Annotated in this window: 97 protein-coding genes and 1 tRNA gene (1 of these 98 running past the window's edge); 49 read left to right on the top strand and 49 right to left on the bottom strand. The window is 27.6% G+C overall.

Annotated features, from left to right (window positions below; translation table 11 throughout):
- Both Q0733_RS00005 and Q0733_RS00010 read left to right on the top strand, forming a co-directional pair.
- Positions 1–924 (top strand): T9SS type A sorting domain-containing protein (locus Q0733_RS00005; protein ID WP_298777418.1); only part of this gene is annotated, 924 nt, incomplete at its 5' end.
- A gap of 660 nt (positions 925–1,584) precedes the next feature.
- On the top strand, positions 1,585–4,488 hold the full coding sequence (locus tag Q0733_RS00010) for a T9SS type A sorting domain-containing protein (protein ID WP_298777420.1): 2,904 nt from the start codon (positions 1,585–1,587) through the stop codon (positions 4,486–4,488).
- Between the two features lie 655 nt (positions 4,489–5,143).
- Here Q0733_RS00010 and Q0733_RS00015 read toward each other — a convergent pair.
- Positions 5,144–5,956, bottom strand: a complete 813-nt coding sequence (locus Q0733_RS00015) for an RDD family protein (protein ID WP_298777422.1) — start codon at positions 5,954–5,956, stop codon at positions 5,144–5,146.
- A gap of 23 nt (positions 5,957–5,979) precedes the next feature.
- Between Q0733_RS00015 and Q0733_RS00020 the strand changes: the two genes are divergently transcribed.
- From Q0733_RS00020 to Q0733_RS00055, 8 genes are all read left to right on the top strand, one after another.
- On the top strand, positions 5,980–6,945 hold the full coding sequence (locus Q0733_RS00020; protein WP_298777425.1) for a stage II sporulation protein M: 966 nt from the start codon (positions 5,980–5,982) through the stop codon (positions 6,943–6,945).
- The gene (locus Q0733_RS00025) at positions 6,945–7,676 is read left to right on the top strand and encodes a hypothetical protein (RefSeq protein WP_298777427.1); all 732 of its coding nucleotides are present in this window, start codon (positions 6,945–6,947) and stop codon (positions 7,674–7,676) included. Before Q0733_RS00020 ends, Q0733_RS00025 begins: the two co-directional genes overlap by 1 nt.
- A complete protein-coding gene (locus Q0733_RS00030) occupies positions 7,676–8,887 on the top strand; it encodes a DUF4350 domain-containing protein (protein WP_298777430.1) in 1,212 nt (403 codons plus the stop codon). Before Q0733_RS00025 ends, Q0733_RS00030 begins: the two co-directional genes overlap by 1 nt.
- 7 nt (positions 8,888–8,894) lie before the next feature.
- On the top strand, positions 8,895–9,899 hold the full coding sequence (locus Q0733_RS00035; protein WP_298777432.1) for a MoxR family ATPase: 1,005 nt from the start codon (positions 8,895–8,897) through the stop codon (positions 9,897–9,899).
- 70 nt (positions 9,900–9,969) lie between these two features.
- A complete protein-coding gene (locus tag Q0733_RS00040; protein WP_298777434.1) occupies positions 9,970–11,304 on the top strand; it encodes a DUF58 domain-containing protein in 1,335 nt (444 codons plus the stop codon).
- A 33-nt stretch (positions 11,305–11,337) separates the two neighbouring features.
- The gene (locus Q0733_RS00045; RefSeq protein WP_298777439.1) at positions 11,338–11,742 is read left to right on the top strand and encodes a DUF805 domain-containing protein; all 405 of its coding nucleotides are present in this window, start codon (positions 11,338–11,340) and stop codon (positions 11,740–11,742) included.
- 287 nt (positions 11,743–12,029) lie between these two features.
- The gene (locus Q0733_RS00050; RefSeq protein WP_298777444.1) at positions 12,030–13,040 is read left to right on the top strand and encodes a M12 family metallopeptidase; all 1,011 of its coding nucleotides are present in this window, start codon (positions 12,030–12,032) and stop codon (positions 13,038–13,040) included.
- Between the two features lie 133 nt (positions 13,041–13,173).
- On the top strand, positions 13,174–13,878 hold the full coding sequence (locus tag Q0733_RS00055; protein WP_298777448.1) for a pseudouridine synthase: 705 nt from the start codon (positions 13,174–13,176) through the stop codon (positions 13,876–13,878).
- Positions 13,879–14,137: 259 nt separating this feature from the next.
- Here Q0733_RS00055 and Q0733_RS00060 read toward each other — a convergent pair whose 3' ends face one another.
- The 4 genes from Q0733_RS00060 to Q0733_RS00075 form a co-directional block, all read right to left on the bottom strand.
- A complete protein-coding gene (locus Q0733_RS00060; protein WP_298777450.1) occupies positions 14,138–15,145 on the bottom strand; it encodes an NADP-dependent oxidoreductase in 1,008 nt (335 codons plus the stop codon).
- 34 nt (positions 15,146–15,179) lie between these two features.
- Positions 15,180–17,171 carry a dehydrogenase E1 component subunit alpha/beta gene (locus Q0733_RS00065; protein WP_298777453.1) on the bottom strand — a complete coding sequence of 664 codons (1,992 nt, stop codon included), beginning with the start codon at positions 17,169–17,171 and terminating at the stop codon, positions 15,180–15,182.
- A 109-nt stretch (positions 17,172–17,280) separates the two neighbouring features.
- On the bottom strand, positions 17,281–17,760 hold the full coding sequence (locus Q0733_RS00070) for a winged helix-turn-helix transcriptional regulator (protein ID WP_298777456.1): 480 nt from the start codon (positions 17,758–17,760) through the stop codon (positions 17,281–17,283).
- An 85-nt stretch (positions 17,761–17,845) separates the two neighbouring features.
- Entirely contained in the window at positions 17,846–18,895 is a 1,050-nt protein-coding gene (locus Q0733_RS00075; protein ID WP_298777458.1) for a M14 family zinc carboxypeptidase, read from the bottom strand.
- Positions 18,896–19,244: 349 nt separating this feature from the next.
- Here Q0733_RS00075 and Q0733_RS00080 point away from each other — a divergent pair, with 349 nt between their 5' ends.
- From Q0733_RS00080 to Q0733_RS00100, 5 genes are all read left to right on the top strand, one after another.
- Complete coding sequence (locus tag Q0733_RS00080; RefSeq protein WP_298777460.1) at positions 19,245–19,592, top strand: helix-turn-helix domain-containing protein; 348 nt, start codon at positions 19,245–19,247, stop codon at positions 19,590–19,592.
- A gap of 63 nt (positions 19,593–19,655) precedes the next feature.
- Positions 19,656–20,531: an AraC family transcriptional regulator gene (locus Q0733_RS00085; RefSeq protein ID WP_298777462.1), complete on the top strand. Its 876-nt coding sequence runs from the start codon at positions 19,656–19,658 to the stop codon at positions 20,529–20,531.
- Positions 20,532–20,629: 98 nt separating this feature from the next.
- Positions 20,630–21,505, top strand: coding sequence for a hypothetical protein (locus Q0733_RS00090; RefSeq protein ID WP_298777464.1), 876 nt, complete (start codon positions 20,630–20,632; stop codon positions 21,503–21,505).
- Positions 21,506–21,665: 160 nt separating this feature from the next.
- Positions 21,666–22,739: a hypothetical protein gene (locus tag Q0733_RS00095; RefSeq protein WP_298777466.1), complete on the top strand. Its 1,074-nt coding sequence runs from the start codon at positions 21,666–21,668 to the stop codon at positions 22,737–22,739.
- Between the two features lie 196 nt (positions 22,740–22,935).
- On the top strand, positions 22,936–23,322 hold the full coding sequence (locus Q0733_RS00100; RefSeq protein WP_298777468.1) for a VOC family protein: 387 nt from the start codon (positions 22,936–22,938) through the stop codon (positions 23,320–23,322).
- A 46-nt stretch (positions 23,323–23,368) separates the two neighbouring features.
- On the opposite strand, the gene Q0733_RS00105 is transcribed toward Q0733_RS00100, so the two are convergent.
- Genes Q0733_RS00105 through Q0733_RS00115 form a run of 3 tightly spaced genes read right to left on the bottom strand, consistent with a single transcriptional unit; the run spans position 23,369 to position 25,878 of the window.
- The gene (locus Q0733_RS00105) at positions 23,369–23,698 is read right to left on the bottom strand and encodes a hypothetical protein (RefSeq protein WP_298777470.1); all 330 of its coding nucleotides are present in this window, start codon (positions 23,696–23,698) and stop codon (positions 23,369–23,371) included.
- On the bottom strand, positions 23,698–24,543 hold the full coding sequence (locus tag Q0733_RS00110; RefSeq protein WP_298777472.1) for a sulfurtransferase: 846 nt from the start codon (positions 24,541–24,543) through the stop codon (positions 23,698–23,700). The genes Q0733_RS00105 and Q0733_RS00110 overlap by 1 nt, the downstream gene beginning before the upstream one ends.
- Before the next feature lie 9 nt (positions 24,544–24,552).
- The gene (locus Q0733_RS00115) at positions 24,553–25,878 is read right to left on the bottom strand and encodes a dicarboxylate/amino acid:cation symporter (RefSeq protein WP_298777474.1); all 1,326 of its coding nucleotides are present in this window, start codon (positions 25,876–25,878) and stop codon (positions 24,553–24,555) included.
- Between the two features lie 120 nt (positions 25,879–25,998).
- On the opposite strand from Q0733_RS00115, the gene Q0733_RS00120 reads away from it, so the two are divergent.
- Positions 25,999–26,652: a DUF937 domain-containing protein gene (locus Q0733_RS00120; protein WP_298777476.1), complete on the top strand. Its 654-nt coding sequence runs from the start codon at positions 25,999–26,001 to the stop codon at positions 26,650–26,652.
- 57 nt (positions 26,653–26,709) lie between these two features.
- On the opposite strand, the gene Q0733_RS00125 is transcribed toward Q0733_RS00120, so the two are convergent.
- The 8 genes from Q0733_RS00125 to dnaB form a co-directional block, all read right to left on the bottom strand.
- Entirely contained in the window at positions 26,710–29,964 is a 3,255-nt protein-coding gene (locus Q0733_RS00125; RefSeq protein WP_298777478.1) for a choice-of-anchor Q domain-containing protein, read from the bottom strand.
- A gap of 197 nt (positions 29,965–30,161) precedes the next feature.
- Positions 30,162–31,025, bottom strand: coding sequence for a hypothetical protein (locus tag Q0733_RS00130; RefSeq protein WP_298777480.1), 864 nt, complete (start codon positions 31,023–31,025; stop codon positions 30,162–30,164).
- A 97-nt stretch (positions 31,026–31,122) separates the two neighbouring features.
- Positions 31,123–31,878 (bottom strand): LytTR family DNA-binding domain-containing protein, encoded by a 756-nt coding sequence (locus tag Q0733_RS00135; RefSeq protein ID WP_298777483.1) that lies wholly within the window; start codon positions 31,876–31,878, stop codon positions 31,123–31,125.
- Positions 31,875–33,731 (bottom strand): histidine kinase, encoded by a 1,857-nt coding sequence (locus tag Q0733_RS00140; protein WP_298777485.1) that lies wholly within the window; start codon positions 33,729–33,731, stop codon positions 31,875–31,877. The genes Q0733_RS00135 and Q0733_RS00140 overlap by 4 nt, the downstream gene beginning before the upstream one ends.
- Positions 33,732–33,904: 173 nt before the next feature.
- Positions 33,905–35,035, bottom strand: a complete 1,131-nt coding sequence (gene bshA, locus Q0733_RS00145; protein ID WP_298777487.1) for an N-acetyl-alpha-D-glucosaminyl L-malate synthase BshA — start codon at positions 35,033–35,035, stop codon at positions 33,905–33,907.
- 146 nt (positions 35,036–35,181) lie between these two features.
- Positions 35,182–36,027, bottom strand: coding sequence for a transketolase (locus Q0733_RS00150; RefSeq protein ID WP_298777489.1), 846 nt, complete (start codon positions 36,025–36,027; stop codon positions 35,182–35,184).
- 96 nt (positions 36,028–36,123) lie between these two features.
- The gene (locus Q0733_RS00155; protein WP_298777490.1) at positions 36,124–37,383 is read right to left on the bottom strand and encodes an asparagine synthetase B; all 1,260 of its coding nucleotides are present in this window, start codon (positions 37,381–37,383) and stop codon (positions 36,124–36,126) included.
- Between the two features lie 88 nt (positions 37,384–37,471).
- Positions 37,472–38,983, bottom strand: coding sequence for a replicative DNA helicase (dnaB, locus tag Q0733_RS00160; protein ID WP_298777492.1), 1,512 nt, complete (start codon positions 38,981–38,983; stop codon positions 37,472–37,474).
- A 137-nt stretch (positions 38,984–39,120) separates the two neighbouring features.
- On the opposite strand from dnaB, the gene Q0733_RS00165 reads away from it, so the two are divergent.
- The 13 genes from Q0733_RS00165 (at position 39,121) to Q0733_RS00225 (ending at position 56,100) form a co-directional block, all read left to right on the top strand.
- Positions 39,121–40,197 (top strand): DUF3810 domain-containing protein, encoded by a 1,077-nt coding sequence (locus Q0733_RS00165; RefSeq protein ID WP_298777494.1) that lies wholly within the window; start codon positions 39,121–39,123, stop codon positions 40,195–40,197.
- Between the two features lie 89 nt (positions 40,198–40,286).
- Complete coding sequence (locus tag Q0733_RS00170; RefSeq protein WP_298777497.1) at positions 40,287–43,250, top strand: amidohydrolase family protein; 2,964 nt, start codon at positions 40,287–40,289, stop codon at positions 43,248–43,250.
- A gap of 5 nt (positions 43,251–43,255) precedes the next feature.
- Positions 43,256–44,551: an amidohydrolase family protein gene (locus tag Q0733_RS00175; RefSeq protein ID WP_298777500.1), complete on the top strand. Its 1,296-nt coding sequence runs from the start codon at positions 43,256–43,258 to the stop codon at positions 44,549–44,551.
- 151 nt (positions 44,552–44,702) lie between these two features.
- Complete coding sequence (locus Q0733_RS00180) at positions 44,703–45,500, top strand: RNA methyltransferase (protein WP_298777502.1); 798 nt, start codon at positions 44,703–44,705, stop codon at positions 45,498–45,500.
- A 10-nt stretch (positions 45,501–45,510) separates the two neighbouring features.
- Positions 45,511–46,254 carry a polyphosphate--glucose phosphotransferase gene (gene ppgK, locus Q0733_RS00185; RefSeq protein ID WP_298777504.1) on the top strand — a complete coding sequence of 248 codons (744 nt, stop codon included), beginning with the start codon at positions 45,511–45,513 and terminating at the stop codon, positions 46,252–46,254.
- Between the two features lie 46 nt (positions 46,255–46,300).
- On the top strand, positions 46,301–46,909 hold the full coding sequence (locus tag Q0733_RS00190; protein WP_298777507.1) for a hypothetical protein: 609 nt from the start codon (positions 46,301–46,303) through the stop codon (positions 46,907–46,909).
- A 71-nt stretch (positions 46,910–46,980) separates the two neighbouring features.
- Positions 46,981–48,213, top strand: coding sequence for a M48 family metallopeptidase (locus Q0733_RS00195; protein WP_298777510.1), 1,233 nt, complete (start codon positions 46,981–46,983; stop codon positions 48,211–48,213).
- 103 nt (positions 48,214–48,316) lie between these two features.
- Positions 48,317–50,536, top strand: a complete 2,220-nt coding sequence (locus Q0733_RS00200) for a RelA/SpoT family protein (protein ID WP_298777512.1) — start codon at positions 48,317–48,319, stop codon at positions 50,534–50,536.
- 73 nt (positions 50,537–50,609) lie between these two features.
- Positions 50,610–51,059 carry a Fur family transcriptional regulator gene (locus tag Q0733_RS00205; RefSeq protein ID WP_298777514.1) on the top strand — a complete coding sequence of 150 codons (450 nt, stop codon included), beginning with the start codon at positions 50,610–50,612 and terminating at the stop codon, positions 51,057–51,059.
- 37 nt (positions 51,060–51,096) lie between these two features.
- The gene (locus Q0733_RS00210) at positions 51,097–52,368 is read left to right on the top strand and encodes an adenylosuccinate synthase (RefSeq protein ID WP_298777516.1); all 1,272 of its coding nucleotides are present in this window, start codon (positions 51,097–51,099) and stop codon (positions 52,366–52,368) included.
- 64 nt (positions 52,369–52,432) lie between these two features.
- Positions 52,433–54,055: an OstA-like protein gene (locus Q0733_RS00215; protein WP_298777518.1), complete on the top strand. Its 1,623-nt coding sequence runs from the start codon at positions 52,433–52,435 to the stop codon at positions 54,053–54,055.
- 18 nt (positions 54,056–54,073) lie between these two features.
- A complete protein-coding gene (locus Q0733_RS00220; protein WP_298777520.1) occupies positions 54,074–55,252 on the top strand; it encodes an aspartate aminotransferase family protein in 1,179 nt (392 codons plus the stop codon).
- A gap of 74 nt (positions 55,253–55,326) precedes the next feature.
- The gene (locus tag Q0733_RS00225) at positions 55,327–56,100 is read left to right on the top strand and encodes a LuxR C-terminal-related transcriptional regulator (RefSeq protein WP_298777523.1); all 774 of its coding nucleotides are present in this window, start codon (positions 55,327–55,329) and stop codon (positions 56,098–56,100) included.
- A gap of 32 nt (positions 56,101–56,132) precedes the next feature.
- On the opposite strand, the gene Q0733_RS00230 is transcribed toward Q0733_RS00225, so the two are convergent.
- Together Q0733_RS00230 and guaB are read right to left on the bottom strand one after the other, a co-directional pair.
- On the bottom strand, positions 56,133–57,014 hold the full coding sequence (locus Q0733_RS00230) for a hypothetical protein (protein ID WP_298777525.1): 882 nt from the start codon (positions 57,012–57,014) through the stop codon (positions 56,133–56,135).
- 31 nt (positions 57,015–57,045) lie between these two features.
- Positions 57,046–58,521: an IMP dehydrogenase gene (guaB, locus tag Q0733_RS00235; RefSeq protein WP_298777527.1), complete on the bottom strand. Its 1,476-nt coding sequence runs from the start codon at positions 58,519–58,521 to the stop codon at positions 57,046–57,048.
- Between the two features lie 145 nt (positions 58,522–58,666).
- On the opposite strand from guaB, the gene Q0733_RS00240 reads away from it, so the two are divergent.
- Positions 58,667–59,782 (top strand): ParA family protein, encoded by a 1,116-nt coding sequence (locus Q0733_RS00240; protein WP_298777529.1) that lies wholly within the window; start codon positions 58,667–58,669, stop codon positions 59,780–59,782.
- Between the two features lie 100 nt (positions 59,783–59,882).
- On the opposite strand, the gene Q0733_RS00245 is transcribed toward Q0733_RS00240, so the two are convergent.
- The 7 genes from Q0733_RS00245 to pheT form a co-directional block, all read right to left on the bottom strand.
- Positions 59,883–62,309: a TonB-dependent receptor gene (locus tag Q0733_RS00245; RefSeq protein WP_298777531.1), complete on the bottom strand. Its 2,427-nt coding sequence runs from the start codon at positions 62,307–62,309 to the stop codon at positions 59,883–59,885.
- Between the two features lies 1 nt (position 62,310).
- Complete coding sequence (locus tag Q0733_RS00250; RefSeq protein WP_298777533.1) at positions 62,311–63,696, bottom strand: HTTM domain-containing protein; 1,386 nt, start codon at positions 63,694–63,696, stop codon at positions 62,311–62,313.
- Positions 63,697–63,770: 74 nt separating this feature from the next.
- Positions 63,771–64,874: an imelysin family protein gene (locus Q0733_RS00255; RefSeq protein WP_298777537.1), complete on the bottom strand. Its 1,104-nt coding sequence runs from the start codon at positions 64,872–64,874 to the stop codon at positions 63,771–63,773.
- Positions 64,875–64,955: 81 nt separating this feature from the next.
- On the bottom strand, positions 64,956–66,146 hold the full coding sequence (locus Q0733_RS00260; RefSeq protein WP_298777539.1) for a DUF4856 domain-containing protein: 1,191 nt from the start codon (positions 66,144–66,146) through the stop codon (positions 64,956–64,958).
- Between the two features lie 115 nt (positions 66,147–66,261).
- On the bottom strand, positions 66,262–66,876 hold the full coding sequence (locus tag Q0733_RS00265) for a LysE family translocator (protein ID WP_298777541.1): 615 nt from the start codon (positions 66,874–66,876) through the stop codon (positions 66,262–66,264).
- 83 nt (positions 66,877–66,959) lie between these two features.
- Complete coding sequence (locus Q0733_RS00270; protein ID WP_298777542.1) at positions 66,960–68,003, bottom strand: quinone-dependent dihydroorotate dehydrogenase; 1,044 nt, start codon at positions 68,001–68,003, stop codon at positions 66,960–66,962.
- A 119-nt stretch (positions 68,004–68,122) separates the two neighbouring features.
- Positions 68,123–70,549 carry a phenylalanine--tRNA ligase subunit beta gene (gene pheT, locus Q0733_RS00275; RefSeq protein WP_298777545.1) on the bottom strand — a complete coding sequence of 809 codons (2,427 nt, stop codon included), beginning with the start codon at positions 70,547–70,549 and terminating at the stop codon, positions 68,123–68,125.
- 484 nt (positions 70,550–71,033) lie between these two features.
- On the opposite strand from pheT, the gene Q0733_RS00280 reads away from it, so the two are divergent.
- Both Q0733_RS00280 and Q0733_RS00285 read left to right on the top strand, forming a co-directional pair.
- Positions 71,034–71,915, top strand: a complete 882-nt coding sequence (locus tag Q0733_RS00280; protein ID WP_298777547.1) for a peroxiredoxin — start codon at positions 71,034–71,036, stop codon at positions 71,913–71,915.
- A 32-nt stretch (positions 71,916–71,947) separates the two neighbouring features.
- Positions 71,948–73,951, top strand: a complete 2,004-nt coding sequence (locus Q0733_RS00285; RefSeq protein ID WP_298777549.1) for an LTA synthase family protein — start codon at positions 71,948–71,950, stop codon at positions 73,949–73,951.
- Here the strand turns inward: Q0733_RS00285 and Q0733_RS00290 are convergent.
- Genes Q0733_RS00290 through Q0733_RS00310 form a run of 5 tightly spaced genes read right to left on the bottom strand, consistent with a single transcriptional unit; the run spans position 73,940 to position 77,948 of the window.
- On the bottom strand, positions 73,940–74,500 hold the full coding sequence (locus Q0733_RS00290; protein ID WP_298777551.1) for a phosphatase PAP2 family protein: 561 nt from the start codon (positions 74,498–74,500) through the stop codon (positions 73,940–73,942). The two genes, Q0733_RS00285 and Q0733_RS00290, sit on opposite strands and share 12 nt — an antisense overlap.
- Before the next feature lies 1 nt (position 74,501).
- Complete coding sequence (locus Q0733_RS00295) at positions 74,502–75,662, bottom strand: peptidylprolyl isomerase (protein WP_298777553.1); 1,161 nt, start codon at positions 75,660–75,662, stop codon at positions 74,502–74,504.
- The gene (locus tag Q0733_RS00300; protein ID WP_298777555.1) at positions 75,663–76,391 is read right to left on the bottom strand and encodes an FKBP-type peptidyl-prolyl cis-trans isomerase; all 729 of its coding nucleotides are present in this window, start codon (positions 76,389–76,391) and stop codon (positions 75,663–75,665) included.
- Between the two features lie 8 nt (positions 76,392–76,399).
- Positions 76,400–76,930: a gliding motility-associated peptidyl-prolyl isomerase GldI gene (gene gldI / locus Q0733_RS00305; RefSeq protein WP_298777557.1), complete on the bottom strand. Its 531-nt coding sequence runs from the start codon at positions 76,928–76,930 to the stop codon at positions 76,400–76,402.
- On the bottom strand, positions 76,923–77,948 hold the full coding sequence (locus Q0733_RS00310) for a bifunctional oligoribonuclease/PAP phosphatase NrnA (protein WP_298777560.1): 1,026 nt from the start codon (positions 77,946–77,948) through the stop codon (positions 76,923–76,925). Before Q0733_RS00310 ends, gldI begins: the two co-directional genes overlap by 8 nt.
- Positions 77,949–78,069: 121 nt before the next feature.
- Between Q0733_RS00310 and Q0733_RS00315 the strand changes: the two genes are divergently transcribed.
- Positions 78,070–78,489 carry a nucleoside-diphosphate kinase gene (locus Q0733_RS00315; protein ID WP_298777562.1) on the top strand — a complete coding sequence of 140 codons (420 nt, stop codon included), beginning with the start codon at positions 78,070–78,072 and terminating at the stop codon, positions 78,487–78,489.
- Between the two features lie 110 nt (positions 78,490–78,599).
- On the opposite strand, the gene Q0733_RS00320 is transcribed toward Q0733_RS00315, so the two are convergent.
- From Q0733_RS00320 to Q0733_RS00340, 5 genes are all read right to left on the bottom strand, one after another.
- The gene (locus Q0733_RS00320) at positions 78,600–81,044 is read right to left on the bottom strand and encodes a M1 family metallopeptidase (protein ID WP_298777563.1); all 2,445 of its coding nucleotides are present in this window, start codon (positions 81,042–81,044) and stop codon (positions 78,600–78,602) included.
- A gap of 155 nt (positions 81,045–81,199) precedes the next feature.
- Complete coding sequence (locus tag Q0733_RS00325; RefSeq protein WP_298777565.1) at positions 81,200–81,736, bottom strand: DUF4252 domain-containing protein; 537 nt, start codon at positions 81,734–81,736, stop codon at positions 81,200–81,202.
- 70 nt (positions 81,737–81,806) lie between these two features.
- Positions 81,807–82,337, bottom strand: a complete 531-nt coding sequence (locus Q0733_RS00330) for a DUF4252 domain-containing protein (RefSeq protein ID WP_298777567.1) — start codon at positions 82,335–82,337, stop codon at positions 81,807–81,809.
- Between the two features lie 39 nt (positions 82,338–82,376).
- Positions 82,377–82,799, bottom strand: a complete 423-nt coding sequence (locus Q0733_RS00335) for a hypothetical protein (RefSeq protein WP_298777569.1) — start codon at positions 82,797–82,799, stop codon at positions 82,377–82,379.
- A complete protein-coding gene (locus Q0733_RS00340; RefSeq protein WP_298777571.1) occupies positions 82,786–83,295 on the bottom strand; it encodes a sigma-70 family RNA polymerase sigma factor in 510 nt (169 codons plus the stop codon). The genes Q0733_RS00335 and Q0733_RS00340 overlap by 14 nt, the downstream gene beginning before the upstream one ends.
- A 228-nt stretch (positions 83,296–83,523) precedes the next feature.
- Here Q0733_RS00340 and Q0733_RS00345 point away from each other — a divergent pair, with 228 nt between their 5' ends.
- Positions 83,524–84,963 (top strand): S41 family peptidase, encoded by a 1,440-nt coding sequence (locus Q0733_RS00345; RefSeq protein WP_298777573.1) that lies wholly within the window; start codon positions 83,524–83,526, stop codon positions 84,961–84,963.
- Between the two features lie 11 nt (positions 84,964–84,974).
- On the opposite strand, the gene Q0733_RS00350 is transcribed toward Q0733_RS00345, so the two are convergent.
- Complete coding sequence (locus Q0733_RS00350) at positions 84,975–85,907, bottom strand: patatin-like phospholipase family protein (protein WP_298777575.1); 933 nt, start codon at positions 85,905–85,907, stop codon at positions 84,975–84,977.
- 46 nt (positions 85,908–85,953) lie between these two features.
- On the opposite strand from Q0733_RS00350, the gene Q0733_RS00355 reads away from it, so the two are divergent.
- Genes Q0733_RS00355 through pepT form a run of 3 tightly spaced genes read left to right on the top strand, consistent with a single transcriptional unit; the run spans position 85,954 to position 88,830 of the window.
- Positions 85,954–87,006 (top strand): oxidoreductase, encoded by a 1,053-nt coding sequence (locus tag Q0733_RS00355; RefSeq protein ID WP_298777577.1) that lies wholly within the window; start codon positions 85,954–85,956, stop codon positions 87,004–87,006.
- Between the two features lie 17 nt (positions 87,007–87,023).
- The gene (locus Q0733_RS00360) at positions 87,024–87,593 is read left to right on the top strand and encodes a hypothetical protein (protein ID WP_298777579.1); all 570 of its coding nucleotides are present in this window, start codon (positions 87,024–87,026) and stop codon (positions 87,591–87,593) included.
- Entirely contained in the window at positions 87,586–88,830 is a 1,245-nt protein-coding gene (gene pepT / locus Q0733_RS00365; RefSeq protein ID WP_298777581.1) for a peptidase T, read from the top strand. Before Q0733_RS00360 ends, pepT begins: the two co-directional genes overlap by 8 nt.
- 39 nt (positions 88,831–88,869) lie before the next feature.
- Here pepT and Q0733_RS00370 read toward each other — a convergent pair whose 3' ends face one another.
- Positions 88,870–89,409 carry a 1-acyl-sn-glycerol-3-phosphate acyltransferase gene (locus tag Q0733_RS00370; RefSeq protein ID WP_298777583.1) on the bottom strand — a complete coding sequence of 180 codons (540 nt, stop codon included), beginning with the start codon at positions 89,407–89,409 and terminating at the stop codon, positions 88,870–88,872.
- Positions 89,410–89,453: 44 nt separating this feature from the next.
- Between Q0733_RS00370 and rmuC the strand changes: the two genes are divergently transcribed.
- Positions 89,454–90,797: a DNA recombination protein RmuC gene (rmuC, locus tag Q0733_RS00375; RefSeq protein WP_298778342.1), complete on the top strand. Its 1,344-nt coding sequence runs from the start codon at positions 89,454–89,456 to the stop codon at positions 90,795–90,797.
- A gap of 121 nt (positions 90,798–90,918) precedes the next feature.
- On the opposite strand, the gene glyA is transcribed toward rmuC, so the two are convergent.
- Positions 90,919–92,193, bottom strand: coding sequence for a serine hydroxymethyltransferase (glyA, locus tag Q0733_RS00380; protein ID WP_298777586.1), 1,275 nt, complete (start codon positions 92,191–92,193; stop codon positions 90,919–90,921).
- Between the two features lie 198 nt (positions 92,194–92,391).
- Between glyA and fahA the strand changes: the two genes are divergently transcribed.
- A complete protein-coding gene (gene fahA / locus Q0733_RS00385; RefSeq protein WP_298777588.1) occupies positions 92,392–93,669 on the top strand; it encodes a fumarylacetoacetase in 1,278 nt (425 codons plus the stop codon).
- A 62-nt stretch (positions 93,670–93,731) separates the two neighbouring features.
- Here the strand turns inward: fahA and Q0733_RS00390 are convergent, their stop codons facing one another.
- Positions 93,732–95,282 (bottom strand): DEAD/DEAH box helicase family protein, encoded by a 1,551-nt coding sequence (locus tag Q0733_RS00390; RefSeq protein ID WP_298777589.1) that lies wholly within the window; start codon positions 95,280–95,282, stop codon positions 93,732–93,734.
- 58 nt (positions 95,283–95,340) lie between these two features.
- Positions 95,341–95,739, bottom strand: a complete 399-nt coding sequence (ytxJ, locus tag Q0733_RS00395) for a bacillithiol system redox-active protein YtxJ (RefSeq protein ID WP_298777591.1) — start codon at positions 95,737–95,739, stop codon at positions 95,341–95,343.
- 197 nt (positions 95,740–95,936) lie between these two features.
- Between ytxJ and clpB the strand changes: the two genes are divergently transcribed.
- Entirely contained in the window at positions 95,937–98,546 is a 2,610-nt protein-coding gene (clpB, locus tag Q0733_RS00400) for an ATP-dependent chaperone ClpB (protein ID WP_298777593.1), read from the top strand.
- A 132-nt stretch (positions 98,547–98,678) separates the two neighbouring features.
- Complete coding sequence (locus Q0733_RS00405; protein ID WP_298777595.1) at positions 98,679–99,176, top strand: histidine phosphatase family protein; 498 nt, start codon at positions 98,679–98,681, stop codon at positions 99,174–99,176.
- Here the strand turns inward: Q0733_RS00405 and Q0733_RS00410 are convergent.
- A complete protein-coding gene (locus Q0733_RS00410; protein ID WP_298777597.1) occupies positions 99,173–99,952 on the bottom strand; it encodes a DUF6503 family protein in 780 nt (259 codons plus the stop codon). The two genes, Q0733_RS00405 and Q0733_RS00410, sit on opposite strands and share 4 nt — an antisense overlap.
- Positions 99,953–100,049: 97 nt before the next feature.
- Here Q0733_RS00410 and smpB point away from each other — a divergent pair, with 97 nt between their 5' ends.
- From smpB to Q0733_RS00430, 4 genes are all read left to right on the top strand, one after another.
- Entirely contained in the window at positions 100,050–100,517 is a 468-nt protein-coding gene (gene smpB, locus Q0733_RS00415) for an SsrA-binding protein SmpB (protein WP_298777599.1), read from the top strand.
- Between the two features lie 9 nt (positions 100,518–100,526).
- The gene (locus Q0733_RS00420; RefSeq protein WP_298777601.1) at positions 100,527–101,105 is read left to right on the top strand and encodes a Maf family nucleotide pyrophosphatase; all 579 of its coding nucleotides are present in this window, start codon (positions 100,527–100,529) and stop codon (positions 101,103–101,105) included.
- A gap of 190 nt (positions 101,106–101,295) precedes the next feature.
- Positions 101,296–102,249 (top strand): transketolase C-terminal domain-containing protein, encoded by a 954-nt coding sequence (locus Q0733_RS00425; protein ID WP_298777603.1) that lies wholly within the window; start codon positions 101,296–101,298, stop codon positions 102,247–102,249.
- A 45-nt stretch (positions 102,250–102,294) separates the two neighbouring features.
- On the top strand, positions 102,295–102,897 hold the full coding sequence (locus tag Q0733_RS00430; RefSeq protein ID WP_298777605.1) for a porin family protein: 603 nt from the start codon (positions 102,295–102,297) through the stop codon (positions 102,895–102,897).
- A gap of 376 nt (positions 102,898–103,273) precedes the next feature.
- Here Q0733_RS00430 and Q0733_RS00435 read toward each other — a convergent pair whose 3' ends face one another.
- Positions 103,274–104,179 carry a peptidylprolyl isomerase gene (locus Q0733_RS00435; RefSeq protein WP_298777606.1) on the bottom strand — a complete coding sequence of 302 codons (906 nt, stop codon included), beginning with the start codon at positions 104,177–104,179 and terminating at the stop codon, positions 103,274–103,276.
- A 79-nt stretch (positions 104,180–104,258) separates the two neighbouring features.
- Here Q0733_RS00435 and Q0733_RS00440 point away from each other — a divergent pair, with 79 nt between their 5' ends.
- The gene (locus Q0733_RS00440; RefSeq protein ID WP_298777609.1) at positions 104,259–104,639 is read left to right on the top strand and encodes a S4 domain-containing protein; all 381 of its coding nucleotides are present in this window, start codon (positions 104,259–104,261) and stop codon (positions 104,637–104,639) included.
- Positions 104,636–105,139 (top strand): phosphoribosyltransferase domain-containing protein, encoded by a 504-nt coding sequence (locus Q0733_RS00445; RefSeq protein ID WP_298777611.1) that lies wholly within the window; start codon positions 104,636–104,638, stop codon positions 105,137–105,139. The genes Q0733_RS00440 and Q0733_RS00445 overlap by 4 nt, the downstream gene beginning before the upstream one ends.
- Here the strand turns inward: Q0733_RS00445 and Q0733_RS00450 are convergent.
- Entirely contained in the window at positions 105,120–105,650 is a 531-nt protein-coding gene (locus Q0733_RS00450; RefSeq protein WP_298777613.1) for a shikimate kinase, read from the bottom strand. The genes Q0733_RS00445 and Q0733_RS00450 overlap by 20 nt on opposite strands.
- Before the next feature lie 139 nt (positions 105,651–105,789).
- On the opposite strand from Q0733_RS00450, the gene Q0733_RS00455 reads away from it, so the two are divergent.
- Both Q0733_RS00455 and Q0733_RS00460 read left to right on the top strand, forming a co-directional pair.
- Positions 105,790–105,873 (top strand) — tRNA-Leu (locus tag Q0733_RS00455).
- 69 nt (positions 105,874–105,942) lie between these two features.
- The gene (locus Q0733_RS00460; protein ID WP_298777615.1) at positions 105,943–106,746 is read left to right on the top strand and encodes a carboxypeptidase-like regulatory domain-containing protein; all 804 of its coding nucleotides are present in this window, start codon (positions 105,943–105,945) and stop codon (positions 106,744–106,746) included.
- A 321-nt stretch (positions 106,747–107,067) separates the two neighbouring features.
- Here Q0733_RS00460 and Q0733_RS00465 read toward each other — a convergent pair whose 3' ends face one another.
- The 6 genes from Q0733_RS00465 to Q0733_RS00490 form a co-directional block, all read right to left on the bottom strand.
- Complete coding sequence (locus Q0733_RS00465; RefSeq protein WP_298777617.1) at positions 107,068–107,898, bottom strand: prohibitin family protein; 831 nt, start codon at positions 107,896–107,898, stop codon at positions 107,068–107,070.
- 115 nt (positions 107,899–108,013) lie between these two features.
- Complete coding sequence (locus Q0733_RS00470; RefSeq protein ID WP_298777619.1) at positions 108,014–110,041, bottom strand: VWA domain-containing protein; 2,028 nt, start codon at positions 110,039–110,041, stop codon at positions 108,014–108,016.
- 97 nt (positions 110,042–110,138) lie between these two features.
- Positions 110,139–110,885, bottom strand: coding sequence for a 3-oxoacyl-[acyl-carrier-protein] reductase (gene fabG / locus Q0733_RS00475; RefSeq protein ID WP_298777620.1), 747 nt, complete (start codon positions 110,883–110,885; stop codon positions 110,139–110,141).
- Between the two features lie 97 nt (positions 110,886–110,982).
- Positions 110,983–113,946, bottom strand: coding sequence for a pitrilysin family protein (locus Q0733_RS00480; protein ID WP_298777622.1), 2,964 nt, complete (start codon positions 113,944–113,946; stop codon positions 110,983–110,985).
- 105 nt (positions 113,947–114,051) lie between these two features.
- On the bottom strand, positions 114,052–114,924 hold the full coding sequence (gene sucD / locus Q0733_RS00485) for a succinate--CoA ligase subunit alpha (protein ID WP_298777624.1): 873 nt from the start codon (positions 114,922–114,924) through the stop codon (positions 114,052–114,054).
- A 63-nt stretch (positions 114,925–114,987) separates the two neighbouring features.
- Positions 114,988–115,343, bottom strand: the 3' end of a protein-coding gene (locus Q0733_RS00490) for a UDP-3-O-(3-hydroxymyristoyl)glucosamine N-acyltransferase (RefSeq protein ID WP_298777626.1). The gene runs 574 nt beyond the window's last position; 356 of the gene's 930 nt are visible here — the last part of the coding sequence; its start codon lies off the right edge, out of view — the gene reads right to left on this strand; the stop codon is at positions 114,988–114,990.

The following is a 115,343-nucleotide window of genomic DNA, read 5'->3' on the forward strand; positions in this document are numbered from 1 at the left end:
GGTAATATTTCATCAACGAGTAACAGTGTTACCATTACAACATTACCAGAAACAAGTTCAGATCCTTGCGCAGGAGTGGCTGCTTATAATAGCTCAACAACGTATAATTCAGGAGACAAAGTTGTTTATCAAGATGAGTTATTTCAATTAAATTCAAGCGGTGCTTGGGATAATTTAGGAGCTTGTGGTTCTATCGATGAAGCTGATACCGAATCTCCAAGTACACCATTAAACTTAACATCATCTAATGTAACAACTACTGGAGTTATCTTAAACTGGACTGCTTCTACTGATAATGTAAGTGTTACAGGTTATGATATTTTTCAGAATGGAATACAAGTGTATTCTATATCTGGTAGTACAAATATAGAGGTCACTAATTTAGACCCAAATACTACCTATACATTTAAAGTAAGAGCAAAAGATGAAGCAGGCAATTTCTCAGGTTTTAGTAATGAAATTACCATAACTACATTGTCTAATACAAGTTCAAATTCATGTGATGGAGTTTCAACTTATAACAGTAGTATAAATTACACAACAGGAAATAAGGTGTTATACCAAGGTGTTTTATATCAATTAAACTCAAATGGAGGTTGGGATAATTTAGGAGCTTGTAGTACTTCACTAGCAGATACTAATGCAGGCTATATAAGTGTAGAAAGTAGTAACGATTTAAATTCACTAGAATTAAAATTATTTCCAAACCCTGTAAAAGATTTTCTTCAAATAAAATTTAATTCAGAGTTTAATAAAAACAGTTTTATCCAGATTAAAAGTATTTTAGGTAACATTGTTTATAAATCTTCTTTAGTGAAACTTAAAGGTGTAAATAATATTAATTTAAATTTAAGTACTTTAAAAACAGGAGTCTATTTTCTAGAACTAGAAGGGTATCCAGTAAAAAAAGTGATTATAAAATAGTTTTTATAATTTATAAAAAAGGCCATCTAAATTAATGTTTAGATGGCCTTTTTTCATTTTATTAAGGGATAAAGTTTTAAAAAGTATTGTATTGATTAATGTTTTAAGCATAATTTTTGTTTAAAAGAATGTTAACGTTTTATAATCTATTTAGTGAATGAACCGTGATTGTTTCCAAAGGATTCAGAAGCTTCTGAAATCAATATAACTAAAATTTAATAAAAGTACTAAATATTAACTTTTGTGTAGTTGTAGTCGTTGGTAAATTGCGTTTTGTAAAAGTAATCATGTGATTTTGACAAGAGACAATTTTCATAATGTCTAATTTTAACTATCAAATTATTATACTTTTTGAAGAATTTTAAAACATCCCCAAACTAAATAGCTTTTAATTATGAACCATCCACAGGATAATCCCTAATTTAAAATGTGTTATAATGTTCTGCGTTATGTAACTTGAGCTTTGGTTAAAAGCGAAGTTCTTTCCTCAAATTTTCTTTTATTTTTTTTCTTCTCAAATGTTTCTTTAAAAATGTAATGGAATACGCTTTGCCCGAAGCGACGACAGGAGCGAAGTGGGAATGTGTATGGAATGGTATTTAATATTTATATATTTTAGGCTCTAAATGTAAAATAATATATATTTGAAAAAAAAACTTCATGAAAAACATATACTATTGCTCATTTTTATTAATTTTTTTATTAGCCTCAAAAGTTACATCTCAAACTTTAGACGCCACTCTTTTAGAATTAAAATTCTCAAATGATGGGTATCCAGAAAAAATGACAAAAGTTCAAAATGGTTTTTATTTTAGTTCAGAAGATGACCAATTATGGTTTTCAGATGGAACGATAGAAAATACCGTTTTAATAAAAGATTTTGATTCAGGATTATATGATGATATTTCCTCCTTAACTCCTGTTGGAACAAAAGTGTTTTTTGTTGCTGAAAATGGTAGTGATAATAGAGAATTATGGGTATCTGATGGCACAGAAGTTGGGACTATTCAACTGACGGATAGAAATGTCGGCTTTAGTACCGAAAGTATTTATGATATTATAGAATTTAACGATAAAATCTATTTTGGTGCTTATAGTGAGGTTTATGGTTTTGAACTTTGGGTAAGTGATGGTACACCAGCAGGAACTTTTGTTTTAAAAGATATTGCTGGAACTGATAATAGTAGTAATCCAAGTGATTTCTTCGTTTTTAATGATAAATTATTTTTTAAAGCATATACTGAAGAATTTGGAAAAGAATTATGGGTTTCAGACGGAACTTCTGATGGTACAATACTATTTAAAGACATTAATGTAGGTCCAAATAGTGGAAGTAATTCCCAAGGATATATCACATTTAATCAAAATTTCTATTTTTTTGCAGATAATGGAACAACAGGTTCAGAGCTTTGGAAAAGTGATGGAACACCTGGAGGTACTTTGCTGTTAAAGGACATTCGTGCTGGTAATTTAAGTAGTTATAATGAATTGAAAGGTTCAGTATTAAATGATAAGTTAATATTTGTAGCAAACGATGGAATAAATGGTAATGAAATTTGGGAGACAAATGGAACTTTAGAAGGAACAACATTATTTAAAGATATAAATATTGGTGCAGGAAGTGGTATTTCATATGATGGGAGATTAAATTTGGTAGGAGATAAAATATTTTTTAATGCAACAAATGGATCAAATGAGTCTGGTCTATGGGTAACAGATGGTACAAGTCAAAATACATTTTTTTTGAATGAAGCAGCACCAAATTTATTATCGGGAAATAGCACAGGTACTTTCGCAATTTATTTTGTAAATGATGTTTTATGGAAAAGTGATGGAACTATAAATGGTACAACTATCCTGTCAGAAGATATCCAAGTTACAAATATCTCTGTTTCAGACCAAAGTTATCTTGCATACGGCAATAGTATTTTTTTTAATGGAGAAAATAAAGAAAATGGTAATGAACTATGGATAACTGATGGTACCATAGAAGGTACTAAACTATTTTTTGATGTAAATCATAGTTATGGTGTTAATGCCTCATTGCTAACATCTGTAGGTAATCGACTTTTTTTTAGAGGGAACCAATACGGCTCTTATACTCTTTGCACTTCAGATGGAACAATTGAAGGAACGAAATATCTGAATGTCAGTGAAGATGGTTTATATATTAATGAAGAATCTCAATTCTTAGATTTTAACGGTAAATTGATTTTTAGTGGCTCTGCCAATAACAAAGGATCTGAGTTATGGATTAGTGATGGTACAGAAAGTGGTACTTATATGATAAAAGACATTTTTGATGGAAATAGTAGTAGCATGAATGATTATCAAGAGTTTTCTGTGATTCAAGATCGAATTTATTTTTCAGCAAATGACGGAATACACGGTCAAGAATTTTGGACTAGTGATGGTACACAGTCAGGAACTTATATGGTTAAAGATCTAATGTCTGGTGGAAGTTATCCACTAGATTTTGTTGAACTAGATAATCTAATATATTTTCATGCAATTAGCAATTCAGGAGATGCACTTTGGAAAAGTGATGGAACTGAAGCAGGTACAGAAATTGTAAAAAATATAAACGACATAAGACATCTTAGAGTTGTAAACAATAAGTTAGTAATAGTTGCCGAGACTTCTGGTACTTCATATGGGCCTCATGATTTATGGGTTTCAGATGGAACAACAGCTGGAACAAATCATTTAATGTCTTTTGGTGACAATATAGATAGCGACATTCAATTTATGACAATACTAAATGATGAACTTTATTTTGTAGCAAAAGAGCCATCACCTTATTATAAAGCAGTATATAAGACAGATGGAACTCTAAGTGGTACTCAACTTTTATTTTCTGACAGGAATCATCCTTTTATTAATTTAGACATAGATAATATTATAACCTGTGGTAATTACGTTTATTTTGGAGTCCAAAAGGAAGCATCATCTGATAAAGAATTATGGCGTACAGATGGTACACAACAAGGAACAATTCCTATTGTTAGTGATGTTGGTGGAGTATTTAATTCGATAAGCGGATTAAGTTGTTTTAAAGAAAATATACTTTTTAAACAATACGTTCAACCAGATAAACTATGGCTTTCGACAGGACAAGTAGATGAAATTTATGATTTAGATATTAATATTATTAATGGTTCTTCAAATCTAAGTTCATTTTATTATTTTACTTCTGTTAATGATAAAATATTTTTTCAAGGTACAACTAATGAAAGTGGAGGTGAGGTATATGTTGCTTCATTAGATTTAAGTACTCTAGGTGTAGATAAGATTGATACAGTCAATGAAGTTAATAATATTAGAGTTATGGTTTATCCTAATCCATCATCAAATGGGCAACTAAATATTAAATTATCAGATTATAATTCTATTAGTGGTTTTGACATATACGATTTATCAGGGAAAAAAATTATAAGTAAATCAAATTTAAGTTTATCAGAAGAGATGATAATTAATTTAGAAGGTTTATCCTCGGGCTTATATATTCTCAATGTTTCTGTCTTTGGTAAAGGAAAACTTGCCACTAAATTTTTAGTAGAATAGAGTAAACTTAGGTTAAAATAATAGGCGAAAGAGCGTACATATTTTAGAGATCTAGTAATACATATTCTTAAGAATAACTAGGCTAAAGGCTAGTTCAAAGCAATCTTAATCAATTACAATGTTTTCTAAAATATAGCAATTGAGCCGTAATTGTTTCCAAAATTATATGTGAGCCTTGATTTTTTTGTTTCTTTTTTTATCAAGAAAAAAAGATAATAAAGCATTAATAGTCACAATTTCAAATTTCAGTTTTAAATGTTCTTAACAGCTCAAATCAAAAAAGGTTAAATAATAGCACAATTAGAGCAAGTGTATAGAAATTTATTTTTCTTAAATTTTATACTCTTGTGGCAAACTAACGAAAAACTTGTAAAAAAAAATTATAACGAGAATTTCCTCGCTAACGTAAAGTTTAATAGAATCTAAAAAGTTAGCTTTTTTTTGCGTTGGCAAGCGATGGATAATTGTGTTTTAAAAAATTAATGCGATAGCATAATTATTTTAAAAAAGCAATCGAGCGTTTGGTAGCTGCAATTTTACATAACGGCTAATTATAGTTACAAACAGCAAAATGTTTATTATTTAGTACTAAACCCTAATTAAAAATGTACTATAATTTATATTATGTAAAATAGAATATTTAAAAACACATGCACTACATACTCTGAGTATAAAAATTATAATCTTTTAAAATAATGTCTATAAACTCTTTATCGGTTTTATGTAAAGGTTTAATATCCGTAACTTCTAATATTTTTGAGCGTAATTTTATTAATGTTTTATAATCATTAAATTTAGAAGCAGTTTTAAATGTTTCTTTAATAATACGTGCATCATTATCAGATAATTTAATAACATTTGGATATGTTGGCATGTAATTATCCTTTAAAATTTCAATTATGGTTTCAGAAAAATTGATACGATCTTTTAAAGAAATAACAATTGTATTAGCAATAATATCACCAAAACGTTGCCCTTTATCAGTAAATATGATCAACAAAAAACCAACTAATTTACCAAAGAGAAAGAAAATCCATAATAAAATAAATTGATCGCTTAAACCTAACGATACAATATAAATAAAGATGAGCATAAATAAGTTAAAATCTACAACTCGTAAAAACCATCTAATAATATAATCTGAAACTGTAGGTTTAAAACCATCAATATTTATCACTTTAATTTTTAACAAACGTTTTCCTAAAGTTTGCCCATCCATTAAAATTTCTGTGTACAAAGAGTAAAAAGTAATCGGTAAAAAAAACAGAATATCTAATGCTTTTATAGACCAACGATCTCCTCCTGTTGCACTATCAAACAAAGAAAAATTGAAGAAATAAATACAGAAATAAAAGTATCCAAACTTAACAATGTTATCTACGACAAATGCTATAAGTCTTTCAAAAGTGTTAGCAACTGTAAATTTAATGTTTACATTTTGTGCTGTTTTTATTTGGAGTGTTTTCATGCAATGTTTAAATTCGCTCTGCAATGAGAGAGGTCGCTTTTATAAAGCAAAATAAAGAAAAATGGCTTGAATTTGAACAACTAATTTCAAATAAAAAGAAAAAAAGTCCAGATAAGATAGCAAATTTGCATATAAAAATCATGAATGATTTGGTATATGCACAAACTTATTACCCAAAAAGTAAGGTAACTTTATATTTAAATAAATTAGCAAAAACTAGTTTTGATAAGGTTTACGACTCTAAAAGAAATTCTAAAAATCCTTTTTTAGAGTTCTTTTTTGACAAGGTACCACTACTCTGCTTTACTTACAGAAAATACATTTACATTTCATTTATTTTCTTTTTCATTTGCTTTTTTATAGGATTACTTTCTACTTTTAATGATGAATCTTTTGCCAGACAAATTCTTGGAAACTCATATGTAGATCAAACTTTAGAAAATATTGAAAGTGGTGATGCCATGGCTATTTACAAAAGTGGTAGCAATTGGGGAACTTTTATTGGTATTTATGACAATAACCAAAGAGTTGGATTAAATATGTTTTTATCGGGCTTGTTTTTAGGAATCGGAACAGGTTTTTACATTGTGTATAATGCAATTATGGTAGCTGTTTTTCAAGCTTTTTTTTACCAACATAATAGTTTATTTGATAGTTTAAAAGGTATTTGGATTCATGGAACTTATGAAATTTTTGGGATGATTATAGAAGCTGCTGCCGGATATATTATTGGTGCAAGTATTTTGTTTCCAGGAACTTTAAAGCGTTTTAATTCTTTTAAAAAAGGTGTTAGAGACGCTTTTTATATATTTATAAGTACAATTCCGTTTACAATTATAGCGGCTTTTTTAGAAGGATATATTACTCGTTACTCTAATAAAATGCCTACAATTTTATGTTTTGCTATAATATTTTTTAGTTTGATTACTATCAGTTATTATTATTTAATATTACCTTTTAAGGTGGCTAAAAATCATAATTTAAGATAATGAAAAAAGGAATTTACTTATTACTTTTTTTGTTTACTTATGTTGGGTTTGCTCAAGATACAAGTCAAAATGTAGTTGAAATAAAAACAGATACTACAGTAACTATTACGTATCACAAAGATTTTAAAATTAGTGAAAAAAGAGCTTTTGATACTGATTTAAAAGAGAAATATTCTGGTAAAGAGTTTATTTATATTGAAAAAGAGAAAAAGAAACAGACTCCCAAAAAAACAGACTCCACTCCTATTAATGAAGAACTAATTAAATTCATTCTTTTTTTTATGAAAAAAATATTTCCTTTTCTTTTAGGAGGATTTATTATTTTCTTGATTTTAAAAGCCTTTTTAGGTTTTAAAATAGACTTTTGGAAATCAGCAAAAAAGTCTCAAATATTATCAAAAAAGTTAGTTTATGAAGACGATGATATTCATGAAATAAATTTAGAAGATTTACTTAAAAAAGCATTAGAAAATAATGATTATCGATTAGCAATTAGATATTATTATTTATCGGTTTTAAAATTATTATCAAACAAAAAACTTATAGAATATCACAAAGACAAAACCAATACAGAATACCTTTTTGAAATAAAAGACAACGATTTTAAAAAACAGTTTTCATATTTAACATATGTATATACCTATGTTTGGTATGGAGAGTTTTTTATTGATGAACAACACTTTTTAGTGGTAAAAAAGAAATATCAACAGTTTATAAAATCGATTGTTTGATGTTTAAAAGCAAAATACAAATATTAATCTTTTTATTTACATTACTACACTTAACAAGTTGTAATAAAACAAATTGGAGTGAAAATTTTAGAGAAAAAGAAAAAAGTCCTTTTGGCACTTATATCATTTTTAATGAAGCTGAAAACTTATTTAAAAATGAAGGTAAAATTTATTTAAAAAATAATTTTTATGACTACTTAGACAAAAACTATAATACGACTACAGAAGGTTTTGGAAATTATATTTGTATAAAAGATAATGCTTACAAACTTACTAAAGATGGTGTTGAAAGTCTACTCTCTTTTGTTGATGATGGCAATTCTGCTTTTATTTCTTTAAATTATTTTAGTAAAAATTTAAAAGAAGCTTTAGAAATTACAACTAATAATTTAGACAAAAATGTGTATGATGATAGTAAGTTAAGGGAGTTAAAAGGGGAATATTATTTAGAAAATAGGGGTTTTAAAAATCAACCTTTTACGTTTGATAGAAATAGTAGAAGACATTATTTTATCACTTATAATAAAAAAACAGCCATCGTTTTAGGAACCACAAAAATTGATGGTGAAAAACTACCAAATTTTTTAAAGATTTATCACGGTAAAGGTTCTATGTATGTACATACAAATCCTATTGCTTTTACAAATTATTACTTGTTAAAAGACAAAGAAAATTATGTCGAAAATGTGTTTTCTTATCTGCCTTCATCAACCTTAATTTGGGATCCACAAATAAAGAAAAGCAAGTTTTCTAATCAAAAAGATCAAGATAATAAATCTGTGTTTAAATTCTTTTTAGAACACGAAGCCTTAACTTGGTTTTTAGTGGTTTCTTTAATTGGTTTACTCCTTTTTATGTTGTTTAATGCACGAAGAAAACAAAGAGTAATTCCTGAAATTAATCCTTTAGAAAACACAACTTTAGATTTTACACAAACCATATCTAGCCTGTATTTAAAAGAAAATGATCATAAAAATTTAGTTGATAAAAAAATAGCTTTTTTCTTAGAAAAAGTAAGAAGTAAATACTTATTAAATACCAATAATTTAAATAAGGATTTTATTAATAAACTAGCATTAAAATCGGGTAATAAAATACATCAAACAAAATATTTAATCAATACAATTATCACTTTAAATAGAAAAGAAGAATGTTCTGCCGAAGAACTATTAGTCTTGCATAAAATGATTGACAACTTTTTTAAAAAATAAAAAAATTATGGAAATTCAAAATAACGAATCAACATCAGAAAACATTGAATTTAACAACAGGTTAGATTTGTCTGAATTACAAGAAACTGTTTTTAAAATTAAGCAGCAATTACAAAAAGTAATTGTTGGTCAAAAAGAAATGATGGATTTATTAATCGTTTCCATTTTAGCAAATGGGCATGTTCTAATTGAAGGTGTTCCTGGCGTTGCCAAAACAATTACAGCAAAATTACTCTCAAAAACTATTGAAGTAGATTTTAGTAGAATTCAATTTACACCAGATTTAATGCCTTCAGATATTTTAGGAACATCTGTTTTTAATGTGAAAAATACAGAGTTTGAGTTTCAAAAAGGCCCTATTTTTTCGAACATGATTTTAATTGATGAAATTAACAGAGCGCCAGCAAAAACACAAGCTGCTTTGTTTGAAGTTATGGAAGAAAAACAAGTAACAATTGATGGAAAAACGTATAAAATGGACGAACCTTTTATGGTTTTAGCAACTCAGAACCCTATTGAGCAAGAAGGAACTTATAGATTACCAGAAGCACAATTAGATCGTTTTTTATTCAAAATAAGTGTTGATTACCCAAATGCGGATGAAGAATTAGAAATAATTATAAAGGAACAAGCTTTAGAAAATACAACAAAAATTGGCAAAATAGAACCTATTATTAAAGGTGAAAAAATAATTGAATATAGAGGCTTGGTAAAACAAATTAAAACTGAAGAAAACTTACTAAAATACATTGCCAATATTGTTGTAAACACACGTTCTAACTCGTTTTTATATTTAGGAGCTTCACCAAGAGCAAGTATTGCAATTTTAGGGGCATCTAAAGCATTTGCTGCAATTGAAGGTAGAGATTTTGTAACACCAGAAGACATTAAAAGAGCTACAATTCCTGTTTTACAGCACAGAGTTATTGTGACGCCAGAAAGAGAAATGGAAGGCTTAACAAGCAAGCAAATAGTTGAGCAAATTATTGAAGCAGTTGAAATTCCTAGATAGTTGTTTAATGGCTTTAGTTGATGGTCGCCATCGCTAAAAACTATAAATCAACCACAAAAAAAACAAAATATTGAAACATTTTTACAACACTTTATTTTTAAATAATCGCTTTTTCTACTTTTTATCGGGTATTGCAGCTTTATTTGTAGTAGGCTTCTTTGCTCCTATTTTTTATGAAATATCAAAAGTGTTGTTGTTTGTGTTATCGGTTTTAACAATTGTAGATGTTTTTATTTTATACAAAACAAAAAATGCTATAAATGTTGATAGAATTTTACCTGAAAGATTATCAAATGGAGATGAAAACAAAATATCATTAACACTTAAAAATGACTATCCTTTTAAGGTAAATTTATCGTTGATTGAAGAGTTACCTTTTCAATTTCAAAAAAGAGATTTTTTCTTTGATCAAAAATTACATCAAAATGAAGAAAAAATAATTCATTATAATTTAAAACCTAAAGAAAGAGGCTTGTATCTTTTTGGTAATATCAATGTTTATGCAAGTTCTCCTCTACTTTTAGCAACTAAAAAATATGTTTTAGGTACAGAAAAGGAAATAAAATGTTACCCTTCTTTTTTAAAATTACGCGAGTTTAATATTAAAACGTTTAACAATTCATCAACCTCATATGGAACAAGAAAAGTAAGAAGAATTGGTCATTCTTTAGAATTTGAACAAATTAAAGAATATGTTTCTGGTGATGATATTAGAACTATAAATTGGAAAGCGACAGCTAAAAGAAACCAATTGATGATCAATCAATATGTAGAAGAAAAATCGCAATCTGTTTATGTAATTATTGATAAAGGACGTACGATGCAAATGCAATTTAATGAGTTAAGCTTGTTGGATTATGCAGTGAACGCAACTTTGGCAATTAGCAATGTTATTTTAAAAAAGGAAGATAAAGCAGGTATATTATCTTTTTCTAAACAATTAGAAGATTTAGTAGTTGCAGAAAGAAGAAATTCTCAAATGAACTTAATTTCAGAAGCTTTATATAATGTAAAAACTAATTTTGAAGAATCAGATTTTAGCACTTTATATGCTGTTGTAAAAAGAAAAATTACCCAAAGAAGTTTACTTATTTTGTTTACTAATTTTATGACTTTAGATAGTTTACACAGGCAATTACCGTATTTAAGAGCCTTGGCAAAAAATCATTTAGTCTTGGTCGTTTTCTTTAAAAACACAGAGTTAAATTCGTTAATAGATGCAAAAGCTGATAATATACAAGAAGTGTATGATTCTATTATTGCAGAGAAATTTATCTATGAAAAACAGCGAATTGTAAACGAATTAAAAAAATACGGAATTCAATCTGTATTAACTTCTCCGGAAAATTTAACAGGAAATACCATCAATAAATATTTAGATCTTAAATCTAGAGGACTTTTCTAAAATTTATTTATTTTTACAAAAAAAAATAAATTTATGAAATGGTATTTAAAAGTATTAAAAGAACATTATGCAGATTTTTCTGGAAGAGCAAGAAGAGAAGAATTTTGGATGTTTCAATTGTTTAATCTAATCTTTATGTTTGTTATTTTTGGAGTATTAGGTGGTATTGCGGCTGTATTGGAATCTCCATTTATTATGTTTATAGGATACATATATGTATTCGCCATAATTATACCTGGTTTAGCATTAGTGGTTAGAAGATTGCATGATGTTGGTAAGAGTGGTTGGTTTTTTCTAATACAACTTATTCCTTTAGTTGGATCTATTTGGTTGCTAGTATTAGAATGCACAGATAGCCAACACGGACCAAACAAGTGGGGAGAAAATCCTAAAGGTATAGGCAATGATTCTGCTATAGAAAAAATTGGTAAAGAATAAATTCTTTAATTAACACAAAAAAAAGGTTGCTTTAAAAGTAACCTTTTTTTTATTTAAGAACCTGTGCTGCCCTAAAATTAGTCATCCTTTAATTGTTAATACAAAATATTGGGTAACCCTTCTTGTATGTATTGTAAACTATCACTTTAATTTAACAAGAATTCTAAAAAGAGAATTTATTAAAAATTAAATTCTAAAATAAAAAGTTAAAATAATATTTTATTAATGTTAAATTAATGTTTATTTTTGGAAATAATATAGTTAATTAACAATTAAAACAATTAATAATGAAAAAATTAACAATTTTTAAGAAAACCTTAATATTGTCGTTAGGACTTTTAATCTTTTCTTGTAATGATAATGAAAGCATTGACTTAATAGATTCAGAAGCAATACAAGAAACAGTTACCATGTATGATCATATGGATGAACTTACTGTTACAAAAATGGATAACGGTGATTACCGTTTGGGTGATATTGTTTATCCAAAAGGGTATCTTACAGAAGAGCCAACGGAATGGCCTACATTAGATTTGGAGACACCACCATCTGTTTCAAGTGAGAAATCAGCTAGTAGTAATTCTGCAGGGTTATGGGCTAATAATACTGTTGTTTACCAATTAAATAATAATTTAAATAGAGATTATATAAATCTTATTGATTCTGCTATGAGAAGTTGGAGTTCAAAAACCAATATTAAGTTTAAGAGGAGAACAGACGAGAGTACTTATGTTCATATATATTATGATTCTAAACAGAATGGTACAGCTTTTGCTACTTTAGGTGCAGCTAGAGGAGGTGTTGTTGCAATAGGTAGTGGTGCAGATTTAACGTTACTTATTCACGAATTAGGACATACTTTCGGTTTAGTACATGAACAAACACGAAGTGATAGAGACGATTATATTGATATATATTGGCAATATATAAATAATGAGCATAGACATAATTTTTATAAATCAAATAATGTAAGAAGCTTGACAAGTAGATTTGATTATAATTCTATAATGTTATATCAATCTCATTTCTTTTCAAATACTCCAGGTAAATATACAATATTAGATAAAAAAGGGTATACACTTGGTGGTGCTCAACGTAGTATATCTACTTTAGATGCACAGGGTATGAATGTTTTATATCCTTCTAGTAGTAACAATAATAGCAGTCAATGTTCTGGTGTATCTGCATGGAGATCAGGTGTAACTTATCAATTGGGTAGTAAAATAACTTATAATGGTGTTTTATATCAATTACGTTATTCTAATGGTTATTACTGGTTTAATTTAGGCTCATGCTAAAAAAATAAATTTAAAAACTAATAAATAAAAATCCCAAATTAACTATATTATTAATTTGCCTCTATATTAATAGGGGCATTTTTTTATTAAAAAATTATGTTTAATTTAATAAAACTATTAATAAAGATAAAAAATGAGTTTAGAAATTATTTTTGAAGATGAATATGTTATTTGTGTTAATAAACCTAATAATGTTTTAGTACATCATGCACATCATTCTAGAAATGTTGCTGATGAAGCTTCTTTATTACAATTAATTGAAAATCAAGTTGGTTTAAAAACGTATCCAATACATCGTTTAGATAGAAAAACATCTGGAATTATCTTACTCGCAAAAGAAACTCAATTCGTTTCAAAATTTCAAGAACTATTTACCAATAACGAAATACAAAAAATATATTATGGTGTGGTTAGAGGTTTTTCGCCAGAAACCAAAATTATAGATTCTCCTGTAAAAGGGCGTGATGCTAATGTGCATAAAGAAGCCTTAACACACTTAAAAACGTTAGAAAAAATCACTTTAAATATTCCAGTAAAACCTTACGATTCATCACGTTATAGTTTGGTGGAATTATCACCAAAAACAGGAAGAATGCACCAATTAAGAATACATATGAATAAAATTAGTCATCCTTTAATTGGTGATACAAAATATGGTGATAAAAACCACGATGTAATGTTCGATGAAAATTTTGGTTTTAAAAATATGTTTTTACATGCAGGGAAATTGGAGTTTACACACCCGTTTACATCAGATAAATTAATTTTAAAATCTTCTTTTTCTAAAGATTGGGTTGATTTGCTTAAAGGGTTTTCTTGGGAAAATCCACTTATTTAATTCGCTGCGATTTACTAAGATAAAAAACACTAAAATCCGCAAGTAATAGTTTTTATAAAATTTTTGAGAATTTTAGTGTTATAATTAATTAGTATCAAAACCAAGTTAATGTTCCATTTGTAAAACTTGGAGTTGCCTAAATAGGATTGCAACAAACCTCACAATCTTCAATATACGTTTATTTTAATCGCTTACATCCAAGAACATCTATATTTGCTCCCAGCAGGTATGCGGCATTGAAAAAAAGTGCTCCACTACTCTATTCTTCGATTACTTTTAAAACAAGTTTACCATTTTTATCTCCATTGAATAATCTATGGTAGGTTTCTTCAAAGTTTTCAATACCTTCATAAATATCTTCTCTCGATTTTAACTTGCCTTCTTGCATCCAAACACCCATTTGTTTTGCTGCACTTCCATAATCTTTTGCATAATCCATAACAACCATTCCTTGCATTGTAGATCGAGTTACCAATAAAGATAAATAATTACTTGGACCATCAATTTTAGATTTTTGATTGTATTGAGATATAGCACCACAAATAACAACCCGTGCATGCATTCTTAATTTACTTAAGGCTGCATCTAATATTAAACCACCAACATTATCAAAATAAACATCAATTCCTTTTGGGCATTTTTTCTTTAGAGCTGTGTAAATATTTTCTGATTTATAATCTATGGCATCATCAAAACCTAGTTCGTTTTTAACATAATCACATTTTTCTTTTCCACCAGCAATTCCAATAACTGTACAGCCCTTAATTTTAGCAATTTGCCCAACAATACTACCAACTGCACCTGCAGCTCCAGAAACCAAAACAATATCTCCTTCTTTAATTTTACCTACTTCAGTAATACCAAAATATGCTGTCATACCTGGCATACCAAGTGTTCCAATATACATTGGCATAGGGGCTAAACGTGTATCAACCTTATACCAACCATCACCATTAGTAATTGCATATTGCTGAACCCCTCCCCAACTTGTAACCACATCTCCTATTTCAAACTTAGGGTTTCCATTATTTTTAATCACTTTTCCAATAGAACCAGCTCTCATCACGTCGTCAATTGCAACTGGCGGAATGTAAGATTTTGTATCATTCATCCAACCACGCATTGCAGGGTCTAAAGAAATATAATGATGTTGTATTAAAATTTCACCTTCTTGTAATTCAGGAACTTCATTTGTTTCTAATTGCCATGTATCCGCATCTGGTACTCCTGATGGTCTTTTTTTAAAGATGATTTGTTTGTTATTCATATAATGTGGTTTTTAATTTTGATGTTAAATATAATCAATAATTATGTAAGTTTTCAATCTCTTTTTTCAAGTTTGATTTTCCTAAGTATTGCTGTTCTAAATCAGATTGGAAAGGAATTGGAGTATTTAAACTTGCAACCCGTTTTACAGGTGCATCTAAAAATTCAAAACAGTTTTCTGTTATTAAGGCGGATATATCACTTGAAATTCCTCCAAAAAGTGAGTCTTCTTGTACAATAATTACTTTACCTGTCTTTTTTACTGATTTATAAATAGTTTCCGTGTCTAAAGGCTGTAAAGTTCTTAAATCTATAATATCAGCTTTAATTTTCGGTAGCGTTTCCATCACCTCTAAAGCCCAATGAACAGTTGCTCCATAACTAACAATTGTTATGTTTTTTCCTTCTTTAATAATGCTAGCTTTACCAATTTCTGTTGTAAAATACCCTTCAGAAACATTTTCGTATAAAGAACGATACAAGCCTTTATGTTCAAAAAATAAAACCGGATTTGGATCATTTATAGCTGCAATCAATAAACCTTTTGCATCTTGTGGAAAAGCAGGATAAACAACTTTTAAACCTGGTGTTTTTGTAAACCAAGCTTCATTTGTTTGACTATGAAAAGGACCTGCTCCAACACCAGAACCACAAGGCATTCTTATAACAACATCTGCGTCTTGACTCCATCTATAATGAGATTTTGCTAATAAATTTACAATAGGATTAAAACCAGAAGAAACAAAATCTGCAAACTGCATTTCTACAACGGATTTTACACCATTTATAGATAATCCGTATGCAGTAGATACAATTCCAGATTCACAAATTGGAGTATTTCTCACCCTCTCTTTTCCGAATTTATTTACAAAACCATCAGTAATTTTAAAAGCTCCACCATATTCTGCAATGTCTTGCCCCATTATTACTAAGTCTGTATGTTTTTCCATAGAAAGTTTTAATCCATCAGAAATAGCATCAATAAAACGAATATTTGCTTTTATTGATGATGGGGTTATTTTTTGATAATCTACAGGTTTATAAACATCATTTAACTCCGTTTGTAAATTCGGAATAATTTTTTCTTCATCAGAAGCAATCTGTAAACCTTCACTAATTTCGTTATTTATTTCTTTTTTGTATTGATTTATAACATCATAGGTTAAAACACCTTCTGTTACCAAATAATTTTCAAAATTGATAACCGGGTCTTTTAAAGACCATGCATCCATTAAATCTTTAGGAACATATTTTGTGCCACTTGCTTCTTCATGACCACGCATTCTAAAGGTTTTAAACTCTAATAAAACAGGCCTGGGAGTTTTACGAATACTTTCTGCCAATTCTAAAACTTTACTATAAACTTCAAGAATATTATTTCCGTCAATGATATGACTTTCCATACCGTAACCAATTCCTTTATCGGCAATATGCTTACAGTTAAATTGCTCTGAAATTGGAGTTGATAAACCGTAACCATTATTTTCTACGCAAAAAAGAACTGGTAAACCCCAAACAGAAGCTATATTTAAAGCTTCATGAAAATCTCCTTCACTTGTACCACCTTCGCCTGTAAAAACAGCACAAACTTTATTATTTTTTTTTAATTTATTAGCTAAAGCAATTCCATCAGCAACTCCCATTTGGGGGCCTAAATGAGAAATCATACCAACAATATTAAACTCTTGTGTTCCAAAATGAAAACTTCTATCTCTGCCTTTAGTAAAACCATTCATTTTACCTTGCCATTGAGAAAATAAACGATGTAAAGGAATTTCTCTAGTAGTAAAAACGCCTAGGTTTCTATGCATTGGCAAAATGTACTCATCTTTATGAAGCGCAGAAGCTACACCAACAGCAATTGCTTCTTGTCCAATACCAGAAAACCATTTAGAAATTTTTCCTTGCCTTAAAAGAATTAGCATTTTTTCCTCAATTAAACGAGGTTTTATAATATTTCTATATAATTTTAATAAAATATCATTATTTGGCATTATCGTTAAATTATAATCAATATTATTACTCATAAATTATGCATATCACAATCACAACAAACATACTGATAATGAAAATGAATTCATAAAAAAAACTCATTAAATAAATTAATGAGTTTTTATAAATAAGGTTGAAGTTAATTTACATGTCTTTAAAAATTGCATGCATCATTCTTTTCTTATCATTAATACTTTCTTCTAAAGCAATCATGGTTTCTGTTCTGTTAACACCAGGAATATCATCAATTGCGTAAATAATATCTTTAGCATCATTGGTGCCTTTAGCTCTTACTTTGCAAAAAATATTATATTTTCCAGCTGTAACATAGGCTACAGTTACATTTGAAATACCTCTTAAGTTTTCAATTACAGCTTGTGTCATTGAGGTTTTTTCTAAAAAAACACCTACATGCGCTATAAAGGAATAGCCCATTTTTTCATAGTTCAATGTTAAAGTTGACCCTTCAATAATTCCTTCATCTTCCATTTTTTTAACACGAACATGTATTGTTCCTGCCGAAACTAAAAGTTGTTTTGCAATGTCTGTAAAAGGAGTTCTAGCGTTCTCAATTAAGATGTCAAGAATTTGATGGTCAATTTCGTCTAAGATGAACTTTTTCATATTTTATGTATTATTCAATTAATACTGCAAATTTATGAATTTAATTTAAATAATATCGACATAAAGTGAGAAAACTAAAAAAAAATTACCTATCGAAAACGATTTCGTGGAGTCCAATTTTAGATTTTGTTACTTTTTCATCTATTTTCTCTAATTTTGAAACTAACTTTTCATCCTTAATTTCATCTTTATATTGATAAGCGGTATCATGTTCAGAATTTGAATATCTATGAATTATATCGTAAAATATTTTATCATTATTAGGTATTGAAAAATATGCTTTATAATCACTAAAATCTTTTTCTGTTGCTATATGGTAAATACCTTGAAGTATAGAATAAAAAGTATATTCCCTAGAAATTTCTCGTTGATAATCATCAGGATAATGTCCAGACTCAATTAAAATTGTGTTATATCCTAACTTTTGAAAATTATCGCCAGTAGCTGTTGGGTAAAATTCATCTGTATACCTGCCAATATAGTTAGGAATCATTTTTTGTAATAGCAAATTCATTGCTACAATCACATTCATAGTTTCAATTCTACCTTTTGTAATTGCTCTTGTAACTTCTTCAGAAGGTGCTAAAAATGATATTGTTGCAGTGTTTTTAGTACCTTCTACTCCAAAAATAGTTCTTTGATCATGTAGGTTAAAACAAAATTGTGGGTTAAACTCTTCTAAAATTTTTCTTAAAAGCTTACTTTCTTTAGCTACTCTTTCAACCGCATCTCTATTTAAATCAATATTATTTGCATTTACCCTTGTGTATACTTGTGAACCATCAGGGTTTAACATTGGTATAAAAACCAAAGTGCATTCTTTTAAAATAACTTTAAATTCATTTTCAGTACTATTTGAAAAGCAATTAAATAAATCAAAAAGTGCCTTTGTACCTGTACTTTCATTACCATGCATTTGTGACCATAACAATATTCTCTTTTTTCCGGACCCTATTTTTAATTGCATAATTGGTCTTTCTTCTTCAGATGTACCTATTTGAATTATTTCAAATTGATTTTCATGTTTAGAAAAAAGGGATTCTATTTTATGAAACGTTATCCATTTTCCAAAAAGAGAAGTTTCTTTTTGGGTATTAAAAATTTGTTTTACAAACTGTTTAGATAAAGTTTTCATAAATAATTATTGTTCTTAAAAAAGCAAAATTACATTATTAAACATAGTGACACAAATTAAGTGTTACAAATGTAAACTGAACTAATGTTACAAATGTAAACTCCAAGTTAGTTTCATTTTTTCACTTTTGTAAACAAAACATCTTTTCTTAAAAAACTTAATATAAATATTACTAGTAAAATACTTTTGATTATTAAATCTTATATTTAAAATAATTAAAATCAGCATATTAATTCTTCTTAACTAAAGTTTTAATTTATGTTAAATATTGAACTTTCGCATTAACTTGATAATGTGTTTTGTAAATATTTTATATTGATTTACATTTGTGTCATATTATAAGGTTACAATGATAAACATAGCAGAATTTACAAATAGACTAAAAAAAATCATGGATTATCATGAATTATCAGCCTCTTTATTAGCTGAAAAAATCAACGTTCAACGTTCAAGTATTTCTCATATTTTGTCCGGAAGAAACAAACCAAGCTTGGATTTTATCTTAAAAATAACATCCACTTTTAAAGATGTAGATATTTATTGGTTGTTAAATGGAACTGGTAGTTTTCCAAAAGTAAAAGAAAATATGCCCTCCTCTACTCCATCTTCTGCTACCTCAAATTATCAAGGTGGAAAAAAAATACAACGTATTGTTGCCTTTTACACAGATGGTACTTTTGATGAATATCATAAATAATTAATTTTCTTAAAGAAAAATATATGATTAAAAAATCGCACACCTTAACATTATCTAGGTAATATGAAAAAGGAAATACCACATATTCAATTTAATTCCACCATACCAGAAAATTTTGGATTTGAAATTCTTCCTATAGAAAAAATAAAACAACATAAAAAGAAATACAATCACAATCCAGAATCTCCTCATCAATTAAAATTTTATAATTTGATATTTTTTACCGAAGGTACTGGAAGACATTTTGTAGATTTTAAATGGTTTTCTATCAAAAAAAATAGTTTAATATATCTTACAAAAGAACAAGTAAATGCTTTTGATTTTTCAAAAAACTTAAATGGTTTTTGTATCATATTTACTGAAGAATATTTTGTGAATTGCTTTTCTAATTTACCTAAAGATTTTATTTTCAGATTATTTAATCCACAATTGTTTTCTCCTATTCTACAAATTCCTAATCACTCTGATTTTAAAATTTATTTTAATTTATTACAAAAAGAATTTAAAAATTTAAAATCATTTAATCAAAAAGCAATAATTGAATCTTTATTTATAATTCTTGTTTCAAAAGTAGAAAGCATAAAACAAAGTCAAACTTTTTATATCAAGGAAACCTCTAAAATTAAAATATTCCAAAATTTTACTTCATTAATTGAAAAACATTTTTCTAAAAGTAGAAGTGCAAATTTTTATGCAACTGAATTAAATATTACATATAAACATTTGAATATAATTTGTAAACATTTAGTAAATAAAACTGCAAAAAATGTAATTGACGATTTTATAATTCTTCAAGCTAAAAGAAATTTAATTAATTCAAATTTAAAAATCTCTGAATTGTCATATAAATTAGGTTTTGATGATCCAACAAATTTTTCAAAATACTTTAAAAAACATACAGATTTAACCCCAAAATTATTCTTAAAATCAATTTTTTAATTGTTATGGTTTCATTTTAACCATTTTTATCCTTTTTTCAACCTTTTATTTAATTAAGAGTTGTTTCATCTTTGTATGAAATAAAAATCAAAAAAAAAATGAAAAAACTAGCGATAATAGTTTCAGTAGTAATTTTAATTGCCTCTTGTGGGACTCAGCAAAAAGAATCTAAAACAAAAAATGTAAAAAAAATGGAATCTAAAAAAAAATTAACAAACAAAGAAAAATCTTCAGCTTTATTAAAAAGTCTTGAAACAGGCGATAAATCAACAATTAGCTTTATAAACCCCAATAAATACAAGCAACATAATTTAGGGGTTGCTGATGGATTAGAAGGTTTTGGTGCTGTATTACAAAATGCACCAAAAGGTGGTTTTAAAGCTAAAGTAATTCGTTTATTTCAAGATGGTGATTACACATTTTCTCACACTATATATGATTTTTTCGGACCTAAAGTTGGTTTTGATATTTTTAGATATGAAAATGGACAAATAGTTGAGCACTGGGATAACTTATCTGAAATAACACCTGTAAATCCAAGCAATAGAACTCAAACTGATGGTAGTACAACTTTATCAGATTTTGATAAGACCGACCAAAACAAAGAGTTAATTAAAGATTTTGTTAACACTGAATTAATAAATGGTAATTTTGATAAAATGGGAAATTATTTTGATGGTGACACTTACATTCAACACAATTCAATGATTGGAGATGGACTTTCTGGTTTAGGAAAAGCTCTTCAAGAAATGGCTAAAAATCGAATTACTATGATTTATGAAAAGAATCATATTGTTTTAGGAGAAGGTAATTTTGTACTTTCAGTAAGCGAAGGGAAATTCGCTGAAAAACACACTTCGTTTTATGATCTTTTTAGAGTTAAAAAAGGTAAAATTATTGAGCATTGGGATGTAATGGAAACAATTGCACCAACTGCAGAACATAAAAATAGTAATGGAAAATTCAATTTTTAAGTCAGAAATAATACATACAACAAAGTATAAAAATAATATCGGTTTGGTTTTTAATCCAAACCGATATTGTGTTTAATTATGTATATTAGTATTCAAAAGAAAATAAGTAAATATAAATCTACTATTAATAAATACTATGAAAATGTTGTAAGTAATTAAAATGAACCCTAAAATAAACATATACAAGCGCTCTAGTAATTATATTGTAGAAAAGGATTTTTATTTTCTTTCAAATAAAGAAATAAACCAAACGATTTTAGACTTCAAATACGATAGTAAAACTAGTTTTTATATAGAAAACCCCAATGCTAATGATTTAATAAGTTTCTCCGACTTTTTAGAAGCTAAAGAATTTAACTTTTTATACCTTAAACGTAATTCTGATTTATTATTTGCTACTAAAACAGATAAAGCTTTTTATTCTATCTATATTATTACAAACACCTGTACTAAAGGCTGTGTAATAACCAATAAAAACTCAATTAAACTTATTTCTGACCGATTTATTGAAAATTCATTATTTGATGGTAGAAAAAATGAAGCACGCTATTTAAAAGAAGAAAATTGGTTTAAATATGATAAAAATGAAATTATAGATCACCCACTTCATAATCATTCTTTAGAAGATATTGGAAAGAATTTGATTTCATTATCGCTTTTAGAAATAGATTTAGAAAATAAGAGTTATTTATACAATCCGGAATATTATCAAAAAGAAATTTTTAAAGATTATACTTACATAAATACCGTAAAAAAAGATTCACCAATAACTCAACAAATAGAGAAAGCTCTAGATTACAGAATAGAATCTAGTTATAAGGAATTAAATAAATTATATATTGAATATCCAGATACTAATATCAGTAAAAAAAAGTTAAAAAAACTGCCTTATAATTATCGTTTCTTAAATGAAAACAAATGGAATATTACTCTAAGATCCATAAAACAAAAATTAGTAGAATATTTTATTGTTATTAAATATACTTACAAATCCAATCATTATATTTTTGACATTAAAGGGTATGATAAATCTTTATTTGAACATTTAATAAAGTATATAGAAACATTCGAAAGTTTAACGATCGGAATTGCTCGACCATTAAGAATATATGAACAAAAGTCTAAAAGTATTTCTATTAATTATGATGCTCAAGAAAAGGTTTTTATATCATCCGGAGATGAACGCTTCTCTAAAATAGGGTTTTTAGAATTTTTAAATAATTGGATAGATTAACAACACATCTATACTTGTTATGGTAATAAAAAACTATAAAGTTTTAGGTTTAAGAAAAAGAATATAAGCTCTAAAATTGTAAATTTGACTTAGTAATTAATCTAAACTATTATGTAAATTTATGTGCTTTAATTAGCTAAATAACTGTTAATAAAATATTTAACATCTATAATTAACTATTCAATACAACATAATAATGCTTCATTTTTCATTAAATCATATTGCTCTTTCTGTACAAGACGTTAACAAATCTGTTGAGTTTTATCAAAAAGTACTTCAACTTAAAGAAATTAAAAATACCGCTTCGGAATCTAAAACAAGATGGTTATCACTTAATGAAGGAAAACAACTACACCTTATACCTCGACCTAATTCAGAAATAAAAATTAATAAAGCCGTTCATTTTGCTTTAACTACACCTAATCTAGATTCCTTTATTAGAAATTTAACAGAATTAAAAATTGATTACTCTGATTGGCTTGATAAACCAAACAAAGTTTACACACGAAAAGATGGTATTAGACAGATTTACTTTCAAGATCCAAATGGATATTGGATTGAAATAAACGACGATACCCAATAAAAAACAGTTACATTAATTATTAATTGCTTTTTAATACTTAAAAAAATTAACTTAATATCTTTTTTAAAACAGTAAATACTTTTTTTTCTAAAATATCAACAGAGCCATCAGCAAAAAATATTTCTTTTACTTTTTTTAATAATAGTTCTTTATCTTGATATGAGTAGTTGTTATCAATTAAATAGCTTTGAATTTTATGAAGACTTTTAGAATCATTGTCTAAAACTTTTTCTGTATGAATTTTATTATAAATTTTTTCATCTAATTTAGACAGAATATAATTTTGCTCCTCTTCAGTTTCTATATGATTGCAATGTGCTGCATACAACAAAACATAGGTTTCAAATTCAATTTTAGTCCAATTTGTAATCATCATTATATTTCTATTGGTAAATTTTCTGTACTACCCCATTCCGTCCAAGAACCATCATAAACAGCATAATTTTTAATTTCAGCAATTTCTGCTCCTAAAGCTAAAACGGATGCTGTAATTCCTGAGCCACAAGAAAAAATAAGCTCTTTATTGTTAGGGTTTATTTGATTAAAGATTTCTTTTAATTCTACTTTTGATTTTAGTTTTCCGTGACTAATAATTTCAGAATGCGGCAAATTGATAGAATTGGGTATATGACCACTTTTTACATCAGCTCTTGGTTCAGGATCAGTTGCATAAAAGCGTCCTTTAGAACGAGCATCAACAATTAGGTATTTATCATTATTAATTGACAACAAAACATCATCTAAAAACTTTATTTTTAAGGTTTGATAATTTGTTTTAAAGTATCCTTGTTTAATTTCTCTTTTCTGTGGTTTTTCTGTTGGATATTCTTTTGATTTCCATTCAGGAAAACCTCCATCTAAAACCACTACATTATTAAAACCCATTAATTGAAATAACCACCAAACTCTTGGCGATGAATAGATACCTAAATCATCATAAACAACAATAAAACTATTTTTTTGGATGCCTAAATTTTGTGCTTTTTTTTCAAATTCTTCTGCAGATAAAACGGTGTTTGGGAATGGCTGAGTTTTGTTGGAAAACACATTTTTAATATCAAAAAAAATAGCTCCTTTTATTTGCTCTTTTTCTTTGGTTTTAATCAATTTGTCACCAGTAACTTTAGGTATCGTTGCATCTAAAATAACTAGTTTTTTATTAGTTAAATTATTATATAGCCAATTTACAGAAACTAAAGGTGTTGAGTTTTTAAAAAGCATTATTAAAATTTACTTTACAGCGTCATAATTATCATCCCATTCTTTAGGTTTAGGATCTTTTAATTTCCCTAAAGATTTTGCAACTAACATAGATACGGTAGCGTCTCCAGTAACATTTACTGTAGTTCTACACATATCTAAAGGCCTATCCACCGCAAAAATTAATGCTAATCCAATTGGTAGTAACTCGGCAGGAAAACCAATTGCTTCTAAAACAATTACTAACATTACCATTCCTGCACTTGGCACCGCAGCTGAACCAATTGAGGCCAATAAAGCAGTACCAACAATTATTAATTGATTTGAAAATGTTAAACCCTCAGGCCAAACAACTTGCATTATAAAAACTGCAGCAATTGCCTGATATAAACTTGTTCCATCCATGTTAATGGTTGCTCCTACTGGTAAAACAAATCCAGAAACTTCTTTATCTACCCCTAAATGTTCCTCTACTCTTTCCATTGTTACTGGCAAAGTTGCAGCACTAGAACTTGTAGAAAAGGCTAACAGCTGAGCAGGGCTAATTTGTTTTAAAAACCATAATGGCGATTTTTTGGTATAAATACTAACCAAAATTAGGTAGAATACAATCATTAGCAACAAACCACCAACAACACAAAGAGCGTATACTAATAATTTTAGAAGTATTTCTGTATCATCAAAAGCAATAATAACATTTGCTAATAATGCAAAAACCGCATAAGGAGCAAATAGCATAATTAAGTCTACCATTTTCATGACAACTTCATTTAAAGAATCAAAGAAATCCATTAATGGTTTTGCTTTTTTCTCAGGTATTAATAATAATGAAATACCAACAAATAATGCAAAAAAGATAATTTGTAGCATACTTGCATCACCTAAGGCTGTAAAAATATTACTCGGAAAAATATCAACCAAAGCTTGTAATGGACCGGCATCATTTTGTGCATTAGCTTTACTTAATTTATCTACAACGCCAGATGAACCCTCATATTTAATTTTAATTTTTTCAATGGTATCTACAGACATTCCTGCACCAGGTTTTACTACATTTACAATTCCTAAACCAATAATAATCGCGACTAAAGTTGTCATCATATAGATAACCATAGTTCTAAAACCCATTTTTTTAATTTTAGAAATATCTTTTAAATCAGAAATTCCCTTAATTAAAGATGCTAATATTAATGGTACAGCTATTAATTTTAATAAATTGATGAAGATAGTTCCAAATGGTTTTACCCAATCGGTAACAAAACTTTTACCACCATCTAAGGAATTCATTATGAAACCAAAAACGATTCCTAATACCATCCCAATTAAAATTTTCCAATGTAAAGCTAGTTTTTTCATGTAAAGTTTAATTTTTAAAAAAATAAAGATAAATAAAATATTAAATGTGTAAGTGACTTTCTTTGTATATTGTGTCGTAAAAGTGAAGAACTTAATATATTAATTAATTAAAAACAAAAAATGGCAGGAATTTTAGATTTATTAGGAAGTGATTTAGGAAAACAAATTATATCAGGTGTAGCTGGTTCTACTGGAAATGATACAGGTAAAACAAGTAATGTTTTAACGATGGCGTTACCAGTTTTAATGAAGGCTATGGAAAGAAATTCTTCTTCTCCTGAAGGAGCAGAAGGTTTAATGGGAGCTTTGTCTGGTAAACATGATGGAAGCATTTTAGATAACCTTGGTGGATTGTTTAATGGTGGTGTAGATGATAATGTAAAAAAAGATGGTGCAGGTATTTTAGGCCATATTTTAGGTAATAAACAACAAGGTGTTGAGCAAGTAATTAGTCAAAAAGCTGGTGTAGATGCTGGTTCTGTTGGAAATATTTTGAAAATTGCAGCCCCATTATTAATGGGAGTTTTAGGTAAACAATCTAAACAAAACGGAGTAAATAACGCTGGTGGTTTAACCGATTTAATTGGTGGTATGTTAGGTGGTGCTAGTAATTCTGGTGCTGTAACTAAAGAACAAAATTTCTTAGAGCAAATGTTAGATTCTGATGGTGATGGAAGTATTGTTGATGATGTTGCAGGAATGTTTTTAGGAGGTGATAAAAAACAATCTGGCGGAGGAATTGCTGGAATGTTAGGTGGTTTATTTGGAAAATAAAACTGCTTGTAAATACAAAAAAGCTCAAACTTAAAAGTTTGAGCTTTTTATTTAAAGTTACTTTTTCATTATTTTCCTTACAGCTATCTCCCCTTTTGAACTTTCTATTTTTAATAAATAAATACCTGATGAAATCGCTTTTAGATCTAATGTTTTATTGGTGAATTCCATTATTTTTTTACCAAGGAGATTAAATACTTGAACTTTACTTAATTTCTTCCCTAAAGTTAAATTTATTGTTAATAAGTCTACTACAGGGTTTGGATATACATTTATGCTACTATTTAACTCATTATCAATAATACTTGCTGTAGAGTTACAATTGGTACTAAAACTAGCAATAGCGTCTATTTGTGAAAAATTATTTGTACTATATGTTACATCATCCACTTGTATACATAAAAGATTTGGGTTGTTTTTTGCATCAAAATCATACCAATACATATTACTGTTATTTCCGTTAGCAATATTTAAGCTTGTTAGTTGATTATAGGCAACATCTATTTTACCCAAAACTATATTATTAGAAAGATCTAAATTTGTTATAATATTTTGAGAGACGTTTATCCTTTTTAAAGCAGTATTAGCAGATAGATTTAAACTTGTTAAAGAGTTATTATAGCAATACAATTCTTGTAAAGCTTTATTAGCAGATAGATTTAAATTCATTAATGAATTATTTCCTATCGATAAAATAGTCAAGTTTTCAAAAGCTTGTATACCTGTTGCATCATTAATGTTTTCAGAATCAACATATAAACCACCAGTAAAAGCATTTGCTTCAGCACAGGATATTTCAGTATCACCATTTGTATTTACAGTTGTATCAGCAATTAAACTTGCTTTTAAATTAATGTCAGGTATACTTATGTTGCATATTGGAGATGTATCTATTGATTCATAAGCACCCAAATCAACTGCTGCGCCTTGAATACGACTGTTACCAGAAATATCTTCTGTAGATGTTACGTATTCATAAGCTCCATAATCTATAGCAGGAGAATTTGACTGAAGAGTAAAATTACCATTTGATTGATCTGTAAATAATGGATCTGAACTAAGTATTTTTGAACTATTACTAATATTAGAGAATATATCTGATGACAATGAGTTTTTAACCTCTAAAGAACCGCTACCACCAAGAGATTGAACAGTATTTTTATCTACGTTTACATTATCCCAAAAGATACTATTATAAACCCTAACTTTAGTTCTAGCTGCAGTATATATTAGAGGTTCTGTTATGCTACTTGTTGAGTTAAGTTGATTTTCTACAAATGTACTATTACTAATTGTTACATCTTGATCTGCAGAAGAATCTTGTCTAAACCACATGATTCCATAAGAACCAGTACCACTAAGTGTGCGATTAATATTATTTTCAAAAACGCAATTATCTATTTTTGTAAATAAATCATTGCTAGAACTTTGATAAGCTCTAAAATAAAGAACAGTACCAAAATGGGCTAAGTTGTTACGAAACACACAGTTCTCAATAGAAACGTTACCTAGTTTATCAATAACTGTTACAACACCGCCTCTTACTAAAACATGATTTTCAAAAATAATATTCTTTAATTTTATATCTATAAGAGTACTAAAATTTGATGGATTTACATAAATAGCACTCCCTTCACTTGCAGTGTCTCCGTTTGCAATTGTAAAACCATCTATTGAAACGTTGTAAGTATTAATTGTAAATAGTTTGTAACTATTATCTGTTCGGTTAACACCACTATAATCTACACCTGTATCATCTCCAGATACATCACCATCTATTAATGTGATATTTGTACTTAAATCACGTTCTTCAATTCTACTTTCTGTTCCATTAAAACCACCATATAGTTTTGTATAATCTGTATCTATTGAAAATGTATTAAATCTACCACCACCACCTAAACTGGGTTTATAATTACCACTAGAAACCCAAATTTGTTTAGAACTATCTGTATTATTTAATGCTGTTTGCAAATTAGTATATGCATTAATCCAAGTTGAGCCATCATTGGATCCAGATGTTGCATTTTTATCTACATAAATTACATTAAACGGTGGATTAGAAGTGGTATATGAAGATTCAAAAGCACCAATATCTACTCTTGTAGATTGTATGCGATTATTACCTTTTATATCTATAATTAGATCAGATGGTACTTTAGAATTGTCACCATTATTTACTGCTATTGAATTTGGTTGTAAAGTAAAATCTGTTGTATTAGTAAACAGTGGGTCTGTATTTGTATTATTGTAATTAATACGTGAAGTTCCATTATGAGTTATTGTTGAAAAATTATCTTCAGATATTGAGCTTTCAATTTGGTAACTAGTTGCACTGCTCATTGTAGTTCCATTTCCAACAGAATCAGCTATATCACCATTACTACCTTTATTATTATAGAAAATAGAATTATAAACTTCTATTTTTACACTTCCTGTTCCTGATTGGGACCCCGATACTAAAGTAGGAGTACTTGTTGAAGTTAGATTTGAATTATTAACAACAGTGGTATTGATAATTTTTGTGTTTGTAACACCATTAGTATCTTGTCTGAACCAAAAAAGGCCAAAATTATTTACACTATTTACTCCTTCAACCTTATTATCATTAATTACACAGTTGGTTATAGTAACATTAAGTGTATTTCCTGCCAAAGCCCTTGTATATAAAACAGGGTATGAATTACCAAAATTCTCTCTAAAAACAGTATTGGTAATATTTAACGTACCTGATTGATCGATCATTTGTACAGCTCCTAAACGAGTTACTACGTTTTTTTCTATAACACAATCATTAATTGAAAAGTTATTAGCATCAATATAAATTCCAGCACCTTCTTGTTTAGCTGCACTAGCTGTATCATTTGCATGTCCATTTCTAATAACCAAACCATCTATTGAACAGTTATTTGCAGTAACAAATATTACATGAATGTTATTATCAGTTCTATTAACACCAAAATAAGCAACACCAGTATCATCTCCATTTACATCTCCATCTAAAATGGTTTGATTAGTATTGGTATTTCTTTGAGTAATTATATTTTCTGTACCATTAAATCCACCATAAAGTGTAACATTAGGAACATTCATTGTAAAAGAATTTGATCTTTGATTTCCAGGGGAATAAACTCCTGAAGCTATCCATATATCATCTCCATTATTTGCAGAATTTAGAGCTAACTGTAAATCTGTATAAGCATTTGCCCAGCTTGTACCATTATTGCTTCCTGTGGCGGTTTGGCTTACATAAACTTGTGCTTTAATTAACGATGTAATAAAAAACAAAGCAAAAAGTAATTTTATTTTCATAATAAATTTTAGTTTTAAATTATGAAGTAAAAATGGAATTTAAGCCACTATATTTTTTTAAATATTTAGTGAAACGTAACGTTTTACTTATAAATAGTAAAACACATAAAATCATCAAATTAATTATGTATATTTTATGATTTAAAAAAGAGAGACTTTGTTAAGTCTCTCTTTTAAGTTGACATCAAAAAAAAAAATTAATATTTATGAAAACTATTTTCACAATACCTTGTTTTACATTCTCTTAAATGCTTTTGTTTTGCACTATTATAATTTTCTTTATTTCTTTTTATTGCCTTACCTTCTTCACTATTCCAATATGCTTCATTTTTCTTGTCAACCATTTGATAATATCCATTTACAGCATTATTTATTTTAGCAATGTCTGCTTTATCTTTTGCTGTTAGAGTATAAGCATCTTGTTTAGATTTCATGCTTAATAGATAATCTCTAACGTGCTTTTTTAGGTCCATTTTTAATGCTTTTTTACATGCAGGACTTGTACATTCTTGTGGAGCTTTATTTAAGGCGGCATCTTTTAGTTTACTCATAAAAGCACCAAATTTTTTCTTTTTTGTTTTTTTTGACTTCTTATCATTAGAGTCTCCTGATGCACCTACTCTAATATAAATTTCATCGATATCATTAAAACCGACACCATCTTTTTCTTTCCAAACACCGCCTATTTTAAAAATAAAGTCATCTATGGCTACAAACCCTTTTCTTGATACTCTATCTACCAAATGTGATACATTAGGATACCCAATTATTTTACTTGATTTTGATTTTGTAGCGTCAATAGTATTTATACCAGATTTATCTTCTTTAGTGGCACCTAATAATTTAATACCCGAATACACACCATCTAATGTTAAAATTTCCGTTTTTAATTTATACTGTTTACCTTTTATTTGTTGGTTTCCTTTATCGTCCTTATACACAGAGTAATAACGTTGATAAACTGCCTCTGAACCATGAGACTCAATTGTTTCAAAAAAATTTTTTTGTGAAAATGTTGCTATTGATAAGAAACAAAGTACAAGTTTTAAAATATTTTTCATTAGTTAAAAATTTATGTTATGCTATAAATATCTTTCTAATGAAGCTTTAAAAGGTAAATTAATTAGTTAATGGTGTGTTTTTTCTTGTGAAATGTAATTAATTAAAAGTAGAATTTATCATTTTTAAAAAAGCATCTTTACGATCTCTTGCTATAGGAATAGTTCTATTGTTTTCCATAACAATGTGTAAACCATCTTTTTTTACAACCTCATTCATAAACTTTAAATTAATTAAATAAGAACGATGTGGTTTGTAAAATAAAGCTTTTTCTTTTAACTGATCAGCAAAGTGTTTTAGTGTTTTACAAATTAATTCTGATTTACCATTTTTAAGAAATACTTTTGTATAAACACCATCTGCCTCAAAATATAAAATGTCATCATGTGAAGTAAAAATAATACCTTTTGGAATTTCAAGTGCAATTTTATTTAAAGATAACTGATGAAATGCTTTTTCTAAATTGATTAATTTATCGGTAACATTCTTTTCTTTTATATTTTCATGAGCTTTTAAAAGTGCATTTTGCAATTCATCTGTATCAATTGGTTTCATCAAATAATCTATAGCAGATAGTCTAAATGCTTCTATTGCATACTGGCTATAGGCTGTTGTAAAAATTATTTGAAAATTTATAGGCTCATTTTTAAAAAAATCTAAAATTTCTAAACCAGAATGTTGTGGCATTTCTACATCTAAAAAAACAAGCTGTGGTTGTTCTTTTTTAATTATAGCAACACCTTCTATTAAATTAGAAGCTTCTAGTAATAATGAAATACCTGTACATTCTTCTAGCAATAATGTTTTAAGAACATTTCTTGCTCTACTTTCATCATCAATAATAATTACTTTCATTTTTTATAGTTTAATGATATTTTTACAACAACTTCAGTACCTGAAGCTATTTCATTTTCAAACAAATCATTTATTTCTAAATTTAAAAAATTAGCGTTTATTTGATTTAGTAAATCTATTCTTTTTTGATTTGCTGAAGTTGCAAAAGAATTATGAAATCTATTTCTTTTTTTATTAATTTCTAAAGATGCTTCTCTACCAATTCCATTGTCTTTAATTGTACAAATTAACAAATTAAATGACGTTTCTTTTTGGAAAGAAATCGATAACCTTTTATTATCTTTTTTATGCAACAACCCATGTTTTAAAGCATTTTCTACATAAGGCTGTAAAAATAAAGAAGGTATGCTAACATTATCTAAATCTAAGGTATCATCTATAGAAACATTAAATGTAAAATCATCATTAAATCTATCTTTTTCTAATTCTAAGTATAAAGTTAAAGCCTTAATTTCTTCTGATAAAGAAATAACAGACTTTTGACTTTGCTCTAAATAAATTCTTATTAGTTTAGAAAACTTAATTAAATATTGTCTAGCTAATTTTTTTTCATTTAAAATAATATAATCTTGAATTGAATTTAAAGCATTAAAAATAAAATGAGGGTTCATTTGAGATTTTAAAACTTTTAATTCCGAGTCGTTATATAGCTTTTCTACCTCTAAACGTTTTTGAGTTTCTTTCAGTTCTAGTTTTACAAACTCAATTTTTCTTTTTGTTTTTAGTTTTTCGAAATAAAATAACAACAAAAGAATAAATAAAATAAAGATAATTATTGAGCCGATTAATATACTCCTAGTTCTATTATTGTTTAATTCAGCTATTTTTTTTTCAGACTTTATTTTCTCAACCTGAAACTTCACTTCAGAATCTGCAATGAATTTTCTTTTTTTTATGTTGAATATTGAATCTTTTAATTTTATATATTTCTGATTAATATCTATAGCTAATTTGTTTTCATTTAATATTGAATAAGAAACAAATAAATGTTGACTAATTTTCATTGAAAAATATAGTTCTCCTATTTTTTTATACTTTTTTAAAGCACTTTTGTAATATGGTATTGCCGATTTATGATCTCCATAAATAGAAAAAAGTGTGCCATAAGTATAGAGTGCGTATGCTTCATTGTTTACTTGATCTAACTCTTTAAAAATTGTAATAGCTTTTTTAATTGAAGCTTCTGTTTTGTTAAAATTAGTTTTATCTCCTTTATTAAATAGTAATAGTTTAAAACGACGAGCACCAATTGAGTACGCCATTGCTTTACCTGTTTTATTATTTAATTTTTCAAAAACTGTTAAAGCTAAATCTAAATATTTTTTGGTCTTTTCATAAAGTTTGTCATTTTTTAAATACATGCAAGTGTTTGCTATATCTAAATAATAACCACCCAATTCTAAAGAAGGTTTGTTCTTAGAAGTTTCTGAAATCAATAAATTGTATTCTTTAATTGATTTATCAATATTTAAATTAAATCTATCTAATTTTGCTAATACTCTTCTGACCTTACGTAAAGCTTCTTTATCATTAATTTTAATTAATTGATGATAGCTTATAAGCGCTTTTTCTAAAGAAATATCAAAAAAACCTACTTCTAAATAATAGTTTGCATATGCCAGATTAATATATGTGGATAAATTATCTTCACTATTTTTTTTCTCAGCTAACTTTATTAACTCTAAAGATTTATTTAAATCTCTAATTAAATAAAAATCTGAAACCTCTAATATCTCTTTTACTGTATTTTTAGATAGATCTAAATATTTTTCGGGTAATTCATCAGTATACCTTAATTGTGAATAAGCTATTAAAGTAGATAGAAATAAGAAGATAAAAATTATCTTTTTCATAGTTTAATTTAAACCTAAAAAGAGTATTGAAATGATATTTTTATTTTAATAAAATTTAAAATAGAAAAATAATAAAAAATATTACTTATCTCTTTAATTATCTAAAATAAAAATAAACTTTAATAGGATTTAAAAAAAATTATTGAATGGTTAATATTTATTAGTGAATTGAGTTATTTAACCTTATAACAAGATTTATAAATATCTTCATAAATTGGTAATATATTTTGAAGAGAAAACTTTTTTGTATGCTCTTTTGCATTCCGTTTAAAACGTTCTAAAACTATATTATCTTTTAAAATAGAGATAGCATTTTTAGCCATATTATCAACATCTCCAAGGTTGCTTAAAAAACCTGTTTCACCATTTATATTTACTTCTGGCAAACCACCTGTATTAGTAGAAATAACAGCCGTTTTAGCTGCCATTGCTTCTAAAGCTGCCAAACCAAAACTTTCTGTTTGAGATGGTAGTAAAAACACATCACTATAACATAGTATTTTAGCAATTTCTGTGCTGTTTCCTAAAAAGAAAACTTTTTCTGTTATACCTAATTTTTTAGTTAGCTTTTCAGCCTTTATCCTTTCTGGTCCTTCTCCAATCAATAATAATTTTGAAGGAATTTCTTTTTGAACTTTATAAAAAACTTTAACTACATCTTCTACTCTTTTAACAGGTCTAAAATTACTTATATGAGTTAAAATTTTTTCATTTGGTTTAGCTAATGCTATTCGTTTACATTCTTCTCCTTCCGCTTTATCATACTTTGCAGTATCAATAAAATTATAAACAACTTCAATATTTTTATCAATATTAAATAATTGATTGGTTGTTTCTTTTAAATTATTAGAAACAGCTGTTACTACATCAGAATTGTTAATACTAAATTCTACAGCAGATTTATAGGTAGGGTGACTACCAACTAAAGTAATATCTGTACCATGTAAAGTAGTTACTACTTTAATATTAATCCCTTTTTCTTTTAGCATTTGTTTTGCCATAAAAGCAGCATATGCATGAGGAATTGCGTAATGGACATGCAACACTTCCAATTCATGCCTCAATACTACCTCTACCATTTTAGTTGATAGAGCCAATTCATAAGGTTGATATTGAAATAATGGATATTCTTCAATTAAAACTTGGTGAAAGTGTAAATTATTTGATAAAAAATCTAATCGAACAGGTTGATTATATGTTATAAAATGTACTTCATGACCATTATCAGCTAAAGCCATTCCTAATTCTGTAGCTACTACTCCACTACCTCCAAAAGTTGGATAACAAACAATTCCTATTTTCATATAATTAAAAAATTTAATATAAAATTCAACTCATTAGTTGTAAAAATAAAGTTATTCTTACATTTTATTTCCAAATAAAAGTATAAAAAAAGAGTTTTTCAAATAGATTGAAAAACTCTTTAATATTTTAATTTTAAGATTCAATTTTAGTAGTCTCCTAAAGTAGCTGGGTTTTGAGCTAATGCACTCTCTAATTGTTCATCATTTGGTGCTTTTCCATGCCACGCGTGCGTATGCATCATAAAATCAACTCCATTACCCATTTCTGTATATAATAAAATACAAACTGGTTTACCTTTTCCAGTTAATGATTTTGCTTCAGCCAAACCAGCTAATATTGCTTCAATATCATTTCCTTTTTTTACTTCCAAAACATCCCAACCAAAAGCTTCAAATTTTGCTTTTATACTTCCCATTGGTAAAACCTCATCAGTAGATCCATCAATTTGTTTTCCATTTAAATCTATTGTGGCAATTAAATTATCAACTTTTTTTGCTGATGCATACATAATTGCTTCCCAGTTTTGCCCTTCTTGCAACTCACCATCACCATGTAAAGAATACACTATTTTATCATCACCATTTAACTTTTTAGCTTGAGCTGCACCTAATGCAACCGACATACCTTGACCTAAAGAACCTGAAGCAATTCTAACCCCTGGCAAACCTTCATGTGTAGTTGGATGACCTTGCAAACGAGTATCTATTAACCTAAAAGAGCTTAATTCTGAAACAGGAAAAAAGCCACTATGAGCCAAAACACTGTAATAAACTGGAGAAATATGACCATTAGATAGAAAGAATAAGTCTTCATTTTTTCCATCCATTTCAAAGTCAGTAGAGTAATCCATTACTTCTTGATACAAACAAGTAAAAAACTCTGCACATCCTAATGACCCTCCTGGATGACCAGAATTTACAGCATGCACCATTCTTAAAATATCTCTTCTAACTTGTTGTGTAAAATCTTGTAATTGTTGTGTTGTTGGCATTTTTATTTTTAATTTGATGCCAACAAAAATACAAAAGTGATTGGATTTGTAGGTTTATTATCTAATATTTATTTGTTAATTATTAACATATTAATTTTATGTTTTTTGCTTCTTTTTTTTAGCTGCAGGAAACAAAACATTATTTAATATTAAACGGTAACCTGGTGATGTTGGATGTAAATCTAATTCTGTTTTTGGATCTCCAACTCTATGTGTATAATCTTCCGGATCATGTCCTCCATAAAAAGTAAACATTCCTTTACCTTTTGTACCATGAATGTAACGTGCTTCTCTATTGGTTTTATTTTCCCCTAAAACCAACACATTTGTTTTAATTGTAATTCTGTCAAATGAGGTAGTTTGCCCCATAAAACCTTTTACTAAAATTGTATGATTTTGTGTTAACATTGTTGGAACTGGATCCCATTTGGCAGAAAATTCTATTAAAGAAAAATAGTCTGATGTTTTTGGTATTTTACGTTTTCTAGTCATGTCAATTGAAGAAAACTCATATGTTTTTGGACTTTTTACTAAATTAAAATCTTTAAAAGCAAATGTTTTATTAAAGTTGATTTTAGATTGGTAGTTTAAAGTTGATGCATCTCCATCAAACATTGCTTCTGCAATATCAACACCTTCTGCAGAAAGTGCAATATCAAAACTATCTGTAGCAGAACACATTGCAAACATAAAACCTCCGCCAATAACGTAATCTCTTATTTTTTTAGCAACTGCTAGTTTTTCTTCAGATACTTTATTAAACCCTAATTCATTTGCTAATTTTTCTGCTCTTTTTTTCCCTTCAATATACCATGGAGTTGCTCTATAAGAACCATAAAACTTTCCATATTGACCTGTAAAATCTTCATGATGTAAATGCAACCATTCATAAATTAGTAATTTATCAGCTAAAACTTCAGCATCATAAATTACATCAAAAGGGATTTCTGCATAGGTTAATACCATAGTTACAGCATCATCCCAAGGCATTTTATCTTTTGGAGAATATACTGCAATTTTAGGTGCTTTCTCTAAAGTTACTGCATCTTGGTTAGAAGAGGGCGAAGCAATTTCTTGTAAAATTAACTGAGATTTAGCATCAGAAATCACTTGATATGAAACTCCACGAATTTTACATTCGTTTTCAACAGCTTTGTTATTTTCTATTAAAAACGCGCCTCCATCATAATTTAATAACCATTTTGCTTTTAAGCCAGCTTCTAAAGAATAATATACAATTCCGTATGCTTTTAAATGATTTTTTTGATTATCATGATCCATCGGAACATATATAAAAGATGCCCAGATAGAATTAGATATTAAAAGAAACGTAAGTATTGTTAAAAGTTTTTTCATATTAAAAACTAAAATACACAATTACTTTATAAGCAATTGTGTATTTATATAATTTTATTAATTATTTAACCTAATATCAATTATCAATTTAAAAAGGTACATCATCACCTCCAAAGGCATCTTTCGGTTCAATTCTTTTATCAACAGAAATGTCATCTTCAAAAGGATTATTCATAGAAGATTGGAATTCAGAACTAAATCCTTCTTCTAAATCAGAGAATTTTGCTAAATGACCTGTAAACTTTAAACGTATATTATCTAAACCACCATTTCTGTGTTTTGCTACAATAAATTCACCTTGACCTTCACAAGGTGTATGCTCATCATCATCCCATTCTGTCATTCCGTAATATTCTGGTCTAAAAATAAACGAAACAATATCTGCATCTTGCTCAATAGCACCAGATTCACGTAAATCTGATAACAGCGGTCTTTTGCTTCCTCCACGGGTTTCTACTGCACGAGATAACTGAGATAATGCAATTACTGGCACTTCTAATTCTTTTGCTAAGGCTTTTAGGTTTCTAGAAATCATTGATATTTCTTGTTCACGATTTCCTCCTGCCTTTCCTCCTGCTGTCATTAATTGTAAATAATCAATTACAATAATTTTTACACCATGTTGAGAAACTAAACGTCTTGCTTTTGCACGTAAATCAAAAACAGAAAGAGATGGTGTATCATCAATAAAAATAGGTGCATCAGATAGTTTTTTAACTTTTACATTTAATTGCTCCCATTCATGAGGCTCTAAATTTCCTTTTCTTAATTTTTCTGATGTTAAACCCGTTTCCGAAGAAATCATACGGGTAATTAATTGTACAGAAGACATCTCTAAAGAAAAAACGGCAACTCCATGGCCAAAATCGATTGCCATATTTTTTGCCATCGAAATTACAAATGCTGTTTTTCCCATACCAGGACGTGCAGCAATAATTACTAAATCCGACGGTTGCCAACCAGAAGTTAATGCATCTAATTTTGTAAAACCTGTTGCCAAACCAGACATTCCTTCTTTACCTCCTATTTCTTCAATCTTTTTTAAAGCTTGTTTTACAAGTGATCCAGCATCTTCTGAACTCTTCTTTAAATTACCTTGGGTAACTTCAAAAAGTTTTGCTTCAGCATCATCTAATAGTTCAAAAACATCCGTACTTTCATCATATGCGTTTTCTATAATTTCTGAAGAAATTGAAATCAACTTTCGTTGTATAAATTTTTGAAGAATAATTCGAGCATGAAATTCTATATGTGCAGATGAGGCTACTTTTTGCGTTAAACGAATTAATGCGAAATCGCCACCAACAAACTCTAACTTTCCATTCTTTTTTAATAAATTGGACACAGTTAAAAGATCAATAGGTTCAGAATTTTGAAACAATTGATAAATTGCCGCATATATTTCTTGATGTTTCGCATCATAAAAAGCATCAGCGCTCAAAACATCTATTACATCATCAATTCCTTTTTTATCAATCATCATTGCCCCCAAAACAGCTTCTTCTAATTCTACTGCCTGTGGCGGAATTTTACCTTTTTCAAGATTAATTAATCTTGATTTATCTATTTTTTTACCTGCTATAGGAGTCGTTCTTTCCATCTTAACAAAAGTAATTTTTTAGGTTGATATTGCTAATTAAATTCTAATTTTTATTTGTACACAATTGTTATGAACATTTTTAGATTATCTTGTTAATAACCAGTCAACTTCCAAAATGAAATCTTATTTTTACCACAATGAAGTGGAATAAAGCACATAACATCTTAGCAATTTTACTACCAATTCAAATAGTTTTGGTGCAGTTAGCATCTAAAAACTCTGCATTCGTTGAACGATATTATTCAAATGGATTATATCCATATATGTCATCATTCTTTAGACTTATTTTAGGGTGGATTCCTTTTTCTGTTGGAGATATACTATTGGCTTACCTCCTCTTTATTTTTATTCGTTTTTTTTTTAGATTGATAAAAAACAGATTTATAAACTTTTTACCTAAAACACTACATTTAATAGCTGTTTTTTCTATTATTTATTTTTGTTTTTATATTTTTTGGGGATTAAATTACTATAGAGAACCATTAGCAAAGAACTTAAATTATAAACAGCAAAAGTACACTACAAAACAACTACAAAAAGTTACAGAGTACATTATTGAAAAGCTAAATTATTATCAATTAGAAATTACAAAAAACGATACTTTAAAAGTAAAAAACCCTTATTCTCAAAAAGAAATGTATACGATGGCAGTTGCCGGATATGATAATTTATCAAAAGATTTTCCGCAATTAAAATATCAATATAAATCAGTAAAGAGCTCATTAATGAGTTTGTTGCAATCTTATAATGGAACATCAGGATATTTAAATCCTTTAACTGGTGAAGCACAGGTTAATGATAGGGTTCCTAAAACGAGTTATCCGACTACAACTTGTCATGAAATGGCCCATCAAATTGGTTTTGCTGCAGAAAATGAAGCTAATTTTGTTGGTTTTTTAGCAGCTAATTATAATGATGATCTTTATTTTAAATATGCAAGTTATAGAATGGCTTTTGGGTATTGTATTATGGAAATTAGAAAGCGTGATAAAAATCTATCAAAAAAGCTTATGACAACTGTTAATAAAGGAATTATTAAAGATTTTAATAAAAGTAATGAATTTTGGAAACAGTATAAAAATCCGTTTGAACCTTTAGTTAAAAAAGGATACAATGCTTATTTAAAAGCCAACAAACAAAACAAAGGTATTGACTCTTACAGTTATGTTATAGACTTGTTTATTTCTTATTTTGAAGCTTCAGAACAGCATTAATTTTCTTAAAGTTTTGTTAAAGAAACTATTTTTAACATCATTCAAAAAGCATATCAATAAATTTATATCAAATTCAAATTATAAACCACATGAAAAAACTATTCTTTATACTCTTTTTCATATCCTATTTTGTGGCAAAGGCACAAGATTATTTTCCTACGGATAAAGGAGTTAAAATTACTAAAAGCTCTTTGTATGCTTTTACAAATGCAACCATTTATGTAACCTCAAATAAAGTTATAAAAAAAGGAACTTTATTAATTAAAGATGGTAAGGTTGTAAGTGTTGGTAAATCTGTTAAAATTCCTTCTGGTACACAAACTGTTAACCTTAATGGAAAAACAATTTATCCTTCTTTTATTGACATTTATTCTAACTTCGGAATTACAAAACCAAAACGACCTGCAGGTAGACCTAGATCACGTCAATATGCAGCTAACCGAAAAGGTTATTATTGGAATGATCATATTAGGCCTGAAACCAACCCTATTAACGATTTTAAATTTGACACAAAAAATGCAAAAAAACTTTTAAATGCAGGTTTTGGTGTTATAAATACTCACTTACATGATGGTATTATAAGAGGAAATGGTTTATTAATTGCATTAAATCCAAAATCTTCAAACGCTTATAGAGTTTTAGATACAAAATCTGCACAACATTTTTCTTTTTCTAAAAGTGTAAAATCCAGACAAGCTTATCCAGGGTCAAGAATGGGTGCTATGGCTTTATTACGTCAAGTTTATAATGATGCAGATTGGTATGCAAATGGCGGCATGAAAAACAAAGACATGGCTTTAGAGGCTTTTAATAATAATAAAAACTTATTGCAAATTTTTGAAACCGGCAATCATTTAGATGCTTTAAGAGCAGACAAAGTTGGAGATCAATTTGGGGTACAATACACAATTGTTGGTAGTGGAGATGAGTATGAAAGAATTAATGATATAAAAGCAACCAATGCAAAATTTATAATTCCTGTAAATTTTCAAAATGCTTATGATGTTTCTAACCCTTTATTAGCACAACAAATTTCTTTAAGAGATATGCGTAAATGGAATCAAGAACCATCAAACTTAAGTGTTCTTGCCAAAAATAACATCACTTTTGCCTTAACAACTCATGGTTTAAAAGAGGTCAAACTATTTCATAAAAACTTACAAAAAGCCATAAAGTATGGTTTTAGCAAAGAAAAAGCATTAGCTGCTTTAACCACTATACCTGCACAAATTATAGGAAATAATTCAATTGGTAATTTAAATACTGGTAGTTATGCTAATTTTATCATTACTTCTGGAGATGTTTTTGACTCAAAAACTACAATATATGAAAATTGGGTTCAAGGTGATAAAAATATAATTAGCGATATGAATATTAGAGATATTACAGGTAATTATATGTTAAACGTAAATAACACAAATTACGATTTAATTATCACGGGTAAAGGAGCTAAACAAAAAGGAGTTCTTAAAAAAGGTGATGAAAAAGTGAAATCTACCTTTTCATTTGCTGATGATTGGATTTCAATTAATTTAAATGAAAATGGTACTTATACAAGAATGATTGGTAAAGTTATCAATTCATCTAATGTAATGGAAGGTGCTGCTTTTGATAGTGCAAACAATGAAACAAGATGGTCTGCAAGTAAAAAAGTAAAAAAGGATGTCGATAAGAAAAAATCTAATTCTAAAAAGAAAGACGAGGCTATTGTTGTTTTACCAGTTACTTATCCAAATTTAGGTTTTGGAAATTATACCCAACCAAAAGCAGAAAACTATTTAATTAAAAATGTAACTGTTTGGACAAGTGAAGATATAGGTATTTTAGAAAATACAGATGTTTTAATTAAAGATGGGAAAATAATAAAAGTTGGTAAAAATCTAAGCGTAAGAAAAGCCATTGAAATTGATGGTACAGGTAAACATTTAACTGCTGGTATTGTCGATGAACACTCGCATATTGCTGCATCTGCAATTAATGAGGGAGGACAAAACTCATCTGCAGAAGTAACCATAGAAGATGTAATAGATCCTAATGATATTAATATTTATAGAAATATTTCTGGAGGAACTACATCTGCACAAATTTTACATGGATCGGCAAACCCTATTGGAGGACGTTCTGCAATTATCAAATTAAAATGGGGAGAAAATGCCGATAATATGATTTATGATAACTCTCCTAAATTTATAAAATTTGCTTTAGGTGAAAATGTAAAACAATCTCGTTATCAAAACGGAGTTCGTTTTCCACAAACAAGAATGGGAGTTGAACAAATGTTTATTGATTATTTTACTAGAGCAAAAGAATATGATGCCATAAAGAAAAGTGGTCAACCATATAGAAAAGATACAGAAATGGAAACATTATCTGAAATTTTAAACAAAGAACGTTTTATTTCTTGTCACTCTTACGTACAATCAGAAATTAACATGTTGATGAAAGTTGCTGAAAAATTTAACTTTAACATTAATACTTTTACACATATTTTAGAAGGTTATAAAGTTGCTGACAAAATGGTAGAACATGGCGTTGGTGGCTCTACTTTTTCTGATTGGTGGGCTTATAAATACGAAGTAAATGACGCAATTCCTTTTAATGCGGCAATTATGCACAATGCTGGTGTAACTGTGGCAATTAACTCTGATGATAGAGAAATGTCTAGACGTTTAAATCAAGAAGCTGCAAAAACAGTTAAATATGGTGGAGTTTCTGAATTAGAAGCATGGAAAATGGTTACAATAAACCCAGCAAAATTATTACATATAGATGATCGAGTTGGTAGTATTAAAGAAGGTAAAGATGCAGATGTTGTTTTATGGAGCGACCATCCAATGTCTATCTATGCTAAAGTAGAAAAAACCTTTATTGAAGGAAAAATATACTTTGATAGAAATGAAGATTTGAAAAAACGTGCCGCAATAACATCAGAAAAAAGTAGATTAATTAATATGATGCTAAATGAAAAGTTAAATGGAGGTAAAATACAAGCACCAAAAAAACGTAAAGACAGAAATTTTGTTTGTGAAACTTTAGAAGAACTTAAAAACTAATAATGATGAAAAAAATACTATATAGTTTGCTGATTTTCTTTTGTATTGGAAACAGCTTAGCACAACAAACTCCTGCAGATAAACAAACTAAAGATTTTTCTATTGAAGGAGCAACAGCACACTTAGGAAACGGGCAAATCATTGAAAACTCATTGATTATGGTTAGTGATGGAAAAATTGTTTTTATAGGTAACTCAATGATAAAAATTGTAAGGAGAGGAACCATAATAAATGCTAAAGGAAAACACGTATATCCTGGGTTTATTGCCGCAAATGCTTCATTGGGTTTAGTAGAAATTGATGCTGTAAAAGCAAGTGATGATCAAGAAGAAATTGGTTCTATGAACCCACATATTAGAAGCTTAATAGCCTATAATGCAGAAAGTAAAATTATAGAATCTATGAGGCCAAATGGTGTTTTAATGGCACAAATAACGCCAAGAGGTGGTACAATTTCTGGGACTTCTTCTGTGATGCAATTAGACGCTTGGAACTGGGAAGATGCAGCAATAAAAGTAGATGATGCTATTCATATGAATTGGCCTGGAAGTTTTACAAGTGGAAGATGGTGGTTGGGAGAAGATCCAGCACTAAAGGTTAACAAAAATTACATTAAAAACATAAATAAGATCAAATCTTATTTTTTGAATGCTAAGAACTATTTAACTAGTAATTCGTCAAAAACACACTTACCTTATCAAGCTACAAAAGACTTGTTCAATGGAATTAAAAAGTTATTTATTCATGCTAGCGGGCAAAGAGAAATTACAGATGCCATTACAATCTGTAAAGAGTTAGGTATTAATAATATTGTTATTGTTCATGGTGAAGGTGCAGAAAAAGTTTCTGATTTATTAGTTAAAAATAATGTTCCTGTTGTTTTAGATAGACCTCACAGAAATCCTAATAATGAAGATGATGCTTACGATTACACTTATACAATTGCTAAAACTTTAATTGATAAAGGTGTTTTAGTAAGTTTAGGTATGGAAGGGCAAATGGAGCGTATGAATACAAGAAATTTACCTTTTTACGCAGGTACATTTGCTGCACATGGTTTAGACAAAGAAGTTGCTTTACAGTTACTTACCTCAAACACAGCTAAAATTTTAGGTATTGATGATTTTGTTGGAACGCTTGAAGTTGGTAAAGATGCAACACTATTTATTTCAGAAGGAGATGCTTTAGATATGAGAACAAATATTTTAAGTAAGGCTTTTATTCAAGGAAGAGAAATTAGTTTAGAAAGCCATCAAACAAAACTTTGGAAACGTTATTCTAACAAGTATAAAACTAAATAAATTTTTAATAAGTTAAAAGGCTCACTATTGTGAGTCTTTTTTATAAATTACAATTAATAAATAATAAATTAAGTAAATAAAATTATTTTATTACAAATATTCATTAAAAAGAGAGTTTATACAATACCTATAATTAGGTATATTTGTGTTAATGAAAGAAATAACAAGTACACAAAATTCTTACATAAAAAACCTTTTAAAACTTCAAGAAAAATCTCGAGAACGAAAAAAACAAGGTCTTTTTTTGATTGAAGGAAAGCGTGAGATAAATTTATCTATAACATCTGATTACATAATAGATACTATTTTATTTGTTGGTAATTTTTTAACTAAAAAAGAACTTTCTTTTTATATTTCTAACGATATTGAAATTATAAAAATTTCTAAAGATGTTTATCAAAAAATTGCTTATAGAGATTCAACAGAAGGAGTTATAGCCATTGCAAAAACAAAAGATTTATCTTTAAAAAATATTAAATTTAAAAATAAAAATCCATTAATTTTAGTTGCGGAAAGTTTAGAAAAACCCGGTAATATTGGTGCTCTATTAAGAACTGCAGATGCAGCAAATATTGATGCTGTTTTTATTGCAAACCCTAAATCAGATTTGTACAATCCAAACATAATACGTTCTAGTGTAGGGTGTATTTTTACTAATAAAATAGCCGTGGGTTCTTCTGAAGAAATGATAGATTTTTTTAAAGAAAAAGGGGTTAATATTTTTGCAACAACATTGCAAAATTCAAATGAATATTACAAAGAAAATTATCTAAATCCTTCCGCTATTGTAGTTGGTACAGAAGCTTCTGGTTTAACTAAAGCTTGGCGAGATGCGGCTACTCAAAATATACACATTCCTATGCAAGGAAAAATTGATTCTATGAATGTTTCTGTTGCAGCAGCTATAGTAATATTTGAAGTTAAAAGGCAAAGAGGGTTTAAAATTTAAGTAACATTACATGAAAGTATTAGGAATAGATATTGGCGGCTCTGGTATAAAAGCAGCAGTTGTAGATACTAAAAATGGTGAATTATTAACTGAAAGACACAGAATTACAACACCTAAACCAGCAACACCTGAATCTGTAGCAAAAGTTGTAAAAGAAATGGTAGATTATTTTAATTGGGAAAAAGCAATTGGTTGTAGTTTTCCTACCACAATTGTAGATGGCACATGTATACACACAGGTAATTTAAGTGATAAATGGTTAAATGTAAAAGTTGATAAACTATTTAAAAAAGAGTGTAAATTACCATTTTATGTTAGTAACGATGCTGATTTAGCTGGTGTTGCTGAAGTAAATCTAGGTGCAGGCAAAGGCAAAAAAGGTGTAACTATTGTAATTACAATCGGTACTGGTATTGGATCTGGGTTATTTTATAATGGCAAATTAATACCAAATTTAGAATTAGGGAAGATGTTACACTCAAATGGAAAAATTATTGAATTTTATACCGCCAATTCTATCAGAAAAAAAGAAGAATTAACATTAAAACAATGGGCTTTACGTTTTGATGAACTTTTACAATACACAAAAATTGTATTTTCTCCTAGTTTGATAATTTTAGGAGGGGGTATTAGTAAAAAATTTGACGAATTTAAAGAATATTTAACTACAGATGTAAAAGTAAAAGTTGCTAAATTTAGAAATAATGCAGGTATTATTGGTGCTGCAATGTTTGCAAGAGAAATGCATAAATAAATGAAACTTTTTTGAATAAGATTAAATTTAAGTATAAATCATAATTATGAAAAGATATATAGATGATTTTTCTTCCAAACTAAATAGAATTAGTTTTAAAACGTTAGAAGAAAGTAAAAACTCTATTTACTGTCTTTCAGAAGAATTAGATTTGATTTATGTAAACCCTGCCTGGGTTAATTTTGCAAAAGAAAATGGTGCTAGTATACAGTTTTTAAAAGAACTTCCTATAGGAAAGCATATTGCAAATACTTTTTCAGGAGAAAGTATCAAAAAGTTTTATACTGAAAATTATCTAAAAGTTTTGAAAACTGGAAAACCATGGAGAAATGAATATGAATGCTCAAGTAAAGATGAATTCAGAAAATTTAATCAAAATACTTACCCAATAAAAGGCGGAAATGGACTTATAATAATTAATACATTAACAATCAATTCATCAATGAAAATCATTGGTCGTAAAGCTATAAAAGTAGTAGATCAACGTTATGTAAATTCTGATGGATTTGTTACACAATGTAGTAACTGTAGATGTACTCAGCGTGTAAATGAACCTGATATTTGGGATTGGGTGCCAGAATGGGTTAAAGAAACACCAGAAAACTTCAGTCATTCTATTTGCACTATCTGTTTTGATTATTATTGGAAAAATTAATGCCTCTCTCCTATTTATATAAAAAAATATAAAGTTTAAACCAAGTAACAGCTAAAAAACTGATAACAATAATGACTTCAACAAATTTATTCTATCTATTAATTTTTATTTTAACTATCAGTTTTATTATTAATAAAATTTTAGACATATTAAACACACAACACTTTGATGATAAAATTCCAGATAAATTAGCTGATGTTTATGATGATGAAGAATATAAAAAATCTCAAAATTATAAAAAGACAAATTCACGTTTTTCAAACTTAACATCCTCTTTTTCATTTGTATTAACTTTAATTTTCTTTTTTATAGAGGGTTTTAAATATGTTGATGATTTTGCAAGAAGTTACACTGATAATCCAATATTAGTAGCGTTAATTTTCTTTGGAGTAATTATGTTTGGGTCAGATATTTTAACAACACCATTTTCATATTATAAAACATTTGTAATTGAAGAAAAATTCGGTTTTAATAAATCTTCAAAAAAAACATTTTGGTTAGATAAATTAAAAGGTTGGCTAATGAGTATTGTTATCGGTGGAGGAATTTTATCATTAATAATTTGGTTTTATAAACTTATAGGAACTAATTTTTGGATATACTCTTGGGTTTTAGTTGCGGTTTTCTCTTTATTTATAAACATGTTTTACGCAAAATTAATTGTTCCATTATTTAACAAACAAACAGCTTTAGAAGATAGAGAGTTAAAATTTGCTATTGAAAAGTATGCAAATAATGTAGGTTTTACACTAAAAAATATTTTTGTAATCGATGGTTCTAAACGTTCTACAAAAGCAAACGCATATTTTTCTGGCTTTGGTTCTCAAAAAAGAATTACACTTTTTGATACTTTAATAAAAGATTTAGAAACTGAAGAAATTGTTGCAGTTTTGGCACATGAAGTTGGCCATTACAGAAGAAAACATATAGTATTTAATTTAATAACCTCTATCCTACTTACTGGGTTAACACTTTTTATTTTATCGTTATTTATAAATTCATCAATATTCTCTGAAGCATTAGGTGTCTCTGTACCAAGTTTTCATATTGGACTAATAACTTTTGGTATTTTATATTCACCAATATCAGAAATAACAGGTCTTTTTATGAACTATATGTCTAGAAAGTTTGAGTATCAAGCGGATAATTATGCCAAAGACACTTTTGAAGCTAAACCTTTAATTACTTCACTAAAAAAACTATCAAAAAACAGTTTAAGTAATTTAACACCACATCCTGCATATGTTTTTATGCATTATTCACATCCAACATTATTAGAAAGAATTGAAAATTTAGAGAAATAACAAAACTTCAATTATTCAAAATTTAGGATATTAATTTCTTGTCTGTTAAAAATCTTATTCCTAAATTCACTTTAGATTTAAAAGAAATCTTGTGCACAATTGTATGGAATATAAAGCAACCATAGAAGAAGAAAATAAAGAAATTGCAAATCGATATAAAGATTTACTAAAAGGCACTTATGAAGTTTTGTCAAAAGAAGACAAAGAACTTATAAGAAAAGCTTTTGAAGTTGCAGTAGATGCACATTCTAAACAACGCAGAAAAACTGGCGAACCTTATATTTTTCATCCCATTGCTGTAGCAAAAATTGTAGCAAATGAAATTGGTTTAGGCGCTACATCTATTGCTGCTGCACTGTTACATGATGTAGTAGAAGATACAGAATATACCATTGATGATATGGAACAATTGTTTGGAGAAACAATTGCCAGAATTGTAAATGGATTAACTAAGATTTCTCGTCTTAACAAAGAACAGGATGCATCAATTCAAGCAGAGAATTTTAGAAAAATGCTCTTAACCTTACATGATGATGTAAGGGTTATACTGATTAAAATTGCAGACAGGTTGCATAATATGCAAACTATGGATGCAATGCCTGCACATAAACAAGTTAAAATTGCATCAGAAACTTTATACATTTATGCGCCACTAGCCCATAGACTAGGTTTATATAATATTAAAACCGAATTAGAAGATTTAGGTTTAAAATATACAGAACCAGAGGTATATAAAAGTATTGTTGCCAAAATAAAAGAAAGTAAAGAAGAACAGCAAAACTATTTAGAAAGGTTTTCTGATACTTTGAAAAACGGATTAGATAAAGAAAATTTTTCTTATGAGATTAAAGGTAGATTTAAATCTATTTATTCTATCCGAAGAAAAATGCGGAATCAAAAAGTAACTTTTGAAGAAGTCTATGATAAATTTGCAATTAGAATTATTTTTAACCCATCAACTAAAGACGAAAAGTTTGAAGCTTGGAAAATTTATTCAATAGTTACAGATTTTTTTAAACCAAATCCTGCACGTTTAAGAGATTGGATTTCTCAACCAAAATCTACAGGTTACGAAGCCTTACACATAACAGTTGTTGGGCCGGATGCACAATGGGTTGAAGTTCAAATTCGTTCTAATAGAATGAATGAAATTGCAGAAAAAGGTTATGCAGCTCATTTTAAATACAAACAAGGTGATGAAAAAGAAAGTGGTTTAGAAGGTTGGCTTAATAAATTAAAAGAAACATTAGAAAATCAAAATATAAATGCCGTTGATTTTGTTGAAGATTTTAAACTAAATTTATATGCGAAAGAAATTTACGTTTTTACACCAAAAGGAGAATTAAAATCGCTACCTAAAGATGCATCAGCATTAGATTTTGCTTTTTCAATTCATACAGATGTAGGGCTTAAATGTAGAGGCGCAAAAGTAAATGGTAAATTAGTTCCATTAAGTTATACCTTAAAAAGTGGAGATCAAATAGAAGTAATTACAACTGCTAATAATAAACCAAATATAAGATGGTTAGATTTTGTAATTACAGCAAGAGCAAAAACTAAAATTAGAGCCGCTTTAAAAGATGAAGAAAAGCAAATTGCTGAAGAAGGAAAAGCAATATTATTAAGAAAACTACGTCACCTAAAAATTACTTTTAATGATAAAGTAGTAAACGAATTGGTTGTTTTTTTTAAACTAAGAACCAGTTTTGATTTATTTTTTAGAATCGGTAATGGAGCTATAGATAATACTCAGCTAAAAGCCTTTGTAGCACAAAAAAACAGTACTTTTTTAAATTTCTTTAAAACAAAATTAAGAAGAAATCCATCAGTAAAAGAACCATCAGAAATTGAAGAAGTTAATAGTAAATATGACTCTTTAGTGTTTGGTAAAGAAGAAGAAAAACTTAACTATAAGCACGCAAAATGTTGTAATCCAATTCCGGGCGATAAAGTTTTTGGTTTTTTAACAATTAATGAAGGAATAAAATTGCATAAAAAAAATTGCCCTAATGCAATTTCACTACAATCAAATTATGCTTACAGAATTATGAAAGCAAAATGGATTGATTCTACCAAGCAAGATTTTAAAGTAATAATTAAGATTAGCGGAGTTGATAATGCAGGAATTATAAATAATGTTACAAGAATAATTTCAAATAATATTGGCGTAATTATACATAGTATTAATATTGCAGCAGATGAAGGTATTTTTGATGGTAAAATTGCCGTTAGTGTTAAAAATAGTACACAACTAAATAAATTATTAAAAAGCTTCAAAAAAATTGAAGGTGTTAAAAAAGTTGAACGTGTTAATAGTTTGTAAATATCATTCTTAAAAAAGTTCTTTTTTTATTAGGAAATAACACTAAATTTGTTCTTGTAAATAAAAATATATTATGAGTAATTCTCTTGACAATCAAGAAGTAGTTAAAACAGTTTTCACCTCATACTTAGAAGAAAAAAAGCATAGAAAAACCCCTGAAAGATATGCTATACTTCAGGAAATATACGATGCAAAAGAACATTTTGATATAGAATCTTTATATATTAAAATGAAAAATAAAAATTATAGAGTTAGTAGAGCAACTTTATACAATACCATAGATTTATTGTTAGACTGCAATTTGGTTAGAAAACATCAATTTGATGGACAATCAATGGCGCGTTATGAAAAAAGTTATTTTGATAAAAATCACGATCATGTAATTTTTACAGATTCTGGAGAAGTTAAAGAATTTTGCGATCCAAGAATTCAAATTATCAAAAAAACAATCGAAGATATTTTTGATATAGATATTCATAATCATTCACTTTATTTTTACGGAACAAAAAAGAAGAAATCTTAACAAACAACAATACAACAAACAACTAATTAACAAAATAATGGCTGTAGATTTATTACTAGGATTACAATGGGGAGATGAAGGGAAAGGTAAAATTGTAGACGTTTTAACGTCTAATTATGATATTATTGCTCGTTTTCAAGGAGGACCAAATGCTGGTCATACTTTAATTTTTGATGGATATAAACACGTTTTACACACAATACCTTCTGGAATATTTCACAAAACAGCTTTAAATGTTGTGGGAAATGGTGTAGTAATCGATCCTGTTATCTTTAAAAAAGAGTTAGAAAACTTAGACAAGCATAATATTGATTATACATCAAAATTATTAATTTCTAGAAAAGCACATTTAATTTTACCAACACACAGATTGTTAGACGCAGCTTCTGAAACTTCTAAAGGAAAAGCTAAAATTGGTTCTACATTAAAAGGTATTGGTCCAACTTATATGGACAAAACTGGTAGAAACGGAATGAGAGTTGGAGATTTAGAGTTAGAAAATTGGAAAGAAAAATACGACGCTTTAACAGAAAAGCATTTAAGAATGTTAGAATTTTTTGATGTTCAAATTGAATATGATTTACAAGAATTAGAGTCTGAATTTAAAAAAGGTATTGATAAATTAAAAACACTACAATTTATTGATAGTGAAGAATTTTTGAATCAAGCTATAAAGGATAAAAAAACAATTTTAGCAGAAGGCGCACAAGGTTCTTTATTAGATATTGACTTTGGTACGTATCCTTTTGTAACATCTTCAAACACAACAGCTGCAGGTGCTTGTACAGGTTTAGGTGTTGCTCCAAATAGAATTGGAGATGTTTTTGGAATTTTTAAAGCATATACAACAAGGGTTGGTTCAGGGCCATTTCCTACTGAATTATTTGATAAGGATGGAGAAACAATGGCAAGTGTTGGTCATGAATTTGGAGCAACAACTGGTAGACCAAGAAGATGTGGTTGGTTAGATTTAGTAGCATTAAAATATGCTGTAGATGTAAACGGTGTTACACAATTAATGATGATGAAAGGTGATGTTTTATCAGGTTTTGATACTTTAAAAGTTTGTACTTCTTACAATTATAAAGGTGAAGAAATTACTCATTTACCTTATAATATTGAACCCGAAAACGTTTCTGTAAACTATTCTGAATTTAAAGGATGGGACGAAGATTTAACAAAAATGACGTCTGCAGATCAATTGCCACAAAATTTACTAGACTATGTATCTTTTATAGAAAAAGAAACAGGAGTTCCTGTAAAAATTGTTTCTGTTGGGCCAGATAGAAAACAAACAATTAACAGATAGTTTTATCTTAATATTAAGAACTTTGAGATATTCTTTTCACTATTTTTACATCAAAACAAATCTATTGAAAAGAATATTTTTTTTATTTCTATTCATTTTTACTTCTTTAGCTTTTTCTCAAGAAATTAGAAAAATTGAATACAAAGCAGAAATACAAGAAGCTGATGAAGAATTATATCCTGGAGCAACAGTTCTTTTGGGTAAAGTTAAAATGATTCATGAAGGCATTGTACTAACTTGTCAACAAGCATTATATTATAAAAAACAAAACTTCTTTAAAGCAATTGGTAATGTTTTAATAAAACAAGGAGATACTATTACACAAACAAGTGATTATACTGATTATGATGCCAATGTAAAACAAGCACTTTCTTGGGGAAATGTAGTTTTAACAGACCCTACAATGAAGTTAACTACTGATACTTTACAGTTTGACAGAATCAACCAGAAACTTTATTATCAAAGTTATGCAACAATAAAAGATAAAACAAACACACTAAAAAGTAAAAACGGAAATTATTATTTAGAAAACAAAAAATTTACAGCAACAACAAGAGTTACAGTTGTAAATCCTGAGCATAATTTAGAGTCTAATCATTTAGATTATTATACAAATTCTGGTTACACATATTTGTATGGACCATCAACCATAACAAATACTCAAAATAAAAATAAAATTTATTGCGAAAAAGGATTTTATAACACAAAAACAGACATTTCTCATTTTGTAAAAAACGCAAAGTTATTTCTTAAAGAAAGAACTGTTGAAGGAGATAGTTTATATTATGATAAAAAGAAAGGTTTTGCTTCTGCAACCAATAATATTCAGGTAATTGATACGGTTCAAAATTTTATAACTAAAGGTAATTACGCAGAAATTTTTGAAAAAAAAGATTCTCTTTATATTATAAAAAAAGCAGTTGCCATTTCAATAATAGATAAAGACTCTATGTTTATTCATGGAGATACTTTGTTGGTTACAGGTAAACCAGAAAAAAGAGTGATTAGAACTTATCATAACGTAAAAATATTTAAATCGGATTTACAAGGAAAATGCGATTCTATTCATACAAACCAACAAACTGGCTTGACTAAAATGTATAGAGATCCGGTTATTTGGTCTGATAAAAATCAAATTACGGGTGATAGTATTTATTTAAAATCAAATGTTGATACAGAAAAACTAGACTCTTTAAAAGTGTTTAATAATGCATTTATTGTATCAAAAGATTCTTTATCAGAACAAGATTTCAACCAAATAAAAGGACGAGATATGTTTGGTAAATTTGAAGAAAACAAACTAAGAACTTTATTGGTAAAAGGAAATGCAGAATCTGTTTATTTTAACAGAAATGAAGATACAAAGGTTTTAGAAACCATCACAAAAGAAATTTCTAGTAATATTGAGTTTACTTTAGATACAGGAGTTATACAAACAATAAAGTATTTAAAAGCTTCTGACGGAAAAACTTATCCGTTATCTAAATTACCAGAAGATGTTAAAATTTTAAATGGTTTTATTTGGCGGGAAAGTGAGCAGCCTAAAAAAATGGAAGACATTTTTATAAAAGATTCTAGTAAAAAGAAAATACCAATAAAAAAAGGAAGTTCAAAAAAGGCTAACGCGATTTTAGAACACAAACTACCCAAAAAGAAACCAAGAAAACCCTCACTAAAAAAGCAATAAAATAATATTCTTGTTATATTGAAACCTGACTTTTTTAAATATCAAGCCCAAACCACTCCTCACCCACTTGCTATAGAAATTTCTCATGCAAAAGGTAGCTATATTTATGATATTGATGGTAAAAAACACTTAGATTTTGTAGCAGGAGTATCTGCAAATAGTTTGGGACATAATCACCCAAAAGTTTCTAAAGCCATTAAAAATCAAGTGGATACATATTCTCATGTTATGGTCTATGGTGAATTTATTCAGAAACCACAAGTAGATCTATGTAAACTCTTAGCGTCTACTTTACCAGAAAATTTATCATCAGTCTATATAACAAACTCCGGAACAGAAGCTACAGAAGGTGCTTTAAAATTAGCTAAAAGAATTACAAATAGATCAGAAATTATAACAGCAAAAAACTCTTATCATGGAAATACTCAAGGTGCAATGAGTGTTTCTGGTGTAGAAAAAAAAAATGCTGCTTTTAGACCTTTAATACCTGGAATTAAATTTATCGAATTTAATAATGAGGTTGATATCAATAAAATTACTATAAAAACTGCTGCTGTAATTTTAGAAACCATACAAGGTGGTGCAGGTTTTATTGAGCCTATAAATGATTATTTATCTAAAGTTAAAGAACGTTGTTTAGAGGTTGGAGCATTATTAATTTTAGATGAAATTCAAACTGGAATTGGCAGAACTGGTACTTTTTGGGGATTTGAAAATTATAATGTAATTCCTGATATAATTATTACAGGTAAAGGTTTAGGTGGCGGAATGCCAATTGGTGCTTTTATAGCTTCCCATAAACATATGAATCTACTAAAAGACAATCCTAAATTGGGTCATATTTCTACTTTTGCAGGGCATCCTATTATTGCCGCAGCTGCAAACGCAACAGTAAAAGAAATCTTTAATACCAACTTAATTTCAGAAGCTTTACGTAAAGAACAAATTATCAAAAAACATTTACAACATTCATCAATAAAAGAAATTAGAGGAAAAGGGTTAATGTTAACCGCAATTGTTGAAACCCCAGAATTAGCTGCTAAAATTATATATAAATGTTTAGATAAAGGTTTGATTCTATTTTTCTTGCTTTTTGAGGCAAGGGCAATCAGAATTACACCTCCTTTAACAATTTCTGATGAAGAGCTTATTTTAGGTTGTTCAATAATTATCGATGCAATTAAAGAAGTTGAATAACTTTTTTCTAGTTAATTTGTGATTGAAGTTTTAACTTTCTATTTTAGTATAATAAACTTGATTCCCTTTTATTGATGCATAAAAACACACTTGATTTATTTGAAGAAATATTTGATACACATAAAGAATATAAAGAAACAGTAATAGAAACACATATTCAAAAACTAAGAGAATTGGATGAATATTTACCTCCAATGCAATCTTTTTTTATTGTAACAAATACAACAACACAAAAATACCCATTTATAAGTAAAAACTTTGAGTTTGCTTTAGGTTTAGATAGAGAAAAAATGAGTACAATTGGTGCTCCATATTGGTTTTCTCATTTTCATCCTGATGATTTACCTGTTTGGATGCGTCTTTTAGAAGATTTAATGATTTTTACTATGACAGAAATCTCTGTAAATGAAAGAGATAAATTGAGTTATAGTTGGAATTTTAGAATTAAAAATTCAAATGGAGAATTTTTTAATGTATATGAACATCAAACACCTACTTATTTTGATGAAATTGGAAAACCTATAATAGGTATTGCTCATCAAAGTATTGTTGGTAAAGGAGAATTTAGACCAATTATTGGTACTGTAAAAAAGCTAAATGCTAATAATGAATATGAGACAATTTATTATAAAAATTATTCTCAAAAATTATTAACTTCAAATATTACAAATAGAGAAAAAGATGTAATACGCTTATTAGCATTAAACAATACTAGTATAGAAATTGCAGAAAAACTTTTTATTAGTACGCATACCGTAAATGTTCATAGAAAAAACATTTTAAGTAAATTAAATTTCAACTCTACTAAAGAGTTAATTCAGCATTGTTTAGTACATCAATTGTTTTAATTAGTTTTACTAATCATTAATATAATAATTTACTAATCTCTACCTATTTCATCAATTATGTGTGATGATGGATTTTTCTGTTCTTTAATATCATAATAAACAAATACAATTGCTACTGTAGAAATTATGTATAAAATAAACTCTATAATATGAGAAAAAGCAATTAATAAAAGATATATAGGATCTGAAAAAGAATTTAATATTTCAGTTGAGTTTGGATTTTGTAAAGCTGAACTAATATCTAAACCTTGATATATGCTTGCTGGTAAACTAATAAGAAAAGAAATAATACCAATAAGTATTTGAATTGTTAATAAGATTCCAAAAGTTTCCCACCAATGATTTTTAATAAAACTAAATGAATCATTAATTGCATCAAAAACACCTTTGTCTTGAAATATAAGTAAACATATTGATAAAGATAAAACCACAGCTAAATATATACCAGGAATAAAACAAAAAAGTATTCCAAAAAAAATGATAATACTAATTAAAAAAAACAGCCCAACATAAGGCAAAAGTTTTTCTTTTGTTGATTGTTGTATTTCTGTATAGTTTACTTGCCCTTTATTTTCTATGTATGATTTAATATAAGACAAAGAAGCAACAGTTACAGCTGCATAAGCAACAACATATGACACAATAAATATTAAAAGTGGTATTACTATTTGAGAAAAATTAAAATCATAAAAAGTATCACTATCATCTATTAGAGATAAACTTCCAAAAAATGAAGTTGAAGTCATTAAATAATAAATTACAGCACAAATAGCAATTAAAACAGGAATAATAGACGCCTTAAAAATAGTGACAAAAAAAGGTTTAAATTCAGTACTAATAAATTTGAAAGTATCAGAAAGTATAGAGCCTAAATCTCTTGTTTTTTTAAAATTAATAAACTCTTGATTATCCATTTAAAAAATTATGTTTTTTATATTTAAAAACTTACCTTCTACTATAATTTGGTGCCTCTTTAGTTATTGCTACATCATGAGGGTGGCTTTCATTTATTCCGCTTGCGGTAATTCTTATAAATTTACCAGACTCTTTTAAAGTTGCAATATCTTTAGCTCCACAATATCCCATTCCAGCACGTAAACCTCCAATAAATTGATGAATACTTTCAAATAATTCACCTTTGTAAGGTACACGACCCACTATTCCTTCAGGAACTAATTTTTTAATATCATCTTCTACATCCTGAAAGTATCTATCTTTTGAGCCTTGTTTCATCGCTTCCACAGACCCCATTCCTCTATAAGATTTAAATTTTCTTCCTTCGTAAATAATAGTTTCACCAGGACTTTCTTTTGTGCCAGCTAATAAAGAACCTAACATTACAGTATCTGCCCCAGCAGCAATTGCCTTAGGAATATCACCAGTATAACGTATTCCTCCATCAGCAATTACAGGAACACCACTATCTTTTATAGCTTCTGCTACCTCTAAGACTGCAGAAAATTGTGGAAAACCAACACCAGCTACAACTCTTGTAGTACAAATTGATCCTGGACCAATTCCAACTTTAATAGCATCAGCACCAGCTTCAACTAAAAATCTTGCTGCTTCTGGTGTTGCTATGTTTCCAACAACAACATCTAATTGTGGAAATTTATTTTTTACACTTTTTAATACTTTTACAACGCCAGCAGTATGACCATGAGCTGTATCAATAATTACTGCATCTACTCCTGCATCTACTAAAGCTTTTGCCCTATCTACAGCATCTGGAGTAACGCCTAACGCAGCTGCAACTCTTAAACGTCCAAAAGAATCTTTATTAGCAATTGGTTTTTGCGTTACTTTAGTGATGTCTCTAAATGTAATTAATCCTTTTAATTTATAATTTTCATCAACAATTAAAAGTTTTTCTATTTTATGATTCTGAAGAATTTTTTCCGCATCTTTTAAAGAGGTACCAACTGATGCTGTAATTAAGTTTTCACTTGTCATTACTTCTACAATGGGTCTACTATTATTGTGTTCAAAACGTAAATCTCTATTGGTTACAATACCTTTTAAAATCCCTTCTTCATCAACAATAGGAATTCCTCCAATACTATACTCTTTCATATGCTGTTTTGCATCTAAAACAACAGCTGTTAGAGGTAAAGTTACTGGATCTAAAATCATACCACTTTCAGCACGTTTTACTCTTCTTACTTCTTGAGCTTGTTGCTCAATTGTCATATTTTTATGTAAAACACCAATTCCACCTTCTCTAGCCATAGCAATTGCCAAAGCAGATTCAGTTACTGTATCCATAGCAGCAGAGACTATTGGAACGTTAATTGTAATATTTTTTGTAAATTTTGTTTGGATACTTACTTCTCTTGGAAGTACTTCAGAATAGGCTGGTACTAAAAGTACATCATCATAAGTTAAACCTTCTCCTAAAATTTTATTTTCGTGTGCTGTCATGTGCAATTAAAGTATAATTGCGTACAAATTTACAATAAATTAATGACTGTTTTTATAAAATAGAAGTTATTTCTTTTCTTTAATGATTATATTTGTTGAATACTCCCTAATATTAATAACCTAAAAAAACAAGCTTTCAAAATCAATGAGTAAGGTAATTTCTATTTGTAATCAAAAAGGTGGTGTTGGTAAAACTACAACGTGTGTAAACTTAGCTGCTGGATTAGGTATTTTAGAAAAAAAAGTATTAGTTATTGACACTGATCCACAAGCAAATGCATCTATTTCTTTTGGATTTGATGCCGTAAAATTAAACAATCCTTCTTTACAGTTTATGGATTTTTCTACGGTCATAAAAAATAATTTTATTAAAACTAATAGCCCAAATGTAGATCTATTACCCTATTTTGAAGACTTAGATTTTTTTAAAGAATACAATAAAACTTCAAGATTTAAAAAAGCTTTAAAATCAATTGATGGTTTATATGATTATATTATTATAGATAGCGCTGCGTTTTTTAAAACTAAAAATTTAGATATAATTTCTAGTTCTAATTCTGTTATTATACCGGTACAATGTGGTTATTATGCTTTAGAAGGATTACATCAATTTTTAAATACCCTTCATTATATTCAAAAAAACTTAAACCCCAAAATAGAGCTTGAAGGCTTTTTATTAACCATGTTTGATAATAGAAATAAGTTATCAAAACAAGTGGTAAATTATATGGAAACTAATTTTAAAGACTTTGTTTTTACAACAAAAATCTATAGAAATTCAAAAATAACGCAAGCTCCAGGATATGGAAAGAGTATTATAGAGCACGATATTGATAGTATTGGCGCAAAAAACTATTTAGACCTTGCCGCTGAAATAATAAAAAAAGGAAACAATATTGCTAAAGATGAAGAAGACATTAAAATACCTTTATTAGATGATAATATTTCTAATAACGACATTTTTAATATATCCTCTAAAATAAAAAGTGATAATTCTGTTGCTGAAAAACTTATAAATATTCAGAACCATAAACAGAATATTAGAACAATTAATCACTCTGATTTTAAAAATTTGATTGGATTACATAAACATGAAATAAAAAATAATTTTCAACTAAACGATAATAATGTTGAAAGTGATATTTGGGTTTTAAAATTTGATTCTAATTCAAAAAATATCTTTAGAAAAAAATATTTACTCATATATTTTAATAAAAGTATTGTAGTACAATTTAAAACAAAAAGATTTCGTTTTATTTAAATTGATGAAAACTTTTTATTTTTTCATTTAGATTTTTTTTCAAAAAATTAGTAAGCATTATTAGTTTTATTCAAACCAATCTGTTTTAATTCAACAATCATTAAATTTTAAACTCTAAAGTAACATAATAATTTCTTGGTGCTGAAGGAATAATACCTGGGCCAGGGTAACCAGTTGCTCTTCTTGTAAAATAAGTATTGTCTAACAAATTATTAATACCTGTTTCTAGTTTCATAAACTTATATTTATAAGATGCAGACATATCTAAAATACTATAAGAAGGTATTAAACCTCTTACTGCACTGGCTTCGTCTGAAATTATTGTGTTGTTAGCGTCATTAAATTGTTCTGATAAATAACTATATTGTAAACTCATCATAAAATTTTGTACGCCAAAACTTACACCTGTTTTAATATTTACATCAGGTACAAACTCAACTTTATTACCTACAATTCCATTTTCTTTAGCTTCTGTATATTCTGAGTTTATAAAAGATGAATTTAAAAACAGATTAAAACTATAATTGTTATTCATCTTAAATATTTTTTTAAGATTAAAATCTATTAAAGATTCAATACCTAAAATTCTTGCTTTACCAACATTTGTTCTTAATAAACCTACATTATTTACTGGCGGAATAGTTGTAAAAATATCACCAATTCTATTGTTATAAAATAAAGAAAATACATTTACATCATAAGAAATTAAATTCTTGTAATTCCCTCTTAAACCAATATCAGATGTAAAACCTTTTTCATCTTCTAAATCAGTATCAACAGCATTTGCAGGGTTTACAATATTCACATCAGAAAAAGTTATTGATCTATAATTTTGAGAAATATTTGCATAAAACTCTAATGATTTTGCTTTTTTATAACTAAAACCAATACCCAACAACCCTAAAGAACGTTCTTTTGTAATTTTGTCTGATTCCTCTGTTGAACCAATAGGATTACCTGCACCATCAAAATTAACTTGCTTTTTTATTCCATTACTACCTGTATTAATATACTCGAAACGAAAACCAGGGGTTATTGAAAATTTATCATTTATATAAAAAATATTTTCACCAAAAAGAGCAACGTTTTCATTTGGGTTATTAAAATCTGATTGATATTGATAATTTGGAAACTGCTCTATTGCAGATGTAAAATTAGCATCGCTGCCATCAGTTCCTGGTCCTTGAAAAGAACTATTATCTGCTTTATAATACTTAGCTCCAATTAAATAAGTTGCTTTTTTATTAAATACAGTATAATTATTTACAAAACGAGTTTCAAATCCGAAATTATTAAAATCACCAATAATTAATTCTCTGTCTCCAAAATCATCTGGAGTTGCAACTCTTGAATCTCTAAATCCAACCGCTTTTCTAGAAGCATTTAATCCGAAGAAATTAAAGCTAAACTTTTTGTTTTCAGTAAAATCATAATTATATTTTAAATTATACAACAACCAATCTACTTTAAACCAATTACGTGTTCTGTTACTCTGAAAAGGATCTTCTGCAAACATATTATCTGTTAAACCACCAGCTTGCTGTGCTAAGTAATCTAAATAAGAAATTTCTAAAGCAACATTACTTTTTGTGTTTATTTTATAACCTAAATGCAAAAAGGCATTTTTAGAATCGAAGTTAGAATTGGGTCTAAACCCATCTCCTTTTTTGTAATTAAAATAAGCATAATAACTCAACTTATTTTTAGTGCCACTTATGCTTGTAAAATTGGTATATAAACCAAAACTCCCCAAAGTATTTCTTGTAATAATCTCTAACTCTTTGTTTTTATTTGGCTTTTTCATTACAAAATTGATTAAACCACCAAATTGAGTTCCATATTGTAAAGAAGCCGCGCCTCTAATTACCTGAATCTCTTGTAAACCTTCTGAAGCCGGAGTGTAATAACTTTCTGGATATCCTAAAACATCAGCACTAATATCGTAACTATTTTGACGTGTATTAAAATTTGCTGTTCTGTTTGGATCTAAACCCCTACCGCCAATATTTAACTGTAAACCAGCATCATCATTCTCAAAAATATTTAATCCAGCAATTTGATTGTAAATTTGTCTTGCATTATTACTTGCTAAATTTGCTGTAGATTGATTTACCAAAATAACTTCTGTTTTTTTACCGGCATAAATTGAAGTACCTACAACATCTTTTAATCGTTTTAATTCAAAAACCTTTTTTTTGTTGGCTTTAATTTCAATTTCTGACAATTCTTGTGACAAAATCTCTAAAACAACAGATAAACTAGCATACTCATTTTCAGCAATCGTAATGTTTTTTACATTATAATTATCTAAATAAAAAAGTAATGATAAGGTTTCTTTATCCGTAGAAAAACTAAATTTACCATTAACATTTGTTTGGGCTAATAAACCTCCATTTTCGTTATAAATCTGTACATTTTTCAAATATTTTTCATCTTGATTAACAACTGAACCAGATACTTTTTTTTGACTAAAAACTATAAAACTAGTTAAGAAAATTAGAACTGTAATTATTTTTTTAAATATCATTTTAAATACCTTTTATTTTAATTTTTGATGAAAATGGAACAATCCAATCTTTATGTTTAAAACTTTCTTTTTCTTTATATAAATCTACTTTTGGATCTATAAAAACCCTACTCATTCTTCCATTTAAAGCTACATAACTATCTACAAAAACTTGTACATTTTTATGACCTTGATTTGTAAAATGATCGCCCAAATAATGAGCGTATTCTAAAATAAAATCAGGTTGAAAACTCATTTGTTTTTCTTGATATAATGATAAAAAGTCTGAATTATCAACATAAAAAAAAGTTTTTGTTTTTGCATCTACTATTTTAAAATTAGCATAACCTGCTTTTTCCATTAACATTACTCTCCAAGAAAAACGATATCCTTCTTCTGTCCAAAATAATTCTCCTGGATATAAAATATTTCTAAACGGTAACGTAACTTGAATCAGTAAAAATAAACCTAATATTGGATAAATGAACAGTTTTTTAGCTTTTGAAAAAGTATAATTATCAATTAAATTAAGTTTTTTAATTTTAACAGGTAAGGAAAGCTTATTTATTATTTGAGTTAGTTTATTTATAATTTTTTGATGAAAATTGCCTTCAAAAAATATTAATGTAGAAATAATCATAATAAAAGGAAACATACCTATTGGAAATAAAACTCTTGTAAAAACATGAAAAAACACCACTAAAATAAAAGCAAAAGTTCTTGTTCTTTTATATAATAATAATAAAGGTATAAATAAATCATACAACACTCCCCCATAACTCATTGCAAAATGAAACCAATCTTGTTGCATAAAACTATTGCCAATCAAAGGTAAATCGTATTTAGATGGCAACCATATTTTTAATGGCATAGCTCTAAACAACCAATCTGAATTTAATTTAGCTAAGCCTGCATAAAAATATACAATACCTAAAAGTAATTTTATACTATCAATTGTCCATTTTGGAATGTTTTTAAAGGCTGTTTTTCTTTTTAAGGAATCTAAAGAATAATAAGCATTTGCTGGTAAAAATATCATTAAAAAACTTAAAACACTTATAAAATAATAGTGATTTAAATAGGTAGTTTTATCCATCAATTCGATATAAGTAAATGATAGAAAAAAAGTAATAATTGCAATTCTATATTTATAACCTATTGCAACAAAAAATGCTGATAATGCACAAATTACAAATAGTAAATAAGTGTAACTTCCTAAAGGTTTTACCCAATTAAATCCAAAATAAGAAAAGTGATAGTTAGGTTCTAAATAGAGTGTTTCAATCCATCCATTTATCCAAAACCTTACTATACTTGCAAACATCATTAAACCAAAAAACAAACGAAAAACAACTAGTGGAGCTGCCTTTGTTTGTGTATTTAAGTAATGTTCAATATTTTTAATCATTCTAAAAAAACGAAAAGTTATTCCTAGTAATTAAGAATAACTTTTAGTTAAAATTTTATCTTTAAATTCTGTTGTTAATCTCCATCATTATCAACAAAAATAATACTAATATTTAATGCAGAAGCCATATCTACTTTTAGAAAAACAACAACCTTTTGTAATTCATCATAAGCCAACGTCATTTGAGTATAATCAGTATTTACTTGCTCAAAAAAGTTAGCATTTAAACTTTCTATTTTAGTTTCTGCCGCACTTAATTGATTTGTAATGCTAGTTACTAAATCTTGTCTATCTAAAGCTTGTAAATATTGTTGAAAACTAGAACCTGTTGTTGTAGATCGTTTATATTTCCCTACAAAAAGGTTTTTAAAAGATTCTAAAGCCTCTAAAGCTAATTCTTTAGAGATATCTTTTTTATAAAAAGCTTCCACTTTTTCTGGTAAAGTTGTTGAAGACCAAACACCAGCAGGAATACCAAATTTATTTGCTCTTATGTTTTTTTCGTAAAATTCTATATAATCATTCAAGAATTTATTTAAAGCACTGGTTGCTGTATTTGCTGTACTTACTACAAATTCATCTCTATAAGTAGCTGTCCAATCATTTAAAACCTGAGTTGTTAAATTACTCATTTGGTTTAAAACATTAATAATATAATCCTTATAACCTGCTGCATTTATATCAGTTGTGTATTTTAATAATATATCGTCATCAGAATCTGCAACACCATACAATAAGTAATCTAAAGCAGGGAAACCTTGCGCATCTTGATAGTTTACATTATCTAAATCGTAACTACCATTAGAAATATTAGTTTCTACATCTGTAACAGATAGAGGGTAAATGTTCATATAAAATTTATACTGCAATTCTTCAGCTTTACCAATGTTAAACATTTCTATATTCTGATACTCTTTATAAGCTGCTAACCAAGAAGTTCTTAAAGCCTCTAAATTTGATTGATTAGGTGTAGCAACAAAAGTATCTCCAGCTGCTTTTAAATTAACCATATCAGAATTAAAGTCTTCTAAAGAAGGAATAATAACATTATCGGCAATATGCGTTAACATTATACCTCTATCAAAATTATCTGTTACTTCTGGTTCATTTTCTGTTGATGAACTACAGGCATAAATAATTGTAATTAGTAAAGTAAGAATTGTTATTTTTTTGAACATTTTATTTCTATTTATTCTAAATAAAGAAACAAAAGTAGTAAAATGTGTAAAAAAATTACACATTTTACTACTTTTAATTTATTAATTAGCTGCTTCTTCTAATGTAAAATTAAATTTAGCTGCAATAGTTGTAGAAATTTCATCTAATGTATCATCAGTTAAATCCCAAAAACCATTACCTGCTAATAAAGTATTTATAAAAGCATCTACTTCTGATTTCGTAAAATATGGTAAGTCAGAATTTGGTTGTCTTGTAAATTGTAAACTATATACAAAACCTAAACCTTCTGATAAATCATGGAATGCTGATGCATTGTCTGTACCTAAAGTAGATTTAGCTTGTTGTAAATAATAGACTGCTCTAATACCAATAATTTCAGATATCTTTTCTTTTAAAATTTCTGCTTGTGCATCTCTTGTTGTATAATCTTTAGCTACAATTGCAGCTCTACCCAATTTAAATGCATCATAAATATCAGAAGCAATACCAGAAAAATCAGAATCTCCTTCAACTCTACTTAAATATTTATTTAAAAATGAATCAGTATTTAATGCAGGTGCAGTAACATCCGCTTCATTACCATATAAATAACCAAAAGCTTCATCCCATTTATGCTCCATAGTTGTATAAGTTTTATCAGTAACAACTGTATCACTATCATTATCTGCAACATTAGTACCTGCATCTAAAACTGCTGTACTTAAATAATTGTTTAAAATTTGGTCTACCATTAAAGCACCGATTAAACTTTTATTTATCATTTGGTTTAACTCTAAACCTTGTGCTGTTACATATCTATCAGAACCACCACCAGCTTCTTGAATAACACCTGCAACACCAGAGCTTGCATTTACACTCCAGTTAGGGAAAACATCATTAACCTGAGCAGCAATCCAAGTATCAAACTGAGCTTTAATTTCAGTAGCATCTGTTGTATTTGCAGCATAAAAATCTGTTGAAGCTGCTGTTTTACTTCTTAAATTTTTAGAAGAAGCATTTAAATCTGCATCAGTAAAATCGCTATCTCCTTCTGCATGAGCAAACTTAGCATTTAAAGTGGCAATTGTTTCTGTTGTAACTTTTAAAGCTGATACAAACTCAGCTCCCATTTGAATTCGGGTAGTTTGACCGTTAAAATCTACTGTAGAAACTCCGTCTCTTTCAAATGCATATGTTGCTGGAGCCTCTGTTATTATTATTGGTGTTTCATTATTACTACAAGAAAATAATAGTGTTGAAACTGTTGCTAATGATAAAATTATTTTTTTCATTCTTATTTAGATTAACTTAAAATAGTGTTTTTATTTTTTGCAAATATACAACTCAGAATCAATAAAACAATTTTTATTTAGATTTATTATAGATAGTTAACGAGGTAGATAAGATTTATATCAAAATAAAGACTGCAATCATCAGAAAAACAATTATTTGCAACCATTTTAAATAAAAATCAATTTTTTTATTTTTTTTAATTCTTTTTGAAATTGTACCTGCTAAAACTGCTATAGAACTAAAAATAATAAAAGAAATAAGTATAAAAAGTGAGCCTAAAATATAAAACTGAATTACTGTAGAAAGCTCATCTGAAAATAAAAACTGAGGAAAAAATGCTAAAAAAAAGATAGTTACTTTTGGATTTAAAACATTCATAATAAATCCTTGTTTAAATAATTGTAATGTAGTTTTCTTATTTACTTTCTCGGTAGAAAAAACAATTACATCATCACTTTTATATATTTTATAGGCTAAAAATAACAAGTAAATGGCTCCAAATAGTTTTATTATAAAAAATAAGGATTCACTTTCTTTAATAATTACTGAAACCCCAAAAGCTACTAAAGTAGTGTGGATAATGCAACCTGACATCAAACCCAAAACCGTTGCTAATCCAAACTTTCTGCCATTTACAATACTTTGTGTAAGTACAAAAATGTTATCTGGTCCTGGAGAACAAGCCAAGATCGATGTTGCTATAATAAATGAGAGTAAGGTTTCTATCATTATAAAAAATAAATGACATTAATTACGCAGATTACACTTAAATGATATGGTTTAAAAAAGTGTTTTTCTTTATTTTATTTGTGCTAATTATTGAAATTAGTTTCTAAAATAGCTTTATTAATTCTTTTAACCAAACTAGGACCTTCATAAATAAAACCAGTATAAATTTGTACTAAATCTGCACCAGCTTTAATTTTTTCTAAAGCATCTGCTTCAGAATGAATACCTCCTACTCCAATAATAGGAAATGATTTATTGGATTTATCTGCTAAATATTGAATTACTTTTGTGCTCTGGTTTTTAATTGGCTGACCACTTACACCCCCATTACCAATTTCCTCCAATCGTTTTTTAGATGCTTTTAAATTACTTCTAGTTGTTGAAGTATTAGAAGCAATTACACCATCTATATTGGTTTCTGCAACTAATTCTATAATTTCATCTAACTGAACATTATTTAAATCTGGAGCAATTTTTAATAAAATTGGTTTTTGTTTTTCGAATTCATCATTTAATTTTTGACAAGCAGAAATCAACTCAATTAAATAATCTTTATCATTTAATTTTGCATGACTACCTACATTTGGACAACTAACATTTAATACAAAATAATCTACATAAGCATGTAATCCTTTAAAACACTCTTCGTAATCTGCTGTATAATTTTCAGGTGATGTTTGCGTATTTTTACCAATATTACCGCCAATAATAACATTGCCTTTGTTCTTTTTTAATTGTTGAATTGCAATCTCTAAACCCTCATTATTAAATCCCATTCTATTAATGATTCCTTTATCATCTTTTAAACGAAATAATCTTTTCTTCGGATTACCAACTTGACCTTTTGGAGTTACAGTACCAATCTCTATAAACCCGAAACCAAAGTTTGCTAATTCGTTATATAAAACTGCATTTTTATCGAAACCAGCTGCTAAACCAACAGGATTTTTAAATGTTAAACCAAATAAATTACGCTCTAACTTTTTATCATTTACTTGGTAAATACTTCTAAAAAGGCTCGAAAATAATGGGATTTTACATAAAAATTTCACTAATGAAAAAGTAAAATAATGAATTTTCTCTGGATCAAAAAGAAAAAAAATTGGTCTTATAATTAGTTTATACATAATCTTTTATCATTCCTGCATACGCAAGAATCCATTTAGTTAGTTCTTTGATTTTATGAGATTCTTGTTTTACAGGAATCAGTACTTTTCAAAAAAAGCCCCATAAAGGAGCTTTAAATTTATCTTAATACAGCATCTAAATTTTTCTCAAAACTTTGCTGTAATTTTTGCATTATTTTATCTATCTGCTTGTCTTCTAATGTCTTTTTTTCATCTTGTAAAACAAAACTTACTGCATACGATTTTTTACCTTTTGGTAATTTATCGCCTTCATAAACATCAAACAAATCAACTTCTTTTAATAACTTTCTTTCAGATTGAAAAGCTAAATTATACAATTCTTTAAATTCAGTTTTACTATCAATTAATAAAGCTAAATCTCTTTTAACTGCAGGAAATTTAAGTAATTCTGCCACTTTTATATTCTTCTTGTTAGAAAATTTTAAAATGTTATCCCAATTAAAATCTGCAAATAAAACCTCTTGTTTAATTCCAAACTCTTTTAAAATGACACGTTTTACAACTCCAAATTCAACTAATTTAATTTTACCTAATCCTAAAGAAATTCCTTCAGAAAAAATATCATTTTTAACAGGAGAATTTTTTGCATTATCAATTCCTAATCTGCTTAATATTGATGTAATAATTCCTTTTAAATAAAAGAAATCAGAAACTGCTGAATTTACATTCCAAGAGCCTTTAGTTCTATTTCCTGTAACAAAAAGTGTAAGATGTTTATCCTCTTGATACTTGTTATTATATTTATGATATGTTTTACCAAACTCATAAAATTTTAATGAATTATTTTTTCTGTTTAAATTATAAGAAATAGATTCTAATCCACTAAACAACAATGATTGACGGAGCACCCCTAAATCATTACTTAAAGGATTTAACATTGCTACATTTGCTTCTTCGTTTATATTTTCTGTTAACTTAACGTAGTCTGCTTTAGTTAAAGAGTTTGCCATTGTTTCATTAAAACCAAGTGCACTTAATTGGTTTGCAACAATGTTTTCAACCTTCGTTTCTTTATTAGAATCGAATGAAATTGAGGTGTTTAATTTATGAGAAAACTTAATGTTATTATAGCCATAAACTCTTAAAATTTCTTCAATAATATCTGCCTCTCGTTGTACATCTGTTCTGTAAGATGGTATTGTTAAACCTAAACCACCTTCTGTTTCGCTGTTAATTTTAATCTCTAAAGAAGCTAAAATGTTTTTTATGGTGTCTTTTGGAATTTCTTGTCCAATTAACCTATAAACATTATCATAAGATAAAAACACTTGAAAATCTTCTATTTTTATAGGATAAAAATCAGAAACATCCGAAGCTAATTTACCGCCCGCATATTCTTCTATCAACAAAGCCGCTCTTTTCAAAGCATACTCAGTCATATTAATATCTATTCCTCTTTCAAAACGGAAAGAAGCATCTGTATTTAGGGCATGTCTTTTTGCCGTTTTTCTAACAGAAACAGGGTTAAAATAAGCACTTTCTAAAAATATTGATGTAGTATTTTCTGTTACACCAGAGTTAATTCCTCCAAAAACACCGCCAATACAAAGTGGAGTTTTATCTGCATCACATATCATTACATCATCAGCAGAAAGCGTTCTTTCTACATCGTCTAATGTTGTAAATTTTGTTCCTTCTTTTAAAGTTGTGACAATAATTTTATTTCCTTTTATTTTTTGGGCATCAAAGGCGTGCAATGGCTGTCCAAGTTCGTGCAATACATAATTTGTAATATCTACAATATTATTTTTAGGCGTAATTCCTATCGATTTTAAACGATTTTGAATCCATTCTGGAGAATCTTTTACAGTAATATCTGTAATTGCTATACCACAATAACGAGGCACTAAGTCTTTATTATCAACTTCTACATCAAAACGTAACGTTCTTTCATCAACATGAAAATCACTTACTGAAGGTGATATTAATTCTTTATTAATATCTTTTTGAATTAAACCAGCTCTTAAATCTCTTGCAACACCAAAATGACTCATGGCATCAGACCTGTTTGGAGTTAAACCAATTTCAAAAACATAATCTGTTTCAATTTTAAAAACTTGTGCTGCTGGTGTACCCGTTTTTAATTCTTTATCTAAAACAAGAATTCCTTCATGACCTTTACCCAAACCTAATTCATCTTCGGCACAAATCATTCCATGACTTTCTTCTCCTCTAATTTTTCCTTTCTTAATTTTAAAACCCTCTCCTTTATCGTCATACAATACAGTACCAATAGTAGCTACAGGTACTTTTTGACCAACATCTACATTAGGAGCGCCACAAACAATTTGTACTGGTTTTCCATCACCTAAATCTACAGTAGTAACTTTTAATTTATCTGCATTGGGGTGTTTAACACAAGTTAAAACTTCACCTACAACAATACCTTTTAAGCTTCCTTTTAAAGATTCTTTGGTTTCGATTCCTTCAACTTCTAAACCTAAATCAGTTAATAACTCACCAGTTTTGATAGGTTCCCAATCAATCTGTAAAAATTGTTTTAACCAATTGTATGATATTTTCATATTTCTTTCTTCAAATTTCAGTGGCAAATTTAACCATTTTTAGCCTTTTTATTAAACATATTTATCACTATTTATTAATTATTAATGTTATTTGAAAATTGTAAATTTGATCTTTATTGAATTTTAAAATTATGCGTTACTATATTTTATTTTTTTATTTTTTTCTTTTTTTGCTTTTGCTTCTTGTAATCAAAAAAGTAATGAAACTTTAAAAATAGGGACTTACAGAGCTGTTTTACAAATTAAAGACAATCAACAATTACCTTTTATTTTTGAAGTTAAAAACGATTCTTTATTAACTATTTTTAATGCTGATGAAATTATTATAGTTGATGAAATAACTTATAAAAATGATTCCGTTAGAATACAGACTCCTGTTTTTGAAGGATATATAATTGCAAAAATAGAAAACGAAATTTTAAAAGGTAGTTTTATAAAACCTAGTTTAAATAGAGTTGTACCCTTTGAAGCAACAAAAAATGATGTGGGTCGTTTTACTTCTAAAAAAGAGGCATTTGTAAATATTACAGGAAGTTGGCAAACTATTTTTAATCAAAAAAAAGAAACTGAAAAGTATATTGCAAAAGGAATTTTTAAACAAACCAATAATAAAGTAACTGGAACATTTAGAACTACTACTGGAGATTATAGATATTTAGAAGGAATTGTAGATGGAGATTCTTTAAAGCTATCAACTTTTGATGGTGCTCATGCTTTTTTATTTACCGCAAAAGTTAATGATTCTATTATGAATGGTTTTTTTTATTCTGGAAATCACTGGAAAGAACCATTTACTGCAACATTAAATAATAGTTATGAATTACCTAATGAAAATAATTTAACTTATATAAAAAAAGGTTATGAAAGTTTTGATTTCTCTTTTCCCGATACAAGAGGTAGAATTTTTTCTTTAAGTGATCCCGAATTTGAAAATAAAATAATCATACTTCAAATTATGGGAACCTGGTGTCCAAATTGTTTAGATGAAAGTAAATTTTTAGTAAATTATTTGAAGGATAATCCTAATAAGAATATTCAAATTATTTCTTTGGCTTTTGAAGTAGCAAAAACAAGAAAAATTGCTTACCAAAGAATTAATCGTTTAAAAGAAAGACTTAAAATTAACTACCCTGTTTTATTAGCACAATTTGGAAATTTAGCAGATAAAAAATTAGCTCAAAAAAAATTACCCATGTTAAATCATATACTTTCTTACCCAACAACAATTTTTATAGATAATAAAGGTAAAGTAAGAAAAATTCATACCGGTTTTAATGGCCCTGCTACTGGTAAAAAATATGAAGATTTTAAAATTGATTTTGAAAACTTTATAAATTTATTGATTTCTGAAAATGAAGAACTTTAAAATTAAATATCTTTGTATCTTTAAAGAAGAAAATGTTGACTAAAATACCAAATTACATTAAATATATTTTTAGCAATTTTTTATTGTTATTTTTATTTACAGCCATTTTTAGAATAATTTTTTTTCAGTTTTTTGTTCATTTAGAAAATGCTACATCATTAGAAATTAGAAAAGCTTTTTTATTAGGTTTACGTTTTGATATTAAATTAGCTGCTATTACTATTTTTCCTTTAGCTATTTTAGTTTTAATTGTAAATCGTAGTTTTTTTAAATACTTGTTTTACAAAAAATTTGCAAATATATACTTAGTTTTAGCTTATTTGACACTTACTATATTTTATTTAATAGATTTTGGATATTATGATTATTTATCAATTAGATTAGATGCTGCCTCTCTTCGATTTTTAGAAGATTTAAAAATTTCATCACAAGTTTTATTAGAAAGTTATCCTTTTTTCAAAGGCTTTTTAGGGGGTTTATTACTTTGTTTTTTGATTTTTAAAATGTCTTCTTTTTTATATAAATCTTTTAAAAATCATACTTTATATTTTTCAATAAAATTAAAAGCTTTTTATTTTATTACAACTTTTTTGCTTTTAGCATTTAGTATTTTTAATAGTTTTACACATTATCCTTTAATATGGAGTGAAGCTTTTTTTTCTAAAAACAATCAAGTAAATCAATTTGCTTTAAACCCTATTTTATATTTTTTTGACAGTTTTGAATTTAGAACAGAAGGTGTAAATATGGATGAGTTCAAAAAATATTACACAATAATTGCAAATGAACTAAACTTACCCAAAGACTCTATTTCTTTTGAACGAAAAGTTGTTTTTAATGATACTTTAAAAAGTAAACCTAATGTTGTTTTTGTAATGTTAGAATCTGTTGGCGTTAAACCTTTAAGTTATTATGGCAATCCAATTAATAGCTCTCCTAAAATTGATTCTTTAATTAAAAATAGTTTAAGTTTTAGTAATTTTTATGTACACAAATCTGGAACTGCTGCTAGTGTTTTTGCTAGCGTAATTGGATTACCTGACATAGATGATGTAAATACAGCTTCTAGAAACCCTATGATTATAGATCAACGTATTTTATTTGATCAATTTAAGGGTTATGAAAAATTATATTTTTTAGGAGGAAGTGCAAATTGGGCAAATATTAGAGGTATTTTTCAAGCTAATATTAAAGATTTAAAAATTTTTGAAGAAGGAAGTTATAATACTGAAAATAGAGCTGATGTTTGGGGTATTGATGATTACGAATTATTTAAAGAGTCTGACAAAGAATTACAAAAGTTGCATCAACAAAACATTCCTTTTGTAGCTTATATTCAAACAGCTACTAATCATATGCCTTTTACTGTTCCTAAAAAAAAGGAAAGCTTTACTCCTCTTTCTGAAAATGATATTTCTAAATCTCTTTTAAATGAAGCCGGTTTTAAATCTGTTGCTCAATTAAATGCATTACGATATTTAGATTTTAATGTTGGGCGCTTTTTAGAAAGAGCAAAAAAATCTGGTTATTATGAAAATACTGTTTTTGTATTTTTTGGTGATCATAATACAGCAATGAACAGAACTAAACTATTTACAAAAGAACATGATTTAAATATACAATTACAACATGTCCCATTATTAATTCATGCCCCAAAAATTACACAGTCAATGGTGGTTTCTAAAAACGGAAAATTAATTGATTTATTTCCTACTGTTATGAGTCTCTTAAAAATTAACCATACAAATTATACCCTAGGAAGTAATTTATTAGATACAATAAGTAACAAAAAAACTTCTTCTTTTGTGTATTTAAAAATTAATGGAGAGCCTGCAGTTGGTTTATTACAAGATAGTTTGTATTATTCTAAAACAAACATTACCCAAACAAGATCTTTATATAATTTAAAAGATGATAAAATGGAAGATTTAAAAGATAAATACCCTCTAAAATCTGCAGAAATGGATAGTCTTTTATCAGCTTATTATCACGCAACAAAGTATTTGTATTTCAATAATAAGAAGCTAAACAAATAGTTTTTTATCAATTTTCATAATAAATTTATTATAAATAAATGCAAGTGTTATTCCTGTTAAAATTCCAACAGAAATATCTATAGGAAAATGAACTCCCAAGTATAATCTACTGTACGAAAAAATTAATGGAAATATCATTAAGAAAATTGTATTCTTATATTTATTTCTTAATAAAAGTATTGTAAATACTGAGAAAAATGTAGATGTTGTTGCATGACCAGAAATAAAGCTGAAACTTTGTGGACTTTTTAAAGTTCGTAATAAATGAAGAATTTCTGGGTCATTATTAGGTCTTAATCTAGCAAAATAATCTTTAATAAAGTTTACAAACTGATCAGAAAATGCAACTAAAAAAATCATTGATATTATAAAAAAACCACCACGTTTCCAACCAGAAGATTTAATAGTTAGGTAAAAAATAAAAATGAACAATGGACTCCAATAAAATTGGTTAGTTATTACCAACCAAAATGAATCCCATTGTTCACTTCCTAAATTATTTAAAAAAACAAGTAATTCCTTGTCTTTTTGTATGATTGAATCGAACAAATTAATCAGATATTTTTAATATTTCTACTTCAAAAACTAAATCAGATTTTGCAGGGAAAGGCCCAAATTTTGCTTCACCAAAACCAATATAGTAAGGTATAAACAAACGAACTTTTTCTCCTTCTCTTAAATTCTTAACACCTTCTTTAAAACCAGTAATCATTGGTTTTTCTGCATCATTTAATTGAAATACAAAAGGTGCCCCACCATTATCTAAAGTAGATTGAATTTTATTTCCATCTGCAGTATATAATGTAAAGTGAGATTGAATTGGCTTATTATCTACTACTTTTTTACCTTTTGAATTTTCTTTTAACATTAAAACACCTAAACCAGAATCTTTTTTGATTGCTTTAGGTTCATCCATTTTAATTAAAAACTCTTCTTTATCTTTTAGGTATTTAGCATATCTAACTTTTTCTTCTTGTTTTTCTTTAATCTCTCTTTCTTTAGCCGTTAAAGAAAATTTAGTAAACTCTTCATCAAAAACTTCACCTGAATTAAAATTATTGGCTTTTGATCCAAATTTTAAGATTTTAATGGTTTTAATTGTATCACCTTGAGTGATTCTATTTACCACATCCATTCTTAGTGAATCTATAGCTTTTGTTAATTTTAAAGAATCTTTATAAATTGTTTTTAAATTTTTTAATTCTTCAGAGTTTATAGTCGTTTTTCCAAAAACAGAGTGTTTACCATTTAAATGAGGTATTGCTCTATGCGTTATAAAAAACTGACTACTATTTGTAAAAGGACCACCGTTTGCCATTGAAAGCACACCATGATTATCGTGTTTATATTTTAAACCTCCGTCTTTATCTTTTGTAAATTCATCACCAAAAACATAACCTATATTTTTCTTACCTTCTGGTGTAAATCCTCCACCTTGAATAACAAAATCATTAACAACTCTATGAAAAATAATTCCTTCAAAAAAGTTTTTACCTTTTAATGAATCAATAATTTTATTGTTTGTTCCTTCAGCTAAAGAAGCAAAATTAGCTACTGTCATTGGTACATCTTCAAAATATAATTCTAAAAAAATGTCTCCTTTATTAGTTTCTATTTCTGCATACAAACCATCTTTTAATTTTTTGTATTTAGCGGGTCTACAACTTGTTATTAATAAAACAGCAAGTAAAATATAGGTTACTTTTTTCATCTATTTAGTTAAAATTTCTAACAACTCAACTTCAAATATTAATGTAGAAAAAGGCTTGATTAATTCACCTCTCTGTTGTACGCCATAAGCTATTTCTTGAGGAATAAAAAATCTATATTTAGAACCTGGTTTTAACAATAATAATCCTTCATTAAACCCTGGAATAAAAGCATTTGCTAAAGATTCAAATGGTTTTTTTCTATCAACAGAACTATCAAATACTTCACCATCAATTGTAGTTCCATGATAATGTATTTTAACTTTACTAGTAGCTAAAGGGTGTTCTCCCTTACCTTCTTTTAAAACTTTATATTGTAAACCGCTTTCTGTTGTTATAACCCCTTCAGCTGTTTTATTAATTGCTAAAAAATCAATTCCTGCTTTTTTTACATCAGCAAATTTTATTTCTGCTTCTTTTGCTGATTTTTCTTGAGCAATTTTTCTTTTTTCTGCTTGTTGTTTTTGAAAAAACTTTCTTAAAAAACTATTTAACTCTTTTTGTTCTATCAGCAAGTTTGTAGAATCTATTCCATTTTTATAACCTTGTATAAACAAATCTTTATTTGCTTCTTCAAAATTTGCTTTAACCTTAATTGCCATGTCCATTCCTAAAGCATAACTTGCAGAATCTAATTCTGTTTCTAGAGATTTAACATCTGCTTTTTGGTTTCCACAAGAAAACATTGTTGTTGCTATAACAACTACTACTGCACTTTTTAAAACTTTCATTATTTAATTTATTTAATATTTATTAATGTTACTGTACTCTTTATTGATTGGTTTACACCTATTTTATTGCCATCTCCAGTAATACCAAAAGCACTGTATGATGGAATAACAAATGTAAGGGTTTCTCCTATTTTCATCAACTTTATTCCTTTTTGTAAACCAGAAATAAAATCTTCTTTATCAATTTTATATTTTTTAACGCCTAACTCTTCTTTACTATATATTATCAAATCATTTAAATCGGTAATATTGTAAGACAAAGTTACTTCATTTTCTTGTTTTGGTGTAGGTAAATCTTCTTCTATTTTTTTAATATATGTATACCAAAAACCGTTTGAAGATTGAAAATATGTTTTCGTAGAATCTTTCTTTATAAGTGCTAAAATTTTAGCATCTTCAACTTTATTTAACAACTTATTCTCTTTAATTGTCTCTTTAAAAATAGTTGTAGATTTTTTTGGATTAATTGGTTTTCTAGGAGTAACTTTAGAACAACTTATAAAAATTAAAATAACAAAAAACACTATTTTATTATTCATAAGAAACTTCTAATTCAGATTTATATTTAGATAATAAGCTTGTAAATTTTGTAACCGTTTCATCCATATTAACATCAGATTTTCCTCCAGCTGCATTATCGTGACCACCTCCTTCAAAATGATTTCTTGAAAATTGATTTACAGAAAATTTTCCTTTTGATCTAAATGAAATTTTAATTATACCCTGCTCTTCATCTTCAATAAAAATGGCCGCAAAAATGATATCTTTTAAAGAAAGCGCATAATTTACAACACCATCTGTATCTCCTTTTTGAAAGTTATGTTGTTGTTTTTCTTGATCTGTTAAGGTTATAAAAGCAGTTTTATATTCAGGCAGAATTTGTAAATTACTTAATGCTTGCCCCAACAACAACAATCTTCCATAAGAATTTGAATCAAATACGTTGTTATGAATTTTATCATTTTGAGCTCCTTTATCAATTAAATCGGCAATAATTCTATGAGTTAAACTTGTTGTAGATCTAAAACGAAAAGACCCAGTATCTGTCATAATACCTGTATATAAACAAGTTGCAATATCTGTATCAATTAAATCTAAATCATTATTCATTTCTATAAATTGATACACCATTTGACAAGTAGAACAAATATTGGTATCAGAATACATATAAGTAACATCATCTGGCTGTTGATGATGATCTATCATAACAAAATCATTTGAATAATTTTCTAATGTTTTTTGCATGTCATGCCCTACTCTATGTAAAGCATTAAAATCTAAAAGAAAAATAATATCTGATTTACTTATTGCTTTTTTTGATTGATTGTTTTGCCAATCAAATCGATAAGTAGTATCTGAACCAGGTAACCAATGCAAAAAATCTGGATATTCATTAGGTACAACTACTGTACATTTGTGCCCTTTTTTATCTAAATAGTGTTTTAAAGCTAAAGTTGACCCCATAGCATCACCATCTGGATTTCTATGTCCAATAATAACAATACTTTTAGGTTTTTCTAAAAACCTTTTTAACTCTTCAATTCCTTTTAAAATCATAGATGGCGAATATACAATTTAATTAAAAAAATTATGTAATTTCGCGCCAAATTTGTGACATGCTTTTATTCGTAAAAGTTGTTTATAAAATTTAATATTAAAATTTAAAATCAAATATAAGATGGCAACAAATAGAACATTTACAATGCTTAAACCAGATGCTGTAGAAAACGGACATACTGGTGCAATATTAGAAAAAATAAATGCTGCAGGATTTAGAATTGTAGCTTTAAAGAAAACTCAAATGACAAAAGCTGATGCTGAAACTTTTTATGCTGTGCATAATGAGCGCCCATTTTTTGGTGAGTTAGTAGAGTTTATGACACGTGGACCTATTGTTGCTGCAATTTTAGAAAAAGACAATGCAGTTGATGATTTTAGAACTTTAATTGGTGCTACAAATCCTGCTGATGCAGCAGAAGGTACTATTAGAAAATTGTATGCAACTTCTATGGGAGAGAATGCTGTACATGGTTCTGATTCTGATGAAAATGCTCAAATTGAAGGAAATTTTCATTTTGCTGGAAGAGAGCAATTTTAAGACAAAAAAACAAGGGTTAAGAAAAGCTCTAACTCAATATTATCAAAAAGCTCACAACAATTGTTGTGAGCTTTTTGATTACTAAATTAAATTTTTATTTATTATAAAAGCTACAATAGTTTAGCCATTGAAGTTTTTATCAATTCTACATGTAAATTTCTTTTAGCTGTATTTGCTTTTTCTTGATCTTCTACCATTTTACGCATTAAATTTATAACTACTTTATCAAAATTAAACTGCTTAAACTGCTTTCCTTTTACAATCATGTCTTCTAAAACATTTTTAATTGCATCTGTATCATCACTTTTAGATATTTGTTTAAATGCTTTTTGATAAATTCTTTTAGTACTATCATCTCCCGTTAAAAACATACCTGATAATACCGTTTTTGCTATAAAAGGAAACTCACTTTTATCATTTTCTTCAATAAAAATTCTTGTTAATGGTGTTGCTAAAATTTTACGAACTTCATCTGGTAAGGCTTTAGATTTTGTTATGGCTGCTTGTTTATCAACATAATATAAAGAGATAAGCCCTTTGCCTAAAACAGAATAAGATTTACTTTCTAATGCTTTTGTAAAAACAGGTATTAATTCAGGGTCTGTTAATTTACCCAAAGTATTTATAGCTGCTGCTTGTACTAGTGTCTCTTTATCGTAATTAGCCATTCTCATAATTTTTTCTATAGCTGATTTTTTAGCAAACTTATTAATTAAATCTATTTTTTCTAAAGCAAGAATTCTAATTTTAAAAGCTTTATCTCCTAAGGCTCCTACAAGTGTATTAAACGCATTTTTATCGTCTTGTTTTTTTGCTACTTCTAGCAATGCTTCCCTTCTATGTTTATAATTATCTGCATTTTTTAATTGAAAAATATAATCACTTAAAACTTTATTTTCTTCAATCTTACAAATTAAAACACCATCTGCATTTACCTGAATTAAATTAGGTTGTTTTGTATACTCAAATGTAAAAGAGGCATCTCTAGCTTCAACAAAAACAGTATGCCTTTTACGTTTATTATTTTCAAAAATATCTATTGTAAAAGGAAATTTAAATTCGTTAGCTTGTAATTGAACAATGTTTATAGTTACCGTTTTTCTTAATGTGTTATAATCATAGGAAATTTCTAAATTTGGATGCCCATTATTAAAATACCATTGATTAAAAAACCAGTTTAAATCTTTTCCTGTTATTTTTTCAAAAGTTAAACGTAGTTGGTGTACTTCTACAGATTGGTATTTATAATCATTCAAATAAGTTTTTAATCCTAAGAAAAAAGCTTCATCACCTAAATAATTTCGCAACATATGTAAAATTGCTCCTCCTTTATTATAGCTAACCAAATCGAACATATCTTCTTTGTCTGCATAATCAAAACGAACTAGTTTTTTGTCTTCGCTTTGTCCATCTAAATAAGCTTTTACTTGTTCGTACAAATGCATTTCAGAATCTATTTTTCCATATTTATGCTCTCTCCATAAATACTCTCCATAATTGGCAAAAGATTCATTTAAAGTTAAATTAGACCAACTTTCCGTTGTTACATAATCTCCAAACCAATGATGAAAAATTTCATGCGCAATTGTATTTTCCCATATATTTTGATCTATTAATTGCCCTGGTTTTTGATAAGCATTTTCTGCATGAATTACTGCAGTTGTGTTTTCCATAGCGCCAGAAACATAATCTCTACCTACAATTTGATGGTATTTATTCCAAGGATATTCAACACCTAATTTATCACTATAAAAACCTAACATTTCTGGTGTTAATCCAAAAATATCTTTTGCATAGGGTGCAAACTCTTTTTCTACATAATAATTTACAGGAATATTTTTATAAGAATCTTTAATAATTTCATATTCGCCAATTCCCATAAAAAATAAATATGGAGCATGTTTTTGATTCATTTTCCAATAATCTGTTCTATTGTTTCCTTTTTGAGTTTGACTTATTAATTCGCCATTAGAAAGTGTTACAAATTTATTAGGAACAGTTATATAAATTTCTTGTGTTGTTTTTTGATTTGGAGCATCAATTGTAGGAAACCAACAACTACTTGCCTCTGTTTCTCCTTGTGTCCAAATTTGTGTAGGTTTGTTTTTATCAGAACCATCAGCATTTATAAAATACAATCCTTTTGCATCTGTAATTGCTTTACTTCCATTTTGATATACTTTTTCTGGTTGAGCAGTATATTTTATATAGAGTGTAAATTCTTCGTTTTTTTGATATGATTTTGGTAAATCAATAATTAAAAACAATTTATCTTTATAAGTATATTTTAGATCAACATTATTCATAGAAACTGAATGAATCAACATTGCTTTTGCATCTAAAGTAATAGAATTTGTACTATAAAAATATGGTGTTGCCGTTACCCAAGCTTCGCCATTCATAGTTTTATTATCAAAGTTAAAATCTACTTTTAATTTTGTATGAATTAAATTATGTGTTTTTTCTTTTTCTGGGCGATAAATAGTTGTGTTTTGTGCTAATCCAATTATTGTAAAAAACAATAAAAAAGTAAATAAACTTTTTTGAAACTTCATATTCATATTTTTCTAAACGCTTCAAAAATAAGAAATAATAAAATTGAAGCTGTTAATTAGCCGTTAAATTCAAAAAGTTTACTAAAACAAAAAAATAATAAAGCTGTAACTTCAAAAGAAACTACAGCTTTATTAATGTGTTTTAAACTTTATTTTTATAATAATTTATTTAAGAAACCTTTTAATATTGAATTATCTCCATCTATATTTACACTATTCATCATTTCAATAATTTTAGCAGGATTCATATTATCACCTAATAATCTTGCGACCCCTACTCCAGCTTTTTTGCTAAATCCGAAAGCAATAACTTCGTTTAAAGAATCTGTTTCGCCAGTATAATAAACGTTCACATTCATTCCTTTGGCTTTCATTGTCATTAAACTTTTATAATCTTTATTTGTAAAGATATTTTTTAAAATTGCTTTTTCAGTTTGATAGGCAGCATCATTATCTTCTGTTTTTTGTAAGAAAACAATATTTACTTTTTTGATACTTTTAATGGTTTCTTTTACATCATCAGAAACATCTGCTTTAGCACTTAAAATAGAACTTACAGGTAAATCTCCGGTATAAAAACCATCTTTACCACTACTATCTACTAAATAACTTTGTAAAGATTTTTCGTTTTTACAAGATGTTGCAAGCAATACTAAAAATACTAGGGAGAATATGGAGGTTATTTTTTTCATTTTGTATGTTTTTATTGATTACAAAAAAGTCAGGTTTTAAATAAAACCTGACTTTTTAAAAATCGTGTTTTTACTTTTTGTTTTTAGACTCTTCTTTGATAATTTTATCCGTAAAGCTCGACATTTTATTGATATCAATATTACCTATCAATGATAGAATCATAGACTCCGAAACCCCTTTTGTTTGTTTATCTATACCTTTTACAAACATTAAAACTTCACTAACAAAATCTTTATTATTTGTAGCTTTAACATAGATTTTAACACGAGAATCATCACTTTTTATTCTCATTAACTGTGTTAAGTTTTGCTTTTTAATTGCAGAGTTTGCCATTGCTTCCATTTTAGCAGCAATTCCTAAATTATCTGTAGAAAACATTTTGAACTCTTTTAAATCATTGATCATTTCAAAAGCTTGCATTACTTCATTACCATCAGAATTGGTGTCTTTTGGCTTAAACTTATTTAAAAGTTCAAATGCATCTTTGGTAACTACTACCATATCTACACCATCCATATCTTCTAATGAATCAAAAAGTGATTGTGCATTAGAAACTATTGGGGCGATTATAAAGGCTATTAATAGAATTATTTTTTTCATAATTGTTCTGTTTACTTGGTTTTTAATTTTTACTTGGTTTTATTTTAATATTTTATTTACTGTTTTTTCATAAGTATGTAAAGTTGCAACTGCTTGTTCTCCTTTTTTAAGGTTCATAGACAATAGTTTAAAACCTTCATTTACTTGTGCAAATATCTTTTTTGCTTGATATCTTTCATATTCTTGTTTGCCAATAAATACGCTAAACAATAATACGATTGATGCTGCTACAGAAAGCCATTTTAAGTTTCTTCTTTTAGATTTCTTAGGTTCTAACTGAATGGTTTTTGTGTAGGTTTCATCTTTATTTGCAGAAAAATAATTAAACATATATGTGTACTCTTGTAAGTGTGGCGCAACTTCCTCTTTTGTAAAATAGTTTTTTAGGATTGCTTCTTCTTGCAAAGTAGTTTCTGCGTTTTCGTATTTTTCTACTAATTTTTCTATGTTAGCTAACTCCATAGTTATGTTTTTTAATTAATGCTTCTCTTATTGTTTTTCTCGCTCTAGATAAAGCAACTCTTACTGCTGTTGGTTTCATATCAACCATTTTACATATTTCATCAAAATCATATTGTTCAATGTCTCTCAGTTGAATAATAATTTTTTGTTGCTCTGGTAAATTTTCAATCAATCTGTGTACTTGGTTTACACTATCTTGATGTTCTATTTTTTTATCTAAAGACGTTTCTTTTTCTTTATAATTACTATGAACTAATGTTAAATTACTTGCTTGTTTACTTTTTAAACGATCATAACAATAATTTTTTGTCATTGTCATCGCAAAGGCTTCAACGTTTTTATAATCAGAAATTTTTTCTTTACTTCTCCATAATTTAAAAAGTAATTCTTGAGTAGCATCTTCAGCCTCTTCTCTAGAAACTAGAAGTCTTTTTGCTAATCTAAAAACCTTATCTTTAAAAGGTAAAACAACTTTTAGAAAGTCTGATTGGTTCATTTTTAATTTGTTTTTCTGATATTTTTAAATCTCTTAATACCAGGTTTACATATTTACGACGATGCATAATTAATTTTGTTACATTAAATTTTAAAATAAAACTAAATATGCTTAATTTGCGGTAAAATAATCTATAAAAATTATACAAATACTTTTAAAAAATTTAGTATAGTGTAAGTTTATATATTTTAAAACTACTTTTTATTAAAGTTTCAAACTAAAGTTATAATGAAAAAAATATTTAAATTAAGTTTTTTATCACTTCTATTTTTTATTGCTTCTTGTGAAAAAAAATCAAGTTTAACAATTATTACTGATACAAATGATGATATTAATTATTTTATTTGGAAAGGTATGAACGCATATTATTTATGGCAAAATGACGTACCTGCTTTAAGTGATAATAGATTTGCTAACTTTGATGATTTATATACTTATTTTAGAGGGTTTGGTTCTCCAGAAAGTGTTTTCAATAGTGTTTTATATCAGCAAGGAACTATAGATCGTTTTTCTTGGATTGTTGATGATTATGAAGAACTAGAAAACTCTTTTCAAGGTATTAATTTATCAAATGGAATTGAGTTTGGTTTGGTTCAAAATTATGATGGTTCTCAAAATATATTTGGTTATGTAAGGTATGTTTTACCAAATTCTCCAGCTGATATTGGAGGTGTAGCAAGAGGTATGATTTTTAATTCTATTGATGGAAATCAATTAACAATTACAAACTATAGAGACCTTTTATTTAGTGATAACACTTCTTATACTGTTGGTTTTGCTGATTTTAATGATGGAAATCCTGTTACAAATAGCAACTCAGTAATTTTAAATAAAACAGAATTACAAGAGGATCCTATTGCAATAACGAAAGTTTTTGAAGAAGGAGATAAAAAAATAGGATATTTATTATACAATCAATTTGCGAGCTCTTTTGATAATCAATTAAATGATGCCTTTAGTGTATTTAAATCATCAGGAGTTAACGAATTAATTGTAGATTTAAGATATAACGGTGGTGGTTCCGTACAAACTGCTACGTATTTAGGAAGTATGATTACGGGTCAATTTAACAATCAAGTTTACTCAAAAGAATCATGGAATGATAAAGTAAAAGCAGCATTTGATGCAGATCAGTTTTTAAATAATTTTACAGATAATATTGATAACACTCCTATAAATAGTTTAGGTTTAGAAAGTGTTTATTTTATTGTTTCGGGTAGTTCAGCTTCTGCTTCAGAATTAGTTATAAATTCTTTAAATGCTTATATTGATGTAAAATTAGTTGGTACTACAACTGTAGGAAAACAAGTAGGTTCTATTACTCTATATGATTCTGATAATTTAAGAAAAGATAATGCTAATTTAAATTTAGATCACAAATATGCAATTCAACCCTTAGTATTAGAAATTGTAAATAAAAATGATGAAAATGAAATAAATGGTTTCACTCCTGGAGAGAATATAACTGGTATCAATTTAAAAGAAGACTATGGTAATTTAGGTATTTTAGGAGAAAGATCAGATCCATTATTAGATAGAACAATTATTTACATTACTACTGGTTCAAAATCTAGTAGTAATGAAAAAGCTAATATTAAAAATAATGAAGTATATAATTCTAAACTAGCAACACCTAGTAGTAATAATATGTTTTCTAAGTTAAAATAATCATTTTTTTTCTAAATTTCTTGGTCTGTTAACATATCTGGTCTAAACTCGCTCATCAATTCTTCACGTTTAGATTTAGCAAATTTATAGCCAGATTTCCACCATTTACGCATGTTTTTTTCATCAAAAACTAAAGAATTTGTTGTTAAAACTGTAGGAGTATAATATAAATTTAATTTTACATTTTTATTCTTTGCAGCTAATTTTCCAATTGTAATATTGTGTCTTTCTACATGTGTTAACATAAAATCGAACACATCAAAAAGCAAAGAAAACGGATTTTTTGAATGCAATCTATTGGTTTGGGTAACCTCTGTTTCTAAAATTATGGCATCAATTTCTGTAGCACCTCTTAAAATTGCTTCTCTAATAGGAACTAAAGAACCAAAACCACCATCTGCATATTGTTGGTTATTTTTTTCTAATAAACTCATAAATGGAACGTAATTACAAGAACCCCAAATCCAATCACAAAAATCTTCATAAGTACAATCATTACTAGATTTATATTCAATTTGATTAGCAGTTAAATTAGAAACAGTAACAACAACTTCTTTATTACAATTTTTAATTTCTTCATACATTTTTTTAGTAATATTATTCTTAATCAAACTTCTTAAGTTATTACTTTCACCAAAAGTTTTTCTTCCATTTAATAAGTTCCATAAAGTATTAAAATGATTAATACTAACCACTTTTTCTCCAGCAACCTTTTTTATTTTAAAAGGATTATTACTAAAAATAGTTTCTTGACTAACATTTGTATACAAAGTTTTTAACTCATCTAACATGCCCAAAGCCAAGTGAGAAACCATTAAACTTCCAGTAGAAGTACCAACATAAAGATCATAATCTTTATTTTCTTTTTTCATTAAGTATTGTGCAACGCCACCTGCAAAGGCACCTTTACTTCCTCCACCAGAAATTACTAATGCTTTTTTCATTTTCTATAAATGATTTGTTTAATTTAGTCGTATAAAAATATCAAAAATGAAAAGAATACCAACATTAATTTTAGTTTTACTTGTAATTATTTCTTGTTCCAAAGAATATACACCAAGAAACATAGAAAATATTGAAATTCAGGAATTTAAAATAGATAGTACAAGCATTAGAGCAATTGTAGCTATTAATGATAGTACATTATATTTTGCAGGTTCTAGAGGAGATTTTTCAAAAACAACAAATGCAGGAAAATCTTGGAATACAAAATATATAACTCATCAAGATTCTATAATTCCAAATTTTAGAAGTTTAGCAAAAAATGACGATGCTTTTTTTGCACTTTCAATCACTAATCCTGCTTTATTATATAAAATTACACATTATAAAACTGAATTGGTTTATAATGAGAATCATCCAAAAGTATTTTATGATGCCATACATTTTTTTAAAGACAAAAAACATGGAATTGCAGTAGGAGATCCAACAGAAAATTGCGCATCCATAATTATAACTTCTGATGGAGGAAATACATGGGAGAAAATTTTATGTGAAAATTTACCCAGTTTTGAAGAAGGAGAAGCCTTTTTTGCAGCAAGTAATACCAACATAAAAATAATTGATAAAACGGTTTGGATTGCTTCTGGAGGTAAAAAAGCACGTATTTTAAAGTCTGATAATTTTGGCAAAACTTGGCAAATATTTAATACTCCAATCATTCAAGGAAATGGGTCGCAAGGAATATATTCTATAGATTTTTCTGATAAAAATAACGGAATTATTATAGGAGGAGATTATTCTAAACCTCTTGAAAACAAAGCAAATAAAGCAATCACAAATGATGGTGGAAAAACTTGGACTTTAGTTGCTGACAATCTAAACCCTAATTATAAAAGTTGTGTACAATATGTGCCAAATACTCAAGGAAAAGAAGTTTTTGCTGTTGGTAAAACGGGAATTTCTTTTTCTAATGATTCGGGAAAAACATGGAAAGAAGTTTCAAAAGACAGTTATTATACAATTCTATTTGTAGATAAAAATACAGCTTGGCTAGGTGGTTATCAAAAAATAGGAAAATTGAATTTAAAAATAACTAAATAATAGTTTGTAAATTTATTATGCTTAACAGATACTATCTTTTTTTAATAACCTCACTCCTATTTTTTTCTTGTAGTAAACAATCCGAAATTAGTAAGGAATTTGGTTGTAAAACATCAAAATTTAAAAATTTAGAAATTGTTGAAGATTTTAGAAGAAAGTTTGAAATAGAATTACCCAAATCTTGGAAAACAAATTTGTATTATGATAAACTCCAATCTTCTATTTATACTGCAGATACCACAAAACAATTAACAGAAACAATACTTTTAGATATCAGTTATATAAATGATAAAATTAATTTTGATGATGAATTTTCTTTAAAACAAGAGCAAGAACATCTTGCTAAAGGTTTGATTAAAACAAAATCAAAGCAAATTACTTTATTAAAAAAACCATCAATGCATTTTGTTTACAAAGGAAAAAAGGGAAACTTTAAGTATCAAATTTCTAACATTTTTATTAAAATTGATCCTCAAAATTTCATACTTGCCAAAACAGAAATTTATGGAGACTCTTTAGTAAATGAAAAGCTATGCAACTCTTTTTCATTAATTGAAAACATTAAAATACATCAAAAAAATGATTGAAAAACAACACATTACACAACGTTTCTTAAAATATGTAAAAATAGATACAGAATCTGACCCTAACAATCCTGCTTTTCCAAGTACAGAAAAACAATGGGATTTAGCCAAAATCTTAGAAAAAGAACTTAAAGAAATTGGTATGCAAGAAATTGAGTTAGATGAAAATTGTTACATCATGGCAACTTTACCTAGCAATTTAGATTATGATGTACCTACAATTGGTTTTGTAGCTCATATAGATACAAGTCCAGATTTTACAGGCGAGAATGTAAATCCTCAAATTATTGAAAATTATAATGGACAGGATATCATTTTAAATGAAGAAAAAAACATCATTTTATCTCCTAATTATTTTGAAGATTTATTACAATACAAAGGGCAAACTATAATTACAACAGACGGAACAACACTCTTAGGTGCAGATGATAAAGCTGGTGTTACAGAAATTGTTTCTGCTATGGAATACCTAATTAACAACCCTGAAATTAAACATGGTAAAATTAGAATTTGTTTTACACCTGATGAAGAAGTTGGCAAAGGAGCACATTTATTTGATGTAGAAAAGTTTGGTGCAGAATGGGCTTATACAATGGATGGAAGTCAAATTGGAGAATTAGAATATGAAAACTTTAATGCTGCAAGTGCAAAAGTTACTATTACTGGTAAAATTGTGCATCCAGGTTATGCAAAAGGAAAAATGATTAATTCGATGTTAATTGCTAAACAATTTATTGCCGCTATTCCTGCAAATGAAGTTCCTGAAAAAACTAGTAATTATGAAGGTTTTTTTCATTTACATGATATGAAAGGTAATGTTGAAGAAACTGTTTTAGAATATATTATTAGAGATCATGATTTAGACTTATTCAAAAAAAGAAAAAATTTAATGCAAAAAATAACTAATAATATGAATAAACATTTACAACAAGAGTTAATTCATATTGAAATAAAAAATCAATATTTTAATATGAAGGAAAAAGTAACTCCAGTTATGCATATTGTAGATATCGTTGAAGAAGTAATGAAAGAAATAGGAATAAAACCATTAATAAAACCTATTAGAGGTGGCACAGACGGATCTCAACTTTCTTATAAAGGCTTACCTTGCCCAAATATTTTTGCTGGCGGACATAATTTTCATGGACGATTTGAGTACGTTCCTGTTGAATCTATGATAAAAGCTACCCAAGTAATTGTTGGTATTACTAAAAAGGTTGGTGAAAATTATAAATGCTAGAAATAAGTTTAATTTTGAATTAATCTAATACTTTTAGTGTTAAGAGAATTCTGGTTTTTTTCCTTTTACGTTTTTATAAAATTGATAAAAGAATTCAAAATCTTTTTCTTTATTTTCAGTTGTATAATATGGTTTTGATATTTTTAATTTTTTATTTTCAAAATCTAAAGTTGCCATTACAATAGGCACATTAGCTCCTTTTGCTATATAATAAAAACCAGTTTTCCATTTATCAACTTTTTTACGAGTTCCTTCTGGAGATAAACCTAACCTAAATTCATCTTTAGAATTAAAAATTTGTACAATAGCATCTACTAAATTATTGCTCTGACTTCTATCAACTGGTGTTCCACCTAAACCTCTAAAAAAAAAGCCAAAAGGCCCTTTAAAAAGAGAATTCTTACCAATAAAATTAATCATAATTCCAGAACTCATTCTTGCTAAAATTGCAATAGGAAAATCCACCCAACTTGTGTGAGGTGCAGCTATAACAACATATTTTTTAACTTCTCTAGAAAAATCTCCTTCAAATCTCCAACCTAAAATTCTAAATAATATAAATTTTGCGAATCCTTTCATTCTCTGTTTTAAAAGTGATAAATTTAAGGACTTAATTTGATATGATGAACGATTTGATTATTTACTTCTTAATAGCATTGATTTTTAGTGCAATAGGTTTTTTTATTGGAAAATTATTAACGAAATTAAACTTTGAAAAAGAGAAAACTTCTGTAGAAAAAGAAAAATCTACCCTAGAAGAACGTGTAGTTTTATTGCAACAATCTAAAGATATCACAGAAAATAACTTTATTGAATCTCAAAAAGAGTTTAAAACACTACAACAAGAAAAAGAAAGTTTAATTTCTGAAAAATCTACTTTAATTTCAGAATTAAAAAGTTTAGAATTAAAACTAAATGATAATAAAGACGAAGTAAAGAATCTAAATGAAAAATTTACCAAAGAATTTGAAAATTTAGCCAATAAAATTTTAGATGAAAAATCGTCAAAATTCACAGAACAAAATAAAGAAAATTTAAAAACTATTTTAAATCCGCTACAAGAAAAAATTAAGGTTTTTGAAGATAAGGTAGATAAAACTCACAAAGAAAGTATTGATTACCATGCAGCTTTACGTCAACAAATTCTTGGCTTAAAAGAAATGAACTTGCAAATGAGCAAAGAAACTATCAACTTAACAAAAGCGTTAAAAGGCGATAATAAAACCCAAGGTAATTGGGGTGAATTAGTTTTAGAAAGAGTATTAGAAAAATCTGGTTTAGAAAAAGATAGAGAGTATTTTGTACAGCAAAGCTTTACCAATGAAACAGGTAAAAGAGTTTTACCAGATGTTGTTATTCATTTACCCGATAATAAAAAAATGATTGTAGACTCTAAAGTTTCTTTAACCGCTTATGAGCAATTTGTAAATGAAGAAGATGAAACTTTAAAAATAACGCATTTAAAAAATCATGTATTATCTTTAAATAAACATGTAGCACAATTGTCTGAAAAAAAATATGAAGATATTTACGAAATTGAATCGCCAGACTTTGTTTTACTTTTTATACCTATAGAACCAGCTTTTGCTGTTGCTTTAAATGCTGATAATTTACTTTATAACAAAGCTTTCGAAAAAAACATTGTTATTGTAACTCCATCAACTTTATTGGCAACTTTACGTACAATTGATACCATGTGGAATAACGAAAAACAGCAAAGAAATGCTATTGAAATTGCAAGACAAGCAGGTGCTTTGTATGATAAATTTCATGGCCTTTTATCAGATTTAATTGGAGTTGGTAAAAAAATTGACGCTTCTAAATCTGATTATAATTCTGCTATGAATAAGCTTTTTGAAGGAAAAGGAAACCTTATTACAAGTGTTGAAAAGTTGAAAAAAATGGGTGCCAAAGCTAAAAAAGCATTGCCAACTAATATCATTGACAGAGCAAATGATGAAGATTAAATAGTAAAAAATAATATTGTTAAAATAAGCATTAATAAATTTTTCAATATTTAAATTTAATGATAAAAAAAACATCAAGAATAAACTTGATGTTTTTTGGTATTTAAATTTTATAATTTTGTTACATTACAAAAAGCCTTCTAGAGCTCATCATATCATTTACTCTTTCAGCTATAGCTTCTAAAGCATGCTCATTTGCAGCATTTATAATTGCTTCATCAATAAAGTTAACTATAGCAGCCATATCTTCTTCTTTTAATCCTCTAGTAGTAACAGCAGCTGTACCAACACGAATTCCAGAAGTTACAAATGGTGATTTATCATCAAAAGGAACCATATTTTTATTTACAGTAATGTCTGCTTTACCAAGCGCTATTTCTGCATCTTTTCCAGAAATGTTCTTATTTCTTAAATCAATTAACATACAATGATTGTCGGTTCCTCCAGAAATAATATTGTATCCTTTAGCAACAAATTCCTTAGCCATTGCAGCAGCATTTTCTTTAACTTGAATTTGGTATTCTAAAAACTCATCAGTTAAAGCTTCTCCAAAAGCAATTGCTTTTGCTGCAATAACATGCTCTAAAGGTCCTCCTTGATTTCCAGGGAAAACAGATGAATTTATTAACATTGACATCATTTTTGGCTTTCCACTTTTAAGAGTTTCTCCAAAAGGATTCTCAAAATCTTTACCAATCATAATCATACCTCCTCTTGGACCTCTTAATGTTTTATGAGTAGTTGTTGTTACAATATGGCAATGAGGTAAAGGATCGTTTAAAATTCCTTTAGCAATTAATCCAGCTGGGTGAGAAATATCTGCCATTAAAATAGCACCAACCATATCTGCAATTTCTCTAAATTTTTCAAAATTAATATCTCTAGAATATGCAGAAGCACCAGCAATTATTAATTTTGGCTTATGTTCTTTAGCTTGTTTTTCAACATGATCATAATCTATTCTCCCAGTTTCTTTATCAACTCCATAAAATACAGGATTGTATAATTTACCAGAAAAATTTACTGGAGATCCATGTGTTAAATGCCCACCATGTGATAAATCGAAACCTAAAACGGTATCTCCTGGTTTTAAACAAGCCGCAAATACAGCTGTATTTGCCTGAGAACCAGAATGTGGTTGCACATTTACATATGCTGCTCCAAACAATTCTTTTGCTCTATCAATAGCTATTTGTTCTACAATATCAACAACTTCACAACCTCCATAATATCTTTTTCCAGGATAGCCTTCAGCGTATTTATTAGTTAAAACAGAACCTTGGGCTCTCATAACTTGATCACTAACAAAGTTTTCTGAAGCTATTAACTCTAAACCATTTAATTGTCTTTCTTTTTCTTCCTCAATAAGGTCAAAAATTTGATTGTCTAATTGCATTGTTTTTTATTTATATGATGCATCAAAAGTAACAAAAAAAGAAGTCTTCATAAAACAAGTTGTTATAATATTTTATAACTTTTTTTTAATAATTATTGTATTCAAAATAAAGTAGTGTTAAAATTATATTTTTAATGTTTTTTTTGTTTTAAAATGTAAAAAATTATGTACGTTTGAGAAAAATAAATTAATAATATAATGATCATAACCGCAAATAATCCTAAAAGAAAATCTTGGTTAAAAGTTAAAGAAAATTCAGATTTCCCAATCCAAAACATCCCATTTGGGGTATTTATAACTAGAGATGACATTATAACTATAGGTAGTAGAATTGGAGATTTTGCTATAGATTTAGGTGCTTTTCATCAATTAGGATATTTTGAAGGCATCCCATTAACTGATGATATTTTTTTACAAGATAATTTAAATGATTTTATTGCTGATGGTCGTAAAACTTGGAGATTGGTAAGAAATAGAATCGCTGAAGTTTTTGATGTAACTAACGGTATTTTAAGAGATAATGCCATTCATAAAGAAAAAATTATCTTTAGAATGGATGAAATTGAAATGTTATTACCAGTTGCTGTTGGTGATTATACAGACTTTTATGCAAGCAAAGAACATGCAACAAATGTAGGTTCATTATTTAGAGACCCAGAAAATGCTTTGTTTCCAAACTGGTTACAAGTGCCTATAGGTTATCATGGTAGAAGTTCATCTATAATTCCTTCAGGTACACCAATTAGAAGACCATATGGACAATCTAAACCAAATGAAGGAGAAACAACTCCTAATTTTGGTCCTTCAAAATTATTAGATTTTGAATTAGAAATGGCTTTTATTACAACGGATGCTAATGTTTTAGGTGATAGAATTCCTATTGAAGAAGCAGAAGAATATATTTTTGGATTGGTACAATTTAATGATTGGTCTGCCAGAGATATTCAAGCATGGGAATATGTTCCTTTAGGTCCTTTTTTAGGGAAAAACTTTGCTTCAACAATTTCTCCTTGGATTGTAACTTTAGATGCTTTAGAGCCTTTTAGAGTTGATAATCCAAAACAAGTTTATGAGCCTTTACCCTATTTAAAACAAGATAAAAAAGGTAGTTATGATATTAAATTACAAGTAGGAATTAAGCCTGAAAATGGAGAAGAAACTATTATAGCTAATTCTAACTTTAAATATATGTATTGGACAATGGCACAACAATTAGCACATCATACTGTAAATGGTTGTCCTGTTGAAGCTGGTGATATGATGGGGTCAGGTACTATTTCTGGACCTACTAAAGATAGTTATGGCTCTATGTTAGAGCTAACCTGGAGAGGTCAAAACCCAATTATTTTAAAAGACGGTTCTGAACGTAAATTTATCAATGATAATGACACGGTAATTATGCGCGCTCATTGTAAAAATGATAAAGTAAGAATTGGTTTTGGAGAATGTATTGGTAAAGTTTTACCTGCTAAATAATTTTTATTAAAATATTAAAAACAAAAAAAGCCTCACATTTCTGTGAGGCTTTTAAATTTATATTATTCTTCTATAGGTGGATGACCATGAATTTCTTCAAAATCTTCATCAAAATTAGATCTTAAATAAGCATTTAATTTCTTTTTATAATCGTCTTTTAACCAGGTAACAAAATTATGAGTACTTTTAGAAATACACTTTGCATATCTATCAATTCTATCATTAATTTCTTCTCCTAGACTTTTTGCTAAAATTAAAGCATCAAAAACATCTTCACTATTTTCAATACACATTTTTGCATGATGTACAATAGACTTTTCTAAAACCATTTTAGAAGATTCACCTGCTTTAATGGTTTCTATATATACTTTTTTCATATCAAAAAACAAGTCTTTTGATTTTGAAAACTCCTTTTTTATATCTGCTGGTAATTCATACCTAAAAGTACTTTCAATTTCTTCATCAGAAAGAATTGTATCTAAATAATAATCAGGAGACTTAAACATTTTTTGCCAGTCTAAATCTGCACCCCATGCACCAAATCTGTGAAAATTATTTCCTAAATCTATAACATCAAAAGTAGATTTATTCTCAAAAATACGAGAACCACGTCCTATCATCTGATAGTATAAAGTTAAAGATTTTGTTGCTCTATTTAATATAATAGCTTCAATACTAGGCTCATCAAAACCAGTAGTTAAAATACTTACAGAAGTTATTATTGCATTTGGTGTTTTATGAAACCATTTTAAAATAAAATCTCTTTCTTTTTTGGTATTTGTATTATCTAAATGAGCAATTGGATAGCCTGCTTTTTTAAATGCATGAAAAACTTGAATAGAAGTATTTATTCCGTTATTAAAAATAAGTGTTTTTTTCCCTTTTGCTGTTTCTTCGTATGCACTTACTAATTTAGAAAGCATATCGGTATTACCATATAAATCTTCTGAAGATTTTACAGTATAATCTCCATTTGCACCTACTTCTAAAGAAGTTAAACCAACATTAAAAGAATACATATTAGCTCTTGCTAAATACTCATTATCAATTAAATGTTGAATAGTTTCACCAACAAATAACTCTTGATAATTCTCGTACATTGGTAATTTTATATTAGAACTTAAAGGCGTTGCCGTTACCCCTAATATAAAAGATTGATCAAAAAACTTAAAAATTTTAGTAAATGAATTGTAATGAGCCTCATCAACAATTACTAAACCGATATCAGAAATATCTAATTTATCATCATTTAACCTATTTTTCAAGGTTTCTACCATTGCTACAAAACAACTAAATTGATCTTGATCATCTAATTTTGCAGTACTATTTATAATTTTATTTTTAACTCCAAATTCATTTAACATCTTAGAGGTTTGTTTACTTAACTCAATTCTATGAGTTAAAACCAAAACTTTTTTCTTAAATGTTTTTAAATAACGTTTTGCTATTTCAGAAAAAATAACTGTTTTCCCACCACCTGTTGGTAGCTGATATAACAAATGGTAATCTTGTGGAGCGGTTTCAAAACGCGTAAAAATTTCTCTTAAGGCATCTTGCTGATAGCCATATAGAACTTTGCCCTCTTTAATTTCTGTAGTTGTATTTTCTTCCAAAGAATAAAAAATTTGAAATACAAAAATAAGACTTAAATAATCTTTATCACAAATTAAACTATATAAATCTTAACAAATCTATTTGAGTTATATCATAGTGTGATGCATTATATACAGAAACTCCATTATTAATTACTAACAATTGAGGAGATTGATGCATTACTTGAAAAATATAACCTACTTCATCAGAAATATTTCTGTAATTTAATAAATCTAAGTAATAGACCTTTAAATGTTGATGTTCTTCAGAAAACAACTTTTCAAATTGTTTTATTACCATACTACTTATTCCGCAACGTGTAGAATGTTTAAAAATTAAAACAGATTCAGTTTTAGATTGTTCTTTAATTTCTTCAAGTTGATTTAATGAAGTTAAAGCAATCCAATTTAAATATACTTTTTTTTCAGGTTTAGGTTTATCACTTTTTTTACCAAATACATTATTAAAAATACCCATTTCTTATTTTTATTTTTTTGTCGATGTAAAGGTAACAAACTTACAACAGTCAAAAAGTCATTAAAATAAGGCTTTTAAAGACAAAATGACTTCTTTAAAATTTGAAATTAGGATGGTATTAAAATTGCTTTTAAGTGATTGTTAATGAAAATTGAAAAATAATACAATTGAGAAAATCACTTGTTTAAAGAAAAAAAATGAATTTTAATACATATACAACAAAATCACAAGAAACCATTCAGTTAGCACAGCAGTTAGCGCAAGGTTTGGAACATAATCAAATAGAAAACGAACATATTTTTAAGGCTTTAATACAAGTTGATGAAAATGTTTTACCTTTTTTACTGAAAAAATTAAACATAAATATTGAAACTTTAAATCAGGTTTTAGACAAACAATTAAAAAGTTTACCGAAAGTATCTGGTGCAGATTTAATGATTTCTAGGCAAGCTGGTAAAAGTTTAAATGATGCTGCTATCTTAGCAAAAAACATGAAAGATGATTATGTTTCTATTGAACATTTAATTCTAGCAATTTTTAAATCAAAAAGTAATATTGCACAGATTTTAAAAGATCAAGGAATTACAGAAAAACATTTAAAAGCAGCAATTGATGAATTAAGAAAAGGAGAAAGAGTAACTTCTCAAAGTCAAGAAGAAACTTATAATTCTTTAAATAAATACGCTAAAAATTTAAATCAATTAGCGCAAGATGGCAAATTAGATCCTGTTATTGGTAGAGATGAAGAAATTAGAAGATTACTTCAAATTTTATCAAGAAGAACCAAAAATAATCCAATTTTAGTTGGAGAACCAGGAACTGGTAAAACCGCAATTGCAGAAGGTTTAGCACACAGAATTGTGGATGGTGACATTCCAGAAAATTTAAAAGATAAGTTGATTTTTTCTTTAGATATGGGAGCTTTAATAGCAGGTGCAAAATATAAAGGAGAATTCGAAGAGCGTTTAAAAGCTGTTATTAAAGAAGTTACAACTTCTGATGGTGATATTGTTTTATTTATTGATGAAATTCACACTCTTGTAGGAGCTGGTGGTGGAAATGGGGCTATGGATGCAGCAAATATTTTAAAACCTGCTTTGGCACGTGGAGAATTACGTGCTATTGGTGCAACTACATTAGATGAATATCAAAAATATTTTGAAAAAGATAAGGCTTTAGAGCGTCGTTTTCAAAAAGTAATTGTAAATGAACCAGACACAGAAAGTGCAATTTCTATTTTAAGAGGAATCAAAGAAAAGTACGAAACTCATCATAAAGTTAGAATTAAAGATGAAGCAATTATTAGTGCTGTAGAACTGTCTCAACGCTATATAACCAATCGATTTCTACCAGATAAAGCTATTGATTTAATGGATGAAGCTGCTTCTAAATTACGCATGGAAATTAATTCTAAGCCTGAAGAATTAGATGTTTTAGACCGTAAAATAATGCAGTTAGAAATTGAAATTGAGGCAATTAAACGTGAAAAAGATGAAATAAAATTAAAAGGTTTACGAGCTGAATTAGCAAATATTAAAGAACAACGAAATGAAATCTATGCTAAATGGAAATCAGAAAAAGACGTTGTAGATAATATTCAGCATGCAAAATCTGAGATAGAAAACTTTAAAATTGAAGCTGAAAAAGCAGAGCGTGAAGGTAATTATGGAAAAGTTGCAGAAATTAGGTATGGAAAAATTAAAAAAGCACAAGAAGATTTAGATAGATTTCAAAAATTGTTATTAGAAAATAAATCTGAAAAATCTTTGATTAAAGAAGAAGTAACTTTAGATGATATTGCAGAAGTTGTTGCTAAATGGACCGGAATTCCAGTAACAAAAATGATACAGTCTGAACGTGAAAAACTATTAAAATTAGAAGATCAATTGCACAAAAGAGTTGTTGGACAAGAAGAAGCAATTGTAGCTATTTCTGATGCAGTAAGGCGCTCTAAAGCTGGTTTGCAAAATCCAAATAAACCAATTGGAAGTTTCTTATTTTTAGGAACAACAGGAGTTGGAAAAACAGAATTAGCAAAAGCCTTGGCTGAATATTTATTTGATGATGAAAACGCAATGACACGTATAGATATGAGTGAATATCAAGAACGGCATTCAGTTAGTAGATTAGTGGGTGCTCCTCCTGGTTATGTAGGTTATGATGAAGGTGGCCAATTAACAGAAGCTGTTAGAAGAAGACCATATTCTGTAGTACTTTTAGATGAAATTGAAAAAGCACATCCAGATACTTTTAATGTATTATTACAGGTTTTAGATGAAGGAAGATTGACTGATAATAAAGGACGTGTTGCCGATTTTAAAAACTCTATAATTATTATGACCTCAAATATGGGGAGTCATATTATCCAAGAGAAATTTACAGATCAAAAAGCAGATTTAGAATCTGTAACTGAACTAGCAAAAATTGAAGTTTTAGGTTTATTAAAACAAACTGTTAGACCAGAATTTTTAAACAGAATTGATGATGTAATTATGTTTACGCCTTTAAATCAGTCTAATATTTTCGAAATTGTAAAATTACAATTAGATCATTTAAAGAAAATGATTGGTAAACAAGAAATTACTTTAGATGCAACAGATGAAGCAATAAAATATTTAGCAAAGAGAGGTTATCAACCAGAATTTGGAGCAAGACCTGTAAAAAGAGTAATTCAAAAAGAGGTTTTAAATCAACTTTCTAAAGAAATTTTATCAGGAAAAATAACAACAGATAGCATTATTTTATTAGATGCTTTTGATGATAAATTGGTTTTTAGAAATCAATCTTTTTTGACAAATAACAAATAGAACTTACTATTATTTTGAGTAAAAAAGCAATCTTTTAATTTATTAAAAGGTTGCTTTGTTATTTCTAATTTGTAAAACACTTTTAATCACTCTTTCTTTTTTAATTATATTCGTATTTAAATATAAGATTTTATGAAAAAGTATTTCTTTCTTTTTGTTTTTACTTTTAGTTTACTAAGTTCTTGTACTATAAAAGAAACAACCACATATTATTTAATTCGTCATTCGGAAAAAGATAGAACAGACAAAACCAATAAAAACCCTAATTTGAACTCAGATGGATTAGAAAGAGCAAAAAAATGGGCAGAACATTTTAAAAATATTGATTTAGACGCTGTATATTCTACAAAATTTAACAGAACAATGCAAACAGCAAAACCTACCGCAGAAAGTAAAAATTTAAAGATTATAAACTATAATCCAAGAAAAATGTATGATTCTATTTTTCAAAAAAACACCAAAGGAAAAACAGTTTTAATAGTTGGTCATAGCAATACAACTCCGGCATTTGTCAATAAAATTATTGGCGTAAAAAAATATAAGAATATAGACGATAACGACAATTCTAGCTTATTTATAGTAACACTTTCTAATGATAAAAAAACAAGTGAGATTAAGATTGTTAATTAATTTAAAATTTCAACTTCAATATCTTTTAAAACAATTTCTGATACTTTTTTAAGCTGTTTTTTTTCAAACGCTTTATCCAAATTAATTAAAGAAATGTTTTTAGATAAAGGTTTGTAATTATGGTAATCTACAAACCGAATACCATTTTTAGCACACTGCTCTTTTAAAACTCTAAAGCGTTTTCCACCTCCATTTGTATGATAAGAATACGCTAAATAATCAATTAAAAAGTCTTCTTTACCAATCCAATAAATAAATACATCTTCAAAATCTTCTCCTCCACCATCTTCAGAAAAAGTGATTTCTACTTTATAATATTCTTTACCATTTACAATGGATGATGGTAATCGTTTTTTACGAACAGCTTTGTCATTTAAACCATAAGGCAAGACAGAAAAATAATGAACAGAATTTACTGAATTGGCAAATTTATTAGCTAATGATTTTTTAGTTTTTAAAGGATGTTCATTAAATAATCTTTGAAAACCATTATTAGAAATTATATCTTCAATAGTTTCTGATTTTTGTTTAAAAATCCTGCTCAATCTAAAGTTTCCATTTTTTCTTTGAGCTAAATATTTTTTATCTCTAAAATTAAATGTAATTAAAGAGTTAGCAACTTTATCTGCACCAGAAATAACAATTGTTTTATCTATAATTTGCTGTGCTGTTATTTGCGCTTTAGAAGTATTGTAAGAAAATAAAAGCAGTAAAATTGTTATTGACAAGTATTTCATTGATGTTTTTGTTTCTCTTGGTCGTAAAATAGAATTCAAAATTACATTTCTTTGACGAATGTAAAAATGTATCTTTGTTAAATCTTTTGATAAAATTGAAAGTTAAGTAAATCTTAAAAAAAATAAGAAACAGTTTATGACTGTACAGAAAAAAATAAATATTCAGAATAAAAAAGCTCGTTTCGAATTTGAAATTCTAGACAAATTTGTTGCTGGTATTCAATTAACGGGAACAGAAATAAAATCGATAAGACAAAGTCAAGCAAGAATTACAGAGAGTTTTTGTGAGTTTAATGATCGAGGAGAACTGTTTATTATTAACATGTATATTAAAGAATATATGTTTGGACATCACTTTAATCATAATCCAAAAAGTGAACGCAGATTATTGCTAAATAAACGCGAATTAAAGAGTTTAAAAAAAGATGTTGAAGCTAAAGGAAATACAATTGTGCCTTTAAAACTGTTTATTAACGATCGTGGTTTTGCTAAATTAGAAATTGCGTTGGCTAAAGGAAAACAAATACATGATAAACGTGAAGTAATGAAAGATAGAGATAATAAGCGTGATTTGGCCAGAATAAAAAAGAATTTTAATAATTAATTATTGTTAATGTTAAGAGAAAAACTTAAAAATTATAATGTTATTCTTGCCTCAAAATCTCCAAGAAGACAGCAATTTTTTAAAGATTTAGATATCGATTTTACTATTGAATTAATAGAAGTTGAAGAGATTTATCCTAAAGAGTTAAAAGGAGCTGAGATAACCAATTTTTTAGCAGATTTAAAATCACAACCTTTTATAAACTTATCAGAAAAAGAACTATTAATAACCTCAGACACAATTGTTTGGTTAGATGATGTAGCTTTAGGAAAACCCAAAAATGAAGTAGAAGCTTTTAAAATGTTACGAAATTTATCAGGAAAAAAGCATGAAGTTATTACATCTATAAGCATAAAAAACAAGAATTTTCAAAGGATTATTAGTGATACAACTATTGTTTCTTTTAAAGATTTAACAGACCAAGAAATCAATTATTATATAAAAAACTACAACCCTTACGATAAGGCTGGTGCTTACGGAATTCAAGAATGGATAGGTTTTATTGCCATAGAAAATATGGAGGGAAGTTATTTTAATGTTGCAGGTTTACCTGTACACAAACTTTATAAAGAACTAATGAGCTTATAAAAAATAACAACTTAAAACCAATATACTCTAACTTAAAAATATTATTTATTAGTAATTAAAACTCATATTTAATTTAAAATTAATAAATTTTAATGTTCTAAAGTTTATTTAAGGCAAAGATTAAAGTCAATCTTCAAATAAAAGTTTATTTTTACGCAAATTTTTACAATACTTACAACACAATTATATAATGAAGAAATATACATACACAGAAAAAAAAGATACTCGTTCAGGTTTTGGTGATGGATTAACAGAATTAGGAAGAACAAACCCAAATGTAGTTGCTTTATGTGCGGATTTAATAGGTTCTTTAAAAATGGATCAATTTATTAAAGAAAACCCAGAAAGATTTTTTCAAATTGGAATTGCAGAAGCCAATATGATTGGTATTGCTGCTGGTTTAACAATTGGAGGTAAAATTCCTTTTACAGGAACATTTGCAAACTTTTCTACTGGGCGTGTTTATGACCAAATTCGTCAATCTGTAGCTTATTCTGATAAAAATGTAAAAATTTGTGCATCTCATGCAGGTGTTACTTTAGGTGAAGATGGAGCAACACACCAAATATTAGAAGATATTGGTTTGATGAAAATGTTACCAGGAATGACAGTTATAAACACCTGTGATTATAACCAAACAAAAGCAGCTACAATTGCTATAGCTGATTTTGACGGGCCTGTTTATTTACGTTTTGGTCGTCCAAAAGTACCTGTTTTTATGCCAGCTGATGAAGAGTTTGTTATTGGTAAAGGAATTCAATTAACAGAAGGAACAGATGTAACAATTGTTGCAACTGGACATTTAGTTTGGGAATCTTTACAAGCTGCCGAGCAATTAGAAGCTGAAGGAATATCTGCAGAAGTAATTAATATTCACACAATTAAACCTTTAGATGAAGACATTATTTTAAAATCCGTTGCTAAAACTGGTTGCATTGTAACTGCAGAGGAACATAATAAATTAGGAGGTTTAGGAGAAAGCGTTGCTAGAACTTTAGCGTTAAACACCCCTACTCCACAAGAATTTATTGCAACAGATGATACTTTTGGAGAATCGGGAACACCAGAACAATTAATGGCAAAATATGGTTTAGATGCAGCGGCTGTTGTAAAAGCCGTTAAAAAGGTAATTTCCAGAAAATAATAACGTTTTTTTAGTAAAACGTATGAATATTAACTTTAAATAAAAATGATGAAAAAAGTAATTTTAATTTTATGTTTAACTTTAGGTTTTAGTCAATTATCAAATGCGCAATTAGATTTTGGTGTAAAAGCTGGTGTAAACTATAATTCTGAATCAATAAAAGAAACAGCTCAAGATGTTTTTGAAGGTGCTAAAAGTAAAACTGGTTATCATGCTGGTGTTTGGTTACGTTTTAAAATTCCAGTTGTTGGGTTATACTTAAGACCAGAATTAGTATATACCAATTTAGAAAATGAAGTTTTTTTTAAAACTGCAGATATAACAACTAATCATAGTTTTAAAAAAATTGACATTCCTGTTTTATTAGGAAAAAAAGTTTTTGGAATTGGTAACGTTTATATTGGTCCTTCTTTTCAATATATTTTAGATTCTGATTTTAATATCAGTGAAATAAGTAATGTAGATGCTGATGGTTTTACAATGGGACTTCAATTTGGTGGTGGAGTTGAATTTGGAAAATTAGGAATTGATGTACGTTGGGAAAGGGCTTTTTCTGATATTGAATCTAGCCTTACTAGTAGTCTTGGTGATGTAAATTACGATACAAGAATCAACCAAATAATTATAGGTTTGTCTTTAAAATTTTAATTACAAACATTATTTAAAATAACAGAGGGAAGTGTAAAATATACTTCCCTCTTTTTATTTTTTATCTTTTTAAACTCCAAATTATTTCTTTTATCAATTATAATTTATTGTTTAGAGATTATTTTAAACTCTCTCTTCTTTCATTACCATACAAATATTTTAGATCTTTATACAAAATAAGCAAATCTAAAACTTTTCTGATTTAAATTTCTTACCCATTTCTTTAATCAACCAAATGTTGTTTGATAGCTTAGATAAAAGATAAATGTTTATCTCTCAATATCAGATATTTTAATTTTTAATTACATTACATCTTAAAATAATAAATGCCCTTGATTTCTCAAGAGCATTTATATAAATATATTTTGTTTTTTTACTAAAAAATATCAGGATTTAAATAATCTGCTAATGTAGGATTATTAGGGTCACTAAAATCATTTGCAGGGTTTCCATCTCCATTTGCATCTTCATCAATTGTTAAAACGCCATCACCATCATCATCAGTATCAAAATAATTTAGAAAACCATCACTATCTGTATCATCATCATTAGGGTTACCATTGCCATCAACATCTTCCGATATAGAAGGAACACCGTCATTATCATGATCTGTATTAGGTACAAACTCTAATAAATCTACATAAAACATAATATTTGTATCAACTAAACTACTAATATAATTTGAGGTATTTGATGATGGGTAAGCTAAACCAGATGGAATAAATAAAACCCCTTTACCCCCATTTAAATAAGTTATTGGACCATTAAAAACACCGCCATTAGCATCTTTTTTTAGGTCTCCACCTTTAAATTGTGTAAAACCATATGCCCAACCATCAACTACATTTGTTAAACTGAGCCATACTCCAACAGTGTTTCCATCAAAAGCAGAAGTTGCTAAACTAGTACCTGTTAAAGTTCTACCAGAGTATTTTGTAAAAACTGAATCTACTCTTGTAGGATAACCATTATCAATTGTAGGTGTACCTTCATCTAAAACATAAACATATAATTTATATGCTATATCATTTTCTTCTACATCTAAGGTTTTTAATTTACTATCAGAATACAAAGCCGTTTGACCAGAAACTAATGTTTTAACAGAATCTACAGTATCATCATAATAATGGTTTTGTAAAAACTTTACCAAACTATCATTATCTGAAAGTGCTAAGGCTTCATGATCTATATCTGCAAACGGATTAACAATTGTATCATTAGAACAAGCAAAAAAAAGTGCAACAAGAATTAATATTCCAAAAATGTTTTTTATTTTAATCATTTAACTATAAAATTAGAGGTGGCAATTTACCATTTTTATACCTTTGTAAAAAGACAAAAAGTATATTTTACCTTTTTTTATGAGAATAGATAAATATTTGTGGTGTATTCGGTTTTTTAAAACAAGAAGTTTAGCAACTGTTGCTTGTAAAAAAGGACAAGTAAAAATAGATGCTAAAAATTTAAAACCATCTAAAGAGGTTTTTGGAAATGAATTAATTACTATCAGAAAAAACCAAATAAATTATCAAATAAAAGTTTTAAATTTACCTGAAAGTAGAGTTGGTGCAAAACTGGTAGAGCAATTTAGAAAAGATGTTACCCCAAAAGAAGAGTTTGAAAAAACTGAACTTTTAAAATTTGCTAAAGATTACTATAGAAAGAAAGGAACTGGAAGACCTACAAAAAAAGACAGAAGAGATATTGACGATTATCAAGATGAAACTGAAGAAATAATATGATAACACAAGAAAATATAATATTAGATAGTATTCAAATCAATCAAAAAATTAAACGAATTGCATATCAAATTTATGAAAGTAATAGTAATGAAAAAGAAGTTATTATTGCTGGAGTTATTGGTAATGGATATATTTTTGCGGAAAAATTAGTTACAATTTTAAATGAAATTTCATCGCTTAATGTATCTATTTGTAAGGTAGTCATTAATAAGAAAAAACCTCGAGAAAAAATTACAACTTCTTTACAAACAGCAGATTACAAAAATAAATCGTTGGTTTTAGTTGATGATGTTTTAAACTCTGGTACTACCCTAATTTATGGCGTAAAACATTTTTTAAATGTACCATTAAAAAGATTTAAAACTGCAGTTTTAGTAAATAGAAACCATAAAAAATATCCTGTAAAAGCTGATTTTAAAGGTGTTTCATTATCAACATCAATAAAAGAACATATACAAGTTGATTTTAAAAATGAAGAAACTAAAGCTTATTTAATTTAAAGAGCTTACTAATTTTTTTAGCAATTTCTTTCTTTTTAACATCATCAATTTTAATAGTATGCTTTGCTTGTTCATAAAAAGGTCTTCTTTCAAAAAGATGTTTTGCTACAAACTCAGGAATTTTATCATCACCTAAAGAAGCAATTAACGGTCTTTTACTTTTCTTTTTTATCAATCTTTTTATCATTGTAGATGTACTACCCTGTAAATATATTGAAACCGAATCTTTACTCGAATTAATTACTTCCATATTATTTGCATAACAGGGTGTACCACCACCTAAAGCAAGAATATATTTTTCGCCTTTTAGAATTACTTCTTTTAAATATTTATTTTCAATATTTCTAAAATATATTTCTCCTTTTACTTTAAATATTTCAGAAATAGTCATCTTTTCTTTTTCGATGATATAATCATCTAAATCAATAAATTGATAATTAAGTTTTTTTGCTAGTAATTTTCCAATACTAGACTTTCCTGAAGCCATGTATCCTAATAAAACAATTTTCATTTACTTTAAATTTCAGCAAATATCGATAAAAAATGATTGTTTTAAACAGAAAATTATAATTGATTTCTCTTCAAAATATACTATGCATAATAACATATTAAAGAAAATTATTTCTAATTTAGCAGTTCAATTTTTTATTGCACACGTGGCGAAATTGGTAGACGCGCAGCCTTGAGGGGGCTGTGTTCGTAAGAACGTGGAAGTTCGAATCTTCTCGTGTGCACTTAATAATATTTTATTCTTTCACATAATATTAACCTTTATAAGCAGTATAATTACTAATTTTGTAATTATGCAAAAAAATATATTTATACTGTGCTTATTTATTACATTAAGTGCGTTTTCTCAAAAAGATAGTATACGAACCACTATTTTAAAAGGTCAAATTATACATGCTGATAATAAGAAACCATTAAGTGCTGCACATGTTTTAAACTTAAACACAGTAGTTGGTACTATTACTAATGACAAAGGTTTTTTTGAGTTACCTACTAAAGCAAATGATACAATTTTAGTTTCTTATTTAGGTTTTTCTTCAATTAAATTAAAGATTACTAATGATTTATTAAAAGGGAATGAATTAGAAATTGCTTTGTATGAAAAATCTGAAGAAACAAAAGAAATTGTTATTAAATCTACACAATTAATTGGTGTTTTAGAAGTTGATGTTAAATTAGTACCAAAAGATAGGTTTACTAGAATTCATATAAATGGTTTACCGCAAACTTATGAAGTGGGTAAACCTAAAAGTAAAAACTACTCCTCTCCTATTGCTGCTCTTTTTAATCCTGTTGATTTTTTATATAGCCATTTTGGAAAAAAACCAAAGCAATTAAAGAAACTTCAAAAATTAAAAAAAGAAGACGGCTTACGTAAAATGTTAGCTGGTAAATTTGATAGAGAAGTAATGATGGAGTATTTAGATATGGATAGACAAGAGTTATCTGAATTACTTACAGACTGCAACTACTCTGAATATTTTATTAAAAAAGCATCTGACTTACAAATGATTGAAGCTGTTTTAGATTGTTATGAAGACTATAAAGCACTTAAAAAAGGAAAGATTGATAGAGATAAAATTCCTGTAAAAAATTAACACTATATTTTTAATGAAAAGAGCCAAAAAACGAATGTTTTTTGGCTCAAATCAACTATTAAAACTAACTAATTAATAACTAAAATCCAGTTTGTCTTTTAGTTATACTTTCTTCTGGAAATTCCAGAATCATTCTTTTTCATTTATATTATAACTTATTAATTAATATCTTATTACATCTATAAGACTCACTTTTATAATATAAGTTACACATTTATTTGAGTTTAACATAACTTTAAGAACTATGATAAGAAAGAAATACTTGTAACAAAAAAAATCCAGCAAAAGCTGGATTTTTAATTTAATATTTTTTACTAATTTTTATTGATTGCCAAGTATAATTGGCATACCTGAATCTCCGGACCCAATAACAATTACTTTACTATTTGAAGATTTAGAAAGCTCTATTGTAGCTTCTATTCCTTTATCTTGTAAAATTTTATCAGTAAGAGAAGCACTTAATATTCTATTTGCATCAGCTTTACCTTGTGCTTCAATTCTAACCTTTTGGGCTTCTTTATCTGCAGTTACAAGTCTAAATTCATATTCTAAAGATTCTTGTTCTTGTTTTAATTTACGTTCAATTGCACCTTTAATTGTTGCAGGTAATTTTACATCTTCTACTAAAACACGTTTAACAATTAAAAATTGACCTGCCAAAAGTTTGGTAACTTCATCTAAAATTTCTTGCTCAATTACATCTCTTTTACTTGAATATAATTGCTCTGGTGTATAACGTCCAACTACACTTCTTGCAGCAGCATTAATTGCAGGGTCTAATAATTCACGCTCATAGTCTTCACCTTTTGTTTTAATTAAAGAACCTAAATTTTCCAATTCTGGCTCATACCAAATTGTTCCATTTACCTTAACCTCAAGCCCATTTACTGAAAGCACATTCATTTCATCAGATATAGATTGTTGACGTACTTTACGAACTATCATTTTGTTCCAAGGGGCAACAATATGAAATCCTTCTCCATAAGTTTTACTTGTATTTATACCATCACCTAAAGTTTCAAAGATAACACCACCTTCACCTGGTCCAATTGTAACTGTTGATTTTGAAAATAATATTATTACTATAACTATTAAGAATATGAAGAAAAATCCTCCTTTTGGAAAATTAAATTCCATTTGTTTATTTGACATTTTTATTGTTTTTAAGTTTAATCAAATTTACAAATATTATTTGTTTTAAAATATAAAATGTACTTGCATTTAATTTTATAATTAGTAATTTAAAATAGATTATTAAGGCTAATTATTAAATTTTTCCGTGATATTTTCTGATAAACCATTCTACTGTTAATAAGATAATTATTAAAAATAAAACCCATTTCCAATCAATAAAATTTTGTTGTTTTACAGTTGATTTTTGAGTTATGAAATACGAATCGTTATTCAATAAATCAGCAATTAATTTATCTGTTTTATTTTTATGAAACACTTTCCCAGATGTTTTTAAAGCAAGCTGTTCCAGTTTATCAACATTAGCATTAGTAAACTGCTCTTCTATTTGATAATTTGTAATTTTAAAACGACCATATTTATTTATTTTCTGTCCTAAAACATCAACTTTATAAGTATAATCTCCAGAGTTTAGGTTTTCAATTTCTAATTGATAAGCATTATTCACTAATGAAAAAGGAATTTTAGTAACTTCTTTTGTAGTTATATTTGTAATTGAAATTTGTAACGAAGCCCTAGCATCAAATTGATAATTTTTATCTGTATAAAAAGCAGATATATTTATACTTGAATTTGATGGATATAAATTTTTAGCGTTAACTTCTAATCGATTTCTTTTTTTATTTGAAGATAAATATTGTATTAAATTACCAATAAATTTATCAAAATCTTTAAAAGAATTTGCACTTAAAAAACTATTGGATCTCCATTTCCAAATTCCTTCACCAAATAAAACGGCAATTTTTTGATCATTTTGCTCTATAGTAGCTAACAAAGGTTGTTTGGTTTGTAAACCGTTTATGCTATGTTCTAATAATATTTGATGTTCTTTTTTTATAATAATTTCTCCATACTTGTCTTTTAAAGGCGGAAAATTATTAAAATCAATATCTTCTTGTAAAAATGTTAGAAAATTTTCATTAAAAAAAGCACCATAATTTTCTGTTTGATTGATAGCTGTTTTAAAAAATCCTAATTGTTTTTGATTTAAAAAATTCCAATCAGTATTTGCTCCAGAAATTAAAAAATAATTATTATTCTTTTGTGATAATTGAGAAAACAATGAATTAAACTTATTATTTGGCTGATATAAAATAACTAATTGATAATCATTAAGTTCTTTTTTAAAATCACTAATTAACTGAATATCTACTGTACGTTGTTTATTTATTTCTATTGACTTTTTTAAAGCTCCAATATCTGGATGTAAAATCGATGTTAAAATCAATACTTTAGTTTGTTCATCAATTACTTCTACAGAAAAACTTTTAGTGTTGTTTTTTGTGTTTTTCTCATTATCTATTTTACTTATCGATGCTGAATAATATTGTAATCCTTCTTTAGTAGAAGTTAAATTTGTAGTTAATGTAGCTGATTTTTTTGTTGAAGAAAACTGTACTTTTTCTCTAAACAATGTTTTTCCTTCACCAAAAATTGAAAACTGTGTAGTTACATTTTCATTGCCTTCATAATTTAAAATAACTTCAACAGGGAATTTATTTTTAATATAACTGTATTTATTAACGTTTAATTGCGATATTTTAACATCAACATACTTAGTTGTATCACCTATAACTACAGGGTAAACTGTTTGTTTTGAATTTATAAATTCATAAGCAGGTCCAATAGTTTGATTTCCATCAGAAATTAAAATAATAGGTGCAATTTTATTTTTATTAATGTCATTTACAGATGATAAAGCAGCAGCAATATTAGTGTTATTTTCTAAAAAAGAAAGAGAATCTGAAACCTGAAGGTTTTTACCAAAAGAAAATTCCTGTATATCAAATTTATCAACTAACTCTTTATTTTTGATAAGCTTTGTAATTAGTTGCTTTGTGTTTTCAGTTTCTTCAAAAAAAGAAATTGACTTAGAGTTATCAACTAAAATAGAAAGTGTTGGTTTTTCATTAATAATTTCAGTTTTCTCAATCTTTGGATTTAATAAGAGTAAAATCAAAAAAAACAAACTGAACGTTTTTAATGCAAAAAGTAAAATTGTAACTTTTGGTTTCTTTTTTATTTTATAAAAATATTGTAAAAATGCTACAGAAACACTGAGTAACAATGCTAAAATAATATATAAAATTAATGAAGTTTGCAATGGTTTTTATTTTATGGAAAGATATAAAGAACTATCTAAAAACAAAAAACCTGTAACGTTTATTTGTTACAGGCTTAATTATTATTTAATTATATATTTATGTTAACATTCCTCCATCAACAGAAAGAGTTTGACCAGTAATATAAGCACTCATATCCGAAGCTAAAAATATACAAGCATTTGCAATATCTATTGGTTGTCCTCCTCTTTTTAAAGGAATTCCATCTCTCCAACCTTGCACTACTTTTTCATCTAATTTATCTGTCATTTCTGTTTCTATAAAACCAGGTGCAATTACATTGCTTCTAATATTTCTAGATCCTAATTCTAAAGCCACTGATTTAGAAAAACCTACGATACCTGCTTTTGAAGCAGCATAATTTGATTGACCAGCATTACCTTTTAAACCTACAACTGAACTCATGTTTATGATAGAACCTGCTCTTTGTTTCATCATTGGTCTAATAACAGCTTTTGTTAAATTAAATACAGATTTTAAATTTACTTCAATAACTTTATCAAAATCATCTTCTGTAATTCTCATCAACAAGTTATCTTTTGTAATTCCGGCATTATTAACTAAAATATCTATAGAACCAAACTCTTTTAAAACTTCGCTAGCTAATTCTTGTGCAGCTTCAAAATTAGCAGCATTTGACTGATATCCTTTTGCAGATACACCAATTGATTTTAATTCAGTTTCTAGTTCTTTTGCAGCTTCTACAGAAGAACTATACGTAAAGGCAACGTTTGCACCTTGTTTTGCAAATTCTATTGCAATGCCACGCCCTATACCCCTTGTTGCTCCTGTTATTATTGCTGATTTATTTTCTAGTAATTTCATATAATTTAGTTATTTTAAGGCGTCAAAGATACTAAAATAAAAAAACTCGTAAAGTTAAATTTACTTTACGAGCTTTTAATTTTTAAAAGAAGTTTGATTATTGTTTTACTGATTTTTTATCAATATAATTAAATAAGTAATCTATCTCTAATTCTTGAATTTTCCCTAATTTTTTAAGAGATTCTACGTTTAAATCTTTTTTATTACCTATAACCATTACATTGTAAGATTCTCCTTTTATATTTTTATTAAAGAAGCTTTTTAAATCTTCCATATTCATACCTTTAATGGTATTATACATTGCCTCTCTATTATCATTATCAATTCCTAACTTTTGTAATCTTTCATAAGACCAAAAAATGTTAGATTTTGTAATTCTTTGTGCAGCTAGTTTTTTTAATGTAGCCTCTTTAGCTGCATTAAATTGCTTTTCTGCTTCTGGCATATTATTCATTAAATCCATCATTGCATCAACAGCTTGCTCTAATTTATTAGCTTGTGTACCAACATATGCCATAACATAATTTGGAGAGTCTTTTTTAGATGCTCCTTGGTAAGAAGCAAAAGCAGAATACGCTAATGATTTAGATTCTCTTATTTCTTGAAATACTATTGATGATAAACCGCTACCAAAGTACGTGTTGAATAATGTTGACGCAGCCATGTTTTCTGCTTTAAAAGGTTCTCCTTTTGCTAAAAACATCATTTCAGTTTGTACCATATCATAGTTTGTAAAAAATACATTTCCTCCAGTTTCAGTTTCTTTGTATTTTTTTGCAACAGGGTATTCTTTTAAATCTCCATAAATTTTATGTTCTGAATTTAATGCTGCAACAGCAGCATCAACATCTTTACCATAATAAAAGATACGTTGCTTAAAGTTTTTCATGTCTTTTACAAGCGCAACTAATTCTTCTGGATTTATGGCTTTTAATTCATCAATTTGCATGATATCTCTTAAAGGAGAATCCTCACCATATTTTCCATAATTCATTAAACCATTCCAAAGGATATTTCCTTTTTGAGTTTTTCCATCTTGTCTTCCTTTGTATATTTTTTCTACATATTTATCATAAGCGTCTTGATCTGCTTTTGCATTATCCCAAAGGTGCTCTAACAATTGTAACCCTTTTGGTAAGTTTTCTTTCAATCCATTTAAACCAACATAAGTTTTATCGCTTGCTGTGTTTACATAATAAGAAATTCCTAATTTGTAAAACTCTTTTTTAATTTCTTCAGCAGAATATTTATCAGTTCCAATATATTCAAGATAACCAGCAGCAAGACTTAACTTTTTATCGTTATCGCTACCCATATCAAAAATAATATTTAAGTTGAACAAATCGTTGTTTGGATTTTCTACATAAGAAACTTTAATATCATTACTTGTTTCAGTTTCTTTGATTGCAGTTTTATAATCAACAAACTTAGGTTTTAATGGCGAAGATTCTACTTTATTAAAAGCTATTAAAAATTCTGAGCTTTTGTCTCTATTTAAGTTAACAGGTGTAATTCCAGGGTTGTCAACTTTTACAATGCTTTTATCTTCTCCTTTTCTTTTGTAAGTTACAACGTAATTGTCTTTGTAAAATTTATTAGCAAAATCAACTAATTCTTGTTTAGAAATTTTCTTTAAACCATCTAAAAACTTAACTTTATCTATCCAATTTTCATGATGAATAAAAGCATTGTAATAAGCTCCTGCTAAGGCAGTATTACTTTCATATTGACGTGTTTGGCTCAATTTTAAGTCATTTACTACAGCTTCAATCATCCATTCATCAAATTCACCTTTCTTTAATTTTTCTACTTGTTCTAATAACAATCCTTTAACTTCATCTAAAGACTGACCTGATTTTGGGCTTCCTGTAAATGTATGATATCCATAATCATTTAAAAAAGTTGGTGAACAACTTGCTCTTTGAACAGCTTGCTTTTGATTTAAATTTAAATCGATTAAACCTGCATTGCCGTTTGCCATAATCATATCACAAAGTGTAACTAATTTTTCTTCTTCAGTATTAACACCTGCAGAACGATAAGCAATTGAAATACTTTCTGAAGTTGGACCAAATACTTCTTTAATAATTGGTTGTGTAATAGCAACTTCTTTTGGTAAAGTTGGATGTTTTAATTCTTTCTTTTCCATTTTACCAAAAGTGTCGTTAATCTTGTTTATTGTTGTGTCAAACTCTAAATCTCCAACTAAAACAATTGCCATATTGTTAGGTACATAATATTTATCAAAGTAATTATGGATATCTATCATTGAAGGGTTTTTCAAATGTTGCCCAGTACCAATGGTTGTCTGTTGTCCGTATGGATGATTTGGAAATAAACCATCTAGCATTGCAGCGTAACGTTTTCTAAAGTCATTATCTTGACCTCTATTAAATTCTTCAAAAACTGCTTCTAATTCAGTATGAAATAAACGCAAAACAAGTGTATTAAAACGTTCATTTTCTAAATCTATCCACTTATCTAATTCGTTTGCAGGAATTTTGTTTTTATATACTGTTTCTTCAAACCAAGTGTGAGCATTAGTACCTGTAGCTCCTATAGAGGCCGTCATTTTATCGTATTCATTAGCAACCGAATAATTAGATGCTTCTAAAGAAACTTTATCAATTTCTTTATAAATAACTTTCTTTTTTTCTGGATCTTCTTCTGTACGGTGTTGTTCGTATAAATCAGAGATTTTTTTCAAATATTCTTTCTCTTTTTCCCAATCTACAGTACCTATTTTATGAGTTCCTTTAAAAACCATGTGCTCTAAATAATGAGCTAATCCGGTAGACTCTTTTGGATCATAATTTGAACCAGCTCTAACAGCAATATACGTTTGAATTTTAGGTTCATCAGAGTTTTTACTTAAATATACTTTTAAACCATTGTCTAAAGTATATAATCTTAAACCTGTAGGGTCATTATCTACAGTTTCATAAATAATACCGTTTGCATCTTTTTGCGTTTTAACTTCATAGCTTTTTTCAGAATTAGTTTTACAACTAAAAACCATGACTAATATTAAGCTAAAAGCAAATAATTTAATTTGTTTCATAATGTTTTTTTGGGATAAATTTAAAAAATCCGTTGAATTTACGAATTCAACGGATTTTAAACTAAAATTTTATAAAACTTTAACAGTTTTTTTATGTAAGCGTGTTTATTTTAAAACATTCGCAACCATTTCTCCAATTTTTGCTGGAGAACTCACAACGTGAACTCCATTTTCAGCTAAAATTTTCATCTTTGCTTGTGCGGTATCATCAGCTCCTCCAACAATTGCACCAGCATGTCCCATTGTTCTTCCAGCTGGAGCAGTTTGACCTGCAATAAAACCAACAACTGGTTTTCTGTTTCCATCAGCTTTAATCCACTGTGCTGCTTCAGCTTCTAAATTTCCTCCAATTTCACCAATCATTACAATTGCTTCAGTTTCATCATCATTCATTAACATTTCTACAGCTTCTTTTGTTGTAGTTCCAATTATTGGATCTCCACCAATACCAATTGCTGTTGTAATACCAAAACCTTGTTTTACAACTTGATCTGCAGCTTCATATGTTAAAGTACCTGATTTCGATACAATACCTACTCTACCTTTTTTAAAGATAAAACCTGGCATAATACCAACTTTAGCCTCATCTGGTGTAATTACACCTGGACAGTTAGGACCAACTAATCTACAATCTTTATTGTCTATATAAGCTTTTACTTTTACCATATCTGCGACAGGTATTCCTTCAGTAATACAAATAATTACTTTAATACCCGCATCAGCAGATTCCATAATTGCATCAGCAGCAAATGCTGGTGGTACAAAAATAATTGAAGTATCAGCTCCAACCTTATCTACAGATTCTTTTACTGTATTAAAAACTGGTTTACCTAAATGTTCTTGCCCCCCTTTTCCTGGAGTTACACCTCCAACAACATTAGTTCCATAGTCAATCATTTGACCTGCATGAAAAGTACCTTCACTACCTGTAAATCCCTGTACAATAATTTTTGAATCTTTATTTACTAAAACGCTCATGGTTTTTATTTTTTTTATTTGTTTAGCAAAAATAGTTTTTTGTACTGTTTTAAAAAAGAATTTTTAGTTTTCTTTCCTTTTTTCTTTAATAAAACGTTTTATTTCTGCTAATTCTTTTAATTTTTCTCTTGACTCAGAAATTGGAGTTCCAAAATAAGATTTTCCACCAGCTACAGATTTTGTAACCCCAGTTTGTCCTAAAATTATTGCTCCTTTTCCAATAGTTATTCCACTATTTGTACCTACTTGTCCCCAAATAGTAACTTCATCTTCAATAATAACACAACCTGCAATGCCAGTTTGAGATGCAATTAGACATTTTTTTCCTATTATTGTATCATGCCCAACATGAACTTGATTATCTATTTTTGTACCTTCTTTAATTGTTGTATTACCAGTTACTCCACGATCAATTGTAC

The sequence above is a fragment of the uncultured Polaribacter sp. genome (assembly GCF_947500975.1).
Taxonomy (GTDB): Bacteria; Bacteroidota; Bacteroidia; order Flavobacteriales; family Flavobacteriaceae; genus Polaribacter.

What these genes read in the sequence shown, in the direction of transcription:
- Q0733_RS00010 (WP_298777420.1), top strand. Translation starts at nt 1,585, where the DNA reads ATGAAAAACATATACTATTGCTCATTTTTATTAATTTTTTTATTAGCC.
- Q0733_RS00015 (WP_298777422.1), bottom strand. Translation starts at nt 5,956, where the DNA reads ATGAAAACACTCCAAATAAAAACAGCACAAAATGTAAACATTAAATTT.
- Q0733_RS00020 (WP_298777425.1), top strand. Translation starts at nt 5,980, where the DNA reads ATGAGAGAGGTCGCTTTTATAAAGCAAAATAAAGAAAAATGGCTTGAA.
- Q0733_RS00025 (WP_298777427.1), top strand. Translation starts at nt 6,945, where the DNA reads ATGAAAAAAGGAATTTACTTATTACTTTTTTTGTTTACTTATGTTGGG.
- Q0733_RS00030 (WP_298777430.1), top strand. Translation starts at nt 7,676, where the DNA reads ATGTTTAAAAGCAAAATACAAATATTAATCTTTTTATTTACATTACTA.
- Q0733_RS00035 (WP_298777432.1), top strand. Translation starts at nt 8,895, where the DNA reads ATGGAAATTCAAAATAACGAATCAACATCAGAAAACATTGAATTTAAC.
- Q0733_RS00045 (WP_298777439.1), top strand. Translation starts at nt 11,338, where the DNA reads ATGAAATGGTATTTAAAAGTATTAAAAGAACATTATGCAGATTTTTCT.
- Q0733_RS00050 (WP_298777444.1), top strand. Translation starts at nt 12,030, where the DNA reads ATGAAAAAATTAACAATTTTTAAGAAAACCTTAATATTGTCGTTAGGA.
- Q0733_RS00055 (WP_298777448.1), top strand. Translation starts at nt 13,174, where the DNA reads ATGAGTTTAGAAATTATTTTTGAAGATGAATATGTTATTTGTGTTAAT.
- Q0733_RS00060 (WP_298777450.1), bottom strand. Translation starts at nt 15,145, where the DNA reads ATGAATAACAAACAAATCATCTTTAAAAAAAGACCATCAGGAGTACCA.
- Q0733_RS00065 (WP_298777453.1), bottom strand. Translation starts at nt 17,171, where the DNA reads ATGAGTAATAATATTGATTATAATTTAACGATAATGCCAAATAATGAT.
- Q0733_RS00070 (WP_298777456.1), bottom strand. Translation starts at nt 17,760, where the DNA reads ATGAAAAAGTTCATCTTAGACGAAATTGACCATCAAATTCTTGACATC.
- Q0733_RS00075 (WP_298777458.1), bottom strand. Translation starts at nt 18,895, where the DNA reads ATGAAAACTTTATCTAAACAGTTTGTAAAACAAATTTTTAATACCCAA.
- Q0733_RS00080 (WP_298777460.1), top strand. Translation starts at nt 19,245, where the DNA reads ATGATAAACATAGCAGAATTTACAAATAGACTAAAAAAAATCATGGAT.
- Q0733_RS00085 (WP_298777462.1), top strand. Translation starts at nt 19,656, where the DNA reads ATGAAAAAGGAAATACCACATATTCAATTTAATTCCACCATACCAGAA.
- Q0733_RS00090 (WP_298777464.1), top strand. Translation starts at nt 20,630, where the DNA reads ATGAAAAAACTAGCGATAATAGTTTCAGTAGTAATTTTAATTGCCTCT.
- Q0733_RS00095 (WP_298777466.1), top strand. Translation starts at nt 21,666, where the DNA reads ATGAACCCTAAAATAAACATATACAAGCGCTCTAGTAATTATATTGTA.
- Q0733_RS00100 (WP_298777468.1), top strand. Translation starts at nt 22,936, where the DNA reads ATGCTTCATTTTTCATTAAATCATATTGCTCTTTCTGTACAAGACGTT.
- Q0733_RS00105 (WP_298777470.1), bottom strand. Translation starts at nt 23,698, where the DNA reads ATGATGATTACAAATTGGACTAAAATTGAATTTGAAACCTATGTTTTG.
- Q0733_RS00110 (WP_298777472.1), bottom strand. Translation starts at nt 24,543, where the DNA reads ATGCTTTTTAAAAACTCAACACCTTTAGTTTCTGTAAATTGGCTATAT.
- Q0733_RS00115 (WP_298777474.1), bottom strand. Translation starts at nt 25,878, where the DNA reads ATGAAAAAACTAGCTTTACATTGGAAAATTTTAATTGGGATGGTATTA.
- Q0733_RS00120 (WP_298777476.1), top strand. Translation starts at nt 25,999, where the DNA reads ATGGCAGGAATTTTAGATTTATTAGGAAGTGATTTAGGAAAACAAATT.
- Q0733_RS00125 (WP_298777478.1), bottom strand. Translation starts at nt 29,964, where the DNA reads ATGAAAATAAAATTACTTTTTGCTTTGTTTTTTATTACATCGTTAATT.
- Q0733_RS00130 (WP_298777480.1), bottom strand. Translation starts at nt 31,025, where the DNA reads ATGAAAAATATTTTAAAACTTGTACTTTGTTTCTTATCAATAGCAACA.
- Q0733_RS00135 (WP_298777483.1), bottom strand. Translation starts at nt 31,878, where the DNA reads ATGAAAGTAATTATTATTGATGATGAAAGTAGAGCAAGAAATGTTCTT.
- Q0733_RS00140 (WP_298777485.1), bottom strand. Translation starts at nt 33,731, where the DNA reads ATGAAAAAGATAATTTTTATCTTCTTATTTCTATCTACTTTAATAGCT.
- bshA (WP_298777487.1), bottom strand. Translation starts at nt 35,035, where the DNA reads ATGAAAATAGGAATTGTTTGTTATCCAACTTTTGGAGGTAGTGGAGTA.
- Q0733_RS00150 (WP_298777489.1), bottom strand. Translation starts at nt 36,027, where the DNA reads ATGCCAACAACACAACAATTACAAGATTTTACACAACAAGTTAGAAGA.
- Q0733_RS00155 (WP_298777490.1), bottom strand. Translation starts at nt 37,383, where the DNA reads ATGAAAAAACTTTTAACAATACTTACGTTTCTTTTAATATCTAATTCT.
- dnaB (WP_298777492.1), bottom strand. Translation starts at nt 38,983, where the DNA reads ATGGAAAGAACGACTCCTATAGCAGGTAAAAAAATAGATAAATCAAGA.
- Q0733_RS00165 (WP_298777494.1), top strand. Translation starts at nt 39,121, where the DNA reads ATGAAGTGGAATAAAGCACATAACATCTTAGCAATTTTACTACCAATT.
- Q0733_RS00170 (WP_298777497.1), top strand. Translation starts at nt 40,287, where the DNA reads ATGAAAAAACTATTCTTTATACTCTTTTTCATATCCTATTTTGTGGCA.
- Q0733_RS00175 (WP_298777500.1), top strand. Translation starts at nt 43,256, where the DNA reads ATGAAAAAAATACTATATAGTTTGCTGATTTTCTTTTGTATTGGAAAC.
- Q0733_RS00180 (WP_298777502.1), top strand. Translation starts at nt 44,703, where the DNA reads ATGAAAGAAATAACAAGTACACAAAATTCTTACATAAAAAACCTTTTA.
- ppgK (WP_298777504.1), top strand. Translation starts at nt 45,511, where the DNA reads ATGAAAGTATTAGGAATAGATATTGGCGGCTCTGGTATAAAAGCAGCA.
- Q0733_RS00190 (WP_298777507.1), top strand. Translation starts at nt 46,301, where the DNA reads ATGAAAAGATATATAGATGATTTTTCTTCCAAACTAAATAGAATTAGT.
- Q0733_RS00195 (WP_298777510.1), top strand. Translation starts at nt 46,981, where the DNA reads ATGACTTCAACAAATTTATTCTATCTATTAATTTTTATTTTAACTATC.
- Q0733_RS00200 (WP_298777512.1), top strand. Translation starts at nt 48,317, where the DNA reads ATGGAATATAAAGCAACCATAGAAGAAGAAAATAAAGAAATTGCAAAT.
- Q0733_RS00205 (WP_298777514.1), top strand. Translation starts at nt 50,610, where the DNA reads ATGAGTAATTCTCTTGACAATCAAGAAGTAGTTAAAACAGTTTTCACC.
- Q0733_RS00210 (WP_298777516.1), top strand. Translation starts at nt 51,097, where the DNA reads ATGGCTGTAGATTTATTACTAGGATTACAATGGGGAGATGAAGGGAAA.
- Q0733_RS00225 (WP_298777523.1), top strand. Translation starts at nt 55,327, where the DNA reads ATGCATAAAAACACACTTGATTTATTTGAAGAAATATTTGATACACAT.
- Q0733_RS00230 (WP_298777525.1), bottom strand. Translation starts at nt 57,014, where the DNA reads ATGGATAATCAAGAGTTTATTAATTTTAAAAAAACAAGAGATTTAGGC.
- guaB (WP_298777527.1), bottom strand. Translation starts at nt 58,521, where the DNA reads ATGACAGCACACGAAAATAAAATTTTAGGAGAAGGTTTAACTTATGAT.
- Q0733_RS00240 (WP_298777529.1), top strand. Translation starts at nt 58,667, where the DNA reads ATGAGTAAGGTAATTTCTATTTGTAATCAAAAAGGTGGTGTTGGTAAA.
- Q0733_RS00245 (WP_298777531.1), bottom strand. Translation starts at nt 62,309, where the DNA reads ATGATATTTAAAAAAATAATTACAGTTCTAATTTTCTTAACTAGTTTT.
- Q0733_RS00250 (WP_298777533.1), bottom strand. Translation starts at nt 63,696, where the DNA reads ATGATTAAAAATATTGAACATTACTTAAATACACAAACAAAGGCAGCT.
- Q0733_RS00255 (WP_298777537.1), bottom strand. Translation starts at nt 64,874, where the DNA reads ATGTTCAAAAAAATAACAATTCTTACTTTACTAATTACAATTATTTAT.
- Q0733_RS00260 (WP_298777539.1), bottom strand. Translation starts at nt 66,146, where the DNA reads ATGAAAAAAATAATTTTATCATTAGCAACAGTTTCAACACTATTATTT.
- Q0733_RS00265 (WP_298777541.1), bottom strand. Translation starts at nt 66,876, where the DNA reads ATGATAGAAACCTTACTCTCATTTATTATAGCAACATCGATCTTGGCT.
- Q0733_RS00270 (WP_298777542.1), bottom strand. Translation starts at nt 68,003, where the DNA reads ATGTATAAACTAATTATAAGACCAATTTTTTTTCTTTTTGATCCAGAG.
- pheT (WP_298777545.1), bottom strand. Translation starts at nt 70,549, where the DNA reads ATGAAAATATCATACAATTGGTTAAAACAATTTTTACAGATTGATTGG.
- Q0733_RS00285 (WP_298777549.1), top strand. Translation starts at nt 71,948, where the DNA reads ATGTTGACTAAAATACCAAATTACATTAAATATATTTTTAGCAATTTT.
- Q0733_RS00295 (WP_298777553.1), bottom strand. Translation starts at nt 75,662, where the DNA reads ATGAAAAAAGTAACCTATATTTTACTTGCTGTTTTATTAATAACAAGT.
- Q0733_RS00300 (WP_298777555.1), bottom strand. Translation starts at nt 76,391, where the DNA reads ATGAAAGTTTTAAAAAGTGCAGTAGTAGTTGTTATAGCAACAACAATG.
- gldI (WP_298777557.1), bottom strand. Translation starts at nt 76,930, where the DNA reads ATGAATAATAAAATAGTGTTTTTTGTTATTTTAATTTTTATAAGTTGT.
- Q0733_RS00310 (WP_298777560.1), bottom strand. Translation starts at nt 77,948, where the DNA reads ATGATTTTAAAAGGAATTGAAGAGTTAAAAAGGTTTTTAGAAAAACCT.
- Q0733_RS00315 (WP_298777562.1), top strand. Translation starts at nt 78,070, where the DNA reads ATGGCAACAAATAGAACATTTACAATGCTTAAACCAGATGCTGTAGAA.
- Q0733_RS00320 (WP_298777563.1), bottom strand. Translation starts at nt 81,044, where the DNA reads ATGAAGTTTCAAAAAAGTTTATTTACTTTTTTATTGTTTTTTACAATA.
- Q0733_RS00325 (WP_298777565.1), bottom strand. Translation starts at nt 81,736, where the DNA reads ATGAAAAAAATAACCTCCATATTCTCCCTAGTATTTTTAGTATTGCTT.
- Q0733_RS00330 (WP_298777567.1), bottom strand. Translation starts at nt 82,337, where the DNA reads ATGAAAAAAATAATTCTATTAATAGCCTTTATAATCGCCCCAATAGTT.
- Q0733_RS00335 (WP_298777569.1), bottom strand. Translation starts at nt 82,799, where the DNA reads ATGGAGTTAGCTAACATAGAAAAATTAGTAGAAAAATACGAAAACGCA.
- Q0733_RS00340 (WP_298777571.1), bottom strand. Translation starts at nt 83,295, where the DNA reads ATGAACCAATCAGACTTTCTAAAAGTTGTTTTACCTTTTAAAGATAAG.
- Q0733_RS00345 (WP_298777573.1), top strand. Translation starts at nt 83,524, where the DNA reads ATGAAAAAAATATTTAAATTAAGTTTTTTATCACTTCTATTTTTTATT.
- Q0733_RS00350 (WP_298777575.1), bottom strand. Translation starts at nt 85,907, where the DNA reads ATGAAAAAAGCATTAGTAATTTCTGGTGGAGGAAGTAAAGGTGCCTTT.
- Q0733_RS00355 (WP_298777577.1), top strand. Translation starts at nt 85,954, where the DNA reads ATGAAAAGAATACCAACATTAATTTTAGTTTTACTTGTAATTATTTCT.
- Q0733_RS00360 (WP_298777579.1), top strand. Translation starts at nt 87,024, where the DNA reads ATGCTTAACAGATACTATCTTTTTTTAATAACCTCACTCCTATTTTTT.
- pepT (WP_298777581.1), top strand. Translation starts at nt 87,586, where the DNA reads ATGATTGAAAAACAACACATTACACAACGTTTCTTAAAATATGTAAAA.
- Q0733_RS00370 (WP_298777583.1), bottom strand. Translation starts at nt 89,409, where the DNA reads ATGAAAGGATTCGCAAAATTTATATTATTTAGAATTTTAGGTTGGAGA.
- rmuC (WP_298778342.1), top strand. Translation starts at nt 89,454, where the DNA reads ATGAACGATTTGATTATTTACTTCTTAATAGCATTGATTTTTAGTGCA.
- glyA (WP_298777586.1), bottom strand. Translation starts at nt 92,193, where the DNA reads ATGCAATTAGACAATCAAATTTTTGACCTTATTGAGGAAGAAAAAGAA.
- fahA (WP_298777588.1), top strand. Translation starts at nt 92,392, where the DNA reads ATGATCATAACCGCAAATAATCCTAAAAGAAAATCTTGGTTAAAAGTT.
- ytxJ (WP_298777591.1), bottom strand. Translation starts at nt 95,739, where the DNA reads ATGGGTATTTTTAATAATGTATTTGGTAAAAAAAGTGATAAACCTAAA.
- clpB (WP_298777593.1), top strand. Translation starts at nt 95,937, where the DNA reads ATGAATTTTAATACATATACAACAAAATCACAAGAAACCATTCAGTTA.
- Q0733_RS00405 (WP_298777595.1), top strand. Translation starts at nt 98,679, where the DNA reads ATGAAAAAGTATTTCTTTCTTTTTGTTTTTACTTTTAGTTTACTAAGT.
- smpB (WP_298777599.1), top strand. Translation starts at nt 100,050, where the DNA reads ATGACTGTACAGAAAAAAATAAATATTCAGAATAAAAAAGCTCGTTTC.
- Q0733_RS00420 (WP_298777601.1), top strand. Translation starts at nt 100,527, where the DNA reads ATGTTAAGAGAAAAACTTAAAAATTATAATGTTATTCTTGCCTCAAAA.
- Q0733_RS00425 (WP_298777603.1), top strand. Translation starts at nt 101,296, where the DNA reads ATGAAGAAATATACATACACAGAAAAAAAAGATACTCGTTCAGGTTTT.
- Q0733_RS00430 (WP_298777605.1), top strand. Translation starts at nt 102,295, where the DNA reads ATGATGAAAAAAGTAATTTTAATTTTATGTTTAACTTTAGGTTTTAGT.
- Q0733_RS00435 (WP_298777606.1), bottom strand. Translation starts at nt 104,179, where the DNA reads ATGATTAAAATAAAAAACATTTTTGGAATATTAATTCTTGTTGCACTT.
- Q0733_RS00440 (WP_298777609.1), top strand. Translation starts at nt 104,259, where the DNA reads ATGAGAATAGATAAATATTTGTGGTGTATTCGGTTTTTTAAAACAAGA.
- Q0733_RS00445 (WP_298777611.1), top strand. Translation starts at nt 104,636, where the DNA reads ATGATAACACAAGAAAATATAATATTAGATAGTATTCAAATCAATCAA.
- Q0733_RS00450 (WP_298777613.1), bottom strand. Translation starts at nt 105,650, where the DNA reads ATGAAAATTGTTTTATTAGGATACATGGCTTCAGGAAAGTCTAGTATT.
- Q0733_RS00460 (WP_298777615.1), top strand. Translation starts at nt 105,943, where the DNA reads ATGCAAAAAAATATATTTATACTGTGCTTATTTATTACATTAAGTGCG.
- Q0733_RS00465 (WP_298777617.1), bottom strand. Translation starts at nt 107,898, where the DNA reads ATGTCAAATAAACAAATGGAATTTAATTTTCCAAAAGGAGGATTTTTC.
- fabG (WP_298777620.1), bottom strand. Translation starts at nt 110,885, where the DNA reads ATGAAATTACTAGAAAATAAATCAGCAATAATAACAGGAGCAACAAGG.
- Q0733_RS00480 (WP_298777622.1), bottom strand. Translation starts at nt 113,946, where the DNA reads ATGAAACAAATTAAATTATTTGCTTTTAGCTTAATATTAGTCATGGTT.
- sucD (WP_298777624.1), bottom strand. Translation starts at nt 114,924, where the DNA reads ATGAGCGTTTTAGTAAATAAAGATTCAAAAATTATTGTACAGGGATTT.